General features: G+C 73.6%; 106 protein-coding genes and 1 pseudogene (2 of these 107 only partly in view). 36 read left to right on the top strand and 71 right to left on the bottom strand.

Annotation, left to right across the window (positions count from 1 at the left end; genetic code table 11):
• Positions 1 to 263, bottom strand: the 5' end (the start) of a protein-coding gene (locus H0S66_RS06545) for an endonuclease/exonuclease/phosphatase family protein (protein WP_179614669.1). It extends 1021 nt beyond the left edge of the window; 263 of the gene's 1284 nt are visible here — the first part of the coding sequence; its start codon is at positions 261 to 263; its stop codon lies off the left edge, out of view.
• 119 nt (positions 264 to 382) lie between these two features.
• On the opposite strand from H0S66_RS06545, the gene H0S66_RS06550 reads away from it, so the two are divergent.
• Positions 383 to 1189 (top strand): SDR family oxidoreductase, encoded by an 807-nt coding sequence (locus H0S66_RS06550; protein ID WP_180923839.1) that lies wholly within the window; start codon positions 383 to 385, stop codon positions 1187 to 1189.
• Here H0S66_RS06550 and H0S66_RS06555 read toward each other — a convergent pair.
• The 7 genes from H0S66_RS06555 to pdhA form a co-directional block, all read right to left on the bottom strand.
• Positions 1184 to 1543 (bottom strand): hypothetical protein, encoded by a 360-nt coding sequence (locus tag H0S66_RS06555; RefSeq protein ID WP_180923841.1) that lies wholly within the window; start codon positions 1541 to 1543, stop codon positions 1184 to 1186. The genes H0S66_RS06550 and H0S66_RS06555 overlap by 6 nt on opposite strands.
• A gap of 86 nt (positions 1544 to 1629) precedes the next feature.
• Positions 1630 to 2226 (bottom strand): TasA family protein, encoded by a 597-nt coding sequence (locus H0S66_RS06560; RefSeq protein ID WP_179614672.1) that lies wholly within the window; start codon positions 2224 to 2226, stop codon positions 1630 to 1632.
• The gene (locus H0S66_RS06565) at positions 2223 to 2774 is read right to left on the bottom strand and encodes a signal peptidase I (protein WP_179614673.1); all 552 of its coding nucleotides are present in this window, start codon (positions 2772 to 2774) and stop codon (positions 2223 to 2225) included. Before H0S66_RS06565 ends, H0S66_RS06560 begins: the two co-directional genes overlap by 4 nt.
• Positions 2775 to 2787: 13 nt before the next feature.
• Positions 2788 to 3390 carry an alternate-type signal peptide domain-containing protein gene (locus H0S66_RS06570; RefSeq protein WP_179614674.1) on the bottom strand — a complete coding sequence of 201 codons (603 nt, stop codon included), beginning with the start codon at positions 3388 to 3390 and terminating at the stop codon, positions 2788 to 2790.
• A 226-nt stretch (positions 3391 to 3616) separates the two neighbouring features.
• Positions 3617 to 5062 carry a dihydrolipoamide acetyltransferase family protein gene (locus H0S66_RS06575; RefSeq protein ID WP_179614675.1) on the bottom strand — a complete coding sequence of 482 codons (1446 nt, stop codon included), beginning with the start codon at positions 5060 to 5062 and terminating at the stop codon, positions 3617 to 3619.
• Positions 5063 to 5084: 22 nt separating this feature from the next.
• Positions 5085 to 6068, bottom strand: coding sequence for an alpha-ketoacid dehydrogenase subunit beta (locus H0S66_RS06580; RefSeq protein ID WP_179614676.1), 984 nt, complete (start codon positions 6066 to 6068; stop codon positions 5085 to 5087).
• Entirely contained in the window at positions 6068 to 7261 is a 1194-nt protein-coding gene (pdhA, locus tag H0S66_RS06585; RefSeq protein ID WP_179614677.1) for a pyruvate dehydrogenase (acetyl-transferring) E1 component subunit alpha, read from the bottom strand. The genes H0S66_RS06580 and pdhA overlap by 1 nt, the downstream gene beginning before the upstream one ends.
• Positions 7262 to 7464: 203 nt before the next feature.
• On the opposite strand from pdhA, the gene H0S66_RS06590 reads away from it, so the two are divergent.
• Together H0S66_RS06590 and H0S66_RS06595 are read left to right on the top strand one after the other, a co-directional pair.
• Positions 7465 to 7917: an SRPBCC family protein gene (locus H0S66_RS06590; protein WP_179614678.1), complete on the top strand. Its 453-nt coding sequence runs from the start codon at positions 7465 to 7467 to the stop codon at positions 7915 to 7917.
• The gene (locus H0S66_RS06595; RefSeq protein WP_179614679.1) at positions 7917 to 8132 is read left to right on the top strand and encodes a hypervirulence associated TUDOR domain-containing protein; all 216 of its coding nucleotides are present in this window, start codon (positions 7917 to 7919) and stop codon (positions 8130 to 8132) included. The genes H0S66_RS06590 and H0S66_RS06595 overlap by 1 nt, the downstream gene beginning before the upstream one ends.
• Here the strand turns inward: H0S66_RS06595 and H0S66_RS06600 are convergent.
• From H0S66_RS06600 to H0S66_RS06615, 4 genes are all read right to left on the bottom strand, one after another.
• Positions 8129 to 8431, bottom strand: coding sequence for a hypothetical protein (locus H0S66_RS06600; RefSeq protein ID WP_179614680.1), 303 nt, complete (start codon positions 8429 to 8431; stop codon positions 8129 to 8131). The genes H0S66_RS06595 and H0S66_RS06600 overlap by 4 nt on opposite strands.
• Positions 8432 to 8526: 95 nt before the next feature.
• A complete protein-coding gene (locus H0S66_RS06605) occupies positions 8527 to 9492 on the bottom strand; it encodes a glutathione S-transferase family protein (RefSeq protein ID WP_179614681.1) in 966 nt (321 codons plus the stop codon).
• Between the two features lie 34 nt (positions 9493 to 9526).
• The gene (hisC, locus tag H0S66_RS06610; RefSeq protein ID WP_179614682.1) at positions 9527 to 10609 is read right to left on the bottom strand and encodes a histidinol-phosphate transaminase; all 1083 of its coding nucleotides are present in this window, start codon (positions 10607 to 10609) and stop codon (positions 9527 to 9529) included.
• A 14-nt stretch (positions 10610 to 10623) separates the two neighbouring features.
• Positions 10624 to 11190, bottom strand: a complete 567-nt coding sequence (locus tag H0S66_RS06615; protein WP_179614683.1) for a VanZ family protein — start codon at positions 11188 to 11190, stop codon at positions 10624 to 10626.
• A 68-nt stretch (positions 11191 to 11258) separates the two neighbouring features.
• On the opposite strand from H0S66_RS06615, the gene H0S66_RS06620 reads away from it, so the two are divergent.
• From H0S66_RS06620 to H0S66_RS06630, 3 genes are read left to right on the top strand one after another with little or no spacing between them, the layout of a single operon-like run.
• Complete coding sequence (locus tag H0S66_RS06620) at positions 11259 to 11639, top strand: phage holin family protein (RefSeq protein ID WP_179614684.1); 381 nt, start codon at positions 11259 to 11261, stop codon at positions 11637 to 11639.
• Positions 11636 to 12181, top strand: coding sequence for a low molecular weight protein-tyrosine-phosphatase (locus tag H0S66_RS06625; protein WP_258017128.1), 546 nt, complete (start codon positions 11636 to 11638; stop codon positions 12179 to 12181). The genes H0S66_RS06620 and H0S66_RS06625 overlap by 4 nt, the downstream gene beginning before the upstream one ends.
• Complete coding sequence (locus H0S66_RS06630; RefSeq protein ID WP_179614685.1) at positions 12178 to 13068, top strand: fructosamine kinase family protein; 891 nt, start codon at positions 12178 to 12180, stop codon at positions 13066 to 13068. The genes H0S66_RS06625 and H0S66_RS06630 overlap by 4 nt, the downstream gene beginning before the upstream one ends.
• On the opposite strand, the gene H0S66_RS06635 is transcribed toward H0S66_RS06630, so the two are convergent.
• A complete protein-coding gene (locus H0S66_RS06635) occupies positions 13059 to 15440 on the bottom strand; it encodes a PQQ-dependent sugar dehydrogenase (protein WP_179614686.1) in 2382 nt (793 codons plus the stop codon). The two genes, H0S66_RS06630 and H0S66_RS06635, sit on opposite strands and share 10 nt — an antisense overlap.
• Positions 15441 to 15567: 127 nt before the next feature.
• Here H0S66_RS06635 and H0S66_RS06640 point away from each other — a divergent pair, with 127 nt between their 5' ends.
• From H0S66_RS06640 to H0S66_RS06650, 3 genes are read left to right on the top strand one after another with little or no spacing between them, the layout of a single operon-like run.
• Positions 15568 to 16281 (top strand): response regulator transcription factor, encoded by a 714-nt coding sequence (locus H0S66_RS06640; protein WP_276529361.1) that lies wholly within the window; start codon positions 15568 to 15570, stop codon positions 16279 to 16281.
• Positions 16278 to 17708, top strand: a complete 1431-nt coding sequence (locus H0S66_RS06645; RefSeq protein WP_179614688.1) for a HAMP domain-containing sensor histidine kinase — start codon at positions 16278 to 16280, stop codon at positions 17706 to 17708. The genes H0S66_RS06640 and H0S66_RS06645 overlap by 4 nt, the downstream gene beginning before the upstream one ends.
• Positions 17709 to 17717: 9 nt before the next feature.
• The gene (locus tag H0S66_RS06650; protein ID WP_258017129.1) at positions 17718 to 18566 is read left to right on the top strand and encodes a thioesterase family protein; all 849 of its coding nucleotides are present in this window, start codon (positions 17718 to 17720) and stop codon (positions 18564 to 18566) included.
• A 33-nt stretch (positions 18567 to 18599) separates the two neighbouring features.
• Here H0S66_RS06650 and zwf read toward each other — a convergent pair whose 3' ends face one another.
• The 8 genes from zwf to H0S66_RS06690 form a co-directional block, all read right to left on the bottom strand.
• A complete protein-coding gene (gene zwf / locus H0S66_RS06655; RefSeq protein WP_179614689.1) occupies positions 18600 to 20045 on the bottom strand; it encodes a glucose-6-phosphate dehydrogenase in 1446 nt (481 codons plus the stop codon).
• A gap of 24 nt (positions 20046 to 20069) precedes the next feature.
• Positions 20070 to 21326: an anthranilate synthase component I family protein gene (locus H0S66_RS06660; protein WP_179614690.1), complete on the bottom strand. Its 1257-nt coding sequence runs from the start codon at positions 21324 to 21326 to the stop codon at positions 20070 to 20072.
• Positions 21323 to 21913: an anthranilate synthase component II gene (locus H0S66_RS06665; protein WP_179614691.1), complete on the bottom strand. Its 591-nt coding sequence runs from the start codon at positions 21911 to 21913 to the stop codon at positions 21323 to 21325. Before H0S66_RS06665 ends, H0S66_RS06660 begins: the two co-directional genes overlap by 4 nt.
• A 130-nt stretch (positions 21914 to 22043) precedes the next feature.
• On the bottom strand, positions 22044 to 23960 hold the full coding sequence (locus H0S66_RS06670) for an anthranilate synthase family protein (RefSeq protein ID WP_179614692.1): 1917 nt from the start codon (positions 23958 to 23960) through the stop codon (positions 22044 to 22046).
• Positions 23961 to 23970: 10 nt separating this feature from the next.
• A complete protein-coding gene (locus H0S66_RS06675; protein WP_179614693.1) occupies positions 23971 to 24672 on the bottom strand; it encodes an alpha/beta fold hydrolase in 702 nt (233 codons plus the stop codon).
• A gap of 74 nt (positions 24673 to 24746) precedes the next feature.
• Positions 24747 to 26966, bottom strand: coding sequence for a HelD family protein (locus tag H0S66_RS06680; RefSeq protein ID WP_179617229.1), 2220 nt, complete (start codon positions 26964 to 26966; stop codon positions 24747 to 24749).
• 85 nt (positions 26967 to 27051) lie between these two features.
• Positions 27052 to 28377, bottom strand: a complete 1326-nt coding sequence (locus tag H0S66_RS06685) for a hypothetical protein (RefSeq protein WP_179614694.1) — start codon at positions 28375 to 28377, stop codon at positions 27052 to 27054.
• On the bottom strand, positions 28374 to 28916 hold the full coding sequence (locus tag H0S66_RS06690) for a SigE family RNA polymerase sigma factor (protein WP_258017130.1): 543 nt from the start codon (positions 28914 to 28916) through the stop codon (positions 28374 to 28376). The genes H0S66_RS06685 and H0S66_RS06690 overlap by 4 nt, the downstream gene beginning before the upstream one ends.
• Positions 28917 to 29031: 115 nt before the next feature.
• Between H0S66_RS06690 and H0S66_RS06695 the strand changes: the two genes are divergently transcribed.
• The gene (locus H0S66_RS06695; protein WP_179614696.1) at positions 29032 to 30600 is read left to right on the top strand and encodes a sulfatase family protein; all 1569 of its coding nucleotides are present in this window, start codon (positions 29032 to 29034) and stop codon (positions 30598 to 30600) included.
• Between the two features lie 12 nt (positions 30601 to 30612).
• Positions 30613 to 32151, top strand: coding sequence for a sulfatase family protein (locus H0S66_RS06700; protein WP_179614697.1), 1539 nt, complete (start codon positions 30613 to 30615; stop codon positions 32149 to 32151).
• Between the two features lie 659 nt (positions 32152 to 32810).
• On the opposite strand, the gene H0S66_RS06705 is transcribed toward H0S66_RS06700, so the two are convergent.
• Complete coding sequence (locus tag H0S66_RS06705) at positions 32811 to 33581, bottom strand: enoyl-CoA hydratase family protein (RefSeq protein ID WP_179614698.1); 771 nt, start codon at positions 33579 to 33581, stop codon at positions 32811 to 32813.
• A 62-nt stretch (positions 33582 to 33643) separates the two neighbouring features.
• Here H0S66_RS06705 and H0S66_RS06710 point away from each other — a divergent pair, with 62 nt between their 5' ends.
• The 8 genes from H0S66_RS06710 (at position 33644) to H0S66_RS06745 (ending at position 42848) form a co-directional block, all read left to right on the top strand.
• Positions 33644 to 35233 (top strand): molybdopterin-dependent oxidoreductase, encoded by a 1590-nt coding sequence (locus H0S66_RS06710; RefSeq protein WP_179614699.1) that lies wholly within the window; start codon positions 33644 to 33646, stop codon positions 35231 to 35233.
• Positions 35234 to 35371: 138 nt separating this feature from the next.
• On the top strand, positions 35372 to 36022 hold the full coding sequence (locus H0S66_RS06715; RefSeq protein WP_179614700.1) for a fasciclin domain-containing protein: 651 nt from the start codon (positions 35372 to 35374) through the stop codon (positions 36020 to 36022).
• Positions 36023 to 36048: 26 nt separating this feature from the next.
• Positions 36049 to 36657: an ECF RNA polymerase sigma factor SigK gene (sigK, locus tag H0S66_RS06720; protein WP_258017131.1), complete on the top strand. Its 609-nt coding sequence runs from the start codon at positions 36049 to 36051 to the stop codon at positions 36655 to 36657.
• Positions 36654 to 37391, top strand: a complete 738-nt coding sequence (locus H0S66_RS06725; protein WP_179614701.1) for an anti-sigma factor — start codon at positions 36654 to 36656, stop codon at positions 37389 to 37391. The genes sigK and H0S66_RS06725 overlap by 4 nt, the downstream gene beginning before the upstream one ends.
• 1 nt (position 37392) lies before the next feature.
• Entirely contained in the window at positions 37393 to 39438 is a 2046-nt protein-coding gene (locus H0S66_RS06730) for an FAD-dependent oxidoreductase (RefSeq protein ID WP_179614702.1), read from the top strand.
• Positions 39435 to 40709 carry a class I SAM-dependent methyltransferase gene (locus tag H0S66_RS06735; protein ID WP_179614703.1) on the top strand — a complete coding sequence of 425 codons (1275 nt, stop codon included), beginning with the start codon at positions 39435 to 39437 and terminating at the stop codon, positions 40707 to 40709. The genes H0S66_RS06730 and H0S66_RS06735 overlap by 4 nt, the downstream gene beginning before the upstream one ends.
• On the top strand, positions 40706 to 42028 hold the full coding sequence (locus H0S66_RS06740) for an SAM-dependent methyltransferase (protein WP_179614704.1): 1323 nt from the start codon (positions 40706 to 40708) through the stop codon (positions 42026 to 42028). Before H0S66_RS06735 ends, H0S66_RS06740 begins: the two co-directional genes overlap by 4 nt.
• 1 nt (position 42029) lies before the next feature.
• Positions 42030 to 42848, top strand: a complete 819-nt coding sequence (locus tag H0S66_RS06745) for a DUF1295 domain-containing protein (protein ID WP_179614705.1) — start codon at positions 42030 to 42032, stop codon at positions 42846 to 42848.
• Between the two features lie 18 nt (positions 42849 to 42866).
• On the opposite strand, the gene H0S66_RS06750 is transcribed toward H0S66_RS06745, so the two are convergent.
• Complete coding sequence (locus H0S66_RS06750) at positions 42867 to 43262, bottom strand: hypothetical protein (protein WP_179614706.1); 396 nt, start codon at positions 43260 to 43262, stop codon at positions 42867 to 42869.
• 139 nt (positions 43263 to 43401) lie between these two features.
• Here H0S66_RS06750 and H0S66_RS06755 point away from each other — a divergent pair, with 139 nt between their 5' ends.
• Positions 43402 to 43974, top strand: a complete 573-nt coding sequence (locus H0S66_RS06755) for a protein-L-isoaspartate O-methyltransferase family protein (RefSeq protein WP_258017132.1) — start codon at positions 43402 to 43404, stop codon at positions 43972 to 43974.
• Between the two features lie 18 nt (positions 43975 to 43992).
• Here H0S66_RS06755 and H0S66_RS06760 read toward each other — a convergent pair whose 3' ends face one another.
• Entirely contained in the window at positions 43993 to 44835 is an 843-nt protein-coding gene (locus H0S66_RS06760; RefSeq protein ID WP_218876242.1) for an SDR family NAD(P)-dependent oxidoreductase, read from the bottom strand.
• Between the two features lie 849 nt (positions 44836 to 45684).
• Here H0S66_RS06760 and H0S66_RS06765 point away from each other — a divergent pair.
• Positions 45685 to 46455, top strand: a complete 771-nt coding sequence (locus H0S66_RS06765; RefSeq protein ID WP_246305372.1) for a tyrosine-protein phosphatase — start codon at positions 45685 to 45687, stop codon at positions 46453 to 46455.
• Here the strand turns inward: H0S66_RS06765 and H0S66_RS06770 are convergent.
• The 12 genes from H0S66_RS06770 to H0S66_RS06825 form a co-directional block, all read right to left on the bottom strand.
• Positions 46412 to 47515, bottom strand: coding sequence for a YihY/virulence factor BrkB family protein (locus H0S66_RS06770; protein WP_179614709.1), 1104 nt, complete (start codon positions 47513 to 47515; stop codon positions 46412 to 46414). The genes H0S66_RS06765 and H0S66_RS06770 overlap by 44 nt on opposite strands.
• Before the next feature lie 22 nt (positions 47516 to 47537).
• Positions 47538 to 48704 (bottom strand): acyl-CoA dehydrogenase family protein, encoded by a 1167-nt coding sequence (locus H0S66_RS06775; RefSeq protein ID WP_179614710.1) that lies wholly within the window; start codon positions 48702 to 48704, stop codon positions 47538 to 47540.
• A complete protein-coding gene (locus tag H0S66_RS06780) occupies positions 48701 to 50638 on the bottom strand; it encodes an acetyl/propionyl/methylcrotonyl-CoA carboxylase subunit alpha (RefSeq protein WP_179614711.1) in 1938 nt (645 codons plus the stop codon). Before H0S66_RS06780 ends, H0S66_RS06775 begins: the two co-directional genes overlap by 4 nt.
• A gap of 8 nt (positions 50639 to 50646) precedes the next feature.
• On the bottom strand, positions 50647 to 52194 hold the full coding sequence (locus tag H0S66_RS06785; protein WP_179617233.1) for an acyl-CoA carboxylase subunit beta: 1548 nt from the start codon (positions 52192 to 52194) through the stop codon (positions 50647 to 50649).
• A 14-nt stretch (positions 52195 to 52208) separates the two neighbouring features.
• Positions 52209 to 52691, bottom strand: a complete 483-nt coding sequence (locus tag H0S66_RS06790; RefSeq protein ID WP_218876243.1) for an SRPBCC family protein — start codon at positions 52689 to 52691, stop codon at positions 52209 to 52211.
• On the bottom strand, positions 52688 to 53833 hold the full coding sequence (locus H0S66_RS06795; RefSeq protein ID WP_179614712.1) for an acyl-CoA dehydrogenase family protein: 1146 nt from the start codon (positions 53831 to 53833) through the stop codon (positions 52688 to 52690). The genes H0S66_RS06790 and H0S66_RS06795 overlap by 4 nt, the downstream gene beginning before the upstream one ends.
• On the bottom strand, positions 53830 to 55599 hold the full coding sequence (locus H0S66_RS06800; RefSeq protein WP_179614713.1) for an acyclic terpene utilization AtuA family protein: 1770 nt from the start codon (positions 55597 to 55599) through the stop codon (positions 53830 to 53832). Before H0S66_RS06800 ends, H0S66_RS06795 begins: the two co-directional genes overlap by 4 nt.
• Positions 55596 to 56396: a TIGR03084 family metal-binding protein gene (locus H0S66_RS06805; protein ID WP_179614714.1), complete on the bottom strand. Its 801-nt coding sequence runs from the start codon at positions 56394 to 56396 to the stop codon at positions 55596 to 55598. Before H0S66_RS06805 ends, H0S66_RS06800 begins: the two co-directional genes overlap by 4 nt.
• Positions 56393 to 57007 carry a TetR family transcriptional regulator gene (locus H0S66_RS06810; protein WP_179614715.1) on the bottom strand — a complete coding sequence of 205 codons (615 nt, stop codon included), beginning with the start codon at positions 57005 to 57007 and terminating at the stop codon, positions 56393 to 56395. The genes H0S66_RS06805 and H0S66_RS06810 overlap by 4 nt, the downstream gene beginning before the upstream one ends.
• A gap of 158 nt (positions 57008 to 57165) precedes the next feature.
• Complete coding sequence (locus H0S66_RS06815) at positions 57166 to 57612, bottom strand: YdeI/OmpD-associated family protein (protein WP_179614716.1); 447 nt, start codon at positions 57610 to 57612, stop codon at positions 57166 to 57168.
• Positions 57613 to 57757: 145 nt separating this feature from the next.
• Positions 57758 to 58246: an SRPBCC family protein gene (locus H0S66_RS06820; protein WP_179614717.1), complete on the bottom strand. Its 489-nt coding sequence runs from the start codon at positions 58244 to 58246 to the stop codon at positions 57758 to 57760.
• 5 nt (positions 58247 to 58251) lie between these two features.
• Positions 58252 to 58629, bottom strand: coding sequence for an ArsR/SmtB family transcription factor (locus H0S66_RS06825; protein ID WP_179614718.1), 378 nt, complete (start codon positions 58627 to 58629; stop codon positions 58252 to 58254).
• Positions 58630 to 58741: 112 nt separating this feature from the next.
• On the opposite strand from H0S66_RS06825, the gene H0S66_RS06830 reads away from it, so the two are divergent.
• On the top strand, positions 58742 to 59170 hold the full coding sequence (locus H0S66_RS06830; RefSeq protein ID WP_179614719.1) for a hypothetical protein: 429 nt from the start codon (positions 58742 to 58744) through the stop codon (positions 59168 to 59170).
• Positions 59171 to 59251: 81 nt separating this feature from the next.
• On the opposite strand, the gene H0S66_RS06835 is transcribed toward H0S66_RS06830, so the two are convergent.
• From H0S66_RS06835 to H0S66_RS06855, 5 genes are all read right to left on the bottom strand, one after another.
• A complete protein-coding gene (locus H0S66_RS06835; RefSeq protein WP_179614720.1) occupies positions 59252 to 61864 on the bottom strand; it encodes an FtsX-like permease family protein in 2613 nt (870 codons plus the stop codon).
• The gene (locus H0S66_RS06840) at positions 61861 to 62583 is read right to left on the bottom strand and encodes an ABC transporter ATP-binding protein (protein WP_179614721.1); all 723 of its coding nucleotides are present in this window, start codon (positions 62581 to 62583) and stop codon (positions 61861 to 61863) included. Before H0S66_RS06840 ends, H0S66_RS06835 begins: the two co-directional genes overlap by 4 nt.
• Complete coding sequence (locus tag H0S66_RS06845; protein ID WP_179614722.1) at positions 62580 to 62723, bottom strand: hypothetical protein; 144 nt, start codon at positions 62721 to 62723, stop codon at positions 62580 to 62582. The genes H0S66_RS06840 and H0S66_RS06845 overlap by 4 nt, the downstream gene beginning before the upstream one ends.
• On the bottom strand, positions 62720 to 63307 hold the full coding sequence (locus H0S66_RS06850; RefSeq protein WP_179614723.1) for a PadR family transcriptional regulator: 588 nt from the start codon (positions 63305 to 63307) through the stop codon (positions 62720 to 62722). Before H0S66_RS06850 ends, H0S66_RS06845 begins: the two co-directional genes overlap by 4 nt.
• 166 nt (positions 63308 to 63473) lie before the next feature.
• A complete protein-coding gene (locus tag H0S66_RS06855) occupies positions 63474 to 66506 on the bottom strand; it encodes a S8 family serine peptidase (RefSeq protein WP_179614724.1) in 3033 nt (1010 codons plus the stop codon).
• A gap of 210 nt (positions 66507 to 66716) precedes the next feature.
• On the opposite strand from H0S66_RS06855, the gene H0S66_RS06860 reads away from it, so the two are divergent.
• Positions 66717 to 67475 (top strand): SDR family oxidoreductase, encoded by a 759-nt coding sequence (locus H0S66_RS06860; protein WP_179614725.1) that lies wholly within the window; start codon positions 66717 to 66719, stop codon positions 67473 to 67475.
• On the opposite strand, the gene H0S66_RS06865 is transcribed toward H0S66_RS06860, so the two are convergent.
• From H0S66_RS06865 to H0S66_RS06905, 10 genes and pseudogenes are all read right to left on the bottom strand, one after another.
• Positions 67459 to 68517, bottom strand: coding sequence for a VanZ family protein (locus H0S66_RS06865; RefSeq protein WP_179614726.1), 1059 nt, complete (start codon positions 68515 to 68517; stop codon positions 67459 to 67461). The two genes, H0S66_RS06860 and H0S66_RS06865, sit on opposite strands and share 17 nt — an antisense overlap.
• Positions 68518 to 68529: 12 nt before the next feature.
• Positions 68530 to 69207 (bottom strand): histidine phosphatase family protein, encoded by a 678-nt coding sequence (locus H0S66_RS06870; protein WP_179614727.1) that lies wholly within the window; start codon positions 69205 to 69207, stop codon positions 68530 to 68532.
• A gap of 10 nt (positions 69208 to 69217) precedes the next feature.
• Positions 69218 to 70312, bottom strand: a complete 1095-nt coding sequence (locus H0S66_RS06875) for a phosphotransferase family protein (protein ID WP_179614728.1) — start codon at positions 70310 to 70312, stop codon at positions 69218 to 69220.
• 13 nt (positions 70313 to 70325) lie between these two features.
• The gene (locus H0S66_RS06880) at positions 70326 to 70838 is read right to left on the bottom strand and encodes a thioesterase family protein (protein ID WP_179614729.1); all 513 of its coding nucleotides are present in this window, start codon (positions 70836 to 70838) and stop codon (positions 70326 to 70328) included.
• A 98-nt stretch (positions 70839 to 70936) separates the two neighbouring features.
• Positions 70937 to 71887 carry a hypothetical protein gene (locus H0S66_RS06885; RefSeq protein ID WP_180923844.1) on the bottom strand — a complete coding sequence of 317 codons (951 nt, stop codon included), beginning with the start codon at positions 71885 to 71887 and terminating at the stop codon, positions 70937 to 70939.
• A complete protein-coding gene (locus H0S66_RS06890) occupies positions 71860 to 72450 on the bottom strand; it encodes a hypothetical protein (protein WP_180923846.1) in 591 nt (196 codons plus the stop codon). Before H0S66_RS06890 ends, H0S66_RS06885 begins: the two co-directional genes overlap by 28 nt.
• The gene (locus H0S66_RS20810) at positions 72425 to 72889 is read right to left on the bottom strand and encodes an ATP-binding cassette domain-containing protein (RefSeq protein ID WP_338037248.1); all 465 of its coding nucleotides are present in this window, start codon (positions 72887 to 72889) and stop codon (positions 72425 to 72427) included. The genes H0S66_RS06890 and H0S66_RS20810 overlap by 26 nt, the downstream gene beginning before the upstream one ends.
• Positions 72883 to 73134: pseudogene (locus tag H0S66_RS20975) on the bottom strand (ATP-binding cassette domain-containing protein); the annotation flags it as partial. The gene H0S66_RS20810 and the pseudogene H0S66_RS20975, both read right to left, overlap by 7 nt.
• A 96-nt stretch (positions 73135 to 73230) precedes the next feature.
• The gene (locus H0S66_RS06900) at positions 73231 to 75438 is read right to left on the bottom strand and encodes a 3-hydroxyacyl-CoA dehydrogenase NAD-binding domain-containing protein (protein ID WP_179614732.1); all 2208 of its coding nucleotides are present in this window, start codon (positions 75436 to 75438) and stop codon (positions 73231 to 73233) included.
• 63 nt (positions 75439 to 75501) lie between these two features.
• Positions 75502 to 76713, bottom strand: coding sequence for an acetyl-CoA C-acetyltransferase (locus H0S66_RS06905; RefSeq protein ID WP_179614733.1), 1212 nt, complete (start codon positions 76711 to 76713; stop codon positions 75502 to 75504).
• Between the two features lie 131 nt (positions 76714 to 76844).
• Between H0S66_RS06905 and H0S66_RS06910 the strand changes: the two genes are divergently transcribed.
• Positions 76845 to 77600 carry a MerR family transcriptional regulator gene (locus H0S66_RS06910; RefSeq protein ID WP_179614734.1) on the top strand — a complete coding sequence of 252 codons (756 nt, stop codon included), beginning with the start codon at positions 76845 to 76847 and terminating at the stop codon, positions 77598 to 77600.
• A gap of 36 nt (positions 77601 to 77636) precedes the next feature.
• On the top strand, positions 77637 to 78527 hold the full coding sequence (locus tag H0S66_RS06915) for an NAD(P)H-binding protein (protein WP_179614735.1): 891 nt from the start codon (positions 77637 to 77639) through the stop codon (positions 78525 to 78527).
• A 37-nt stretch (positions 78528 to 78564) separates the two neighbouring features.
• Here H0S66_RS06915 and H0S66_RS06920 read toward each other — a convergent pair whose 3' ends face one another.
• The 12 genes from H0S66_RS06920 to H0S66_RS06975 all read right to left on the bottom strand — a co-directional run bounded on the left by H0S66_RS06920 (position 78565) and on the right by H0S66_RS06975 (position 90880).
• Positions 78565 to 79590, bottom strand: coding sequence for a cytochrome d ubiquinol oxidase subunit II (locus H0S66_RS06920; RefSeq protein ID WP_179614736.1), 1026 nt, complete (start codon positions 79588 to 79590; stop codon positions 78565 to 78567).
• A complete protein-coding gene (locus H0S66_RS06925; protein WP_258017135.1) occupies positions 79587 to 81005 on the bottom strand; it encodes a cytochrome ubiquinol oxidase subunit I in 1419 nt (472 codons plus the stop codon). Before H0S66_RS06925 ends, H0S66_RS06920 begins: the two co-directional genes overlap by 4 nt.
• 139 nt (positions 81006 to 81144) lie before the next feature.
• Complete coding sequence (locus H0S66_RS06930; RefSeq protein WP_179614737.1) at positions 81145 to 81852, bottom strand: CPBP family intramembrane glutamic endopeptidase; 708 nt, start codon at positions 81850 to 81852, stop codon at positions 81145 to 81147.
• A 16-nt stretch (positions 81853 to 81868) separates the two neighbouring features.
• Complete coding sequence (locus H0S66_RS06935) at positions 81869 to 83341, bottom strand: DEAD/DEAH box helicase (RefSeq protein WP_179614738.1); 1473 nt, start codon at positions 83339 to 83341, stop codon at positions 81869 to 81871.
• Positions 83342 to 83574: 233 nt separating this feature from the next.
• Positions 83575 to 83769 carry a CsbD family protein gene (locus H0S66_RS06940; protein ID WP_179614739.1) on the bottom strand — a complete coding sequence of 65 codons (195 nt, stop codon included), beginning with the start codon at positions 83767 to 83769 and terminating at the stop codon, positions 83575 to 83577.
• Between the two features lie 83 nt (positions 83770 to 83852).
• Positions 83853 to 85325 carry a flavin-containing monooxygenase gene (locus H0S66_RS06945; RefSeq protein ID WP_179614740.1) on the bottom strand — a complete coding sequence of 491 codons (1473 nt, stop codon included), beginning with the start codon at positions 85323 to 85325 and terminating at the stop codon, positions 83853 to 83855.
• A gap of 65 nt (positions 85326 to 85390) precedes the next feature.
• The gene (locus H0S66_RS06950) at positions 85391 to 86137 is read right to left on the bottom strand and encodes a glutamine amidotransferase (RefSeq protein ID WP_179614741.1); all 747 of its coding nucleotides are present in this window, start codon (positions 86135 to 86137) and stop codon (positions 85391 to 85393) included.
• Positions 86138 to 86147: 10 nt separating this feature from the next.
• Positions 86148 to 87308 (bottom strand): CaiB/BaiF CoA transferase family protein, encoded by a 1161-nt coding sequence (locus H0S66_RS06955; protein ID WP_179614742.1) that lies wholly within the window; start codon positions 87306 to 87308, stop codon positions 86148 to 86150.
• Positions 87309 to 87450: 142 nt separating this feature from the next.
• Entirely contained in the window at positions 87451 to 88266 is an 816-nt protein-coding gene (locus tag H0S66_RS06960) for a glycerophosphodiester phosphodiesterase (protein WP_179614743.1), read from the bottom strand.
• Between the two features lie 84 nt (positions 88267 to 88350).
• Complete coding sequence (locus H0S66_RS06965) at positions 88351 to 89121, bottom strand: amino acid ABC transporter ATP-binding protein (RefSeq protein ID WP_276529362.1); 771 nt, start codon at positions 89119 to 89121, stop codon at positions 88351 to 88353.
• Positions 89118 to 89978 carry an amino acid ABC transporter permease gene (locus tag H0S66_RS06970; RefSeq protein WP_179614744.1) on the bottom strand — a complete coding sequence of 287 codons (861 nt, stop codon included), beginning with the start codon at positions 89976 to 89978 and terminating at the stop codon, positions 89118 to 89120. Before H0S66_RS06970 ends, H0S66_RS06965 begins: the two co-directional genes overlap by 4 nt.
• Positions 89978 to 90880 (bottom strand): ABC transporter substrate-binding protein, encoded by a 903-nt coding sequence (locus H0S66_RS06975; RefSeq protein WP_179614745.1) that lies wholly within the window; start codon positions 90878 to 90880, stop codon positions 89978 to 89980. Before H0S66_RS06975 ends, H0S66_RS06970 begins: the two co-directional genes overlap by 1 nt.
• A 62-nt stretch (positions 90881 to 90942) precedes the next feature.
• Here H0S66_RS06975 and H0S66_RS06980 point away from each other — a divergent pair, with 62 nt between their 5' ends.
• From H0S66_RS06980 to H0S66_RS07000, 5 genes are read left to right on the top strand one after another with little or no spacing between them, the layout of a single operon-like run.
• Entirely contained in the window at positions 90943 to 91473 is a 531-nt protein-coding gene (locus tag H0S66_RS06980) for a PadR family transcriptional regulator (RefSeq protein WP_179614746.1), read from the top strand.
• Positions 91470 to 93530: an NADPH-dependent 2,4-dienoyl-CoA reductase gene (locus H0S66_RS06985; RefSeq protein ID WP_179614747.1), complete on the top strand. Its 2061-nt coding sequence runs from the start codon at positions 91470 to 91472 to the stop codon at positions 93528 to 93530. Before H0S66_RS06980 ends, H0S66_RS06985 begins: the two co-directional genes overlap by 4 nt.
• A gap of 25 nt (positions 93531 to 93555) precedes the next feature.
• Entirely contained in the window at positions 93556 to 94272 is a 717-nt protein-coding gene (locus H0S66_RS06990) for a hypothetical protein (RefSeq protein WP_179614748.1), read from the top strand.
• Between the two features lie 20 nt (positions 94273 to 94292).
• A complete protein-coding gene (locus H0S66_RS06995) occupies positions 94293 to 94742 on the top strand; it encodes an HIT family protein (RefSeq protein ID WP_179614749.1) in 450 nt (149 codons plus the stop codon).
• Complete coding sequence (locus H0S66_RS07000; RefSeq protein ID WP_179614750.1) at positions 94739 to 95893, top strand: MalY/PatB family protein; 1155 nt, start codon at positions 94739 to 94741, stop codon at positions 95891 to 95893. Before H0S66_RS06995 ends, H0S66_RS07000 begins: the two co-directional genes overlap by 4 nt.
• A gap of 168 nt (positions 95894 to 96061) precedes the next feature.
• On the opposite strand, the gene H0S66_RS07005 is transcribed toward H0S66_RS07000, so the two are convergent.
• From H0S66_RS07005 to H0S66_RS07015, 3 genes are read right to left on the bottom strand one after another with little or no spacing between them, the layout of a single operon-like run.
• A complete protein-coding gene (locus tag H0S66_RS07005; protein WP_179614751.1) occupies positions 96062 to 96988 on the bottom strand; it encodes a glycosyltransferase family protein in 927 nt (308 codons plus the stop codon).
• Positions 96985 to 98058: a sulfotransferase family protein gene (locus H0S66_RS07010; protein WP_179614752.1), complete on the bottom strand. Its 1074-nt coding sequence runs from the start codon at positions 98056 to 98058 to the stop codon at positions 96985 to 96987. Before H0S66_RS07010 ends, H0S66_RS07005 begins: the two co-directional genes overlap by 4 nt.
• 28 nt (positions 98059 to 98086) lie before the next feature.
• The gene (locus H0S66_RS07015; protein WP_179614753.1) at positions 98087 to 99433 is read right to left on the bottom strand and encodes a GH1 family beta-glucosidase; all 1347 of its coding nucleotides are present in this window, start codon (positions 99431 to 99433) and stop codon (positions 98087 to 98089) included.
• A 16-nt stretch (positions 99434 to 99449) separates the two neighbouring features.
• Here H0S66_RS07015 and H0S66_RS07020 point away from each other — a divergent pair, with 16 nt between their 5' ends.
• On the top strand, positions 99450 to 100127 hold the full coding sequence (locus tag H0S66_RS07020) for a pirin family protein (protein WP_179614754.1): 678 nt from the start codon (positions 99450 to 99452) through the stop codon (positions 100125 to 100127).
• 30 nt (positions 100128 to 100157) lie between these two features.
• Here H0S66_RS07020 and H0S66_RS07025 read toward each other — a convergent pair whose 3' ends face one another.
• From H0S66_RS07025 to H0S66_RS07035, 3 genes are all read right to left on the bottom strand, one after another.
• Positions 100158 to 101396, bottom strand: a complete 1239-nt coding sequence (locus H0S66_RS07025) for a PKD domain-containing protein (RefSeq protein WP_179614755.1) — start codon at positions 101394 to 101396, stop codon at positions 100158 to 100160.
• 192 nt (positions 101397 to 101588) lie between these two features.
• On the bottom strand, positions 101589 to 104414 hold the full coding sequence (locus H0S66_RS07030) for a S8 family serine peptidase (protein WP_179614756.1): 2826 nt from the start codon (positions 104412 to 104414) through the stop codon (positions 101589 to 101591).
• A 293-nt stretch (positions 104415 to 104707) separates the two neighbouring features.
• The gene (locus H0S66_RS07035; protein ID WP_179614757.1) at positions 104708 to 104983 is read right to left on the bottom strand and encodes a hypothetical protein; all 276 of its coding nucleotides are present in this window, start codon (positions 104981 to 104983) and stop codon (positions 104708 to 104710) included.
• A gap of 66 nt (positions 104984 to 105049) precedes the next feature.
• Between H0S66_RS07035 and H0S66_RS07040 the strand changes: the two genes are divergently transcribed.
• Complete coding sequence (locus tag H0S66_RS07040; RefSeq protein WP_179614758.1) at positions 105050 to 105694, top strand: hypothetical protein; 645 nt, start codon at positions 105050 to 105052, stop codon at positions 105692 to 105694.
• Positions 105695 to 105710: 16 nt separating this feature from the next.
• Here H0S66_RS07040 and H0S66_RS07045 read toward each other — a convergent pair whose 3' ends face one another.
• Together H0S66_RS07045 and H0S66_RS07050 are read right to left on the bottom strand one after the other, a co-directional pair.
• The gene (locus H0S66_RS07045) at positions 105711 to 106625 is read right to left on the bottom strand and encodes a diacylglycerol/lipid kinase family protein (RefSeq protein ID WP_179614759.1); all 915 of its coding nucleotides are present in this window, start codon (positions 106623 to 106625) and stop codon (positions 105711 to 105713) included.
• The gene (locus H0S66_RS07050; protein WP_258017136.1) at positions 106622 to 108235 is read right to left on the bottom strand and encodes an FAD-binding oxidoreductase; all 1614 of its coding nucleotides are present in this window, start codon (positions 108233 to 108235) and stop codon (positions 106622 to 106624) included. The genes H0S66_RS07045 and H0S66_RS07050 overlap by 4 nt, the downstream gene beginning before the upstream one ends.
• A gap of 17 nt (positions 108236 to 108252) precedes the next feature.
• Between H0S66_RS07050 and H0S66_RS07055 the strand changes: the two genes are divergently transcribed.
• From H0S66_RS07055 to H0S66_RS20045, 4 genes are all read left to right on the top strand, one after another.
• Positions 108253 to 108852 carry a TetR/AcrR family transcriptional regulator gene (locus H0S66_RS07055; RefSeq protein ID WP_179614760.1) on the top strand — a complete coding sequence of 200 codons (600 nt, stop codon included), beginning with the start codon at positions 108253 to 108255 and terminating at the stop codon, positions 108850 to 108852.
• Between the two features lie 429 nt (positions 108853 to 109281).
• Complete coding sequence (locus tag H0S66_RS07060) at positions 109282 to 110421, top strand: glycerol-3-phosphate dehydrogenase/oxidase (protein ID WP_258017137.1); 1140 nt, start codon at positions 109282 to 109284, stop codon at positions 110419 to 110421.
• Positions 110422 to 110492: 71 nt separating this feature from the next.
• The gene (locus H0S66_RS07065) at positions 110493 to 111503 is read left to right on the top strand and encodes a sigma-70 family RNA polymerase sigma factor (RefSeq protein ID WP_179614762.1); all 1011 of its coding nucleotides are present in this window, start codon (positions 110493 to 110495) and stop codon (positions 111501 to 111503) included.
• Between the two features lie 699 nt (positions 111504 to 112202).
• Positions 112203 to 112737, top strand: the 5' portion of a protein-coding gene (locus H0S66_RS20045; RefSeq protein ID WP_179614764.1) for a helix-turn-helix transcriptional regulator. 464 nt of this gene lie beyond the right edge of the window; only the first 535 of its 999 coding nucleotides appear in the window; it begins with the start codon at positions 112203 to 112205; its stop codon lies off the right edge, out of view.

Here is a 112737-nt window from a genome sequence, read left to right on the forward strand (position 1 = left end):
TGGTCGAACTCGTTGAGCAGCAGCACCTCGGGGCGCTGGCGCTGCACGATCTCGGCGACGTTGCGGACCTCGGCGTCCTGCGCCTCGTCGTCGGCATCGGCGAGGTCGGCGGCGAGCTCGCCCTCGGTGGTCCGGAACATGGAGACGTTGAAGGTGGCGATGCGCAGGCTCTCCGGCGGACCGCCCCGCTCAGGCGGGGGCTGCGCCACCGAGGCGTGCAGCGGCACCAGCAGCGCGGCGACCACCAGGCCGATGGCGCTCACGCGCGCATGACGGATCGAACGAGTTCTCACGAGGACCTCCCGAGTAGATGACCAAGCTCGACCACTGTAGGCCCGGCCACCCCCCTCGAAGCCAGGCTAGAACTTGTTACAGTTCTGCGATGCAGCGCACGTACGTCGTCTCCGGGTCCGCCTCCGGGATCGGGGCCGCCACGGCCGCCCTGCTGCGGGACAGCGGTGACCGGGTGATCGGGGTCGACCTGCGGGACGCCGAGGTGAGCGCCGACCTGTCGACCGCGGCCGGCCGGGCCGAGGCGGTCGCCGGGGTGCTGGCGCTGACCGACGTGGTGCACGGGGTGGTGGTGCGTGCGTGCGCGGGCGTGGCCGGGCTGACCGGCGTCGACCCGGCGCTGGTGGTGTCGGTGAACTACTTCGGGGCACTGGGCCTGGTGCGCGGGCTGCGACCGGCCATGGCCGCGGCGGGCTCGGCGGCGGTGGTGCTGCTGGCCTCGAACTCGATCACCTGCCAGCCCGGCTGGGCCGGCGACGTGGCCGACCTGTGCCTGGGCGACGACGAGGGGGCCGCGTGCGCGGCCGCCGCGGCGACCGAGGCGGTGCAGGTCTACCCCGCGACCAAGGCCGCGCTCGCGTGGTGGGCGCGGCGCGAAGGCGTCGCCGCCGACTGGGTCGGCGCCGGCATCCGCGTCAACGCCGTCGCCCCCGGCCTCATCGCCACGCCCATGACCGACCAGCTCCGGGCCGACCCCGAGCTCGGCGCCTTCGCCGACTCCTACCCGACCGCCATCGGCCGGCCCGGTCAGCCCGACGAGGTCGCCGCCGCCATCGCGTTCCTGCTCTCCGACGCGGCCTCGCTGGTCGTCGGGTCCGTGCTGTACGTCGACGGGGGCACCGACGCGATGCTGCACCCGGAGGTGCCCGTGGGGTGGGAGGTCACTTCCGCCTCATGACCCGCCGCACCTCACGGTCGTGCCCGCGAGCCCGTAGGTGACGAGGACGTCCGACGACGTCGTCCACGCCGTCATGCTTGTCGACCCCACGGCGACCGGCAGCGTTCCCGTGACCCTCACAGTCCTCGTCTTGCCGAAGACCGTGGTGAGCAGGGTCGGACCGATGGTCACCGAGTTGTTCGACGGGTCCGCCACTGCCGGTCCGTCGACGACCTCGACGGTGTACTTCAGCGGCGCGGGCGCGGACACCGCCGGCCAGGACACCACCGCTGTCGTCAATGCGAGGCCGACGGTCTGACAGGTGGCCGTGAACGACGGTAGAGAGCCGGCCGTCGTAGTGCTGGCCTCCACCACCGACTGTCCAGTCCACCGAGCAGTCGTCGTGGCGCCGGGCTGCGCCACGAGGAGACAAACCAATGCACCGCCCAGCAACGCGCGCTTCACGGCGCGACCTGCGTGGCGGTGAAGGTGAACGTCGGAGTTATCGACTTGCCCTGCAGCTCGTTGGCGGCTGTGGGGCGCAAGCTGAGTCGCACACAGACTTGAAGGCTGCCCCCGGGTGAGATGGCGCCCGACAGTGCCCACGACGGCCCATCCTTGAGCGCCAGATCGCTTGCGACACCACAGGTCTGCTTCCGGGGGTAGCTGGTGGAGCCCGTCGTCGGGGCCACCCCTGGCGCCAGTGCCACGTCGACGCCCGGCAGCAGATCCCCAGTCCCCGATCCGGCTACTCCGACCGTGAACGGCGTAGTACCCACGTTCCTCACGGTCAGTGAGGCAGCCACACTCTCTCCAGGAGCCAGGTTGGCGAGGGTCAGCTTCGACCAAGGGCCTACTTCGACACCGTCACTGTCCTTGACGCTCAGCTTCAAGCTGCCGGCGGTGACGACACCCCCCTCCACGGTCTCGACGTCGTTCCAGTAGGCGAAGGTGCCAAGTCCACCGGTCGCCCCCAGCAGGACCGCTGCCGCCACCAGCAGCCCCGACAGGGGTCGACCCCGCCGCGGCGCCTTCTCCGCCCGGTGCGCGCCGCTCATGAGGCTGCTCGGTGCGCCGAGGCGGGAGCCGGCTCCAGGCGACGACGCCAGCTTCGGACCATCAGGCCGGCTGCGTAGACGAAGCACCCGCCGGCGACCACCCGAGTGATCAGCTCGTGCTGGTCGCGGGTGAAGAGCAGGTTGAGGCGGCCGATCCACGGAACGGAGTACCAGACCTCGCCCCGCACCTGCACCGCTCGCACCTGCTCGCGGTCCGGCGCATCGTTGGCGTCACCCTGGGTGGTGAAGACGCGCTCACCCTCACCGTCGTAACCCACCCCAACCACGCGGTGGGTCACGACGGTCGGCTCGCCCGAGCGCAGCTGGTAGGTGATGGGCGTGCCGATGCCGATGTCCTCGGCGGGCACGGGTCGCACCACGACCAGGGCGCCGGGCGGGTAGGTGGGCGCCATCGACCCCGTGAGCACCGTCATGGGGGTGGAGCCGGTCAGCCGCGGTACGAGTACCGCGGCTCCGACCACCGCCACCGCGAGGCCCAGCAGGACCCAGGAGCACAGGCTGAGCATCGCGCACCATCGAGTGCGCACGTCGAGTCCGCTTCTAGGAGGTCTGCTTGACAGTGACTGTGAGGTCGTCCAGCCGTGTCGCGAGAGCGACCTTGTCGCCATCACCCACCAACGAGTTGGCAGCGTTGTTGACGACGCCGTCCTCGAAGGGCAACTTGACGGTGATCACAGCCTTCAGCGTCTTGCCGGTGTCCGCCTGATTGAAGGTCCACTTTCCTACCCCACCCGTGACCACCACCGCGTCACCGACGCTCGGGTCACCCACCGAGTCGAGGATGCTGAAGTCCGAGGTGACCTCGAGCTCGGGACCGAGTTCAAGTCCGTCATCGTCGGCGTCGTTGACTGACAGGCTCGCCTCGAGCACACCCTCCACCTTGACGCCGTAGGTGCAGGTCTTGCTGACCTCGGTACCCGGGACCACCAGGAAGTCGTTCAACAAATCGACAGTCGTCGCCGGCTCCGAGCCGGCCACGACCCAGCCGCTGCAGTCACGATCCAGCAGGTTCAGCGTGCCCGACTCGATCGTCCCACCGTTCTCGGTCTGGGTGTCGTTCCAGAACGCCAGCGAACCCGCGCCCCCCAGCAGCAGACCAGCACCCGCAACTCCCGCGAGCGCAGCCTTCAGCGATGTCCTCATCGGCCCTCCCAAGCCTCAGCGGGGACACACGTCCCCCCTCCGCGGCACAGCCTGGCCGAGTGCGACCTGGATCACACCGGCGCTCCGGCCATGGCTGTCCGCCGGGAGGGGCCGGGGCCGGGTAGTCACATCGGGTCATGCCGTCGTGGCACTTGGGCCAACGACGAAGGAGGATCTCCGGCACCTGGTGCCGGAGATCCTCCTTCGTCGAGTGCTGCGCGCAGGCTCAGAAGAGCAGTGCGGAGGCGGGATCCTGGAGCAGGCCGGCGACGTCGGCGAGGAAGCGCGAACCCTTCTCGCCGTCGATGTGGCGGTGGTCGAAGGACAGCGCCAGCGTGGTGACGTCGCGGGCGACGATCTCGCCGGTGACCTCGTCGACCCAGGGCCGCTTGTTGATCGCGCCGAAGCACAGGATCGCGGACTCGCCCGGATTGATGATCGGGGTGCCCGCATCGACGCCGAAGACGCCCACGTTGGTGATCGTGAAGGTGCCGCCCGACATGTCGGCGGGCTGCGTCTTGCCCTCGCGCGCGGTCGCGGTGAGCTCCCCCAGGGCGGTCGCCAGCTCGACGAGCGAGAGGCTGTCGGCGTCCTTGACGTTGGGCACCACGAGGCCGCGGGGGGTCGCGGCGGCGATCCCGAGGTTCACGTAGTGCTTGTAGACGACCTCCTGCGCGGCCTCGTCCCAGTAGGAGTTGATCTCCGGCGTACGTCGCATCGCCAGCACCACCGCACGCGCCAGGACCAGCAGCGGGCTGACCCGGACGTCGCGCAGCTCGCGCCGCGACTTGAGCCGCTCGACGAGCTGCATCGTGGCGGTGACGTCGACGGTGACCCACTCGGTGACGTGCGGGCTGGTGAAGGCCGACTGGCTCATCGCCTGCGCCATCATCTTGCGCACGCCCTTGACGGGCTCGCGGGTCTCGCGCTCGCCGGGGGTGCGGGGGCTGGGGGCGTGGCCTCGAGACGGTTGCTGCGCGCCCTGATCGGCCTGCGCGGTGGCGGCCCGGACGTCGTCGCGGGTGATGGAGCCCTGGGGGCCCGACCCGGTCAGGGTCGTCAGGTCGACGCCGAGGTCCTTGGCCATCTTGCGCACGGGGGGCTTGGCGAGGGCGCGGGGGTGTCGAGACGGTTGCTGCGCTGCCTCCTCGCCCCCCGGGCGCGCGACCACCGACGTGGCGGGGACGGGCTCGTCGGCGGTCTCCTCCTCCACCACCGGGGAGGCGCCCGGCTCGAAGGCGGCCTGCGCCTGCTGGTTAGCCGCGACAGCGCCGGCGGCGCGGCGTACCCGGCGGACCGGGCCGCGGTCGGCCTTGTTGCGACCGACCAGACTCTCGCCCTCCCCGCCACCGCTGGCGGCGGGGTTGGACAGGTCGATCTCCATCTCGGGCTCGGGCGTGCCCGGGCTGGCCCCGGGGGCACCGCCAGCCGCGGGCTCCTCGGCGCCGATGCGGATGATCGGGGTGCCGACCGGGATCATCTCGCCCTCGGGGACGAGCAGTGCGGTGACCTCGCCGGCGTACGGCGAGGGCAGCTCGACCAGCGACTTGGCGGTCTCGATCTCGACGACGATGTCGTTGATCTCGATGACGTCGCCGACCTTGACCTTCCAGGTCACGATCTCGGCCTCGGTGAGGCCCTCGCCGACGTCGGGCAGCTTGTACTCAGGCATGCAGCAGGCTCCTTCGAGGCTCTCAGTAGGCCAGGGTGCGGTCGACGGCGTCGAGGACCCGGTCGAGGTCGGGGAGGAAGTCCTCCTCGATGCGCGACGCGGGGTACGGCGTGTCGAAGCCGCCGACGCGCAGCACCGGCGACTCCAGGGAGTAGAAGCACTCCTCGGTGACCCGGGCGGCCACCTCGGCGCCGATGCCGAGGTTCACGTGCGCCTCGTGGGTGATGACGGCGCGACCGGTGCGGCGCACCGACTCGTAGACCGGGCCCATGTCCAGCGGGGAGAGGGTGCGCAGGTCGATGACCTCGAGCGAGCGGCCCTCGGTGGCGGCGGCCTCGGCGGCCGACATGGCCGTCTTCACGGTGGGCCCGTAGGCCAGCACGGTGACGTCCTCGCCGCGGCGCACGACGCGCGAGGTGAAGAGCGGCTCGGGGGTGGCGCTCTCGTCGAGCTCGGCCTTCTCGGCGTGGTACTGCCGCTTGGGCTCGAGGAAGATGACCGGGTCGTCGGAGGCGATGGCCTGCTGGATCATCCAGTAGCCGTCGACCGGGTTGGAGCAGGCCACGACCTTGAGGCCGGGCGTGTGCGCGAACTGCGCCTCGGGCGACTCGCTGTGGTGCTCGACGGCGCCGATCCCGCCGCCGAAGGGGATACGGATGACCATCGGCATCGGCGAGCGGCCCTTGGAGCGGTAGTGCATCTTCGCCACCTGGCACACGATCTGGTCGTAGGCCGGGTAGACGAACCCGTCGAACTGGATCTCCACGACGGGGCGGTAGCCGCGCAGCGCCATGCCGACCGCGGTGCCCACGATGCCCGACTCGGCCAGCGGCGAGTCGATGACACGGTCCTCGCCGAAGTCCTTCTGCAGACCGTCGGTGATGCGGAAGACGCCGCCGAGCTTGCCGACGTCCTCGCCCATGACCAGGACCTTGGGGTCGTCCTCCATGGCCTTGCGCAGGCCCATGTTGAGGCCCTTGGCCAGGGTGATCTTCTGCCCGGACATCAGCGTCCTCCTCCGTGCGTGGCGTCCTCGAACGTCTCGAGGTAGGCGGCGAACCCGTCGCGCTGGGTGACCAGCTCCTCGGGCATGTCGGCGTAGACGTGGTCGAACATCTGCATCGCCGTCGGGTCGGGCATCGACTTGCAGCCCTCGCGCAGGTGGGCGCCGAGCTCGTCGGCCTCCTTCTTGAGGTCGTCGATGAAGTCGGTGTCGATGAGGCCGTTGCGGCGCAGGTAGGCCTCGACGCGCGCGATCGGGTCCTTGAGCTTCCAGCTCTCGACGTCGTCGCTGAGGCGGTAGCGGGTCGGGTCGTCGGTGGTCGTGTGCGCGCCCATCCGGTAGGTGTAGGCCTCGACGAAGGTGGGGCCCTGGCCGTCGCGGGCGCGCTGCAGCGCCGCCTGCGTCACGGCGTACGTCGCCATCACGTCGTTGCCGTCGACGCGCACGCCCGGGAAGCCGAAGCCCAGCGCACGCTGGTAGAGCGGGATGCGGGTCTGGCGCTCGATCGGCTCGGAGATCGCCCACTGGTTGTTCTGGCAGAAGAACACGACCGGGGCGTTGTAGGAGGCGGCGAAGATGAAGGCCTCGTTGACGTCGCCCTGGCTGGAGGCGCCGTCACCGAAGTGCGCGACGACGGCCGCGTCGCGCTCGGGGTCGCCGGTGCCGACGACGCCGTCGCGCTGCATGCCCATGGCGTAGCCGGTGGCGTGCAGGGTCTGGGCGCCGATGACGATCGTGTAGAGGCCGAAGTTGAACTCGGCCGGGTCCCAGTTGCCGTGGTCGACGCCGCGGAAGAGGCCCAGCAGCTTGAGCGGGTCGATGCCCTTGCAGTAGGCGACGCCGTGCTCGCGGTAGGTCGGGAAGACGTAGTCCTGGGGCCGCAGCGCGCGGCCGGCGCCGATCTGCGCGGCCTCCTGGCCCAGCAGCTGGGCCCAGATGCCGAGCTCGCCGTGGCGCTGCAGGGCGGTCGCCTCGGTGTCGATGCGCCGGGTGAGCACCATGTCGCGGTAAAAGCCGCGCAGCTGGTCGGCGCTGAAGTCCATGTCGAACTCGGGGTGGTGCACCCGCTCGCCCTCGGGCGTCAGCAGCTGCACGAGCTCGGGGCCGCCGTCGTTCTGCGAGGGGCCGAACACCTCGGCGAGGTCGGGGCCGAATCCGTCGCGGTTCTGGCCGCGTTCGGTGGCGGGATCGGGCACGGGGCACACTCCTTCGAGTCACGGGCCGGACGGGGTCTCCGCTGGCCGCACGTGGTCCGGGCCTGGCTCGGCGCGGGGTGGTGCGCCATCGTGCCAGGGGTCTGTGACCCGGACCACACGAGTGCGCTCAACCTACCCGGCGTGTCGTGGGGCTCGCCAATCACCCACCCTCGCGGGGCCCGCCCAGCCGCTACCGTCGGGGCATGTCCTCCACACCGGTGCACAGCTCCCTGACCGTGCAGGCCCCTCCTGCCGCCGTCTTCGCGATCCTGGCCGACCCGCGCCAGCACCCGCGGATCGACGGCTCCGGCACCGTGCAGGGCACCGTCTCGGGGCCCGAGCGGCTCACGCTCGGCTCGGAGTTCGGCATGTCGATGAAGCAGGGTGCGCCCTACAAGATCAAGAACACCGTCGTCGAGTACGACGAGGACCGGCTGATCGCCTGGCGCCACAAGGGTCTGCACCGGTGGCGCTACGAGCTCGAGCCGGCCGGCGAGGGCGCCACCCGGGTCACCGAGACCTGGGACATCACCCGCTACCCGGCGCCGGTGCGTGCGGTCTTCCGCGCCCTGTTCGCCAAGCGCACCCAGGCCGCGATCGAGGCGACGCTGCCCAAGCTGGCCGCCGCGGCCGAGGCCGATGCGGGGGTGCGCTGATGTCGATCCGCCAGGGCACCGAGGTCCGCTGGTCGTGGGGCAACGGCTCGGCGACCGGCAAGGTCACCGAGGTCCACCACGACGACGTCTCGCGCACCACCAAGGGCGAGGAGATCACCCGCCACGGCAGCAACGACGACCCGGCGTACGTCATCGAGCAGGAGGACGGCACCGTCGTGCTCAAGCTGCGCAGCGAGGTCGAGCGGGCCGACTAGGCCCAGCCCCTCTCGAGCACGCGTGCGGCGTGCTCGAGCGGCCACGGGTCCTGAGTGTCGATCATCCGGGTGATCGCGCCGGTCACGAGCGCGAGCGCCGCGTCAGTCAGGTCGTCGTCGGCCAGCGAGTCGTCGAGCCCGGCGCCCCTCCACTCACGGACCTGCTCGACCACCCGGCGCTCGCCCTCCAGGGCCAGACCGAGCCCGGGCCGCAGCGCCAGGTCCCCCCGCGCCAGCTCGCGCCAGGCCGCCCACTGCCGTTCGTGGGAGAGGTCCCGGGCGTCGGCGGGGAGCAGCACACCCTCCCCGTTCGTCGATCGGTCGACCAACCTCGCGCCGCGTTCTTCAACCGATCGACGAATCGAGAAGGTGGGGGTGGTGCGGACCGCCCCCGTCAGAGGCGGTCGCGGTCGTGCGGGGTGTTCCAGAGCGACTCGTCGGGCCCCTTGGGCACCACGCCGGTGGGGTTGATGTCGCTGTGCACGACGTAGTAGTGCGCCTTGATCTGGTCGAAGTCGATCGTGTCGCCGAACTCCGGGATCGAGTAGAGGTCGCGGGCGTAGCCCCACAGGTTCGGCATCTCGGTCAGCTTGTTGCGGTTGCACTTGAAGTGCCCGTGGTAGACCGCGTCGAAGCGCACCAGGGTGGTGAAGAGCCGCACGTCGGCCTCGGTGACCGTCTCCCCCATCAGGTAGCGGCGGGTCGCGAGCCGCTCCTCGAGCCAGTCGAGAGCCTCGAACAGCCGGTCGTAGGCCGCCTCGTAGGACTCCTGGTCACCGGCGAAGCCGCAGCGGTAGACGCCGTTGTTGACCTCGGTGAAGACCCGCTGCATGACCTCCTCCATCTCCTCGCGGCGATCGGCCGGCCAGAGGTCGGGGGCGTCGGGGCGGTGGTGCTCGCGCCACTCGAAGAACAGGTCGTGGGTGATCCACGGGAAGTCGTTGGTGACCAGCTTGCCGGACTCGACCTCGACCATCGCCGGGACCGTGATCCCACGCGGGTAGTCGGGGAAGCGCGCGAAGTACGCCTCCTGCAGCCGCTCGATGCCCAGCACCGGGTCCTTGCCCCCGGGGTCGAGGTCGAAGGTCCACGACCGCTTGTCGTGGGTCGGGCCGGGCGTGCCCAGCGAGATCACGTCCTCGAGCCCGAGGAGACCCCGCACGATGATCGAGCGGTTGGCCCACGGGCACGCCTTCGCCGCCACCAGGCGGTAGCGGCCCGGTTCGACCGGCCACAACTCGCCCTCGTCGGGACCGTGCTCGGGACGCCGGGCGCCTCGGGTGATCCGGTCGGGCACGTAGTTCATGTCCCGGTCGAAGCCGCCGGCCTCGACGTACGTCGGCTTCAGGTCCTCAGTCATCCCACCAGGTTAGGTGAAGGATCAACCATTGGGCTCACCCGCGGTCGAACGCCCGCGCGACCTCGAGGAGGCGGTCGTTGGCCTCGACCTCACCGATGGAGACCCGGCAGCCCTCGCCGGCGAAGGGCCGCACCACGATGCCGGCCTCGTCGCAGGCGGCCGCGAACGCGGCGGTGCGCTCCCCGAGGGCGAACCAGACGAAGTTGCCCTGCGCGTCGGGCACGTCCCACCCCGCGGCCCGCAGGCCCGACTCGACCCGGTCGCGCTCCGTGACCAGCGCGTCCACCCGCTCCATCAGCGCCTCGCTCGCCTCCAGCGAGGCCAGCGCGGCGGCCTGGGCGACCGAGGAGACGCCGAAGGGCAGCGAGACCGCGCGCAGCGCGCCGGCGACCTCGGCGTGCGCGACGGCGTACCCGACGCGGAAGCCGGCGAGCCCGTAGGCCTTGGAGAAGGTGCGGAAGAGCACCACGTTGGGGTGCGCGCGGTAGGTGGCGAGGCCGTCGACGGCGTCGTCCATCCGCACGAACTCCAGGTAGGCCTCGTCGACGACGGCCACCACGTGCGCGGGCACCCGGGCCAGGAACGCGTCGAGCTCGGCCTGGGTGACCGCCGGCCCGGTGGGGTTGTTGGGGGTGCAGACCATCACCACGCGGGTGCGCTCGGTGATCGAGTCGGCCATCGCGTCGAGGTCGTGGTGGCCGTCGGCGCGCAGCGGCACCTGCACCGACCGGGCGCCCGCGGCCGTGACCGCGATCGGGTAGGCCTCGAAGGAGCGCCAGGCGTAGACGACCTCGTCGCCCGGCTCGCAGAAGGCCTGCAGCAGCTGGTAGATCAGCGCCACCGAGCCGGTCGCCGCCGCCAGGTCCTCGACGGGCACCCCGAGCCGCTGCGCCAGGGCCTCGTAGAGCGCCCGGCTGCCCATGTCGGGGTAGCGGTTCATCGACTCCACCGCCCGGGTGGCGGCCTCCACCACGCCGGGCAGCGGCGGGTAGGGGTTCTCGTTGCTGGAGAGCTTGTACGTCGCCAGGCCGGGCCGCGGGGTGGGCGGCTTGCCGGGGACGTAGGCCGGGATGTCGCCGATGTGCGAGCGCGGCCGGGGCGTCGAGGGGGTGCTCATGGGCGCCACCCTAGTCAGCGCCCACCCCGCGGGTGGCGGGCCCGCCACGGGCGCAGCACCACCACCAGCACCAGCCCGACGGCCACCCCCAGCGCCGCCCCGGTCACGTTGTCGACGACGTCCGTGACGTCGCAGGCCCGGTCGATGCGGGCCAGCTCGAGCTGGGTCCACTCGATGCCCACCGAGTACGCCGCGAGCGCGGCCAGCCCCAGCGGCACCGTGACCCACCCCGAGCGCCAGCGCGCAGCCACCACGACCAGCAGGGCGCCCGACGGCACGAAGACGAGCACGTTGAGCAGCCGCTGGCCACCGGAGAGGATCCAGAACCCGTCGGGGGCCGGGCCACCGAGGTCGAAGGAGCACACCCCGAGCCGCTCGTCGGCGTACACGACACCGGGGTCGGCCTGGGCCGGGAGCAGCGTGAGCAGCCCGATCACCACCAGCGACCAGAGCAGGCCGGCGAAGGCCCAGGCCCACACGACACCGGTGCGCCGCTGCAGCAGCAGCGCGAGACCGGCGAGCAGCAGGCCCGAGGCAGCGGTGCCCGCCAGCATGACCTCCACCCCACCGACCGGCACCACGCCCGAAGCCTACGGAAACGGCCGCTCCCGCCCGACCCGGCACCCGGGTTCCTGACACACTCGGACACGTGCGCTTCGTGACCTGGCTCCTGACCAACGCCATCGCCCTCGCGGCGGCCGCCTGGCTGCTCGACGGCATCCGCTTCACCCCCCGCGACGCCGAGCTGGCCGACAAGGCCCTGGCGCTGCTGGTGGTCGCGGCGATCCTCGGCACCGTCACCGCGGTGCTCAAGCCGGTCCTCAAGCTGCTCGCGCTGCCGCTGATCATCCTGACCCTGGGGCTGTTCCTGCTGGTCATCAATGCCGCGATGCTGCTGCTCACCGACGAGATCGCCGCGCTGCTCGACATCGGCTTCAAGGTCACCGGCTTCTGGCCCGCCGTGGGCGGGGCGATCGTGATCACCGTCGTGACCTGGGCCGTCGACAACGTGATCGGCTCCGAGCGGTGAGCCCCGCGCCGGCCGCGCTGCCCCCGCCGCGCCAGCCCGGGCGCTACGCCGTCGCCCTGGTCTGCCTGGGCAACATCTGCCGCTCGCCGATGGCCGACGTGGTGCTGACCCGCCGCGTCGACGAGGCCGGGCTCACCCCGGTGGTCTCGGTCGCCAGCGCCGGCACCGCCGGGTGGCACACCGGCAAGCCGATGGACAGCAGGGCCGCCGCCACGCTGCTGGCCGCCGGCCACGACCCCAGCGCCCACCGGGCGCGCCAGGTCGACCCGGGCTGGCTGGAGCAGCACGACCTGGTGCTGGCGATGGACGAGCAGAACCTCGCCGACCTCGGCGGCCCCGCCGAGCGCCGTCGGCTCTACCGCGAACTCGACCCCGTCGGCACCGGTGGCGAGGTGCCCGACCCCTACTACGGTGGGGACCAGGGATTCGAGGAGGTGCTGGCGATGGTCGAGCGCACGAGCGCCGCGATCGTCTCCGCTCTGCAGCAGGAGCCGGCCCTGCAGCACCACCCGGACACGCAGCGGTCGACGGGGCCCGCGTGACCCGCCAGCCCGCGCTCGCCCGCCGCGCCGAGGAGCTGCTCGGCTCCGCGGTGGTGGCCACCGCCCCGGTCGCCGGCGGCGACGTGGCCCGCGCGACCAAGCTGCGCCTCTCCGACGGCACCACGGCGCTGATGAAGACGCTGTCGCAGGCGCCGGCCGGCTTCTTCGAGGCGGAGGCCCGGGGGCTGGGGTGGCTGGCCGAGGCCGAGGGCGGCGTGCAGGTGCCGGCGCTGCTGGCCAGCGCACCGGACTGCGTGATCCTGCGCTGGATCGAGCCCGGCCGGGTCACTGCCGACGCCGCCGCCGACCTCGGGCGCGCCCTGGCCCGCACCCACGCGGCCGGCGCACCGTCGTACGGCGCGCAGCGCGACGGCTTCATCGCCCGCCTGCCGCTGCCCCAGCGCCCCACCGACACCTGGGCGGAGTTCTACGCGGTGCGCCGGGTCCTGCCCTACCTCAAGCTGGCCCGCGACCGGGGCGCCGTCACCGACAGCCACGTCGCCACCGTCGAGCGCCTCGTGGGCCGCCTGACCGCGCTGCTGCCCGAGGAGCCGCCCGCCCGGCTGCACGGCGACCTGTGGAACGGCAACGTGCTCTGGGGCACCGACACCACCAGCGGCGCCGCGCCCGGGGCCCCCGCCTCGCCCTGGGTCGTCGACCCGGCGGCGTACGGCGGGCACCGCGAGGTTGACCTGGCGATGCTGGCGCTCTTCGGGCTCCCGCACCTGCCGGTGGTGCTCGCGGCCTACCAGGAGACCCACCCGCTCGCCGAGGGCTGGGAGGACCGGGTCGCGCTGCACCAGGTCTTCCCGCTGCTGGTGCACGCCTGCCTGATGGGTGGCGGGTACGGCGCCCGCGCCGCCGACGTGGCCTCGCGCTACCTCTGAGCCCGGCGGCGGTAGACCGCCCGCACCGTGGTCGTGCCCGCGTCCGCGACGACCACGTGGCTGCGCTCGCCGCCGTCGGACCAGCGCTGGAAGCGCCACACCCGGCCCCGGTGGCGCTGCTTGCGCGGCGCGCTCACGCTGACCCGGGACCCCTCGATGAAGGTGCCGGTCCACCCCGCTCCGCGCGTACGGTGCGTCTCGCCGGCCACCGTCACCCGCAGCCCGCGCGGGCGGCTGCGCACCCGCAGCCGGGCGGTGCTCGGGTCCAGGCGCACCGACTCGGTGCTGGTCAGCCCCCGCGCGTCGGTGGCGCGGTACTGCACCAGCAGGTGGGAGGGGTGCTCGTGGTCGGGGGCGACGAGGTCGGGGTCGGTGCCGGAGCCCACGACCTCGTGGGAGTGGCAGACGTCGTGGGGGCAGTGCCGCACGGCCACCGACCAGGAGACGTCGACCTCGGAGCCGTCCGGGTCGGTGGCGGTGGCGCCGAGGGCGATGGTGTCGCCGACCGCCCAGCCCCGGCCGGCGCCGGGGTCGTCGACCTGGATCTCGGGCGGCCCCAGGTCGCCGGGGTGCAGCCGCAGCGTGGCCACGTCGGACGTCGCCGCGTCGCTGACCCGCACGTGCACCAGCGCGTCGCGGTCCTCCTCGAAGACCGCCTCGGCGCGCGGGCCGCCGGCGTCGTCGAACTCCCCGTCGTCGTCGAGGTCCCACGCGAAGGTGAGCTCGTCGCCGTCGGGGTCGCTCGAGCCGCGGGCGTCGAGGGCGACCGTGAGCGGCAGGGCGCCCCAGGTGCGGTCGGCCTCGACCTCGGCCCGCGGCATCCGGTTGCCGCGGGCGAAGTGGAGGCGGCGCAGCGAGCCGCCGCGCTCCTCGAAGTTGCCGACCTCGTCGACGCCGAGGCTGAGGTAGTAGAGGTCGCCCTCGGGGCCGGTGAGCAGGTCGACCGGGCTCGCGGCGCCCTCGAGGAACGGCTGCACCCGGCCGGGGTCGGGCAGGCCGTCCGCGCCGGCCTTCATCACCCAGATGCACTGGCGGGAGAAGTCGGAGAAGAACAGGGCGCCGTCGTAGCGGTCGGGGTAGCCCTCGCCGGTGGGGATCTGGACCCCCGAGATCGACGAGGAGCCGGTCGGGCAGCTCTCCCCGGCGACGGTCTCGGTGCGCGGGTAGGCGAAGTAGGGGGCGTCGGCCGAGCGCTCCTGGTAGAGCGACTCGCACAGCGGCAGGTCGACGGAGTCGAAGCCGGGGTTGCGCCCGGGGCCCTCGTAGCAGGGCCAGCCGAAGTTCTCGGCCCGCCCGCCGGTGCGGAACCGGTCGATCTCCTCGAAGCCGCCCTGTCCGACGTCGCCGACCCAGACCTCGGGCTCCCCGGCGCCCGCAGCGGGACGGAAGCCGAAGCGGAAGGGGTTGCGCATCCCGTAGGCCACGATCCGCTCCGCGTTGGCGTCGCCGTCCCCGGCGAACGGGTTGCCCGGGGCGCCCAGGCCGGTGTCGGGATCGATCCGGATCACGCTGCCCGACAGCCCGACCGCGTCCCCGCGGGTGCGGATGTCCTGCGAGCGCAGCGAGCCGCCCTCGCGGTCGGGGTCGCCGCACGGGTTGCCCTCCTCGCCCCAGAAGGGCGCCTCGACCTGGCCGTGGTCGACCTGCGAGTAGTGCGCGCCCTCGCCGGCGCTGGCGTAGAGGTAGCCGTCGGGTCCGAAGCGCAGCGACCCGGTCGCGTGGCTGGGGTACTGCATGCACCAGTCCTCGACCAGCACCTCCTCCTCGCCGCTCATCCGCCAGGAGCCGCCGACGTCCTGCGCGGTGAGCCGGCTCAGCCGCCCGCTGGCCACACAGCCGCTCTGCTCCGCGCCCGGTCCGCCGTCGGCGGGGTCGGGGCACTCGTCGTAGTAGGAGCCCGGCGTCCCCCAGCGCGGCGCCGGCTCGGGGTCGCCGAGCACGTGGTCGTAGGCGTAGAGCACGTAGACGTAGGGCCGGCGCGGGAAGCCGGGGTCGACGGCGATGCCGAGCATGCCGCGGTCGAAGAGGTTGTGGACCTCGGCGTTGAGGTCCGCGAAGAGCTGCGGCGCCTCGCCGGGACCGGCCACGACCTTGACCACCCCGCTCTTCTCGGCCACGAAGATCTCGCCGTCGGGCGCGAACGCGGCGCCCGTGGGGATGTAGAGGTCGTCGACGACGACGCGCTCCTCGAAACGTCCCGGCATCCGGGGCGCACCGGTGGTGGGCTGCGCCCGCTCCTGGCCGGCCACCGCCACCGGGGTCGTCATCAGGGTCGTCACCGGGGTCGTCACCGAAGCCGGCTGGTCGTTCGGTCCCGTGCCCAGCAGCAGCGGCAGCACCAGTGCGCCCGCCGCGAGTCCCTGCAGCCTCATGCCAACCCCCCATGGTCGTCCCGGCCACGGTAGGTCCCCACGGGCCCCGTTGTCCGCTGTTCACGCTCGCGACTCTCAGGGCCCGACTCTCAGGACGCCTTCAGGGGTTCCTGGCAGAGTTGGGGCCGTGACCGCCCCCGACGCCTCCTCGACCAGCCGCTCCACGGTGCTCGTCGTCGACGACGACAAGGCGGTGCGCGAGTCGCTGCGCCGCTCGCTGGAGTTCAACGGGTACGCCGTCGCGCTGGCCACCGACGGCGCGGAGGCGCTGGCGGGGATCGCCGCGGCGCGCCCCGACGTCGTGGTGATGGACGTGATGATGCCGCGCCTCGACGGGCTCGAGACCACGCGCGCGCTGCGCGCGGCCGGCAACGACGTGCCGATCCTGGTGCTCACCGCCCGCGACGCCGTGGGCGACCGCGTCGACGGGCTCGACGCCGGCGCCGACGACTACCTGACCAAGCCCTTCGCGCTGCAGGAGCTGCTCGCGCGGCTGCGCGCCCTGCTGCGCCGCACCGTGCCGGTCTCGGCGGAGGCCGAGGAGACGCTCGTCTTCGCCGACCTCAGCATGAACACCGCGACCCGCGAGGTGCGCCGCGGCGACCGGCAGATGGAGCTGACCCGCACCGAGTTCGCGCTGCTCGAGATGTTCCTGCGGCGCCCGCGCCGGGTGCTGGAGCGCTCGTTCATCCTCGAGGAGGTGTGGGGCTACGACTTCCCCACCACCGCCAACTCCCTCGAGGTCTACGTCGGCTACCTGCGCCGCAAGACCGAGGCGGCGGGCGAGAGCCGGCTGCTGCACACCGTGCGCGGCGTGGGCTACGTGCTGAAGGAGTCATGACGCCGGCGCCCGGGCGGTCCCGGCGCCTCGGCTTCCGGCGCTCGCTGGCCGGCCGGGTCACCCTGCTGACCACCATGGCCGTGGGGCTGACCGTCGCCCTCGTGGCCGCCGGCACCTACCTGACCATGCGGATGCAGCTGCAGGACAGCCTCGACGAGTCGCTGCTCGACCGGGCCCGCGCCGCCGCCAGCGCCGACGCCCTGCAGCAGCTGACGGTCGCCAACGACATCCCGTCGTGGGCGCTGGGAGCCGGCGACATCCGCATCGCCTTCCTGACCGCGGAGCCGGAGCCCGAGGTCGTCTCGGCCGACCGCAGCCCCGACGCCGCGCGGATCGCGCTCGGCGACCCCGAGACGCTGGTGGCGCTGCGGGGGCGCGGCTCGAGCCTGCGCACCGTCGAGGCGGGCGGCGAGCGGTTCCGGGTCGTGGCGGTGCCGGCGCAGAGCACCGGCCAGGCGCTGGTGATCGCCCAGTCGCTCGAGGCGCAGGAGAAGGTGCTGGCCAAGGTGGGCGTCGTGACGCTCCTGCTCGGCCTCGCCGGGGTGGTGCTCGCGGGGTTCGCCGGGTGGGGCGTGGCGCGCAACGGGCTCAAGCCCGTGCGCCGCCTGACCGGGGCCGTCGAGACCATCGCGCGCACCGAGCAGCTCACCCCGATCCCCGTCGAGGGCGACGACGAGATCGCCCGGCTCTCGACCTCCTTCAACCAGATGCTCGCCGCGCTCGAGGCCTCCCGCGACCGCCAGCGCCGGCTGGTCGCCGACGCCGGCCACGAGCTGCGCACCCCCCTCACCTCCCTGCGCACCAACATCGACCTGCTCAGCCAGGCCACCGCCGCCGACGACGACCCGCACGCGCTGCACCTGCCGCCCGAGGCCCGCCAGGAGCTGATGGACGACGTGCGCGCGCAGACCGAGGAGCTGACCACCCTCATCGGCGACCTCGTCGAGCTGGCGCGCGACGAGCCGCTCGCCCACGTCGTGGAGACCATCGACCTCGCCGAGCTGGTCGAGCACGCGGTCTCGCGGGTGCGCCGCCGCGCCCCCGGGGTCCGCTTCGAGGTGCACACCGACGCCTGGGAGGTCGTCGGCGAGTCCGGCACCCTCGAGCGCGCGGTCACCAACCTGCTCGACAACGCCGCCAAGTGGAGCCCCGCCGGCGGCACGGTGCGGGTGCACCTGGCCGACGGCGAGCTCAGCGTCGACGACGAGGGCCCCGGCATCGCCGAGCACGACCGGCCCCACGTGTTCGAGCGGTTCTACCGCGCCGAGGAGTCCCGCTCGATGCCCGGCTCCGGGCTCGGCCTAGCGATCGTGGCCCAGGCCGCCGAGCGGCACTCGGGCTCGGTGCGCGCCGAGGCGTCGGCGTACGGCGGGGCGCGGCTGGTGCTGCGGCTGCCCGGACGGCCGCCGGCACCGCGCGACCTCTAGGGTCGGCGCGTGGACCTCTCCTTCTTCACCCGCGACGGCGACGTGCTCGTGCCGACCGAGATGGCGCTGAGCAGCTGGTCGGGCGACCAGCTGCACGGGGTGGCCGTCAGCGGCGCGCTGGGCCGGGCCGCCGAGCAGGCCGTCGAGGCCATCGGGCGCGCCGAGCTGGTGCCGGTGCGGCTGACCGTCGACCTGTTCCGCGCCACCCGGATGCGGCCCTGCCGCCTCGAGACCACCGTCGTGCGCGAGGGACCGCGGCTGTGCCTCGTCGACGTGCACCTGCTCCAGGACGGCGACGACACCGAGGACGGGCCGGTCGCGACCGCGCGCGCCTCGGTGCTGTTCCTGCGCACCGGCGAGGCGCCGACCGGCGAGGTGTGGATGCCGCAGGACGCCCCGCAGCCGCCCCCGGTCGAGGTGGCCCCGGTCTCCGACCAGCCGCACGTGCCCTACCTGCGCAGCGACGCCGACTGGTCACAGAACTTCCGCGAGCACCAGAACGCCGGCCGCAAGACGACCTGGAACACCCCGCCCGCGATCGTCTCGGGCGAGCCGCTGACCGGCTTCCAGGCCGCTGCCGCGATGGCCGACGGCACCAGCCTGACCAGCAACTGGGGCAGCCGGGGCGTCGAGCACATCAACGCCGACATCACCCTGACCCTGGCCCGGCGGCCGGTCGGGGTCACCGTGGGCCTGCACGCCACCGACCGCGTCGAGCACGACGGCATCGCGGTGGGCACCGCGACCCTCTTCGACCGCGAGGGCCGCCTGGGCACGACCGTGGTCACCGCGATGAGCAACACCAAGCGCTCGGTCGACCTCGGCTCCGACGACCGGGCCCGCGGCGACGACGTCTGAGGCGGTGCCTGAGGTGGGTCCGAGGGGGCCCGCTCAGGCCTCGTTGGTGTTCGGGTCGCGCCACTCCCGCTCGAAGGGCAGGCGCCAGGCCCGCGGGGCGATGAGCTGGTGGATGGCGTTGGGGCCCCACGAGCCGGGCGGGTAGCTGCGCACCGGCGGCGGGTCCTCGAGCAGCGGCGCCGACTTGGCCCACAGCTCCTCGATGCCGTCGGCGGTGGTGAAGAGCGTGTGGTCGCCGCGCATCGCGTCGTGGATCAGCCGCTCGTAGGCCTCGAGCACCAGGCCCGAGGACGGGGTGTCGTGGGTGGCGAACTGCATCGAGAGCTTGTCGAGCTTCATGCCCGGGCCCGGGCGCTTGCCGTAGAACGACAGCGACATCCGCGACTGGTCGGCCAGGTCGAAGGTCAGGTGGTCGGGTCCGTGCCTGCCCACCCCCGAGCCGGCCGGGAACATCGTCAGCGGCGGCTCCTTGAAGGCGATGGAGATGATCCGCGCGCTCTCGGCGAGCTTCTTGCCGGTGCGCAGGTAGAACGGGACGCCGGCCCAGCGCCAGTTGTCGATCTCGACGCGCAGCGCCGTGAAGGTCTCGGTGTCGGAGTCGTCGGCCACCTCGTCCTTGCCGCGGTAGCCGGCGTACTGCCCGCGCACCACGTGGTGCGGCTCGATCGGCTTCATCGAGCGGAAGACCTTGAGCTTCTCGTCGCCGATCGGGTCCTGGGTCAGCGACGTCGGCGGCTCCATCGCCATGAACGTCAGCACCTGCATCAGGTGGGTGACGACCATGTCGCGGTAGGCGCCGGTGGCCTCGTAGAACGACGTTCGGCCCTCGAGGCCCAGCGTCTCGGGCACGTCGATCTGCACGTGGTCGATGAAGTTGCGGTTCCAGATCGGCTCGAAGAGGCCGTTGGCGAAGCGGAAGGCCAGGATGTTCTGAGCGGCCTCCTTGCCCAGGAAGTGGTCGATGCGGAAGACCTGCGACTCGTCGAAGACCTCGTGCACACGGGCGTTGAGCGCCTTGGCCGACTCCAGGTCGGTGCCGAACGGCTTCTCCATCACCACCCGCGAGCGCTCGACCAGGCCGCACTCGTCGAGCTGCTTGAGCACGTCGAGGGCGGCGCTCGGCGGCACCGAGAGGTAGTGCAGGCGGCGCTTGTCGTGGATGTCGCCCGGCAGCAGCGTCTCGGCCCGGTAGACCTCGTCGCGCAGCGCCTCCGTACCCGCACCCTGCGAGACGTAGCTCAGCATCGCCGCGAAATCGTGCCAGGTGTCGGCGTCGAAGTCGTCCTTGGCGAACTCCTGGCAGGCCTTGCGCGCCAGGTCGACGAAGTCGTCGTCGGTCATGTCCTCCAGCGAGGTGCCCACGATCTTGGCGTCCCTGAGCAGGTCGGCCTGGAAGAGGTGCAGCAGCCCCGGCAGGAGCTTGCGCCTGGCCAGGTCCCCGGTGGCGCCGAACAGGACGACGACGTGCGGCTTCTCCATGGCCCCGAGGCTAACGGTCCCTTGTTACGCGTCGAAGACGGCCAGCAACCGGTCGGCCTTCAACCGGGCCTCGGCCCACTCGTCCTCGACCTCGGAGAGCACCGTGACGCCCCCGCCGGTGCCCAGGCGCCAGGTGCCGTCGCCGCGGGTGCTCAGCGCCCGGATGACCACCCCGAGGTCGGCGCGCCCGTCGGCGCTGAGCCACCCGAAGGCGCCGGCGTACGCGCCGCGGGGGCTCTCCTCGACCGCGTCGATGACCTCCATCGTGCGCAGCTTGGGCGCCCCGGTCATCGACCCCGCGGGGAAGAGGGCGCGCAGCGCACCGACCGTGGTCACCTCATCGCGCAGCCGCCCGCGCACCACGCTGACGAGCTGGTGGAGGCTGGCGTAGGTCTCGACCTCCATCAGCGTCGGCACCTGCACCGAGCCGGGCTCGCAGACCCCCGCCACGTCGTTGCGCAGCAGGTCGACGACCATCAGGTTCTCGGCGCGCTGCTTGGGGTCGCCGGCCAGCCGCTCGCGCAGCGCGGTGTCGCTCGCGGCGTCGGCCCCGCGCGGGGCGGTGCCCTTGATCGGCTTGGTCTCCAGCACCCGGTCGGCCCCCACCAGCGCGTAGCGCTCGGGGCTGCTGCTCAGCAGCCACCCGCGCGCGCCCGCCACGTCGTGCTGCAGGAAGCCGGCGTACGGCGCCGGGTTCAGCGCCCGCAGCCGCAGGTAGGCCGCGACCGGGTCGAGGCCCGAGACGACCTCCTCGCGCAGTGTCAGGTTGACCTCGTAGGTGTCGCCGGCGTGCAACCGCTCCTGGACCTCCGCGAACGCCGCCCGGTAGGCCGCGGACGCTGGTCGAGGAGGTGGCGCAGCCACCGTCTCGAGACCCCCCGGGCCCGCCGCCATGTCCGGGTGCTCGAAGAACCGCACGTGGCTCGGGCGCATCCACACCGCGTCGGGCACGTCGAGCGACGGGCGGGCCGGCAGGTCGGGACGGCAGGCGTAGCCCAGGTGGCCGAACCACTGGTCGGCCGGGCCGCCGGCGGCCAGCTCGGCCTCGAGCACCGCGAAGACGTCGTCACCGACCACCTCGGCGCGCCCGCCGCTGTGGCGGGTGACCTCGCGGCGCCCGGCGTCGTAGGTCAGCGACACGTCGTCGGGCTCGCACCAGCCCAGGATGGAGCGGCGCCCCGACCACTCCCGCGCCCCGCCGCCGTCGAGCCAGAAGCAGCGCTCGTGGGTCGCCGCCACCTGCTCGAAGACCGCCACCGGGTCGCTCGGGGGGCCGCTCACCGGGTGCCCCGCAGGAAGGAGGCGACCAGGGCGGCGCCGTGGCGCGACAGGACCGACTCGGGGTGGAACTGCACGCCCTCGAGCGGCAGGTCGCGGTGGCGCACCCCCATCACCACCGGCGGGTCCTCGGGGGTGGCGCCGGCGCAGGTGGAGCTCACCTCGAGGCACGCGGGCACCTCGAGCGCGGCCAGGGAGTGGTAGCGCACCACCTCGAAGCCCTGGGGCAGGCCGGTCAGGACGCCGCGCCCGTCGTGGGTCAGCGCCGAGACGGTGCCGTGGGCGGGGGGCACCCGGCCCACGCGGCCGCCGTACGTCGTGACCAGCCCCTGCATGCCCAGGCACACGCCGAGCACCGGCCGGGTGGCGCGGCGCAGCACCTCGACGCCGACGGCGAAGTCGCGCGGGTCGTCGGGGCGCCCAGGACCCGGCGAGAGCACGACGTGGCTGTGGCGCAGCACGTCGTCGGGGTCGCTCTCGTCATGTTGGACCACCCGCGGCAGCCGGCCGGTGACCTCGGCGACCAGGTGCACCAGGTTCTGGGTGTAGGAGTCGTGGTGGTCGACCACGACCACGTCGGGGGCGCTCACCAGCCCGCACCGACCATGAAATGCGACAAGCCCGGTGGATCTGGGGGGCAGTCTCCACCGGGCTCCGACCCGCGTCGCGTGTCGAGGCGAAACACTACCCGGGCCAGACCGGGAAGCATCCTCCGATCGGTCATTCTTGACCGACGAGCAGGTCACGCACGAGCGTGTGGAGCAGGTCGAAGCCGTTCTGGGTCAGGATCGACTCGGCGTGGAACTGGATGCCGCGGTAGTGCGGCCCGCGCAGCGCGTGCACGTCGCCGGTCGCGGGGTCGGTGTCGACCTCGACGCCCTCGGGCAGCACCGTGTCGTCGCCGACCCGGCCGACGAAGGTGTTGTAGAAGCCGACCCGCTCGGTGCGCCCGGCCAGCCGCACCGGCGACTGGGTGCCCTGGAAGACGATGTCCTTGTAGGCCAGCGGCAGCCCGAGCTGGTGGCACAGCGCCTGGTGGCCCAGGCAGACCGCGAGGAACGGCTGCTCGGCGGCCAGCAGCGAGGCGACCGCCGCGCGCAGGTTCTGCATCTTGGGGTCGGTGTCGTCGCGGGGGTCGCCGGGCCCGGGGCCCACGACGACCAGGTCGTGCCCGTCGAGGCAGCCCGGCTCGTAGTCCTCGTGACGCACCACGGTGCTGCTCAGGCCGATCACGCCCATCACGTGGCGCAGCATGTTCACGAAGTCGTCCTCGCCGTCGAGGATGACCACGCTGCGCCCGGCCAGGCGGGGGTCGGGGTCCTCGTCGGCCTGGTCGGTCAGCCAGAACGACGAGAGCCGGCGGTTGCGGGCGTTGAGGGCGATCAGCACGTCCTCGTCGGCGGCCAGCTCGGCCACCGGCACGTCGGGCGCCGGCGCCGCGGGCACCAGCCCGAAGGCACTGAGGATGCCGCCGGCCTTGGCGTGCGTCTCGGCGACCTCGTACGCCGCGTCGGAGTCGCGCACCAGGGTGGCCCCGGCGGTCACCTTGAGGTTGCCCTCGAGGTCGACGTCGGCGCTGCGGATCACGATCGGGCTGTCGACGACCGGGCCGCCGCGCTCGTCGCGGCCCAGGATCGCCAGGGCCGCGCCGTAGTAGCCGCGCCCCTCCGACTCGTAGGCCTTGATCAGCCGGCAGGCGTTCTCGACGGGGCTGCCGGTGACGGTGGCGGCGTACATCGTGTCGCGCAGCACCTCGCGCGGGTCGCGGTCAGTGCGCCCGGCCAACAGGTACTCGGTGTGCACGAGGTGGGTCATCGGCTTGAGGAACGGCCCGAGCACCTGGCCACCCTCGTGGCAGATGTCGCACATCATCTTCAGCTCCTCGTCGACGACCATGAAGAGCTCGTAGATCTCCTTCTCGTCGCGCAGGAAGTCCATCAGCGGGCCCTTGACGTCGCCCTCGCGAGGGATGCGGAAGGTGCCCGAGATCGGGTTCATCCGCACGTCGCCGTCGTGGATCGAGACGTGCCGCTCGGGGCTGGCGCCGATGAGGAACCGGTCGCCGGTGAAGAAGACGTAGGTCCAGTAGGCGCCGCGCTCGCGCTCGAGCAGGCGCTTGAAGACGGTCAGCGCCGTCGCCACGCCCCAGTCGGCGACCTTCGCGCGGTAGTGGCGACCGACGACGAGGTTGGCGCCCTCGCCCTGGCCGATCTCGTCGCGGATGATCGTGTCGACGACCTTCGCGTACGCCGCGTCGTCGGTCTCGAAGCCGCCGCGGTCGGTGAACTCGACCCCGGTGTCGTCGATCGCCTCGACCACCTCGGCGACGGAGAACTCCAGCTCGGTCTCGACGTCGACGACCACCAGCGGGGTGCCGTCGTCGTGGGCCTCGAAGCCGCGCTCGGCGACCTGGCGGAACGGGATGGCCAGCAGCCGGTCGGCGATGTGGCCGTCAGCCGGGGCGCCCTCCTCGAGCGGGACGTCGAGCAGCGACTCCACGACGCTGCGCCGGCCCCCGACGAGCCCGACGGTGTCCTTGTCGCCGATCCGCGTGGAGCGCCGGATGATGGCCCACGCCTCGTGCCCCTGGATCGCCTCGATCGCGGCGCGGGCATCCCGGGTGGTGGGCTCAGTCATGCCCCGCAGCCTAGTTGCGCGGCTCGCCCCGGTCGGCAGCGCAGTCAGCCAGCAGACGGGCGAGCTCGTCGGGGCGGGTGTACATCGGCCAGTGACCCGAGTCGATGTCGACGTAGTCGACCTGCCGCGCCCTGGCCAGCTCGGGCACGTCGCCGGCCTCGACCCACTCCCTGGCCTGCTCGGGCGTGTACTCGGGGCACACCATGGTCACCGGCACGTCGTAGCGGCGCTCGTCACGCAGCCGCACGACGCCCTGGGTGACCGCGGCCGGCACCGCGAGGGCCCCGGCCGCCACCTCCGCCTTGAGCTCCGCCGACATGTCGTCGGAGTCGGGACCCTCGAAGGGCTCCCAGCCGGGGAACGCCACCACGCCGTCGACGGGCTCGAAGAACCCGAAGTAGGTCTCGCCGTCCTCGGAGGGCATGCCCCCGACCAGCACCACCCGCGCCACCGCCTCCGGGCGGGCGTCGGCCGCGACCCAGGCCAGGGCGCAGGCCGCGGAGTGGCCGACCACCAGCACCGGCCCGTCGGCGGCGTCCACGGCCGCGACGACGGCCGCCACCTGGTCGTCGTACGTCGCGCCGGCGTCGCCGTCGCCCTGGCCGGGCAGGGTCAGGGCGACCGGGCGGTGCCCGAGCCGCTCCAGCCCGGGCACGACCTCGCGCCAGGCCGTCGCGTCGAGCCACATGCCGGCGATGAGCAGGATGTCCATGTCAGTCCTCGTCCCGGGTCAGGAAGGCCGTGAGGCCTCCTCACCCAAGGTAAAGCAGGGCGCCGACGTCGCGCTCAGGACACCGTCGTGAGCAGCTGCGTGGCGCGGGTCAGCACCACGTAGAGCGTGGCCCGGCCGGTCTGCGACTCGTCCTCGATCTCCTGGGGGCGCACGACCACGATCCCGTCGAACTCCAGGCCCTTGGTGTCGAGACCGGTGAGCACCACGACCCGGTCCTCCCCCGACGGCGTGACCGAGGAGTCGACCGCGGCGCGGGCACCCTTCGCGTCGTCGGCGAGCTCGGGCCACGAGGCCAGCCACCCGTTGACCTGCGAGCGGCGCGCGGCCGCGACCACGACGCCGACGGTGCCGGCCACGCGGCCGGCGAGGTCGACGACGGCCTCGCGGACGGCGGCCTCGAGGTCGGGGGCGTCCTCGACGACCCGCGGCTCGACGCCGGTCGAGCGCACCGCGGTGGGCAGGTCGGCGTCGAGGCCGACCCGCTCGGCGTACGCCGCCGCGTGGGCGTAGATCTCGGAGGAGTTGCGGTAGTTGGTCGAGAGGTGGAACTCGTGCAGCGCCTTGCCCTCGATCGCCTCGGCGCGGGCCGCGGCCGACTCCTCGGGCACCGGCCAGGACGACTGGGCGGGGTCGCCCACGATGGTCCACGACGCGGTGCGCCCGCGGCGCCCGACCATCCGCCACTGCATCGGGGTGAGGTCCTGGGCCTCGTCGACGAGCACGTGGGCGAAGGGGTCGTCGTCGATCTTGTGGGTCGGCGGGGCCCAGGCCCGGCCGGAGGGCGCGTACTCGCGGTCGGCGGCGGTCATCAGCTCGGCCATGTCGTGCCCGCCGTCGAGCAGCGCGGTGTCGGAGAGCGACGCCTCGTCGTCGGTGCGCTCGGGCACGTCGCCGAGCGCGTAGCGCAGCTCGTCGAGCAGCGGCACGTCCTGGACCGTGAGGTCCTTGCCGACCGGGTGGTCGGGCAGGTCGGCCCACGACTTGGTGAGCACCCGCTGCTCCTCGGCCGAGAGGACGCCCTCGGCGACCCGGGCCAGCACCTCGGGCTCGCGCAGCCAGGCCAGCACCGTGGGGGCGTCGAGCGGCGGCCACCAGGCGGTGACGAAGTCGAGGAACCGCTGGTCGCCCAGCAGGTCCTCGTTGAAGGAGTCGCGGCCGCGCTCGCGCCCGCGCTCGCCGCGCACCTGGCGCCACAGCGCGTCGAGCAGCGCGCCCGGCACCCGGGGCAGCTGGCGGTTGCGGCGCCCCTGCGACATCAGCTGGCGCCGGATGCGGCCGAGCAGGCCGCGGTCGAGCACCAGCACGTCGTCGCGGTAGAAGGTGCGGAACTCGGTGGGGCTGCCGGGCGCCTGCTGGCGCGCGACGCGGCGCACGACCTCGGCCATCCGGGCCGCGCCCTTGACGTCGGCCACCGACGGGTCGTCGTGGCGGGTCGCGCGCACGCCGTCGACGACCTCGCCGAGCGAGCGCAGCGCGACCGCGGTCTCGCCGAGGCTGGGCAGCACCCGCTCGATGTAGCGCATGAAGACACCGCTGGGCCCGACGATGAGCACGCCGCCGGTCTCGTAGCGGCGCCGGTCGGTGTAGAGCAGGTACGCCGCGCGGTGCAGCGCGACGACGGTCTTGCCGACGCCCGGTCCGCCGGAGATCGCGACGACGCCCTTGCCGGGCGCGCGGATCGCCTGGTCCTGCTCGGCCTGGATGGTGGCCACGATCGAGTGCATGGTGCGGTCGCGGGCCCGCGAGAGCTGCGCCATCAGCGCGCCCTCGCCCACGATCGGCAGGTCCGCGCCGGTCTCCTCGAGCGCCTCGGCGTCGAGCAGCTCGTCCTCGACGCCGACCACCTTCGGCCCCTCCGAGCGCAGCACCCGGCGGCGGATCACCTGCTGGGGCGTGGCCGCGGTGGCTTGGTAGAAGACCGCGGCGGCCGGGGCGCGCCAGTCGATGAGCAGCGAGTCGCGCTCGGCGTCACGCAGCCCGATGCGCCCGATGTAGCGCGGCTCGGGGTCGAGCCCGGGGTGCAGGTCGAGGCGCCCGAAGACCAGCCCCTCGTGGGCGGCGTCGAGCTGGGCGATGCGCCGCGCGGCCTGGTAGACCATCGCGTCGCGCTCGACCAGCCCGCCCTCGTGGCCCAGCCGGCCCCGGTCGTGGCCCTCCTTGGCCAGCGCCTGGGCCGCGGCCGACGACAGCGCGAGCTGCGCGTAGACCTTGTCGACGTACGCCTGTTCGCGCGCGGTCTCCTGCGCTGCGAGATCCTCGGTCAACGCCCGCATCCCCTTCACCGTGCTGCTCCTCGTGCAAGGAGAGGACTTTACCGGTCCCTGTCGGACGACGGCACGCCGACGCCCCCTACCGGGCTCAGGCCACCGGGCGGTAGAGCAGGATCGACCCCTCGAAGGGGCGCCCCCGGTCCTCGTAGAGGCGCACGTCGTAGGTGTCGCCCGCCAGCAGCTGACCGGCGATGCTGCTGCCGCCGCGCGCCGAGGAGCTCAGGCTCGAGGCGACGTCGTCGCTGCGCCGCCTCCCCGACTGCGCCTCGAGGCCAACAGTGCCGCCGTCCCAGGTGTAGCCGACCAGCACGGGCCCCTCTTCGGTCTCGACACGACGGGCGACCGGCTCGCCGTCCTCGGTGGCCGTCATCGCGCTGGCGAGCCGCCACCGGCGGCCGTCGTGCTCCACGACCTCGTCGACCGAGGCGCCGTCGACGGTGGTGGTCGCCGGCTCGGGATACGCCCCGACGCCCAGCACGGCCAGGGGGTCGTCGACCTCGGGGCCGTCCGAGCCACGGGTCAGGTAGACGCGCAGGGTGTGCTCACCCCGGGCGATGCCGTCGCTCATCGACACCCATCCGCTCGGCAGGTCGAGCACCCCGTCGTCGTCACAGGGGCCCCGCAGGAAGGCAGACCTGCCGTCGAGGTCGACGTTGACCCACCCGCCCGAGACCGACGAGGTGCAGTACGTGGAGATCCGCACGACCTGGCGCCGTGGCAGGTCCAGGGGCAGCGACACCTCAGCGGCCCCGTCGCGGCTGAAGGCGGCGCCGAGGAGGTCCTCCCCGGCCACCTCCCCGCGGAACGCCGTCATCATGTCCGGGCCCACGACACCACCGGGCACGGTGCCGGTCGGCTCGTAGATCGCCAGCCCGACCTGCGCCTCGGGGCCCAGGTCCTCGAGCCTCACGGTCAGCTCGGTCGTCACCGGGCCCAGCGGCGTCGGGGGCTGCACCGACCCGTCGCCCAGGACCCTCGCCACCCCGTCCTGAGCGTAGACGAGCGTCGCCACCCCGCCGTCGAGATCGGAGGCGGCCAGCGACACCACCCGCCACCCCTCGCTCGGCGGCAGCGGCACCCGGACCCGCCCGTCGGCGGAGGACACCGCGACCGTCTCGGCGAGCTCGTACTCGCGCCCCAGGACCATCACGGCGCCGGGCACCTCCTGCCCACCGACGGTGCGCGGCCCCCCGGCGGGTTCGGGGCCGTCCCCACCACCGACCGGGCCGAGGGCGGCCAGGCCGACACCGGCGGCGAGCACCACCGCGGCCAGCGCCCCGGCCGCCGTACGCCGCCGGCGGCGCAGGCCCCGCACCCGCTCGTGCACCGCCACCACCCGCGGCGAGGCGCCCGGGTCGTCGACCCGGTGGGCGTGGGCCTCGAGGGTGCTGCGCAGGTCGTCGACGGAGCTCATGAGCGGTCCTCGGTCTCGGTCTCGGGGAGGCTGGTGCGGGGCGAGGGGGCCAGGGACGGGTCGATCCGCAGCTTGGCGAACGCCTTGGACGTCTGGCTCTTGACGGTGCCGACCGAGCAGCCGAGCACCTGGGCGGTCTGGGCCTCGGTGAGGTCCTCGAAGTAGCGCAGCACCACGACGGCCCGCTGCCGGCGCGGCAGCCGCTCCATCGCCGTCCACAGGTCGTGGCGCTGCCCCACCGCCTCGGCCTGGTCGGGGGTGCCGCCCTGCTCGGGCAGCTCGTCGGTGGCGTGCTCGCCGTTCCAGCGCCGCCGCCACCAGGTGGCGTACGTGGTGACCAGGATCCGGCGCACGTAGGCCTCGTGCTGGTCGATGCGCTCCCACGCGAACCACGCCTTGGCCAGCGCGGTCTGCAGGAGGTCCTCGGCCAGCGCGTGGTCGTGGGTCAGCAGGTACGCCGTGCGCAGCAGGCCGGCGGAGCGCGCGAGCACGAAGTCGTCGAAGGCGACGCTCCGGCTGCTCGCCGGGGAGTGCGGCACGGCTCCTCCTGGTCGGGACGGGCCCGAGCGCGTCCCGGTGGGGGTGGTGGTCATGTCCGGGAGGACCACCCGAGGATCATGGAAGGTTGCCTCCCGGCGGCTACAGTCTCGCGCCGTGACCGATCCTCTCGTGCCGAGCGCTGCGAGCCGCCGCCGCAGCCCCTGGCCCGCGGTGGTGCTGGCGCTGCTGCTGGTCGGCATGGTCAGCGCCGCGACCGGCGGGGACCGCTCGGGGCCGCCGGAGGCGCTCACCCCGGTCTCCTCGTCCACCGACCACCGGCCCAACATCGTGCTGTTCTCCAGCGACGACCAGCGCCTCGACGAGATGGTCTTCCTGCCGCAGGTCCGCGCGCTCCTCGGCGAGCACGGGCTGACGATGAGCGAGGCGATCACCCCGCACCCGCTGTGCTGCCCGGCCCGGGCCGAGATCCTCACCGGCCAGATGGCCCAGAACAACGGCGTGCGCACCAACTTCCCGCCCCAGGGCGGCTACGCGGCCTTCGACCCGTCGTCGACGATCGGCACCGACCTGACCCGGGCCGGCTACAACACCGCCTTCCTGGGCAAGCCCCTCAACGGCTACGACGAGGGCGACGGGCGCGACCCGGGCTGGACGATCTTCAACGCCACCAGCCACGGCTACTCCGACTACTACGACTTCACCCAGTTCGACGAGGACCGCAAGGTCAAGGTCGAGGGCTACTACACCGACTACCTCGCCGAGAAGGCCGTCGAGTACGCCGGCGAGCTCAGCGACATGGACGACCCCTTCTTCCTGTGGGTCAGCCACTTCGCCCCGCACCCCAGCAAGGGCCGCTCGGGCTGCCACGACGCCAGCTGCAAGAACGCCCCGCCGGCGCTGTCGCCGTCGTACGAGGCCAGCTCGCGGCTGCTGGGCCGGCTGCCGATGCAGGACGAGGCCGACCGGCTCGCCGACACGATCCTCGACTCCCCCGCCTACCGCGAGCGCGACCGCTCCGACAAGCCGCACCTGGTGCGCCGCCAGGCGGGCACCTCCGACGCCAAGGTGCGCCGCCTCGTGCGGGCCCGCGCCGGGGCGCTGGCCTCGCTCGACGACGCCTTCGCCCGGCTGGCCGCCCAGCTGCGCGCCGACGGCGAGCTCGACAACACCTTCGTCGTCTTCGTCACCGACAACGGCTACACGCTCGGTGAGCACGGCTGGTTCGGCAAGACGCTGCCCTACGAGCAGAACCTGCGGATGCCGATGCTGGTCGCCGGCCCGGACGTCGAGGCCGGCGCCACCAGCGACGTGGCCGTCAGCATCGTCGACCTGGCCGCGACCTTCCTCGACATCGCCGGCGCCGACAGCGACCGCCGCCTCGACGGGGTCTCGCTGCTGCCGACCTGGACCGGACGCTCCACCCGGGCGCTGCACCCGGGCGGGATGCTCATCCAGGGCGGTCCGTTCAAGCCCGAGACCGGCCCCCGGGGCTGGCTCTACCGGGGCGTGCGCACCGAGCGCTACACCTACGCCCGCCACGTCGACGGGACCGTCGAGCTCTACGACCGCGAGCGCGACCCGCACGAGGTCGCCTCGGTGGCCGGGCGGGCGTCGTACGCCGCCGTGGAGCGCGAGCTGGCCCGCCGCACGGCCGTGCTGGGCCGCTGCTCGGGGCCGCGCTCGTGCACCCGTGACTTCGGACCGCTGCCGCAGCCGAGCTGAGCCGAGGTCCCCGTGAACGGCACGCCCACCCTCTCCGCGCCGCGGCTCCCACGGCCGCTGGTGGCGGCCCTCGTCGCCCTGGTGGTGCTGATCGGCCTCGCCGCCGTCGTCGAGCTGCGCTCCCAGCAGCGCGCCGAGCGGCCCAACATCGTGCTGATCACCACCGACGACCAGCGCCTCGACGAGATGCAGTTCCTGCCCGAGACCCAGCGGCTGCTCGGCGGGGCCGGGCTGACCTTCGACAACGCGCTGACCCCGCACCCGCTGTGCTGCCCGGCACGTGCGGAGCTGATGACCGGCCAGCTGGCGCAGAACAACGGGGTGCGCGGCAACTTCCCGCCCCAGGGCGGCTTCGCGGCGTTCGACTCCAGCCAGCACGTCGGCACCTGGCTCAGCGACGCCGGCTACCGCACGGCGTTCGTCGGCAAGATGCTCAACGGCTACGGCAAGAACGACGGGCGCCTGCCCGGCTGGTCGATCTTCAACGCCACCAGCCACGGCTTCGCCGACTACTACGACTTCGTGCAGTACGACGAGGACGAGGCGGTGCAGGTCGACGGCTACTACACCGACTACATCGGCGAGAAGGCCGTCGAGTACGCCGCCGACCTCGCCGACGGTGACGACCCGTTCTTCATGTGGGTCAGCCACTTCGCCCCGCACCCCGCGCGCCAGCGCTCGACCTGCAAGTCCGAGACCTGCGGCACCGAGCCGCCGCTGCCCTCGCCGCAGCAGCGCAAGCAGCAGGAGCGCACCGGCAAGCTGCCGCACCAGGACCGCGCCGACGCGCTGGCCCGCTCGATCATCGAGTCGCCCGCCTTCAACGAGGCCGACGTCTCCGACAAGCAGCGCCTGGTGCGCCGCCAGGAGCGGCTGGCCGAGGGCAAGGTGGTGCGCAGCGCCCGCGGCCGCGCCGCGGCCCTCGACGCGCTCGACCAGACCATCGCGCCCCTCATCGACCAGCTGCGCGAGTCGGGCGAGCTCGACAACACCTACATCGTGCTGGTGACCGACAACGGCTTCCAGCTGGGCGAGCACCGCTGGTTCGGCAAGATCCTGCCCTACGAGGAGAACGTCCGGACCCCGATGCTGGTGCGCGGCCCGGGCATCGAGGCCGGCACCACCACCGACGCGACGGCCACGATCGTCGACCTGGTGCCCACCTTCCTCGACATTGCCGACGCCACGTCGACCCTCGAGCAGGACGGCCGCTCGATGCTCGACCTGTGGCGCGGCGAGGAGGACGACGACCTGCACCCCGGCGGCGTCCTGCTGCAGGGCGGTCCCTACAAGCCCGAGACCGGCGAGACGGGCTGGCTCTACCGGGGTGTGCGCACCGATCGCTACACCTGGGTGCGCTACCACGACGGCTTCGTCGAGATGTACGACCGCCAGCGCGACCCCGAGCAGCTCACCTCGGTCAGCGGCCGCCCCCGCTACGCCGCCGTCGAGACCGAGCTCGAGCGCCGCGCCGAGCTGCTCTCCGACTGCGCCGGCCCCGAGGAGTGCAACCAGGACTTCGGCCCGCTCCCCGAGCCGGGCGTGGGCTGAGCCGGCCGTGGGTTGAGCCGGCCGTGGGTTGAGCCGGCCGAGCGGTCACTTCTGAACCACCGAGCAGTCAGGTTTGCACCCTCGACCGGTCACTTTCGCACCGTCCATCGGGGGATAGGGCACGGCGGCGTACGCCGCGCAGCGAGCCGGCCGGTTCGAACGAGCCGGCCGGCGCGCTGTGGGGTGAGCAGCGAGGGCCGGCGGCCCGACGGCGTACGACGAGGTCTGCGCGGTCCTCACCGGGTCTCGGCGACGCGCGTCGCTGGCGCTCCTTGCTGCTCGACCAACGGAGCGGCGTACGGCCCCCGTGTTGAGCAGCGAGGGCCGGCGGCCCGACGGCGTACGACAAGGTCCGTGCGGTCCTCACGAGGTCTCGGCGACGCGCGTCGCTGGCGCTCCTTGCTGCTCGACCAACGGGGCGGCGCACGGCACCCGTGGTCGAGCAGCGAGGGCCGGCGGCCCCACGGCGTACGGCGAGGTCCGCGCGGTCCTCACCGGGTCTCGGCGACGCGCGTCGCTGGCGCTCCTTGCTGCTCGACCAACGGATCGTCGTACGGCGAGGTCCGCGCGGTCCTTGCGGGGTCTCGACGACGCGCGTCGCTGGCGCTCCTTGCTGCTCGACCAACGGGCGGCGTACGGCGTGAGCTGGCGACCGCGGGTCAGCCCTTGGGGCGGGAGAGGAAGGCGGTCATCGCGGACTTGGCCTCCTCGGAGCCGAAGAGGCGGGCGGAGAGGCGGGCCAGGTCTGGGCCACGCTCGTCGATGCTGGCCAGGAGGTCGCGGTTGAGGAGGGCCTTGGTCTCTCGCAGGCCCTGGGGGGAGCCGGTGGCGAGGCTGGCGCACGCCTCGGCGACGGCGTCGTCGAGGCCGTCGGCGGGGACCACGCGGGTGACCAGGCCCCAATCGAGCGCCTCGGCGGCGCCGAAGACCTCGCCGCCGAGCGCGGCGAGCGAGGCGGCGCGGCTGGTCATCCGGGGCAGCACGGTCAGCGAGATGGCGGCGGGGGCGAGGCCGAGCTTGACCTCGGTCAGCGCGAAGGTGGCGCCCTCGGCGCACACGACGACGTCGGAGGCGGCCACCAGGCCGGTGCCGCCGGCGCGGACCGGCCCCTGGAGCCGGGTCACGACGGGCTTGGGGTGGGCCACGACGGCGCGCTGGAGCGCCACGATGGTGCGCGCCCCCTCCTCCATCGACCCGGCGGCCGCCTCGGAGAGGTCGGCGCCGGAGCAGAAGACCTTCCCGGTGGCGGCCAGCACCACGACCCGGGCCTCGTCGTCGGCGCCCGCGCGGTCGAGGGCCTCCTGCAGCCCGGTGACCAGGCGCCGCGACAGCGCGTTGCGGTTGTGGGGGGAGTCGAGGGTGATCGTGGCGACGCCGTCGGCCACCTCGTAGCGGACCAGGGGCTCGGCGGACTCGTTCTCGTGCGACATGCGCCACATACTGCCGCGCCGCCCCAGGCATCCGTCGAGGGGCTCCGCTACGAACAACCGCCATGTCCACACCCACGCCCGACCCATCGTCCGACAGCACCGCCGACCGCGGCTCCCGGTCCCACCGACTCGGTGTCACCGCGCTGTGGGCAGGCCTGGGCGTGGTCTCCACGCTCCTCGGCATGGCCGCGGCCCACCTGGTCGCCTCCCTGCTGACCCCGTCGTCGTCGCCCGTGCTGGCGGTCGGCTCGCAGGTCATCGACCTGACCCCCACCCCGATGAAGGAGTGGGCGATCCGCCAGTTCGGCACCGCCGACAAGGTGATCCTGGTCGGCTCGGTCATCGTCGTCGTGCTGATCCTGGCCGGCGTCGCGGGCGTGCTCGCCCGCCGCCGCCTGGCGTACGGCGCCGGCCTGCTGGTCCTGCTCGTCGCGATCGCCGCGGCCGCTGCGCTGAACCAGGGCAGCGTCTCGGAGCTGCTGCCCAGCCTGGTCGCCGCCGTCGTCGGCGTCGCGTCGCTGTGGTGGCTGCACCGCAAGGCCTCGGCCACCAAGGCCGCCGACCCCGGGCAGCCCCGCGAGGCGGGCACCGGCGCGAGCCGCCGCGGCGTGCTCATCGCCGCCGGCGCCCTCGCCGCCGCGGCCGCCGTCCTGGGTGGCGCCGGTCGCTACATCACCAGCCTGCGCAGCGGCAACGTCGACATCGCGCTGCCCGAGCCGGCCTCGCCGGCCGGCGCCTTCCCCGAGGGCCTCGACGGCCAGGTCAAGGGCATCACCCCGCTGCGCGTGGCCAACGAGGACTTCTACCGCGTCGACACCCGCCTCGACACCCCCGTGATCGACCAGGACACCTGGACGCTGACCATCGACGGCGACGTCGAGCGCGAGATCACCCTAACCTTCGACGACCTGCTCGAGATGGACCTGATCGAGCGCGACATCACCCTGACCTGCGTCTCCAACAGCGTCGGCGGCGAGTTCGTCGGCGGCGCCCGCTGGCTCGGGGTGCGCCTGACCGACCTGCTCGACATGGCCGGCGTCGGCGACACGGCCGACCAGATCTACACCACCGACTTCGACGGGATGACGATCAGCACCCCGCTCGACCTGGCCACCGACGGCCGCGACTCCATGATCGCGATCGGCATGAACGGCGAGGCGCTGCCCCGCGCCCACGGCTTCCCGGCCCGGATGATCGTGCCCGGCCTCTACGGCTTCATCAGCGCGACCAAGTGGATCACCCGCATCACGCTGACGACGTACGCCGAGAAGTCGGCGTACTGGACCGACCGCGACTGGGCCACCGACGCCCCGATCAAGGTCTCGACGCGCATCGACACGCCCAACGCCCTCGAGCAGCTGCCCGTCGGCGAGAACATCATCGGCGGTGTCGCCTGGGCCCAGCAGAAGGGCGGCGTCGACAAGGTGCAGGTGCGCATCGACGGTGGCCCGTGGCAGGACGCCGAGATGGGCCCGAGCGTCAACAACGACTACTGGCGCCAGTGGTTCTACCGCTGGGACGCCACCGAGGGCGGCCACGCGGTCGCCGCCCGAGCCATCAGCGGCGACGGCACCACCCAGACGCCCGCGCGCGCCCTGCCCTTCCCGGAGGGCGCCAGCGGCATCCAGGAGCTGCGTGTCACTGCGGGATGACCCCGCCGTGAGCCCGCAGTGACCCAGGCCACACGAAAAACCCGCAGTTCGTTCCATCCGGCCCAATCCGGGCCCCCCGCAGTACCGAACAACCAGTGTTCAGCCACCAAGTTCAGCCAACGAAAGGCACGATTCCCCATGAAGAACACCACCTTCAAGCGCACCGGCGCCCTGGCCGCCACGGCCCTCACCCTCTCGCTCGGCCTCGCGGCCTGCGGCGACGACGCGGACGAGACCAGCACCGCTTCCGAGGACACCAGCTCGGAGACCACGGACGCCCCCGAGGAGGAGACCGCCGAGGCCTCCGCCAGCGACCAGGTCTTCGGCCCGGCGTGCTCGGCCGTGCCGCAGGACGGCAAGGGCTCCTTCGACGGCATGGTCCAGGACCCGGTCGCCACCGCCGCCAGCAACAACCCGCTGCTCGGCACCCTGGTCACCGCCGTGGGCGAGGCCGGCCTCGTCGACACCCTGAACGACGCCGAGGCCCTGACGGTCTTCGCGCCCACCGACGACGCGTTCGGCGCCATCCCGGAGGAGGACCTCAACGCGGTCCTCGCCGACAAGGAGACCCTCACCGCGATCCTGACCCACCACGTCATCGGCGAGCAGCTCGACCCCGACGCCGTCGTGGGCGAGCAGGACACCCTCAACGGTGACACCCTCACCATCAACGGTGACACCGACGGCATGACCGTCGAGAACGGTGACACCCCGGCCAACGTGCTGTGCGGCAACATCCCCACGGCCAACGCCACGGTGTACGTCGTCGACGCCGTGCTGATGCCCTGATCCTCTCCACCTGAGAAGATCAGCACGTGACTGAGCCAAGGCTGACCGTCGCCGGGGACCCCGAGGGGTCCCCGGCCGGCGGGGCCGCGCCCCCGGACCTGGCAGAACTCCTTCGCTCCTCCGCCAAGGGGGACCAGCAGGCGTTCGCCCAGCTCTACGACGCGGTCGCCTCCCGGGCCTACGGCCTGGTGCTCCGGGTCGTCCGCGACCCGGCCCAGAGCGAGGAGGTCCTCCAGGAGGCCATGCTCGACGTCTGGCGCCAGTCGGCGCGGTTCGACGCCGACCGGGGCAGCCCGCTGTCCTGGATGCTCACGATCGTGCACCGCAAGGCCGTCGACCGGGTCCGCTCGGCCGAGGCGTCCACGCGGCGCGACACCACGTACCACCAGCACAACCAGCCGGTCGAGCACGACTCGACCGCCGAGGCGGCCCACGCCTCGATGGAGGCCCGCAGGGTCCGCGACGCGCTCACCACGCTCACGCCGGTGCAGCGCGAGGCCCTCGAGCTGGCCTACTTCGGCGGCTACACGCACACCGAGGTGGCCACCATGCTCGACCTACCGGTCGGCACAGCCAAGACACGAATACGCGACGGACTCATCCGCTTGCGAGACACGATGGGAGTAGGCCAATGAACGACGTGCACGCGCTGTCAGGCGTCTACGCCGTCGACGCCCTCGACGAGTTCGAGCGGGTCCAGTTCGAGCGGCACCTCGCCGAGTGCGCCGAGTGCCGCTTCGAGGTCGACTCGCTGCGCGAGGCCTCCGGTGTGCTCACCGAGGTCGCCCCGATCGCTCCCCCGCCGGCCCTGCGCGAGCGGCTGCTCGCCGAGGTCGCCACGGTGCGTCCCCTGCCCCCTTTGGTGCAGGAGGTCTCCCGCCCCCGTGCCCGCCGATTTCCGGTTCTGGTCGCCGCCGCGGCTGCAGTGGTAGCCATGGTCGGCGTCGGTGGCGGCATCGCCGTCATCCAGCCCTGGGAGGACGACTCCTCGGTGCAGGAGGCCAGCCCCGTGGTGGTGACCCCCAAGGCGGTCACCGAGGTGCTGCAGGCCGAGGACGCCGAGACCGTCACCCGCACCTTCGAGGACGGCGCCAAGGCGACCGTCACCCGCTCGAAGTCGCTGGGCCAGGCCGTCATCATCACCGAGGGCATGGCCGACCCGGGCGAGGGCCTGGTCTACGAGCTCTGGCTGCAGCGCGACGGTCGGATGAAGGCCGCGGGCTTCATGCCCAAGGGCCCCGACAACGTCGTGCTGCTCTCCGGCGACGCCGCCACCGCCGAGGCGGTCGGCATCACCGTGGAGCCCGAGGGCGGGTCCAACACCCCGAACTTCGAGTCGGCCATCGTCATCGGCTTCGAGCAGGCCTGACGTGGTCGCACGCACCTCCGCTGCGCCCCGTCGGGTCGCGGTGGTCGGCTCCGGCGTCGCCGGACTGACCGCCGCGTACGTCGCCTCGCGCACCGCCCACGTCACCCTCTACGAGGCCGACGACCGGCTCGGCGGGCACGCCGACACCCACACGGTGGGCGAGAAGCGGCCCGACGGCAGCGAGCACGAGCTGCGCATCGACACCGGCTTCATCGTCCACAACCGCCGCACCTACCCGACCCTGCTGCGCCTGTTCGCCGAGCTCGGCGTGCCCACGCAGCAGTCGGAGATGTCGATGTCGATCCGCGACGACGACTCCGACCTCGAGTGGGCCGGCGCGCTCGGTCGCCGCGGCGTGGTCCCCTCGCGGGGCCACCTGGCTCGGCCGGCGTACCTGCGGATGCTCACCGAGATCCCGCGCTTCCACCGCCAGGCCCGCGCCCTGCTGGCCACCGACAGCCCCCGCGGCACCGACGAGCGCACGTTGCGCGAGTTCCTCGCCGACGGCGGCTTCAGCGACTACTTCGTGCGCCACTTCATGGAGCCGATGGTGGCCGCGGTCTGGTCGTGCGACCCGGAGGTCTCGCTCGAGTACCCCGCGCGCTACCTCTTCAGCTTCCTGCAGCACCACGGCATGCTCAGCATCTTCGGCTCGCCGACCTGGCGCACCGTGAGCGGCGGCTCGCACACCTACGTGCAGCGCGTCGGTGCGGCCCTGCCCGACGTGCGCCTGGGCACCAAGGTCACCTCGGTCCTCGAGACGCCCGGTGGCGTCGAGGTCACCGACGGCAACGGCGAGACCGCGTCGTACGACGCCGTCGTGCTGGCCACGCACCCCTCGCAGACGCTGGCGATGCTGGCCGAGCCGACGCCGCTGCACCACGAGCTGCTCGGCGCGATGCCCTACTCGCACAACACCGCGCTGCTGCACACCGACACCTCGCTGCTGCCGCGGCTGCGCAACACCTGGGCGTCGTGGAACTTCCTGCGCCCCTCCGCGGCCCAGGAGCGCCCCGACGGCGCCGAGGGCGTCGTGGTCACCTACGACCTGACCCGCCTGCAGCGCCTCGACACCGACACCCACTACCTGGTCACCCTCGGCGGCGAGCACCTCGTCGACCCGGCGAGCGTGATCGACCGGATGGAGTACGAGCACCCGCTCTACACCCCCGAGTCCGTCGCCGCCCAGGCCCGCCTCGGCGAGCTCGACACCGACCGGGTGGCGCTGGCCGGCGCCTACCACGGGTGGGGCTTCCACGAGGACGGCGCGCGCTCCGGCCTGCGCGCGGTCGAGCGGCTGGGGCTGACCTGGCCCGAGCGCCCGACCGCGGCCGACGTCGAGGCCGGCGTCGTCTACGACACCACCATCCGCCACCAGCGCCGTACGCCGTGGAAGCGCGCCTTCACGCACCGCTCGCACACCTGGCTCGTCGACCTCGACGACCTGCCCGACCACAAGTCGACGTCGTGGCTGCGCGGCTCCTTCGAGGCCCGCGACCACCTGGGCTCCCCCGAGCGCACCATCCGCGAGAACGTCGAGCACTTCCTCGGCCTCCAGGGCGTGCGGCTCGACCCCGACACCCGGGTGCTGATGGCCGCGCAGCCGCGCGCCTTCGGCTACTGCTTCAACCCGATCACCGTCTTCTGGGCGCTGGCGCCCGACGGCGGCGTCGAGGCGTGCGTCGTCGAGGTGCACAACACCTACGGCGACCGGCACGCCTACCTCGTCCGGCCCGACGAGCAGGGCCGCGCCCGCACCGACAAGGCCATGTACGTCTCCCCGTTCCACGGCACCGACGGGCACTACGAGCTGGCCGTCCCGGTGCCCGGGGAGCGGCTCGACATCGCCGTCACCCTGCACTCCGACGGCGACGCACGGTTCAGTGCGTCGCTGACGGGGAACAGGAGCGGGACCAGTTCCCTGCGCGCCGCCCCGGCCGCCCTGCGAGGATCCGTGCTGATCCGTCTGCACGGCGTGTGGCTGTGGCTGCGCAGGCTCCCGATCCGACAGCGACCCGCGCACCACCAGGAAGGCGTCTCGCGATGACCATGACCCCGTCCCGACCCACCAGCCCGCCGCAGGCGGACCGCTGGCCCGGCCTCGACGTCGTCCCCGGCGGACCCCGCGCCCGGGTCTCCGCGGCCGTGGCCCGCAGGCTCTTCGTCGCCGCGGTCAGCCGCCTCGACGTGACGGTGCACCTCGACCTGCCCGAGGGCCGGCGCACCATCGGTCGCGGGGGCCCCGAGATGACTGTGCACCGCCCCGACGAGCTCTGGGCCCGGGTGGGCCGCCACCAGCTCATCGGCTTCGGCGAGGCCTACCTGACCGGCGCCTGGGACGCCCCCGACCTGGGCGGCTTCCTGACGGTGCTGGCGGCTGAGATCCAGGACCTGGTGCCGCAGAACCTCCAGAAGGCCCGGGCCCTGATCGTCAAGCGCCCGCCGAGCTGGATGCATTCGAGCAAGAAGAACAGCCAGGCCAACATCGCGCACCACTACGACCTGTCCAACGACCTGTTCGAGCTGTTCCTGGACCCGACCATGAGCTACTCCTCGGCGCTCTTCGAGGGCAGCCCGGCCGCCGCGCGGGCCGAGGACCTCGAGGCGGCCCAGGCCAACAAGATCGAGCGCCTGCTCGACCGGGCCAAGGTCGGCGAGGGCTCACGGGTCCTCGAGATCGGCTCCGGCTGGGGCGAGCTGGCCATCCGCGCCGCGCGCCGCGGCGCCACGGTGCGCACCATCACGCTCTCGGTCGAGCAGCAGCACCTGGCGCAGGCCCGGGTCGAGGCGGCCGGCTTCAGCGACCGCGTCGACGTGGAGATCTGCGACTACCGCGACGTCACCGGCGAGTTCGACGCCGTGGTCTCGGTCGAGATGATCGAGGCGGTCGGCCACGACTACTGGGGCGAGTACTTCCGCACCATCGACTCGGTGCTGGCCCCCGGCGGCGTGGTGGCGATCCAGGCGATCACGATGCCCCACGACCGGATGCTGGCCACCCGCAACACCTACACGTGGATCCACAAGTACATCTTCCCCGGCGGGCTGCTGCCCTCGGTGTCGGTCATCGAGCAGATCACCCACGAGCAGACCTCGCTGCGCCTGGTCGAGCGCCAGGCCTTCGGGCAGCACTACGCCGCGACCCTGCGGCTGTGGGACGACGCCTTCCTCGGCGCGCCCGAGCAGGTCGCCGACCTGGGCTTCGACGAGACGTTCGTGCGGATGTGGCACTTCTACCTCGAGTACTCCCGCGCCGGCTTCGCCTCGGGCTACATCGACGTCAACCAGCTGGTGCTCACGCGCCCGGAGGACTCATGACCAGCGCCACCGTCCACTCCATCGGCCCCGCGGTCGACCAGCAGGGGGTCGCGCAGCGGCTGGCCCTCGCGCTGGAGCCGTTCCTGCGCGGGCCCCTGCCGGTGCGGCTGGTCGCGTGGGACGGCTCGGCCACCGGCCCGGCCGACGGGTCGGTCCCGACCGTCGAGCTGCGCACCCCCGACGCCGTACGACGCCTGCTGTGGCACCCGGGCGAGCTCGGGGCCGCGCAGGCCTACGTCACCGGTGAGCTCGACGTGCCCGAGGTCGACGGCTGGGACCTCGACTCGGCGCTGACCCACGCCTTCGCGGTGGCCCGCGAGCGGGGGCTCTCGGGCGTGCGCCCGACGCCGCGCGCGCTGGTCGAGGCGGTGCGCACCGCCGCCGGGCTGGGCCTGCTGGGCCGGCCGCCGGCCAACCCGGCCTCCCAGGCCAAGGTGCGCGGTCGCCTGCACTCCAAGGGCCGCGACCGCTCCGCGATCTCGTTCCACTACGACCTGTCCAACGAGTTCTACTCGATGGTCCTCGAGCCGCAGATGGCCTACTCGTGCGGCTACCACTCCTCCCCGGAGCAGTCCCTCGAGGACGCCCAGCGCGCCAAGCTCGACCTCGTGTGCACCAAGCTCGGCCTCGAGCCGGGCATGCGGATGCTCGACGTCGGCTGCGGCTGGGGCTCGCTGTCGCTGCACGCCGCCGAGCACTTCGGCGCCCAGGTGACCGGCGTGACGATCGCTGCGGAGCAGAAGAGGTTCATCGACGCCCGCATCGCCGAGCGCGGGCTGGGCGACCGGGTCGAGATCCGGTTGCAGGACTACCGCGACGCGGTGCCGGCCCCCGGCCGGGAGTACGACGCGGTCGGCTCGCTCGAGATGGGCGAGCACGTCGGCCAGGGCAACTACCCGACGTACGCCAGGGTGCTGCACGACTCGGTCCGCCCCGGTGGGCGGGTCCTGGTGCAGCAGATGTCGCGCGCGGGCAAGTGGCCCGGCGGCGGGCCCTTCATCGAGAGCTTCATCGCGCCCGACATGCACATGCGCCCGGTCGGCGAGACCGTCGGGCTGCTCGAGGCCGGTGGCCTCGAGGTGCGTGACGTGCACGCGCTGCGCGAGCACTACGTGCTGACCGTCGCGGGCTGGCTGGAGCGCTTCGAGGCGAACGTCGAGCGGCTCACCGAGCTCGTCGGCGAGGAGGTCGTGCGCGTGTGGCGGCTCTACCTCGTCGGGGGCGCGATGGCCTTCCGCGACGGCCGGATGGGCGTCGACCAGATCCTGATGATCCGGCCGAACGGCCCCCACACCCTGCCGGCTGTACGAGACTGGTGACATGGATGCCGCGCCTGCCCTGACCACCTCCCTGCTCGCGGCGCTGGCCTGCGTCGTCGTCGTGATGACCGCGACCGCGCTGCGGGCCCGCCAGCTCGGCGTCGTCGCGGTCGTCGACGTCGCCTGGGGCCTCGGCTTCGTCATCGTCGCCGCGGTGACGGCGCTGGTGGGCCTGGCCGCCGACGGGGCCGACTGGCACCGCTGGCTGGTGCTGGCGATGGTCGCCGCGTGGGGCGGGCGCCTGGCCTGGCACGTGCGCAGCCGCGCGGTGGGCCAGCACGGCGGCAAGGAGGACCCGCGCTACGAGGAGATGCTCGGCGGGTCCCTGCAGGAGGTCGGCCTGGGCACCGCGGTGCGCCGGGTCTTCGCGGTGCAGGGGACCGCGCAGTGGTTCGTCTCGGTGCCGGTCGCGGTGGGTGCGGTGCTGGCCCTCGAGCACACCTGGGTGCTGGTGCTGGGTGTGGTGGTGTGGGCGACCGGGCTCGTCTTCGAGGCCGTCGGCGACCGCCAGCTGGCCGCGTACATGTCACGCCCCCGCGACGAGCGCCCCCCGGTCATGGACCAGGGCCTGTGGGGCTGGACCCGTCACCCCAACTACTTCGGCGACGCCTGCGTGTGGTGGGGCCTGTGGCTGGCCGCAGCCGCCTCGACCGGCTGGGTCGCCGGCCTCGCCACGGTGCTGTGCCCGGTCGCGATGACGCTCTTCCTGCGCAACGTCACCGGCGCCAAGCTGCTGGAGAAGAGGATGAGCCAGCGCGACGGGTGGGACGAGTACGCCGCTCGCGTGCCCATGTTCTTCCCCCGCCCGCCGCGCTCCTGAGGCTGCGGCCCTTTCCGCTCAGCGCATCGTGATGGTGCGCGACCTCTCCCCGCCGCCGATCTTCTTGACCCGCAGCTTGAAGGCGTCGGCACCCTTCGTGTCGGGTCGGTCCTTGTCGATGTCGGCGACGTCGCCGTCGCCGTCGGCCCGGTGGACGCGGGAGTGGACCTTGCGGCCGTCGTGCTTGAGCACGACGCGCCACCTGCTGCCGGGCTCGGCGTCCTCGACCTCGACCTCGACCTCGAAGCGGCCGTCCTCCTTCTCGACGGAGAAGTCGACCTCGGCGCCCCCGACGCGGAAGTCACGGTCCTGCTCGGGCCCGTCGGCGTGGGCCGGCCCGCCCAGCAGGGCCAACGGGGTGGCCAGGAGTGCGGCGGCGCCGAGGGTGGCGGTGGCGGTGCGGATCTTCGACATGGTGTCGTTCCTTCCATCGGTGGTCTCCGGGTGCGAGCACCACGATGGCCGCGCAGGATGAGCCAGCCGTGAGGTCACGATGAGACCCCTCTCATCTCGCCGGGTCGACGCGGCGCGGGGCCGGGTGGACACTCGAGTGGTGGCACACGACGGGGCCGCGAGGGTGCGGTCGGCGATGCGGGCGGTGGCCCGCGCCGACTACCTGCCGCCCGAGGTCCGGGACCGCGCCGGGGACGACGCCCCGGTGCAGATCGGGCACGGCCAGACCAACAGCCAGCCCCGCACCGTCGCCGACATGCTGCGGCTGCTCGACCCCCGTCCCGGGCAGCGGGTGCTCGACGTGGGCTGCGGCTCCGGGTGGACCACCGCCCTGCTGTCGTGGCTGGTGGGCCCGGACGGCACGGTCCTCGGCGTCGAGCTCGAGCCGGCGCTGGTGCGGATGGCGCGCGCGCACCTCGCGGCGCAGCAGGTGGCGCGGGTGCGTGTCGAGCAGGCCGACCCCGAGCGGCTCGGCTGGCCCGCGGAGGCGCCGTACGACGCCGTCCTGGTCTCCGCGGAGGCGCGCGAGCTGCCGCAGGCGCTGCTCGACCAGCTGGGCGACCCCGGCCGGATGGTGGCGCCGGTCAACGGGGTGATGCTGCTGGTCGAGCGCCGCGACGGCGTGGACGAGGTGACCCGGCACGGGCACTACCGGTTCGTGCCGCTGCGGTGAGCCGCGCCGGGGAGGGCCTCAGGCGAGCCCGACCAGCTCCGCCGAGCGCTCCCACAGCCCGTCGATGAGCGCCTGGTCGTGGGCCTGGCGGTGCTCGCGGCCGTCGATCTTGAACCGGCTGAAGTAGCGCCCGTCGATCTCGGGGTCGGCTCCGCGGTGGGCCAGGGCGACCAGCGGCGCGGCGCCGTCGGGGACGCTGATGGTGCCGAAGCGCTTCAGCGGCGTGCGGTAGAGGAGCCCGATGAAGAACGAGTCGCGGCCGAAGGAGCTGCCGACCGGGCCGGGGTGCACGGCGACCGACCGGATGCCATCGGCCGCCCAGCGCTGGGTGATGCCGCGCGTGAAGAGGATGTTCATCAGCTTGCCGGTGCCGTACGCCGGGAACTCCCGCGCTCGGCGGTGCTCGTAGTCGAGGTCGTCGACCACCACGCGGCCCAGCAGGTTGGCGATGCTGGAGGTGTTCATGACCAGCGACCCGTCGGCCGCGGCCAGCTGCGGGTGCAGCAGCCGGGTCAGCAGGTAGGGCGCCAGGTGGTTGACCTGGAGGTTCGGCTCGTGCCCGTCGTGGGTGCGCTGCGATGGCGAGAAGGTGCCGCCGGCGTTATTCACCAGCAGGTCGAGGTGCTCGACCCGCTCGGCCACCTGCTTGGCCAGGTGCCGCACGTCGTCGAAGCGGGAGAAGTCGGCCACCAGCGGCTCGGTCCCGACCGCCTCGGCGATCGGGCGCAGCTTGTCGGCGCTGCGCCCGGTGACGTGCACCGTCGCCCCCTCGGCGGCCAGCACCTTCGCGGTCTCCGCCCCGATCCCGTCGCTCGCACCGGTCACCAGGACGGTGCGGCCCGCCATCGTCTGCTCAGTCATGCCGCGAGCCTAGGCGGCCGCTCCCCACCCGCATGCCTCCAGCGGCATCCGCGACCCGGCGCCAGTTCCCCGCCCACCCGGCGCCAGTTCCTCGCCGAGCCGGCGCCACTTCCCGCGGGCCGGCCCGTTCGAACCAGCCGGCTCGGCGCCCACCACGCCGTACGGCGACGGCGTGAGGAAGAAGCGCCGACTCGCGCAGGAACTCACGCCGACTCGCGCACCGACCCACCCCGACCCGGCGCCAGTTCCCCGTCCACCCGGCGCCACTTCGCGCGAGCCGGCGCGTTCGAACCAGCCGGCTCGACGCCCACCACGCCGTACGGCGACCGCGCGAGGAACAAGCGCCGACTCGCACAGGAACTCACGCCGACTCGCGCACCGACCCACCCCGACCCGGCGCCAGTTCCCCGCCCACCCGGCGCCAGTTCCCGCGAGCCGGCCCGTTCGAACCAGCCGCCTCGACGCCCACCCCGCCGTACGGCGACCGCGCGAGGAACAAGCGCCGACTCGCACAGGAACTCACGCCGACTCGCGCACCGAGCCACCCCGACCCGGCGCCAGTTCCCCGCCCACCCGGCGCCACTTCCTCGCCGACCCGGCGCCAGTTCCCCGCCCACCCGGCGCCACTTCCTCGCCGACCCGGCGCCACTTCCTCGCCGACCCGGCGCCACTTCCCGCGAGCCGGCCCGTTCGAACCAGCCGGCTCGACGCCCACCACGCCGTACGGCGACGGCGTGAGGAAGAAGCGCCGACTCGCACAGGAACTCACGCCGACTCGCGCCGCCCAACTTCCTGCGCCATCGGCATCGGGGTGAGCAGGCACCTGGCAGGATTCCGGTCGTGAGCGAGATGTCCCCCGGCGAGACCGGCGACCTGGGCCACGAGCTGGTGCGGCTGGCCTCCGCCGACAACTTCCGCGACCTGGCCGGCCCGGGCCACACGACGGCCGACGGCCACCCGCTGCGGCCGGGGGTGCTCTACCGCTCCAACGAGCTGCAGCTCAGCGACGCCGATGCGCACCGGTTGGCCGGGCTGGGCCTCGGCGAGATCTTCGACCTGCGCGAGCAGCACGAGGTCGACGCCCACCCCGACATCGAGGTCGCGGGCGCGACCTGGCACCACCTGCCGGTGCCGGGCATCCCGATGGACCAGGTCGTCGCGCTGGCCACCCGCGAGGAGGCCGACGAGGCGATGCGCGCGGTCTACCGCGGTTTCGTCGACGACGAGCTGGCGCGCGCGAGCCTGGCCGACCTGCTCACCCGGCTGGCCGCCGGCACCGGGCCCCAGATCTTCCACTGCACCGCGGGCAAGGACCGCACGGGCTGGGTCTCGGCGCTGCTGCTGCGCCTGGCCGGGGTCGACGAGGAGACGGTGCTGGCCGACTACCTGCGCACCAACGAGGTCAACGGCACCCGCGAGAAGTACCTCGCCATGGTCGCCGAGCACCTGGGCCCCGAGAAGGTCGCGGTCTACGAGAGCATCATGGTCGCCGAGGCCGGCTACCTCGCGGCCGCCGACGAGCGGGTGCGCGCCGAGCACGGCGACCACGCGACGTACGCCGTCGAGGGGCTGGGGGTCAGTCGCGAGACGGTGGCGGCGCTGGTGGCACGGCTGCGCTAGCGCCCCGGCCGTCGAGCGCCTCCAGCGTGGTGGTCGGCGGCAGCCGCCGCAGCTCGTCGGGGTCGGGCGGCGGCTCGACGATGTCGTCGTCCTCGTCGAAGCGCACGTCGATGATCTCGTTGACCTTGTGGCGCTGCGAGCGCACGTAGTAGGTGTAGGCGCGCTTGTCGGCCGGGGTCAGGTCGACCTTGTCGATGAAGAGCGTCAGCAGCGAGCGCGGGTAGAGGTGGCGGGCCAGCACGACGTTGACCTCCATGCCGATCACCCCCATCACCGCGGCGATGTAGATGACGCCGATCAGGCCGAGGACCAGGGCGAAGGTGCCGTTCATCCCGTCGGTCTCGTTGATCACCGCGGTGACGTAGAGGGTGCCGAGCCACTGCAGGAGCTGCCACAGCGCCGCCACCACGAAGGCCCCCGGGGCGGCCTGCGACCAGCGCAGCCGCCGCGCGGCCGCGAACCGGAACAGCCCGGTCAGGACCATTCCCACCAGCAGCACCGTGACCAGGCGGATCAGCCAGCGCCACGAGCCGTCGGCGGTGGGCGCGAACATGTCGGTCTCCGAGCCGAGCGCCGAGACGACCGAGACGCCCAGCACCGCCACGCCCGAGGTCACCAGCAGCACCAGGCTCTTGAGCCGCAGCACCACCGGGTTGGGCCGGCTGTTGCGCGGCACCGACCAGGCGATGTTCTGCGCGTTCTGCAGCGCCTGCCCCAGCCCCAGCGCGCCGTACAGCGCGGTCAGCGAGCCGACCACCACCGCGGTCGTCGACCCGGTCATCCCCTCGGGGCGCCCGAGCTCCTCGCCGATGATCGGGAACTGGCGCAGCGCCGAGCTGAGCACGGCCTCCTGCAGCCCGGGGTTGCCCTGCAGGAGGAAGCCGAGGATCGAGGTGGCCAGCAGCAGCAGCGGGAAGATCGCGATAAAGCCGTAGTAGGTGATGATCGCGGCCAGGTAGGGGCCCTGGTCGTCGACGTACTTGTAGAAGACGGCGATCGGCACCGAGAGGGGTGGGAAGCGCCGCTGCGCGCGGTCGGCACCGTCCAGGACTCTTCCCACCCACCCCACGCTAGTAGGTCGGTCAGTAGGACTTGGGCAGCCCCAGCGAATGCATCGACACGAAGTTGAGGATCATCTCCCGGCTGACCGGCGCGATCCGGCCCACCCGGGTGGCCACCAGCAGCCCCGCCATGCCGTACTCCTGGCTCGCGCCGTTGCCACCGTGGGTCTGCACGGCGCGGTCCACGACGTCGCAGGCGGCCTCCGCGGCGGCGTACTTGGCCATGTTGGCGGCCTCGCCCGCAGCCATCTCCTCGCCGGCGTCGAGCAGGGCGGCGGCCTTCTGGTTCATCAGCCGCGCCATCTCGATCTCGATGTGGCTCTGGGCCAGCGGGTGCGCGATCGCCTGGTGCGCGCCGATCGGCTGGCCGAAGACCTCGCGCTCCTTCGCGTACGCCGTCGCCTGGCGCAGCGCGTAGCGCGCCAGGCCCAGCGAGAAGGCGGCCGCCATGATCCGCTCGGGGTTGAGCCCGGCGAAGAGCTGCACCAGCCCGCCGTCCTCGTCACCCACCAGCGCGTCGGCCGGCAGCCGCACGTCGTCCATGAACACCTGGAACTGGTTCTCGGGACTGACGATCTCCATCGGGATCGCGTTGGCCTCGAAGCCCTCGGCGTCCGTGGGCACCACGAACAGGCACGGCTTGAGCTTGCCGGTGCGCGCGTCCTCGGTGCGGGCCACGACCAGCACGTTGTCGGCCTCGTCGATGCCCGAGATCCAGATCTTGCGGCCGTTGAGCACCCAGCCGTCGCCGTCGCGGCGGGCGGTGGTGGTGATGTTGTGGGTGTTGGTGCCGGCGTCGGGCTCAGTGATGGCGAAGGCCATCGTGCCGGTGCCGTCGCACAGCCCGGGCAGCCACTTCTGCTTCTGCTCCTCGGTGCCGTAGCGGGTGATGATGGTGCCGCAGATCGCCGGGCTGACGACCATCAGCAGCAGCGGGCAGCCCTGCGCCGAGAGCTCCTCGCAGACCGCGGCGATGTCGCCGATGCCGCCGCCCCCGCCGCCGTACTCCTCGGGAATGTTGATGCCGAGGTAGCCGTTCTTGGCGATCGCCATCCACAGGTCCGTCGTCTTGCCGCCGGAGCGGGCCTTCTCGACGAAGTAGTCGCGCCCGTAGGTCGCGGCCAGCTTGGCGACCTGCTTGCGCAGCTCCTGGCGCTCCTCGGACTCGGTGAACGCGTGCGTGCTCATTGCTTCTCCTCCACTACTGCCAGGACCTCTCCGGCCGCGACCTGCGAGCCGGGTCGTACGTCGAGCGTGGCCACCACACCGTCGGTGGGGGCGCTGACCGTGTGCTGCATCTTCATCGCCTCGAGCACCAGCACCGGGTCACCGGCGGCGACCTCGTCGCCCTGGGCGACCAGGACCTTCACGACGCTGCCGGGCATCGGCGCCAGCAGGCTGCCGCTGGCCACCGCGTCGGCGGGGTCGGTGAAGCGCGGCACCCGCGCCAGGCGCACGTGGCGCCCGGGCGAGTCGACGTCGACGACCGGGCGGTGGGTCGACCCGCTCACCGCCACGTCGTACGTCGTGCGCACGCCGTCGCGCTCGAGGCTCACGGCCGTGGCGCTCACCGAGACCACGCGGAAGCCCTCGACCGTGTAGCCGTCGCGCCCGCCCCGCCACTCGACCACGAGCGGCTCGTCGGCGCCGGACACCTCGAGCTCGGTGCGCTGCGGCGCGGAGACGACGTTGCGCCAGGCGACCGGTGCGCCGTGCTGGACGGTGCGCTCGGCCCGGGTGCGCTCGGCCAGCGCCAGGGCGGCCGCGACCGGCGCCCCGGGGTCGTCGTCGGCGCCCGCGAACAGGTCGGGGTGCTCGGCGAGGAAACCGGTGCTGACCCGACCCGCGACGAAGTCGGGCTCGCGCAGCGCCGCGACGAGCAGGTCGCGGTTGGTGACCAGCCCGTGGATCCGGGCCCGCGAGAGCACCCCGGCGAGGCGCCGGGCGGCGGCCTCGCGGGTGGGGGCGTGCACGACCACCTTGGCCAGCATCGCGTCGTAGTGCGTGGAGACGACCGACCCGCTGGCGAAGCCCGCGTCGACGCGCACCCCCGGCTCCTCGCCGTCGGCGCCCGGGATCTCGAAGCGGGTCAGCGGCCCGCTCTGCGGCTGGTAGTCGGCCGCCGGGTCCTCGGCGTAGAGCCGCACCTCGATGGCGTGGCCCCGCGCCGGGGGCACCTCGGGCAGGCCGTGACCCTCGGCGACCGCGAGCTGCTGCTCGACGAGGTCGAGGCCGTGCACCAGCTCGGTGACCGGGTGCTCGACCTGCAGGCGGGTGTTCATCTCGAGGAAGAAGAACCGCTCGGTGGCGGGGTCGTAGAGGAACTCCACGGTGCCCGCGCCCCGGTAGTCGATCGCGGTCGCGGCGGCCACCGCGGCCTCGTGCATGGCGGCGGCGACCTCGGGGCGCAGCCCCGGGGCCGGCGACTCCTCGACGACCTTCTGGTGGCGCCGCTGCAGCGAGCAGTCGCGCTCGCCGACGGCCACCGCGCCGCCGCGGCCGTCGCCGAGCACCTGCACCTCGACGTGGCGGCCGCGCTCGACGTACGTCTCGACGAAGACGGTGCCGTCGCCGAACGCGGAGGCGGCCTCGGCCTGCGCGGCCGCGACCTCGCCGGGCAGGTCGGCCAGGGTGCGCACGATCCGCATGCCCCGCCCGCCGCCGCCGGCCGACGCCTTGACGATCAGCGGCAGGTCGGCCTCGGTGGCGGTCTCGACGGTGTGGTCGGTCAGCACCGGGACGCCGGCGGCCTCCATCAGCTTCTTCGACTCGATCTTCGAGCCCATCTGCTCGATCGAGGCGGCCGCCGGGCCCACCCAGGTCAGCCCGGCGGCCTCGACGGCGCGGGCGAAGTCGGCGTTCTCCGACAGGAAGCCGTAGCCGGGGTGGATCGCGTCGGCGCCCGCGGCCCGGGCGGCCTCGAGCACCAGGTCGGCGCGCAGGTAGGTCTCGCCCGGGGCGTTGCCGGGCAGGCGCACGGCGGCGTCGGCCTCGGCGACGTACGGGAGGTCGGCGTCGGCGTCGGAGTGCACGGCGACGGTCTCGATGCCCAACGCCCGGCAGGTCCGGAAGACCCGCGAGGCGATCTCGGCGCGGTTGGCGACCAGCAGTCGGGTGATCATGGGGGCGCTCACATCCTGAAGACGCCGTAGCCGGCGGCGCCGGTCCAGGGCTGGTTCTCGATGACGGACAGGCAGATGCCCAGGACGGTGCGGGTGTCGCGGGGGTCGATGACCCCGTCGTCGTAGAGCATCCCGGAGAGGAAGTGCGGCAGCGACTGCTCCTCGACCGAGGCCTCCACCATCTGCTTCACGGCCGCGAAGCCCTCGGCGTCGAACACCTCGCCCTTCGACTCCGCCGACTGCTGGGCCACGATCTCGAGCACCCCGGCGAGCTGGGCCGGGCCCATCACCGCCGACTTCGACGAGGGCCAGGTGAAGAGGAAGCGCGGGTCGTAGGCGCGCCCGTTCATGCCGTAGTTGCCGGCGCCGTACGACGCGCCGAGCACCACGGTCAGGTGCGGCACCGAGGAGTTGCTGATCGCGTTGATCATCATCGCGCCGTGCTTGATGATGCCGCCCTGCTCGTACTCCTTGCCGACCATGTAGCCGGTGGTGTTGTGCAGGAACAGCAGCGGCGTGTCGGACTGGTTGGCCAGCTGCACGAACTGCGCGGCCTTCTGGGCCTCCTGGCTGAACAGCACGCCCTGGGCGTTGGCCAGGATGCCGATCGGGCGCCCGTGCAGGCGCGCCCAGCCGGTGACCAGCGAGGTGCCGTAGAGCGGCTTGAACTCGTCGAAGACCACCGCGTTGCCCGGGCCGACGCCGTCGCAGAGCCGCGCGATCACCTCGCGCGGGTCGAAGGGCTCCTTCAGGTCGGCCGGCACCAGGTCGAGCAGCTCCTCGGGGTCGGCGTCCGGCTCGGCGTACGCCGCCGGCGCGGGCCGGGGCCGGCGCCCCAGCCGGGCCACGATCCGCCGCCCGATCCGGATGGCGTCGCGCTCGTCCTCGGCGAGGTAGTCGGCCAGCCCGGAGGTGCGCGCGTGCATCTCGGCGCCGCCCAGCGACTCGTCGTCGGACTCCTCGCCGGTGGCCATCTTCACCAGCGGCGGGCCGCCGAGGAAGACCTTGGCCTGCTCCTTGACCATCACGGTGTAGTCGCTCATGCCGGGCACGTAGGCGCCGCCGGCCGTGGAGTTGCCGAAGACCAGCGCGACGGTGGGCTGCTTGCGCGCACTGGCGCGGGTGAGGTCGCGGAAGAGCTTGCCGCCGGGGATGAAGATCTCCTTCTGGGTGGGCAGGTCCGCACCCCCCGACTCGACCAGCGAGACCGTCGGCAGGCCGTTCTCCTCGGCGATCTGCGCGGCCCGGAAGATCTTCTTGACCGTCCACGGGTTGCTCGCGCCGCCCTTGACGGTGGGGTCGTTGGCGGTGATCACGCACTCGACGCCCTCGACGACGCCGATGCCGGTGACCACGGAGGCGCCGACGGTGAAGTCGGAGCCCCAGCCGGCCAGCGGCGAGAGCTCGAGGAAGGCCGAGCCCTCGTCGACGAGCAGCTCGATGCGCTCGCGCGGCAGCAGCTTGCCGCGGCCGTGGTGGCGGGCCACCGAGCGCTCGCCGCCGCCGGCGACGGCCTTGGCCTGGTCCTCGTGCAGCGCCGACAGCTTCTCGAGCATCGCCTCGCGGTTGCTCACGACTCCACCACCTGCTTCATCCGCTCCAACGTGGTCCGCATCCCCTTCTCGTTCGTCCTCCCGCGCAGCCGGCCCAGCAGCAGCCAGTACAGGCGGAACGGCAGTGCCGCCTCGAGCCGGAAGTACTCGGTGACCCGGGAGCCCCCGGCCCCGTCGGGCTCGATCCGGTAGCCCCAGTTGTTGACCGTCACGTCGTCGGTGCCGACGCTGAACTCGAAGAGCCGCGGCTCCTCGCAGGCCGTCACCTGGCAGGGCGACCAGTACGTCGGCCCGACGCCGTTGCGCTTGACGTGGCCCTTGAAGCTGGCGCCGACCTCGGGGCCGGTGGAGCCGCGCGTCCAGCGCGCCTCGAAGGTCTCGGGCGAGAACTCCCCGATCCGCGTCACGTCGCTGACCAGCGCCCACACCTCCTCGGGTGGGGCGTCCATGGCCACCGTGACCTCACCGGTCATCGGGGGCACGAGTCGGTCCAGGATCATCGGCTCTCGCCTCTCGTGGGTGCGTAGCCCAGCAGCTTGGCCGCGAGGTCGGTGAGGACCTCGGTGGCGCCGCCGCCGATGGGCAGGATGCGGGCGTCGCGGTAGTGCCGCTCCACCTCGGTGCCGTGCATGTAGCCGGTGCCGCCGTGCAGCTGCACCGCCTGGTCGCAGACGTACGTCGCCGCGTCGCAGGCGGTCTGCTTGGCCAGGCAGGCCTCGGCGACGGTCGCGCCGCGCTCGACGACCGCGCGGGTGTAGGTGCGCGCCACCTCGACCTGGCGGTGCATCTCGACCAGCTTGTGGCGCACCACCTGGTTGGCCACCAGCGGCCTGCCGAAGGTGTCGCGCTCGTGGCAGTACGCGGCGGTCAGCTCGAGGCTGCGCGCGGCGATGCCGTAGGCGTGCACCGCGAGGGCGATCCGCTCGGAGACGAACTGCTCGGCGATCTGGTAGAAGCCCGACCCCTCGGCGCCGACGAGGTTGCCCACCGGCACCCGCACGTCGACGTACGACAGCTCGGCGGTGTCGGAGCAGTGCCAGCCCATCTTGCGCAGCGAGCGGTCGACGGTGAAGCCGGGCGTGCCGCGCTCGACGACGAGCAGGCTGACGCCGGCGTGGCCGGCCTCGCCGGTGCGCACCGCGGTGGTCACGAAGTCGGCGCGCACACCGGAGGTGATGAAGGTCTTGGCGCCGTTGACGACGTAGTGGTCGCCGTCGCGGACGGCGGTGGTGCGCAGGCCGGCGACGTCGGAGCCGCCGCCGGGCTCGGTGATCGCCAACGAGCCGATCGTCTCGCCGGCCAGGGTGGGCCGCACGAACCGGTCGACCAGCGCGTCGGCGCCGGCCTCGCCGCGACCGGCGGCCGCGACCATGTGCGGCAGCGCGATGCCGCTGGTGAGGAGACCGGCGAGCAGCCCGCTGGAGGCACCGGCCGAGAGCATGCCCTCCTGCAGGTCGACGGAGTCGAGCATCGAGCCGCCCTCGCCGCCGACGTCGGTGGGGAACGCGAGACCGAGCAGGCCCTGCTTCGCGGCCGCCGCGTGCAGCTCGCGCGGGATGCTGCCGGCGTCCTCCCACTCCTGCAGGTGGTCGACGACCTCGCGGCGGGCGAACTCGGCGCCGAGCTCGCGGATCTCGCTCATGTCAGCAGTCCTTCCTGGATGTGCACCGACCGCGAGCGTGCCCACTCGCCCAGGCCCTTGGCCTGCGGGTCGAAGCGGGTCGAGGCGGCCACGCCCTGGCCGAGCAGCCCCTTGATGACGACGTTGACGGCGCCGAGGTTGGGCAGCACGTGCACCTCGATCGCCTCGTCGGGCAGCGCGGCGGCCTCGGGCAGCAGCTCGCGCACCTTGCGCGGGCTGATGATCTTGGCCAGCCAGGTCACCCGGGCGGCGTACTTGTCGGGCGGGCCGTCGTGGGAGACCCACAGCCCGAGGTTGGCGTCGCCGCCCTTGTCGCCGGAGCGGGCGTGCACGAAGGTGCCCAGCGGCAGCCGGCGGTTCAGCGTGTCGGCCGGGGCGGGGTACGGCGAGGGGCGCAGGCCCAGGGTGTGGTCGGCCTCGGCGTACGTCGTCGGGTCGGGCGCGGTCTCGCGGGTGCCGTCGGGCAGCACCACGACGTGCTCGACGGCCGAGCGGTCGACGTACGCCGCGCGGTAGACGCCGTACGGCGTGGGGGCGCCGGGCGGGCCGGTCATCGTGAAGCCGGGGTAGGACCCGAGGGCGAGCTCGACCGCGGGGCCGGTGAACGCCTTGGCGACCGGGCCCTGCTCGGGGTCGGTGACGGTGCAGCGCAGCAGCACCGACGCGCCCTCCTCGGTGTCGGCGTCGGCGGCGGGCGGGGTCGGCCGGGTCCAGGTCACCTCCTGGGCGGTCAGGCGCGGCGCGAGCTGCTCGCGCACCCAGTCGGCCTTGGCCTCGATGTCGAGGCCGGTGAGCACCAGCTCGATGCTGTTGCGCCAGCCGCCGAGCTCGTTGACGCAGACCTTGAGCCGCTCGGGCGGCGCCTCGCCGACCACGTCGCTGACGCGCACGCGGTCGGGGCCGACCTGCTCGAGGCGGACGGTGTCGAGGTGGGTGGTGACGTCGGGGCCGAGGTACCGGGTGGACTGGATCTCGTAGACCAGCTGGGCGGTGACGGTGTCGACGGTGACCGCGCCGCCGGTGCCGGCCTGCTTGGTGATGGTGGAGGAGCCGTCGGCCTCGATCTCGGCGACCGGGAAGCCCAGCGGCACCGAGAGGTCGACGCCGGCGGCGGCCAGCGAGCGGAAGCCGCTGAAGTTGCCACCGGTGGCCTGGGTGCCGCACTCGAGCACGTGCCCGGCGACCACGGCGCCGGCGAGCTCGTCGTGCTGGTCGGCTTCCCAGCCGAAGTGGGCGACGGCGGGGCCGACGACCAGGGAGGCGTCGGTCACGCGGCCGGTGACGACGACGTCGGCGCCGGCGGTGAGGGCGCGGGCGATGCCGAAGCCGCCGAGGTAGGCGTTGGCGGTCAGGGCACCGTCGAGGCCGACGTCGGCGGCGCGGGCGCGCAGGTCGTCGCCCTCGACGTGGGCCACGGCGACGTCGAGGCCGAGGCCCTGCGCGACCTCGCGGACGCGCTCGGCGAGCCCGGCGGGGTTGAGCCCGCCGGCGTTGGAGACGATCCGGGTGCCGCGCTCGAGCGCGAGGCCCAGGCAGTCCTCGAGCTGGCGCAGGTGGGTGCGCGCGTAGCCCAGCGAGGCGTCGCGCATCGTGTCCTTGCCGAGGATCAGCATGGTGAGCTCGGCGAGGTAGTCGCCGGTGAGCACGTCGAGGGTGCGGCCGTCGTCGAGGGCCCCCTCGAGCATCTCGCGCATCGCCGACATGCGGTCGCCGTAGAAGCCCGAGCAGTTGCCGACCAGCAGCGTCGGCGCGTGGGTGCCGGTCATCGCTGCTCCCGACCGGGGCCGGCGGGCCCGGCGAAGGCCTGGGCGATGGTGAGCCAGGTCGCGGCGTCCTCGCCGGTCGCGACCAGGTCGGTGTCGTCGCGGTGCACGCGCTGGGTGACCAGCAGGCAGAAGTCGTACGCCGACCCGGTCACCGTCTGGGCGGCGTCCTCCGGCCCCCAGGCCCAGGTCTCGCCCGAGGGGGAGACCAGCTGCACGCGGAACTGCTCGGCGGGCGGCTGCTGCTCGTGCACCGAGTAGGCGAAGTCGCGGGTGCGCACGCCCAGGTGGGCGACGTGGCGGACGCGGTCGGTGGGCTCGTGCCGCACGCCGAGGGCGTCGTACACGTCGAGCGCGTGCGCCCAGGTCTCCATGAAGCGGGCGGTGCCCATCGAGGTCGGCGACATCGGCGGGCCGAACCAGGGCATCTTCTGCCCGGCCGGCACCTCGCGCAGCGCGGTGGTCAGCTCGTCGCGGGCCTTGCCCCAGCGCGCGAGCAGCGCCTCGGGGGCCAGCCGGGCCACCTCGAGGGCCGCGGAGTCGACGAAGCCGGTGGGGTCGGCCATCGCGGCGAGGACGATCTCGTCCCAGGCCGCCTTGCCCTCGGGGGTGTGGCTGCGGGCGGCGAGCGCCGCGACCTCGTCGGTCCAGGCGAGGTGGGCGACCTGGGTGGCCACGCTCCAGCCGGGGGCGGGCGTGGGCGTGGCCCAGCCGTCGGCGTCGAGCCCGGTGACGGTCGACCAGAGCTGGTCGCCCTCCGCGCGCAGGTCGCCCAGCAGGGCCTCGAGCAGGTCACTCATCGCGTTCTCCTCGTGAGGGTGGTGTCGAGCGTGTCGGCCCAGCGGTCGAGAATCCGGTCGCGGCGGGCGGCGTCGTCGGTGACGGTGTTGGCCAGGCCGAGGCCGCGGGCCAGGTCGAGGGTGGCCTGCACCAGCTCGCGCACGCCCTCGACGGACTCGTCGGCGTCGAGCAGCTCGACGGTCAGGCGGTGGGTCTCGCGGCCGACCTTCTGTTCGAGCGGACCGACCGAGGCGTGGAGCCCGGGGTCGGTGCGGGCGGCCACCCACAGCTCGAGGGCGGCGACGAAGACCGGGGAGGTGAAGTGGTCGGCGAGCACCTGCAGCACCCCGCGGGTGCGCGGCACGTCGGGCGGCAGCGCCGCGGCGGCGGCGTCCAGCTCGGCGACGCGCGTCGCGGTGAGGTGCTCCACGGCGGCGACGACCAGGTCGTTCTTGGTCGGGAAGTGGTGCAGCTGGGCCCCGCGGCTGACCCCGGCCCGCTCGCTGACCAACGTCGTGGTGGTGCCCGCGAAGCCGCGCTCGACCAGCAGCTCGACGGTGGCGTCGAGGAGCCGCGCCCGCATCAGCCGGGTGCGCTCGCCCTGGGGCACACGGGTGGGGGCGCTGGTCACGGGCACAGCCTGTCCGCTCATCAACAAACAGTCAAGCCTGACTTTTGTTGGCGCGTCGTCATCCTGGCGCACCGCACGCGGGCGTCGGCGTGTCGCGTGCGGTTCGTCAGGACCATCGGATGGTCGATCCGTCGCCGTGCGGCGACGCCGCCGACTCCCTATCGACGCTTCCCGTCCAGGAAGAGGGACACGGCCTTGTCGATCCGCCTCTGGCGCGTGTCCGGGGATTTGGCAGCATTGATGTTGTCCACGTGGTAGCGCTGGAGGCTGTTGGACAGGTCGTCGAAGAACCCTCGTGCCGCGCCGTCCGCGTCCAGCGCGGCAGCGAAGTCGACAGGCACGTCGACGGTGCGCGGCGAGTCCGCCACCGTCAGAGCCACGCGGATCTGATCACCGCCAGCCAGTCCAGTGGCTGCGCGCACCGCGGCACTGAGGCTGATGAGGTACTGACCGCGCATCACGGCCACCGTGCTCCGGTACTCGTACCCGTTGACGTCCACCTCGACCGGCGGACGCCTCCCCGCGCCCAGCTGCGCGATGACTTCCTCAGGGACCACGATCCCCGTGTTGTTCCCGAACGCCGTCAGCGTGGTCTCGAAGCACACACGGCTGGGCTCGTCAGATCTCAACTCTCGTACCTCCGCCTCGGGGACATGGACCACACGCTAGGGCCTGGCACCACGTCGAGCGCCTCATCCGCGACACCCGTGGGGGCCGCGATTCGGCGCGGCTGCCCCGCGCGGCCGCGCCTCACTCGGCGACCAGCTCGTCGATCTGGTTGATGGCCGCGGAGGCTCCCTCGACGACACCCATGTCGAGGACGGCCTGCAGCGCCTCGGCGCTGGCGTAGGTGCTGACGTACGTCGCCCGGGTGCCGCCGTCGTGCTCGGCGAAGGAGAAGACGTTGGTGCTGACCGGCAGGTCGGGGTTCTTGGTGAACTGCTCGTCGAGCGCGAACCCGTCGTCGAAGCTGAAGCCGCTGGGCTCGTCGACGCTGCGGACCTCCCAGAAGCCGTAGTAGCGCTCCCCCTCGGGGCTGGTCATGTAGTAGTTCATCCGCCCGCCGGGGGCGAGGTCGTGGTCGACGAAGGTGGCCGGGTGGGTCGGCGGCCCCCAGACCCGCTCCAGCTGGCGCGGGTCGGCGTACACCTCCCAGATCCGCTTCGGCGGCGCCGGGAAGTCGGCGACGATGGTCAGGGTGCGGGCGTCGAGGTCGTGGGTGACGTCGGTGACGGGCATGGTGCTCAGTCCTTCTGCTCGGGTGGTGGGGGCGCCTGGTCGGCGCTGAGGTCGGGCTCGGGGTCGGGCTCGGCGATGAGCTCGTCGATCCGGGAGATGCGGCCACGCCAGAGGGACTCCAGCTCGGTGAGCATCGCGCCCACCGACCGCACCGCTGCGACGTCACCGCTGGCGAGGGCTTCGCGGCCCTGCCGACGCTTGGTCAGCAGGCCGGCCCTCTCCAGCACGGCGACGTGCTTCTGCACCGCGGCGAAGCTCATGTCGTACGACGCCGCGAGCGTCGAGACGGAGTGCTCACCGGCCAGCACCCGGCGCAGGATGTCGCGCCGCGTGCGGTCGGACAGCGCGTGGAACCAGGCGTCCACCCTGTCCTCTCCGTCCATGGGCCCAACATACAACCAACTGGTTGTACGTTGTCAAGGGTCCCGGCCGCCTTTCCTCCGCACGCCGCCCACACCGGCCACGGCCGGAGCCCGTGTGCGGCAGACTGCTGACGTGCCCGTCCTCCGCGACCGATCCGACCTCCGAGGTCGGCCTGCGCTGGCCGCCCTGCTGGCGGCGGCGTCGCTGCTCACCGCGGCCTGCGGTGGCGAGGCCGAGACCGTCACCGCCGCGGGGGTGCGGGTGCTGGTGGGAGAGCGCACCAGCGAGGGCATGGCCGCCCTCCTGACGGGACGGCTGGCCGACGTGGGCGGCTGCCTCGGGATCGAGCCGGACGAGGTGGGCGACGCGATGGCCGTCGTCTGGCCGCACGGGACCGAGGTCGTGGACGACGCCCCCCTCACGATCGAGGTGCCCGACGAGGGCCGCTACGCCATCGGCGACACGGTCAGCCTCGCTGGGGGCACCGTCGCCGGCGACGAGGTGGGTGGCCTCCCGCTGCCCCCGGAGTGCTCCGGCGAGCAGACCTGGCTGAGCCACTAGCCGGTTCGCGCCGGGTCAGCGCGAGATTCGCGCCGGGTCAGCGCGAGATCTGCGCCGGGTCAGCGCGAGATCTGCGCCGGGTCAGTCGAGGCGGGCGACCAGGGGCAGCCGCGAGCGGGCGGTGAGGCCGACGACGGCCGAGGTCAGCAGCGGCAGCCCGACCACGACGCCGACGACCATCAGCCACGGCACGTCGAGGTAGTGGCTGGGCACGTCCACGGCGTCCCCGAACCCGTACGGCGCGGTGAGCGGGTAGGTGATGGCCACACCGGGCACCGCCCCCACGAGGGCGCCGAGGACCGCGCCGACCAGCCCCACGACCAGCGCGTACGCCGCCGCCACGCCGCGGCGGGTGCGGGGCGCGGCCCCGACGGCCGAGAGGGTGGCCAGGTCAGGCCGGGCGTCGGAGAGCGCCAGGAACGTCGCGGTCAGGGTGCCGCCCAGCATCAGCACCGCGCCGAGGCCGGCCAGCACCAGCTGGACGATCACCGTCTCGTCGGGCGCCTGGTAGCCGCGCTCGGCGTAGACCGTGGCCTCGACGGCCGCGCCCTGCACGGTCTCGGAGATGTCGCGCTCCTGGGCTGCCCCGACCGGTCCGGGCAGGTAGAGCCCGACGTCGGTCACCGGCGCCCCCAGCCGCTCGGCGGCGGCCGGCGACAGCACCCCCTGCACCGGCGCGTACCCCTGGTCGACCGTGACGTAGGTGGCGGGCAGGACGGCCTGCTCGCGGCGGCCGTCGCGGCCGTGCACCTTGAGCACCACCGTGGCCCGCTCGTCGGTGAGCGGCGCGTCGGAGTAGACCAGCGCCCCGCCCGCGTCGAGCGCCTCCTGGCCGGCCGCGCGGTCGTCGTCCGACAGCCCGGTCAGCGCGCCGGGCACCTCCTCGGCGACCAGCACGCTGCCCGCGAAGGCGCCGCCGTAGCTCGACAGCACCGTCTCGCCGCCCTCCCGCCGGAAGCGCACCTCGGTGTAGCGCCCGGTGGCCTGGTCGACGCCACGCAGCCGCTGCACCTCCAGGCCGGGAGCGACACCGCGCACCGCGGTGGCGTGCTCGTCGTAGTCGGCGTCACGTCGGTAGTCGACGACGCTCATGGCGTCCATCGGCAGCGAGGCGCGGTACCCCTCGCGGTTCTGCGCCTCGTCGCTGGTGATCGCGATCCCCAGGGCGACGACGCCGGCGACGGTGGCCGCGACGGCGGCCACGGCCGGCACGGTGCGGCTGCGGTGCCGGGCGGCGTCGCGGGCGGCGAAGCGCAGCGGCAGGGGCAGCCGCGCGGAGACCCGCGCGACGGCGACGACGACGACCGGCACCAGCAGCACCATGCCCAGCACGCTGAGCAGCGCGGAGGCGGCGATCAGGACCTCGCCGTCCCCCGACCCGGCCGTCGCGCCGTACACCGCCGCGGCGACGCCGGCACCGAGGAGGACCAGCCCGACCAGCGGGGAGCGGCGCGAGGCCCGGGCATCGCCGCGGCGCCCGCCGAGCACCGCCACGACGTCCTGGCGCGAGGCCAGCCAGGCCGGCACCATCGCGGCCAGCAGCGCGCTGACCAGGCCGAAGGCGGCGACGGCGAGCAGGTGGCTCCACACCACGTCGAAGGGCCCGAAGCGGGTGTCGGAGAAGCGCTGCACCAACGGCAGCAGGGCCCGGGCTCCCAGGACCCCCAGCACCAGGCCGAGGACGGCGGCGACCCCGCCCAGCACCACCCCGGAGGCGAGGACCACGCGCCGCGACTGCGCCGGCGTGCCGCCGGCGGCCGCCATCAGCGCGAGGGTGCGGGCCGAGCGCCGCGCCCCGACCGCGAAGGCCGGGCCGGCCAGCAGCACGACCTCGAGCAGCACCATCACCACGACCAGGACGATCGTGGTGATCACCGAGGCCTCCGTCAGCGCCGAGCCCCACTGCACCTCCATCGGCAGCTCGTCGTCGGCGGGCGGGTCGGTCATGACGGCGCGCGACAGCACGACCGCGCCCTGCTCGTTGAGCTCGAGGACCTGCTCCCAGCCCACCGGGGCGCCGCCGACCAGGTAGGAGGTCGAGCCGCGCTCGTCGAGCCCGAAGGCGCCCGGCAGCCCGAAGGCGCGCGGGTGGCCGGTGTAGCGGGTGCTCTCGGCGGTGCCGACGATGCTCAGCGCGGTGCCGTCGGCCAGCGTCAGCGCCGTGCCGGGGCCGCGCTCGAGCAGCTCGGGGCTGACCACCACCTCCGTCGCCGCGGTGGGCCAGCGACCGTCGAGGAGGTCGACCAGGCCCTCGGTGAGGGGGTCGTCGAGCCGGGTCTCCACGACGTCGGCGTCGCCGAGCCCGAGCTCGGTCTCGAACTGGACCCAACCCTGCCGGAGCGTGCTGGTGGTCCGCTCGCCGCCCAGCACCTCCAGCACACCGGCACGGGTCAGCGGCTCGCCGTCGCCCCCGCCGTCGTAGGCCTGGCCCTGGTCGGGGTCGGGCTTCTGGAAGACGCGGCCGGCGCCGTCCTGGACCTCGACCAGCGCCGCTGCGGTGCCGAGCCGACGCTCGAGCACCTCCCCGCCCGACACCTCGGCGGTGCTGTAGACGGTGTCGGCGATCGCGACGGCCGCGACCGGCAGCGCGATCATCACCAGCACCAGCAGGCTGCGCGCACGGGCCCGGCGCGCGTCGCGCCAGGCGACCCGCAGCGGCAGCCGCCAGCCGCGCAGCCAGGTCAACGGGTTCACCGGGCGTCGCTCGTCTCGAGCAGCGACTCCACCGGCTCGCAGCCCGACTCGTCGACGACCACGCCGTCACGCAGGAAGACGACCCGGTCGGCCCAGGCCGCGTGCCGCGCCTCGTGGGTGACCAGCACCCCCGCGGCGCCGGCGTCGCAGCGCGCGCGCAGCAGGCGCAGCACCTCCTCGCCGGTCTCGCTGTCGAGGGCACCGGTGGGCTCGTCGGCCAGGATCAGCCGGCGCTCGCCGACGACGGCGCGCGCGATCGCCACCCGCTGCTGCTGGCCGCCGGACATGTCGTCGGGGAAGCGGTCGGCCAGCTCGGCGATGCCCACCTCCTCGAGCGCCCGCAGCGCGGCCCGGCGCGCGACCCGCGAGCGGGTGCCGTCGAGCTCGAGGGGCAGGGAGACGTTCTCGGCGGCGGTGAGCGCCGGGATCAGGTTGAAGCCCTGGAAGACGTAGCCGATCGACGTGCGCCGCATCCGCGAGCGCTCGGCCTGGGGCAGGGCCACCAGGTCGGTGCCCTCGACCTCGACCCGGCCCTCAGTGGGCTGGTCGAGCCCCCCGGCGATGGTCAGCAGGGTCGACTTGCCGGAGCCGCTGGGGCCCATCACCGCGACCAGCTCGCCCGCGTGGGCGGCGAAGGAGACCCCGCGCAGCGCCTCGACCCGGGTGGCGCCCTCGCCGTGGACGCGGGTCACGCCGTGCAGGCGCAGCAGCGCGCTCACCGGTTCGTCCCGGTGGACGTCTCGCGGCGGGCGCGAGAGCGGGCCACGGCCTCGCGCAGCCGGTCGGCCGACTGGGCCAGCCAGCGCTGCTCCTCGGCCCGCAGGCGCGCGGCCTGGGCGGCCTGCAGCTCGCCGCTCATCGCCCGGCCGCCTGCTCCGCCCGGGCGGGCGCAGGGGCCGGCGCTGACGGCGCGGTCTGCGTGGCCGCGCGGCGTACGCGGGCCTCGCAGTGGTCGAGCCAGCGGATCTCGGCCTCGGCGGCGAAGACCAGCGAGTCGAGCACCAGGCTCCAGGCCAGGTCGGCGCGGCCGCCGGCACCGTCGGCCTGCCGCTTGAGGCGGGTGTAGTCCTGCAGGGCGCCCATCGTCGCGCCACGCTGGCGCTGGATCAGGGTGCCGACGTCGACGCCGGGCACCGTGACCGCCAGGGCGAGCTTGATGGCCAGCTCGTCGCGCGGCGGCTGGGTGCGCGCGACCGGGGTGGTGAACCAGGCGGCGACCTCGTCGTGACCGGCGGCGGTGAGCCGCCAGATCTCGTGGCCCTCGTCGTCGCTGCCGGCCGGCTCGACCAGGCCGTCACGCTCGAGGCGGGTCAGGGTCGTGTAGACCTGCCCGACGTTGAGGGGCCACGCCGACCCGGTGCGGGCCTCGAACTCCGTGCGGAGCTGGTAGCCGTACATCGGCTCCTGCTCCAGCAGCGCCAGCAGCGCCTGCTTGACCGACATCTGGTGCCCCGTCTCTCCCGAACGACCGTTGCGTACCGGGTATGTATACCACGTATGCATACCCGGTATCCATGCTTGAGGTCCGTAGAAGACAGGACGGCCGCCCCGGTCTCCCGGGGCGGCCGCCTGGTGGGTGTGGTGCTGGATGCTGCTGGCTAGCTGCGTGTCACTCGGTCGAGACCGAGAGCACCGTCGGGGCGAGCGCCCCGTCGTAGGTCAGCAGGCCGAGGTACTCCGCGCCCTCCTCCAGGCCGCTCCAGCTCACGTCGAACGTCGTGGGCTGCTGCGACTGGGTCGGGACCGGGTTGGGGTCCGCGGTGAGGTCACCGAGGTCCGCACCGGCGCCGACGAGGAAGGTGTCGAAGTCGTAGGCGATCGGGCTGCCCTCGGAGCCGGCGGCGTAGCCGGCGACCTCGAAGTAGTACGCCCCGGCCTCGGGAGCGGTGATGTCGACCCGCTCGTCGGCCGAGCCGGTCGCGGACTGGCCGGCGTAGGCGTAGATCGTCGACGGGTCGCACGAGGCAGCGGCGTACACGAAGAGGTCGAGGTCGCTGCTGTCGTCGGTCGCGTCGAGGTCGAAGCGGGCGAAGTCGACGCCCTCGGGGATCTCGATGCACTCGGACAGCACGGCACCGCCCTCGTCGACGGAGCCGTCGGCCGAGATGCCCTTCGCGAGGCCGGCGGTGCCGATGGCCAGCTCACCGGTGGTCGACGGGGTGATCTCGACCGTGGTCGAGCCGTCGGTGCCGGTGCCCTCGACCGCGAGCGGTGCCTTGACCGAGACCGGTCGCAGCGCGACGGGCAGGCGCATCTTCGTGGGGCCCTTGAGGGTGACGACACCCTGCGCGAACTCGCCCAGGGGCGCGTCGGTGCGGGTGAACTCGATGGTCAGGTCCTCGATGTCGCCCTTGCGCTTGGCGGTGACCGTCGCGGGGACGGAGGCCTCGAAGCCGGGGACGCGGACCTTCACCTTCCAGGTGCCGGCCATGGTCGAGACCATGGTGCGGGTGAAGGAGGTGGTGCCGGCGACCTGGCCCTGCGCCATGGAGGGCAGGTTGACCTCGGTGGCCGGGATCGCCGGGACACCGGTGGGCAGGCCCTGGCCGGTCAGGAAGCCGCGCCACTCGCGGGCGTTCGAGCCGATGTGCCACCCGGGGTTGAAGAACTTCTTCGGGTTCACGATGCCGGCGCCCTGGGCGTGGGCGTCGTCGGAGCCCTTGCCCTCGGCGGTGCGGGTGCGGTTGGCGGTGGTCATCATCGCCGACTGCACGTCCTGGGGCGACCAGGTCGGGTAGGTGCCCATCAGGAAGGCGCCCAGGCCCGCGACGTGCGGGGCGGCCATGGAGGTGCCGGAGTACAGGTCGTAGTCACGACCGGCGTTGGTCGGCGGCGAGACCGCGGCGAGCACGCTCGAGCCCGGCGCGGCGATGTCGGGCTTGAGGATGTCGGACTCGTTGGCGACGGCGGGGCCGCGCGAGGAGAAGCCCGAGACCTGCGGCAGCGGGGTGACCTTGTCGGTCTTGTTGCCGAGCAGGAACGCCGCGGTGGCGTCCTCGCCGGCCTCGTCGAGGTAGTCGTAGACCTTGGGGCCGTCGACCTCGTCGAGGTGGATGGTCGGCACCGAGTGGAAGTCGGCGTCGAGGCTGTTCTCGGACGGGTTGACCATGATCATGCCGACGCCGCCGGCACGGGCGACCTCGGCGGACTTGTCGACGCGGGCGTAGGCGCCGCGGTCGCAGACCACGATCTTGCCCTCGACCAGCGCCGGGTCGAGGGTCTCGGGGCCGCACAGGGCGGCGTCGGCCAGGTCGTCGGTGCCGGCGGCGGAGACCGAGTCGATCATCGGGGTCTGCGGCAGGCGGGTGCCCGAGATCGAGGCGCCCACGAGCTTGGTGCCGTCACCGAGCTTGACGGTGTTCTCGAAGTTGACGTGGGTGGTCGAGGCCACGGTCGTCAGCCACGGGCTGTTGTGGGCCACGGTCGAGGCGTCGGGGCCGCTGTTGCCGGCGGAGGCCGCGACGAAGACGCCGGCCTCGGCCGCGCCCTCGAAGGCCACCTCGACGGAGTCGACCACGGTGTCGGTGGCGCCCGAGATCGAGAAGTTCAGCACGTCGACGCCGTCGGCGACGGCGTCGTCGATCGCGCCCAGGATGGCGTCGGTGTAGCAGCCGCCCGTGTTGGGGTCGGTGTCCTCCCAGCAGACCTTGTAGACCGCGATCTTGGCGGCCGGGGCCATGCCGGAGAGCTTGCCGAACTCGCGGCCCTCCACCTCGACGCCGCGCACGATGTTGCCGGCGGTCGTGGAGGCGGTGTGCGAGCCGTGGCCGCCACCGTCACGCGCGGAGAGGAACTCGTCCTCGGCCATCTCGACGGCGCCCGAGGCGATCTGGGCCTCGAAGGAGTCGGAGTAGTAGCGCGCGCCGATCACCTTGTCGTTGCACAGGGTGACCTCGAACTCCTCGCCGGCCTCGCAGGCGCCGGTGAAGACGCCGCCGTCGAGCTTCTCCATGCGGGTGTTGCCCTCGGCGTCCATCGAGATGTCCCACTTGGTGCGGGGCTCCTCGCCGATGGCGTTGCCCGAGAACGACGCCGACTCGGGCCAGTAGCCCGAGTCGATGACGCCGGCCACGACGCCGTCGCCGGCCTTGCCGCGGGGGCCCTCCTGCTTCCAGGCGCCCTTCTTGCCCGTCATGCCCAGGGCGTCACCGGTGTTCCAGGTGTCGAGCTCGCGCGCGACGTTCTTCTCCACCAGCAGCACGCGGCGGTCGCCGGCCAGCTCGAGCGCCTGCTCGGCGCTGAGGTCGGCCACGAAGGAGTTGCTCGCGATCGTGTTGCTCAGGACCGGCTCGACGCCGGCCTCCTCGGCGAGCGCCTCCTGCTCCCTCTCGAGGTGCGCGGTGTAGGCGCGGACCTTGGCGGAGTCGGCGCGGAACTGGCCGCCCTCCGCGGCGCGGGTCGCGGCGAAGCGGCGGTCGCCGCCGGCGTACGCCGCGGCCGCGGGCTCGCGCAGCACGACGACGTAGCGCCCGGCGTCGTACGACGTCAGGGCGTCGGCGCCGCTGGGCGCCTGGGGGGTGGCGGTCTCGTCGGCGGCGGAGGCCGCCGGCACCGAGGCCGCGACTCCGGCCGCGAGGAGTCCCGCGGAGATGAGGCCGATGCTGCGCTGGCGCGCGGAACGGCTCGCTGCAGTGGTGTGCACGAGTGTGATGTCTCCCTGTAGCTGCCCGAGAACCCCACGTGCGCCGACACCGAGACGGTCGGTCGCGAACACGAGGGTGGTACAGACCACAATTCATCACCCCCCTCTAGGTCAAGGGTTTGCCCCCCGGGGCATGGCAACGGTTTCGTAACGGTGGCCGTTCCGTGACCTCAGGGGTGACCCGCGCGGGCCGGTCGGGAGACTGTCCCCATGACCACCACCCTGATCACCGGCGCCTCCTCCGGGCTCGGCGCCGAGATGGCCCGCCAGCTCGCCGCCCGCGGCGAGGACCTCGCCCTGTGCGCGCGGCGCACCGACCGGCTCGAGGAGCTGCGCTCCGAGATCCTCGCGGCCCACCCCGGGCGCCGGGTCGCGCTGCGCACCCTCGACGTGACCGACCCCGAGCAGGTGCCGGTGGTCTTCGAGGAGCTGCGCGCCGAGCTCGGCGGCCTCGACCGCGTCGTCGTCAACGCCGGCCTGGGCAAGGGCGCCCCGCTCGGCACCGGCCAGGCCGCGGCCAACCGCGAGACCGCCACCACCAACTTCCTCGGCGCGCTGGCCCAGACCGAGGCCGCGATGGAGGTCTTCCGGGCGCAGCGCTCGGGCCACCTGGTGATGGTCTCGTCGATGTCGGCGATGCGCGGCATGCCGAAGTCGATGACGACGTACGCCGCCACCAAGATCGGCGCGGCGTTCCTCGCCGAGGGGCTGCGCACCGAGCTGCACGGCACCGAGCTGGGCCGCAGCGTCGACGTGACGGTGCTCTACCCCGGCTACATCGCCTCGGAGATGAACGAGCAGGTCGCGCAGCAGACCCCGCTGATGGTCTCGACCGAGAAGGGCGTGCGGGCGATGGTCGCGGCCATCGAGAAGCGGGCCGACTCCGCCTGCGTGCCGGCGCTGCCGTGGGCGCCGCTGTCGGTGGTGATGAAGCACGCCCCGCTGGGCGTGCTCAAGCGTCTGCTCTGACGCCGACCCTGAGCCCGACTTTAAGCTCCAGGCCCGCGAGCACGTGGCTCAGCCCGCGGTGCTCGCGGGTCGACCAGGTCGCGGCCAGCGTCAGCGCCAGGTACGCCGCCAGCGCCGCCCCGCCCCAGGGCAGGTCGGCCAGCCCCAGCACGAAGACCGGGCCGAGCCCGGTCGCGAGCTTGACCACCCGCTGCGGCCCCACCAGCCAGCGGTGCCGCGAGGAGGTGCGCAGCGAGACCGCCCACTCGCCCACCGTGCGCCCGGCACCGAGCACCAGCACCGCCTCCAGCGCGAACGGCACGCTCCACTGCAGCAGCACCTGCAGGTCGCGCCACGGACCCACGTCGAGCACGTAGACGTTGACGAACCGCACGCCGATGGCGACCGCGGCGCCCACCGCCACCACGAAGACCGCGTCGCAGACCATCCCGACGACGCGCCGGCCCCAGGTGACGTGCTCGGGCAGCGCCCGCGCCTGCGGGCCGCTGCGCCGCACCACCGCCCACGAGGCCAGCGAACCCAGCACCGCGCCGGTGGCGTTGAGCAGCAGGTCGTCGACGTCGAGGAGCCGGTAGGCGCAGTCGTAGAGCCCCCAGATGCCGGTGCCCTGGGTGGTCTCGATGAGCGCGGAGGCCGCCAGCCCGAGCAGGCCGGCGACCACGACGCCGCGCCGCAGCACGCGGCGTACGAAGAACCCGAACGGCACGAAGAGCAGCACGTTGAGGGCGACCTGCAGGAACGCCGGCTGGCGCAGCAGCGCGCGCACTCCCCCGTCGCCGGGCAGCGAGACCCGCCCGACCGACGTCAGCGGGTCGAGCTGGGTGGGCCGGCAGGTGAAGGCGCCCGGGTCGGGCAGCGGCAGCAGCGTGTAGGTCCACAGCGCGATCCCGTAGACGGCCGCGGCGAGCAGCACCAGCAGCTCGCCGGGCGGCAGCCGGCCCGCGCGGCGGTAGCGGACCGCCGCGGTGGGCACCAGCAGCAGCACCGCGACCAGGGAGCCGAGCCCGACGGCGATGAGCGCGTTCGTCGCCTGGGTCGACATCGCCGGCCCCGGCTAGCGGTAGGTCAGCTGGTCGGGCGCGAGGTGCTCGTGCTCGTTGAAGGTCAGCAGCCGCGGCCCGCCGCGCCCGACCACCACCCGGGTGACCGAGGTGTTGGCGCACACGGTGTTGAGGCGCTGCCAGGTGGCGGCGTACGTCGCCGGGTCGACGTCGTCGCCGAGCAGCAGCGCCGCGCCCAGCGCGGCCACGACCCCGCCGGAGGTGACCACCACGACGCTGCGGCCGCTGCCGGCCTGCTCGACCACGGCACCCAGGGCGGCGCGGGTGCGCCCGCGGAACCCGGTGTAGGTCTCGGCGTAGTCGCCGTCGTGCTCGCCGGTGCTCCAGCGGTGCGTGGCCAGCTCGAAGACCCGCTGGAAGGCCGGCCGGTCGAGCTCGCCCTCGGGCAGGTCGGGGTAGGCGCCGACCACCGCGAGGTGGTCGAACTCGTCCCAGCGGCCGTCCTCGTCGTGCGCTGCGGGCTCGCTCCAGCCGGCGCCCTCGACGAGCGCCTCCAGGGTCTCGCGGTGGCGGCGCATCGAGCCGCGCACCACCCCGGTCGGGGCGACGCCGCGCTCGCGCAGCCAGCGGCCCAGCGTGCGGCCCTGCTCCCACCCGGTGGGCGAGAGCACGTCGTAGTCGTCCGCGCCGAAGGAGGCCTGGCCGTGCCGGACCAGCAGCACCACACCCATCGCCTGCTCCTCAGCGCCCGGCCAGCAGGCGCCGGCAGCGCTGCTCGAGGTAGGCCACGACCTGGCCCAGCGGGGCGTAGGCCTCGTTGGTGGTCTGGCCGTGCACGTAGCGGTACCAGATCTGCTGGGCGATCACCGCGAGCCGGAACAGCCCGAAGACCTCGTAGAAGGCGAGGTCGTCGGCCGAGGGGGTGCGCCCGGTGCGCTCGCAGTAGCGCTGCACGAGCTCCTCGCGGGTCCACATCCCCTGCGCGTTGGTGGGCTGGCGGCGGAAGAGCTGGAACATCTCGTCGTCGTCGGCCTGCACCCAGTAGGCCAGCGTCGAGCCGAGGTCCATCAACGGGTCGCCGACGGTGGCCAGCTCCCAGTCGAGGACCGCGACGACCCGCGGGTCGTCGGGCCCGCCGTCGAGGACCAGGTTGTCGAAGCGGTAGTCGTTGTGGATCAGCACCTGCGCCACGTCGGCCGGCTGGTGCTCGGCGACCCAGCCCAGCACGTCGGACCAGTCGCCGGTGTCGTCGGTGCGTGAGCCCTCCAGGCGCGAGGTCCAGCCGCGCACCTGCCGCTCGACGTACCCCTCGCCGCGCCCCAAGGCGGCCAGCGCGGGCACCTGCGCCACGTCGACGGAGTGCAGCTCGACCAGCACGTCGAGGGCGCGCTCGCAGAGCAGCCCGACCGAGGCGGGGTCGACCTTGCCCCACGACGCGGGCAGGTCCTGGCGCAGGATCGTGCCTGGCACCTGCTCCATCACGTAGAACTCCGAGCCCAGGACCGACTCGTCGCCCTCGTGGCCCACCATCCGCGCGACGTGGTCGAAGACCGGCGCCAGCGCCGCTTGGATGTCGTGCTCACGACCCATGTCGTGGGCACCGGCGGCCTTGCGACCGCTCGGCGGGCGCCGCAGCACCAGGTCGTACGTCGACCCGTCGGGGCGCGGCTGGCGCACCAGGTAGGTCAGGTTGGAGGCGCCGCCGCGGAACTGGCGGACCTCGGAGACCTCGGCGATCCCGGTGCGCGGCGCGAGCCACGCCGCGAGCGCGTCGACGTCGAAGGCGTCCTCGTCGCGGACCCGGCCGGCGGGGTTCTCCTGCTGGTCCTGGCTCATCGCTGGCTCAGGCTCAGCGCAGGGCCATGGAGCCGGAGACGTCGGCGGCGAAGGGCAGCTCGGCGTGCTCGGCGATGCGGCGGTCGAGGTTGGCGGCGACGTCCTCGGGCCACGGCGCGGTCCTGCGGGTCTCCATGTCGATGTGGAGGAAGATCTCCTCCATCACGTAGCTGACCCGCTCGTGGGTGTCGTCGAGCAGGTAGACCAGCGCGTGGGCGGCGCGCTCGGAGCGACCGAGCAGGCGCACGCGCGCCGACATCTGGTCGCCGGTGCGCAGCTCGGCCAGGTAGGTCAGGTGGTGCTCGGCGGAGAAGATGGCGTGCCCCTCGGCGGGCCACATCTGCGGGATGCCGAGCTCGACCAGCGAGTAGTCGAGGCCCTCGCTGGCGATGCCGGTGTAGTGGCGCACGTTGAGGTGGCCGTTGGCGTCCTCGAAGGCGACCGGGACCGGCTGCTCGGCCCAGGCGGGCAGGGCGACGAGCTCGGCGTAGGTCGGGTGCGCGTTCTTGGTGTCTGGAGTGCTCACAGGCCCAGACCTTACTGATCCCCTCCCCCGTCCCCGCCGACCCGGCCCATATCTCACGCCCACCCGGCGCAGATCTCTCGCCCACCCGGCGCAGAACGTCACGCGCTGACGGCCACCGTGACCCGCGCCCGCCCGACCGGGTCAACCCAGCGCCGCGAGGCCCGCACCAGCCGCAGGCCCGACCAGCAGGCCGGCGGCACGGCCAGCAGCAGGACCAGCGCGGGGTCGTCGAGGCGCACCAGCGCCGAGAAGACCAGGCCGGTCAGGGTGGTGGTGAGGGCCAGCCGGGCCGAGTAGCCCACCATCCGCACCGGCGGGGCCGGCGTCGCGCGCGCCGAGCGCAGGTCGACGGCGTACGGGTGCTGCAGCGACCAGCGCATCGCCGCCCCCACCACCTGCAGGGTCACCACCACCAGCGCGCCCAGGAGCGCGGCCGCCTCGGCGGGCGAGGGCACCCCGGAGCGCAGCCCGCCCAGCACCACGGTCGCGACCGAGGCGGCGAGCAGGAACTCGGCCAGCACCAGCACCCGGGCCCAGAACACCCGGGCCGGGTCGACCGGCAGGCTCTCGCGCCACAGCGAGCCGCGGCCGTCGAGGCACCAGGCGTTGACCCCGAAGAGCAGCGCGCCGCCCGAGGCCACCAGCCCGGGCAGCACCAGCAGCTGGGCCCAGTCGAGCGCGCCGAGCAGCGCGACCAGTCCCGGCCCGACCGCCAGCACCCCCAGCCCGCGGCGCATCGGCACCGCGCGCCACACCGAGGCCCGGTCGGTGCGCACCAGCACCCCCAGGACGCTGCGCGGCCGGCGCCGGGCGGGGTGCACCTGCGACTCCAGGCGCAGCTCGTCGCGGGGCGGGCGGCGCGCGGCGAGGTGGGCCGGGACCGCGCCCAGGGCGACCGTGGCCACCACCAGCAGCGCGAGCACGGCCACGGCCAGCGCCCAGCCCGGGTCGGCGCCGCCGACCAGCACCACGACCAGGCGCACCGTGGGCACCCGGTCGAGCACGTCGACGAGCCGCCCGGTCACCTGCAGGCCCAGCGCGACGGCCACCACGAGCGCGTCGCCGCGCGGACCGCGGCCACCCCGCGGGGCAGCCGGCGCACCCCCTCGACGCACCACGCCACCACCTGGGCCGCCGCGGTGGCCAGGGCCACCCACAGCACCATGCCGACCTGGGCGGGCAGCAGCCGCTCCGGCCCGACGGCGTACGCCGTCACGGCGAGCAGGCCCCAGGCCTGCAGGAGCCACGCGATGTTGAGCGGTGCCAGCACCAGCGCGCCGAGGTGGTCGGTGGTGGGGCTGATCGGGTGGACCGCCGCGGCCTCGCGGGCCACCAGCTCGCGCCCGCCGCCCGAGGCGACCGCCGAGACGACGGCGACCAGCAGCAGCGCGACCAGGGTCGTGGGCAGCAGCAGGAGCACGTCGAAGGCACGCTCGGAGTCGCCGGCGCCCGGCGCCGTCGCCGGCAGCACCGCCGCCGCGAGGCTCACCAGCACGAAGCCGCCCAGCGCCCAGCGCAGCCGCCGCGTCGAGGAGGCGGCCCGGAAGGCCAGCAGCGCGCGGGTGTCGGCGACCGCGCGGCGTGCCTCAGTCCAGCAGCGCGCGGTAGGCACGCGCCCCCTCCTCGCCGCTCATCTGCGCCGCGCTGAGCTCGGCGACCCGGGCGCCGCCGCGCAGCACCAGCACCGTCGAGCAGGCCTCGATCGCCAGCTCGCGCAGGTGGGTGGAGACCAGCACCGCCGCGCCGCGGGCGCGGGCGTCGGCGACCACCTCGAGGGTGGCCTCGACGCCGACCGGGTCGACCCCGTCGAAGGGCTCGTCGAGCAGCAGCACCGGCGGCTCGTGCAGCGCCGCCAGCACCACCGAGAGCCGCCGGCCCATGCCGTGGGAGAAGCCGGCGGTGACCCGGTGGGCGACGTCGCCGAGCTCGAAGCGCTCGAGCAGGTCGCGGGCCCGGGGCTCCCAGCCGCGCGGCAGGTCCCGCAGCGCGCCGCCAGCTGCAGGTGCTCCCAGGGGGTCGCCCGCGGCACCAGCCCGCCCACGTCGGGGCAGTAGCCCACCGCCCGCTTGGCGGCCAGGGGCTGGCGTCGTACGTCGTGGCCGGCGACCAGCACGCGGCCGGCGCTGGGTGGCACCACCCCGGCCAGCACCCGCATCGTGGTCGACTTGCCGGCGCCGTTGCGGCCCAGCAGCCCGGTCGCCCGGCCGGCCGCGGCGACCAGGTCGACGCCCGCGACCGCCTCGTCCTCGCCGAAGCGCACGTGCAGGTCGCGCACCTCGACCAGGGGCTGCTCCACGCGTGACTCCTCCCGACGACACCGACCCGGCCCATCCTGCCGCGTGCGCGGTCAGGACGGGCCGGGTCGGCGCGACATCTGGGCCGGGTCGGCGGGTCAGGCGGGGAAGGACTCGCCCTTCTCGGCCATCTCGCGCAGGCGGTCCGTGGGCCGGAACCGGTCGCCGTACACCTCGGCGAGCTCGTCGGCGCGGCGCACGAAGGCCGCGAGGCCCACCTCGCCGTCGACGTGGGTGTAGCCCTGCATGAACTGCGCGGCGCCACCGGTCATCGGCGGGAAGCCGATGCCCATGATCGAGCCGATGTTGGCGGCCGCGGCGGAGGTGATGACGCCCTCCTCGAAGCACTTGGCGGTCTCGAGCGCCTCGGCGAAGAGCATCCGGTCGCGGCAGTCGGCGATCGGGGGCTGCTCCTCGGCCACCGGGAACAGGTCGGAGAGACCGGCCCAGATGGACTGGCGCTTGCCCTGCTCGTCGTAGTCGTAGAAGCCCGCGCCGCGCAGGCGGCCCGCGCGGCCGGCCTCGAGCATCCGGTCGACCACGGCGGTGCCGGGGTGCTCCGCGACCTGCTTGCCGTCGCGCTCGTTCGCCTCGCGGGTGGCCTTGGCGATCTTGCCCATCAGCTCGAGGTTGAGCTCGTCGGAGAGCTGCAGCACCGGGGCGGGGTAGCCGGCCTGGGTGGTGGCCCGCTCGATGGTCCAGGGCGCCACGCCCTCGGCCAGCATCGCCATGCCCTCGTTGACCATGAAGCCGATGACGCGCGAGGTGTAGAAGCCGCGCGAGTCGTTGACCACGATCGGGGTCTTGCGGATCTGCTGCACGACGTCGTACGCCTTGGCCAGCGCCTCGTCGGAGGTCTGCTCGCCCTTGATGATCTCGACCAGCGGCATCTTGTCGACAGGGCTGAAGAAATGCAGGCCGATGAAGTCGGCGGGGCGGTCGACGCCCTCGGCGAGCTCGGAGATCGGCAGCGTCGAGGTGTTGGAGCACAGCAGCGCGTCGGGGTTGACGTGCGGGGCCACCTCGGCGAAGACCTTGGCCTTCAGCGCGGGGTCCTCGAAGACGGCCTCGATCACCAGGTCGCAGCCGGCCAGGTCGGCCGGGTCGGCGGTGGCGTGGATGCGCCCGAGGAGCTCGTCGGACTTCTCCTGGGTGAGCTTGCCGCGCTCGACGGCCTTGGCGTTGAGCTTCTCGGAGTAGGCCTTGCCCTTGGCGGCGTTCTCGGCCGAGACGTCCTTGAGCACGACCTGCATGCCGGCGCGGGCGCAGGAGTAGGCGATGCCGGCGCCCATCATGCCGGCGCCCAGGACGCCGACCTTGGTGGCCTGGAAGCGCTCGACGCCCTGCGGGCGCAGCTTGCCGGCGCCGATCGCCTGCAGGTCGAAGAAGAACGCCTGGATCATGTTCTTCGAGCCCTGGTTGACGATCAAGTTGGTCAGGTAGCGCGACTCGATGCGCGAGGCGGTGTCGAAGTCGCGGCTGGCGCCCTCGACCGCGGCCGAGAGGATCGCGCGGGTGGCCGGGTAGACGGCACCCTTGGTCTGCTTGCGCAGCAGCGCCGGGAAGGCGGGCAGGAACGCCGCGAGGCCGGGCGAGCGGGGCGTGCCGCCGGGCATCTTGTAGCCCGGGGCGTCCCAGGGGTTGGCGTGCGCGTCAGGGTTGGCCTTGATCCAGGCCTTCGCCGCCGGCACCAGCTCCTCGCGGGTGGCGACCAGCTCGTCGACCAGGCCGGCCTCCTTGGCCTGGGCCGGCTTGAACTGCTTGCCCTCGAGCAGCACGCCCATCAGCGCGTCCTGCAGGCCCAGCATCCGCACGGTGCGGGTCACGCCGCCGCCGCCGGGCAGCAGGCCGAGGGTGACCTCGGGCAGGCCCAGCGCGACCTTGGGGTCGTCGACGACGATGCGGTGGTTGCAGGCCAGGGTGATCTCGAGGCCGCCGCCGAGCGCGGCGCCGTTGATGGCCGCCACGACCGGGCGGGGCAGCTTCTCGAGGCGGCGCAGGGCGGCCTTCATGCCCTCGGCCATCTCGAAGACGGCTGCGGCGTCCTCGGGGCCGGTCTTGACCATGCCCTTGAGGTCGCCGCCGGCGAAGAAGGTCTTCTTGGCGCTGGCCACCACGACGCCGGTGACCGACGACCCGTCGGCGGCCAGCTCGTCGTACAGGCGGTCGATCGCTGCGTCCATGGACGAGCGGTAGAGGTCGTTCATGGTGTTCGCGGACTGGTTCGGGTCGTCGAGGGTCAGGGTGACGATGCCGTCGGCGTCCTTGTCGTAGCGGACTGCCGTCTGGGTCTCGGTGCTGCTCATGTCTGTGTTCGTGTCCTGTTCGGTCTCAGGGAAGTCTTCTGGGTACGGCGCTGCGGGTCGCCGTCAGACCAGCTCGACGATCGTCGCGATGCCCATCCCGCCGCCGACGCAGAGCGTGGCCAGGCCGCGCTTCTGGTCGCGGCGGGCCAGCTCGTCGATGAGGGTGCCGAGGATCATCGCGCCGGTGGCGCCGAGGGGGTGGCCCATCGCGATCGCGCCGCCGTTGACGTTGGTGATCTCGTGGCTGATGCCCATGTCGCGCATGAAGCGCATCGCCACCGCGGCGAAGGCCTCGTTGATCTCGAACAGGTCGATGTCGTCGACCTCGAGGCCGGCCTTGGCCAGGGCCTTGCGGGCGGCCGGGGCGGGGCCGGTCAGCATGATCGTGGGGTCGGCGCCCGAGACGGCCATCGACACGATGCGCGCCCGCGGGGTCAGGCCGAGGTCGGTGCCGACCTGCTCGCTGCCGATCGCCACCAGGGCGGCGCCGTCGACGATGCCCGAGGAGTTGCCGGCGTGGTGGACGTGGTCGATCTTCTCGATCCAGTGGTACTTCTCCAGCGCCACGTCGTCGAAGCCGGCGTCGCGCCCGGTCTGGGCGAAGGAGGGCTTGAGGCCGGCCAGGCCCTCGGGGCTGGTGTCGGGGCGGATCGTCTCGTCGTGGTCGAGGATCGTCAGCCCGTTGATGTCGCGCACGGGGATCACGGCGTCGGCGAAGTAGCCGTTGGCCCAGGCCTTCGCGGCGCGGTGGTGGGACTCGGCGGCGTAGGCGTCGACGTCGTCGCGGTTCCAGCCCTCGATGGTGGCGATCAGGTCGGCGCCGATGCCCTGGGGCACGAAGCCGGTGGTGAGCGCGGTGGCCGGGTCCATCGCCCAGGCGCCGCCGTCGGAGCCCATCGGCACGTTGGACATCGACTCGACGCCGCCGGCGACGATGAGGTCCTCCATGCCGCCGCGGATGCGGGCGGCGGCCTGGTTGACGGCCTCGAGGCCGGAGGCGCAGAAGCGGTTGAGCTGCACGCCGGCGACGGTCTCGGGGTAGCCGGCGGCCAGCGCCGCGGTCTTGGCGATGTCGCCGCCCTGCTCGCCCATCGGGGTCACGACACCCAGCACGACGTCGTCGACGCGGTGCGGGTCGAGCCCGGGGTTGCGGGTCCGCAGCTCGTCGAGCAGCCCGACGGCGAGGTCGATCGCCTTCACCTCGTGCAGCGAGCCCGCCGCCTTGCCCTTGCCGCGCGGCGTGCGGATGTGGTCGTACACGAATGCTTCTGCCATGACCGTCCTCGGTTCTCGAAGGTGCGCCGCACCCGCCGGGAGGCGTGGGCGCGTGTGCTGACTCGATTGTGACACTATTACTGTCAGTGTCGTCAAGGAACGTTGTCGACCATTCGGTCGGAGGGAGTGTGATGGGCACCACGTCGGAGTCCGGGACCGGTGACCTGCTCACGCTCGAGAACCTCACCGCCCGGGTCGGGATGAGCGTGCGCAACGTGCGCTTCTACACCACCAAGGGGCTGCTGCCGCCCCCGATCCGCCACGGCCGCTCGGGCTACTACAGCGACGACCACGTGGCGCGGCTCGAGCTCGTGCGCGAGCTGCAGGGCCACGGGTTCACGCTCTCGGCGATCGAGCGCTACCTCGCCGCGGTGCCCGCCGACGCGACGCCCGAGCAGATCGCCCTGCACCGCACCATGCTCGCGCCCTGGCAGGCCGAGGCCGCCGAGGTGATGAGCCACGACGACCTCGAGACCCGCGCCGGGCGCAGCCTGGCCGACGACGACGTGGCGCTGCTGGCCGCGCTGGGCATCGTGCGCCGCCGCGACGACGAACGGCTCGAGGTGACGCCCACCCAGCTGACCGTGGGCCTCGGGCTCCTCGACCTCGGCTTCCCCACCGCCGCCGCGACCGCCGCGGCCGAGGTGTACGCCCGGCACGGGCGCCAGGTCGCCGAGGAGCTCAACGAGCTGTTCCGCACCGTGGTGTGGCCGGCCTACAAGGAGGCGGGCGCCTCGGCCGAGACCGTGCGCGAGGTGGTCGAGCGGATCAAGCCGCTGTCCATCTCGAGCCTGGTGGCGGCGTACGAGGCCGCGATGGACCAGACCCGCCGCGAGCAGATCCGGGCCCGGGCCGAGCGGGCGGGGCCCGGACCCACCGCTGGGTGACCCCGGGGGCGGGGCGCAATCCCTAGGGTGGGGGCCATGAGCCTCACCGTCCTGGTCACCGGCGCCACCGGCTTCGTCGGTCGTCGCCTCGTCCCCGCCCTCCTCGAGGCCGGCCACGAGGTCAAGGCGATGACGCGGCACCCCGACACCTACCAGGGCGAGGGCGAGGCCGTCTTCGGCGACGTCGACGACCCGGGCTCGCTGGCAGAGCCCCTCGCCGGCGTCGACGTGGCGATCTACCTGGTGCACTCCCTCGACGACAACGACTTCGAGCGCAAGGACGCCGAGGCCGCGAAGGCCTTCGCCCTGGCCGCCGCCGCGAACGGGGTGCGCCAGATCGTCTACCTCGGCGGGCTGGGCAAGGAGGGCACGCAGCTCTCCCCGCACCTGCGCTCGCGCCGCGAGGTCGAGTCCCTGCTGGCCGGCTCCGACGTGCCGGTCACGGTGCTGCGCGCCGCCATCGTGGTGGGCGCCGGCGGCATCTCGTGGGAGATGACCCGCAAGCTCGTCAAGAACCTGCCGGCCATGGTGGTGCCCAAGTGGGCGGCCACCCGCACCCAGCCGATCGCGCTGCACGACGTGATCCGCTACATCGTCGGCGTCACCGGCCTCGAGGAGGCCTACGGCCGGGTGCTCGAGATCGGCGGGGCCGACCAGCTCTCCTACGTCGGGATGATGCAGGAGGCGGGCGAGGTGATGCTCGGGCGCCGGGTGCCGGTGCTCCAGCTGCCCGTCGGCACCCCGCTGCTCTCCTCGTGGTGGATCAAGCTGATCACCGGCGTCAACGCCACCACCGCCGGCAACCTCATCGACTCGATGGGCACCGAGGTGCTGCAGACCGACTACGCGATCCGCGACCTGGTGCCCGGCGAGCCGCTCACCTACGCCGAGGCCGTGCGCCGCGCCCTGGAGGAGGGCGAGCGCTGACGGCACGCCGAGCGGTCACTTGTGAACCCTCGAGAGGTCACTTCTGCACCTCGCGCGCTCCCGGCGCTCCGCTCCAGGCCTCGGTCTGGGTCAGCCACAGCAGGTAGCCCAGCGCGGGCAGCACCAGCACCGCCGCGAGACCGACCACGACCAGCAGCCCCTGCAGGGTCGCGGGTGCTCCTGCGGCCTGCACGAGGGTGACCTCGTCGACCAGCAACCAGGGGTACTGCGCCACACCCCAGCCGCTGACCACCGACGCCACGGCCAGCACGGCGCTCCACCGGGCGGGGCCGAAGCGGCGTACGGCGACGAGGACCACGGTGGTGAGGCCGGCGACGAACGAGAGCAGCACCAGGGGCAGCGCACGCCCCGTGAGCCCGGCCCACAGCATGGGGGCGTCGTCGTGGAGCGGCACCAGGGCCGCCAGCACCACCGCTCCGGTGAGCAGGCCCACGACAAGCACCCGCCGGCGCAGCGCAGCCGTGAGCCCGGCCTTCCCGGCCCGGGCCGCGTCGGTGACCAGGAAGACCCCGGCGAGGAAGGCGCAGGTGCCGACCGCCACGACCCCGCCGACCAGTGACGTCGTGCCCGTCCAGGACGCCCACGGGTCGCCCTCGCCGGCCGTCGGCACCCGACCCGAGGCGATCGCCCCGGCGACGGTGCCGAGGAAGAACGGCGTGACCACGGACGAGACGGCGAAGACCACGCCGAAGAACCGGGCCTGGGCCACCGTGGCGGCGTACTTGCGGAAGGCGAACGCCGAGCCGCGCAGCACGATGCCGACCAGGGCCAGGACCAACGGGACCGCCAACGTGGTCGCCACCGCGGCGAAGGTCGAGGGGAAGCCGGTCCACCACACGACGAGCACGAAGATCAGCCAGACGTGGTTGGCCTCCCAGACCGGGCCGATGCTGTGGTCGACCTGGCGGCGCAGCTCGGCGCCTCGCCGGGTCCCGCCCGCCGTGAGGTCGTAGAAGCCGGAGCCGAAGTCGGCCCCGCCCAGCACGGAGTAGGCGACCACCCCGGTGAACAGGGCCGCGGCGACCGCGATCTCGAGGCTCATCGGCGCAGCTCCTCCGCAGGCTCCAGCTCGGGACCGTAGGGGCTCGGCAGGCTCTCGTCGCCCTCGCGCCAGCGGCGGGCCATCGAGCGCAGCACCAGCACCGCGCCGATCGTCATCGCGGCGTACAGGACCGCGGAGGCGCCCAGCACCCACCACAGCGCGGTGGAGGCGTTGCCCGCGGCCTCGGTCGTGCGCATCACCCCGTAGACCACCCACGGCTGGCGGCCCACCTCGGTGGCGATCCACCCGGCCTCGAGCGCCACCACGGCCAACGGCCCGGCCGCCACCGCGGCCCGCAGGAGCCAGGTGCCGCCACGCGTCTCCGAGCGCAGGAGGTCGTGCCCGCGCCAACGCGCGACCCAGTACACCAGCGCGAGCAGCGCCAGCGCGGTGCCGATGCCGACCATCGACTGGAAGGCCAGGTGCGTGATGTTGACCGGGGGCTGCTCGTCGAGCGGGATGGTGTCGAGACCCTGGACCGGGGCCGTCAGCGAGTTCCGCGCGATCAGGGAGCCCAGGTAGGGGATGTCGATCGACCAGCGTGCCTCCCCGTCGACCAGCAACCCGCCGAGCCGCAACGGCGAGGGGCTCTCGGTCTCCGTGGCGAGCTCGAAGGCGGCCAGCTTGGCGGGCTGCGTGTCGGCCAGGCGCGAGCCGAGCAGGTGCCCGATGGCCGGCTGCAGGAGCGCCGCCACCGAGGCGAAGGCGAAGGGCACCGTGAAACCGAGCCGGTGGTGCCGGTCGCGCCGGCCCCGCAGCATGCCAGCGGCGTACACCGCGGCGACCGAGAAGCCGGCGACCATGAACGCAGCCACCCACATGTGCAGGAACTGCCACAGCACGCCGCTGTTGAACATCGCGGCCCACGGGTCGACGTCGGTGACCTCGCCGTCGACGATGCGGAAGCCGGTCGGGTTGTTCATCCACCCGTTCACCGCCAGCACGCTGAAGGTGCCGGCGATGCCGGTCAGGGCCATCGGCACCAGCATCAGCAGGTGCCGGCGCGGGGGGATCCGTCCCCAGCCGTAAAGGTAGATGCCCAGGAAGATCGCCTCGAGGAAGAAGGCGACCCCCTCGAAGGCGAACGGCAGCCCCAGCACGTCTCCGAAGCGGCCCATCAGCCCGGGCCACAGCAGGCCCATCTCGAAGCTCAGGACGGTGCCGGAGACCGCACCGATCGCGAAGAGCACCGCTGAGACCTTGGCCCAGCGCCGGGCGAGCACGAGCGCGAGCGGGTCGTCGCGGTAGACCCCGCGCCAGTGCATCACCAGGATCATGGTGGGGAACGCGACGCCGAAGCAGGCCAGCACGATGTGCCAGCCCAACGAGAGGGCCATCTGCTGGCGCGCGGGCAGGAGACCAGCCGGGTCGGGGACGTCGGCCGCGAGGGTGGTCAGTCCGGTGAGGAGGTCCACGTCACCGACCGTACGACGAAGCGACCGCCGCACCCAGACTTTGTGAAGCGATTCACGAAGTCCTGGGGGTCGGCGCCCACCGGTGCAGAGGTGACTGCTCGGTGGTTCACAAGTGACCGCTCGGCAGGGTCGGCCGGGGTCAGGACAGGAAGATCAGCGGCAGCAGGAAGAGCATCGACAGCGACCAGGTCAGGTGCGTCAGGATCGGCGCCAGGATGCCGCCCGAGGCGCGGCGCTGCAGGCCGACCACGACCCCCAGCAGCACCGCGGCGAAGCCGAGCATCACGTTGCCGGTGGCCAGGGTCGCCACCGTGTAGGCCACCGAGGTCACGCTGACCGGGTGGCGCGTGACGGCGGCGTACGCCGCGCCGCGGAAGAACAGCTCCTCGGCGATGCCGTTGAGCGCGGTGACGACCACCAGGAGCGCGATCGGCGTCTCCTGGGTGTAGCGCAGCACCGAGCGGATCTGGCTCACCAGCGGGTCGGCGAACGGGATCTCGCGGATCACCAGCGCCCCCACGACGAAGACGCCGACGAGGATGGCACCGAGCAGGATCGGCGAGAGCACCGGTCGCCGCAGCCCCTCGCCGCGCGCGATCCGGCCCAGGTGCAGCGGGCCGGAGGCGAAGGCGCCGACGGTCCACACCGCCGCGAGCACCAGGGTCAGCAGGTAGAAGGCCTGGCTGCCCGGGTCGGTGCGCAGCGTGAAGCCGAGGACGACCGCCCCGACGAGGACGAACCCGATGGTCACGAGCTGGCGGCGGCGCAGCGCTGCAGGGGTCTGGCGCTGGTCGCGCGGCACCATCTCCCACAGGCTGCGGCGTACGAACTCGCGCACCGGGCTCATCCTCTCGTCAGGTGGTTCAGCGCACCCCTGCGCTGAAGCTGGCTGCGTTGTGCGAGCCGGCCCCGGAGGGTCGGCCCTGGCCGCCGCGACGGGCGCCGGGCTTGGCACCCTGCTTGGCGGCGGGCTTGGAGCCGGGCTTGCCGCCCTGGCGCTGGCCGCCGCCCTGCGGGCCACGGCCGCCACCCTGGCCACCGCCCTGGCCGCCGCCCGAGCGACGACGGTTGCGGTTGCGGCCGCCACCCCCGCCGGTCGAGCCGCCGCCACCGGTGGAGCCGGTGGCCGGGCGCGGGGCCTCGACGACGATGCCGCCCGGCACCAGCACCCGCTCGCCGGGGGCGAGCTGGGAGAGGACCGGGTGGCCGAGGGCGTCGACGCGGGTGATGGTCGGCTTGATGCCGGCGGCCCGGGTCAGGTCGCGCACGTCGCGCTCCTGCTCGGGGGTCATCAGGGTGATGACGGTGCCGGCGGCACCGGCGCGGGCGGTGCGACCCGAGCGGTGCAGGTAGGCCTTGTGCTCGGCCGGCGGGTCGGCGTGCACGACGAGCGAGACGTCGTCGACGTGGATGCCGCGCGCGGCGATGTCGGTGGCGACCAGGGTGGTGGCCTTGCCCGAGTGGAAGGCGTCCATGTTGCGGGTACGCGCATTCTGGCTCAGGTTGCCGTGCAGCTCGACCGACGGCACACCGCTCTTGTTGAGCTGGCGAGCCAGCGCCTTGGCGCCGTGCTTGGTGCGGGTGAAGACGACCGTGCGGCCGGGGGCGCTGGTCAGGTCGACCAGCACCGGCACCCGGTGCTCGCGCGGCAGGCGCAGCACGTGGTGGTCCATCTTGACGACCGGCGACTGCGCCGAGTCGGCCTGGTGGGTCACCGGCTGGCTCAGGTAGCGCTTGACCAGCACGTCGATCGCGTTGTCGAGGGTGGCCGAGAAGAGCAGGCGCTGGCCCTCGCGCGGCGTGGCGTCGAGCAGGCGGCGCACGGCGGGCAGGAAGCCGAGGTCGGCCATGTGGTCGGCCTCGTCCAGGATCGTGACCTCGATGTCGTCGAGGCGGCAGTGGCCCTGCTTGATGAGGTCCTCGAGGCGACCGGGGCAGGCCAGCACGATGTCGGCGCCCCGCTTGAGACCGGCGACCTGCGGGCCCTGGCCCACACCGCCGAAGACGGTCTGCATGGTGAAGCCGTGCACCTTGGCCAGCGGGGCCAGGGACTCCTGGATCTGCGCGACCAGCTCACGGGTCGGGGCCAGCACGAGCGAGCGCGGGCGGCCGGCGCGGGCGGTGCGGCCGGAGGCGGCCAGGCGGGCCACGAGCGGCAGCAGGAAGGCGTAGGTCTTGCCCGAGCCGGTACGGCCCCGGCCCAGGACGTCGCGTCCGGCCAGGGAGTCGGGCAGCGTGGCTGCCTGGATCGGGGTGGGGCTGGTGATCCCCGCGGCGTCGAGCACGCGGGTCAGGTCGGTGGGGACGCCGAGATCGGCGAAGGAGGGTGAAGACACGTTGGCACTACTCACTGTTGGCGTGTCTCGCCAGAACGTGCTGCGCTCGATGAGACTCACAGCAGCCTCTCTCAGGAGAGGGACGCGGCGCCGAGGCGCGCGGGGGGCCCGAGGCAAGACTGGACGGGCTGCTCCCCAGCATAGGGGAGCAGCCCGGGACGACCTACTCGTCGCGCCGTGTTCCGCGCCACTACCGCTGCGCGGCGGCGCGGACGCGGCGACCGGGCCGCCGGCTACTTGGTGAAGCCGTCCTTGATGTCCTTGCCGGCGTCCTTGAGCTTCTCGACGCCGTCCTTGACCGAGGCCGAGGCCTGGTCGCCCTTGCCCTCGCCCTCGAGCTCGTGGTCGTTGGTCGCCTTGCCGACGCCCTCCTTGCCCTGGCCCTTGAGGTCCTCGGCCTTGTTCGACGCCTTGTCAGCGATACCCATGGTGTTACCTCCTGGTAGCAGTGGACGTGCCACCAATGAACCAGGCGCCGGGGGCCGCCTGCTCACCCCCGCGGATGCGGCGGTCACCGGAACTGCAGCACTCCGTCGTCGATCTTGTCGTGGCGGATGGTGCGCAGGTCGGTGAGGTAGTTCTGCTTGAGCATCCACGGCGCGCGGTCGCCCTGGCGGGGCAGCTGGTCGAGGGCGCGCACGACGTACCCCGACTGGAAGTCCATGAAGGGCCGCTCGGCGACGGTGGGGTCGCGGTCGACGACGAACATGGAGTGCCCGTGCTCGCGCATCTCCTCGAGCACCCGCACCGCGAAGTCGGCGACCAGGTCGGCCTTGAGGGTCCAGGAGGCGTTGGTGTACCCGATCGTGTAGACGAAGTTCGGGATGCCCGAGAGCATCAGCGACTTGTAGGCCATGGTCTCGTGCATCTTGACCTCGGCGCCGTCGACGGTGAAGCGGATGCCGCCGAAGGCCTTGAGCTTGAGCCCCGTCGCGGTGACCACCACGTCGGCCTCGAGCTCGGCGCCCGAGGAGAGGCGGATGCCGGTCTCGGTGAAGGTCTCGATGGTGTCGGTGACCACCGACGCCTGGCCCTTGCGGATCGACCGGAACAGGTCGCCGTCGGGCACGAAGCACAGCCGCTGGTCCCACGGGTTGTACGCCGGGCGGAAGTGCGTGTCGACGTCGAAGCCGTCGGGCAGCTGCTTGACCGTCTGGTCGCGGATCAGCTTCTTGCCCCACTCGGGCTTGCGCTGGAAGAGCTGGTAGGACACGACGGCCTCGAGGATGTTCTTCCACCGCACGACGGGCTGCTTGACCGCGGCCGGCAGCCGCGACAGCTTCTGGGCCACCGGGTCGGTGCCCGGGCGGGTCAGCACGTACGACGGCGAGCGCTGCAGCATCGTGACGTGCTCGGCGGTGCCGGCCATCGCGGGCACCAGGGTGATGGCGGTGGCGCCGGAGCCGATGACCACGACCTTCTTGCCCGAGTAGTCCATGTCCTCGGGCCAGAACTGCGGGTGCACGACCTCGCCGCCGAAGGCCTCGACGCCGGGGAACTCGGGCGCGTGGCCCTCGTCGTAGTCGTAGTAGCCCGAGGCGCCCCACAGCAGCGAGCAGGTGATCTGCTGCTCGCGCCCGTCGTGCTCGTAGGTGACCGTCCAGCGGCGCTCGTCGCTGCTCCACGAGGCCGCGCTGACCCAGTGGTCGTAGCGGATGCGCGGCTCGACGTCGTACTCCTGCGCCACGGTGCGCAGGTAGTCGAGGATCAGCCCGCCGTCGGCCAGCGCGGTGTCGCTGGGCCAGGGGCGCCAGTGGTAGCCGAAGGTGAACATGTCGGAGTCGGAGCGGATGCCGGGGTAGCGGAACAGGTCCCAGGTGCCGCCGCTGGCGCTGCGGCCCTCGAGCACCGCGACGCTGGTGCCGGGGACGCGGGAGAGGACCTGCGCGGCCGCACCGATGCCGGACAGGCCGGCCCCGACGACGAGGACGTCGACGTGCTCGACCTGGGTCTCGGGGGCAGGGGTGGGCTCGGGAGTGCTCATGGAGGAGCACGGTAGTCGAGATCGAGCCTTATTGACAGATGTTCAGCAAGAGGACGTGCGCACGGTCAGCGGGCGTACAGCTCGACGAAGCGGGCCAGCAGGCGCGGCGGCTCGCTGACCTTCGCCGCCCGGGCCGCGGCCAGCGCGTCGTCGAGCCCGCCGGGCGCGGTGTAGCCGTGGTCGCGGTAGATCGTCAGGCGGTGCACCAGGCCCTCGACGTCGAGCTCGGGGTGGAACTGGGTGGCGTAGACGTGCCGCCCGATCCGGAACGCCTGCACCGGGCAGGTCGCCGACCCGGCCAGCCGCACCGCCCCCTCGGGCAGCCGGGTGACGGCCTCCTTGTGCCCCACGAACGCGTCGAAGCGCTGCGGCAGCACCCCGAGCAGCGGGTCGGCCACCCCCGCCTCGCTCAGGCGTACGTCGACCGCGCCCACCCCCTCGCCGTACGTGCGGTCGACCAGCCCGCCGCGCAGCGAGCCGAGCGTGCCGATGCCGTAGCAGGCCCCCAGGAACGGCGAGTCCGCGCCGATCACGCGCAGCGCGAGCGAGCGCAGCTCGGCCTCGACCCGGTGCTGGGTCGCGGTCTTGGCCTCGGCCGGGTCGGAGAGGTTGAACGGGCTGCCGCCCAGGACGATGCCCGACCAGTCGGCCGGGTCGACGGGGCCGCCCAGCGCCTCGTCGAGCGGGGCCCGCTCGAGCCGCACCCGGCGCAGGTCGCGCTCGTCGAGACCGGCGCAGCGCAGCAGGGCGTCGTACTCGCCGTCGGCGGCGTCGTCCTCCGCGCGCGTGCCGAGGAAGAGGAAAGGCCGCACGTCCCGCAGACTAGTCGGCCTGCACCGCCACCCCGCGCTCGAGCAGCCCCTCGACGTCGGCGACGCCCCAGGCGGCCAGCGCCTCGCGGGTGTGCGCGCCGGCCCGCGGCGCCGGGGGCAGGTCGAGGGTCGCGGGGGTGCGCGAGAAGCGGGGCGCCGGCTGCGGCTGGACGATGCCGTCCTTGGTCACGAACGTCTCGCGGGCGCTGAGGTGGGGGTGGTCGACGGCGCGGCTGAGCGGCACGATGCCGGCCACGCAGGCGTCGGTGCCCTCGAAGAGCTCGACCCACTCGGCCTGGGTGCGCTGGGCGAAGGTCTCGGCGAGCAGGGCCCGCATCTCGGGGTAGCGCTCCATCTCGAGCTGGCCCGGGCACCGGTCCTCCAGGCCCAGCAGGCGCACCAGCTCGGCGAAGAACTGCGGCTCCAGCGCCCCGACGCTCATGTGCTCGCCGTCGGAGGTCTCGTAGACGTCGTAGAACGGGGCGCCGCCGTCGAGCAGGTTGGCGGCGCGCTCCTCCGTGAACGTGCCGGAGGCCAGGAAGGCCGCGCCCATCGCGTTGAGGTGGGCGGTGCCGTCGACGATGGCGGCGTCCACGACCTGGCCGCGGCCCGAGACCCTGGCCTCGAGCAGCGCGGCGAGGATGCCGATGACCAGGTACGTCGACCCGCCGCCGAAGTCGCCGACGAGGTTGCCGGGGAAGTGCGGGCGGGCCTTGTCCTGGCCCAGCCCGTGGAGCGCACCGGTGATGGCGATGTAGTTCATGTCGTGGCCGGCCGCGGTGGCCAGCGGTCCGCTCTGGCCCCAGCCGGTCATCCGGCCGTACACCAGCGCGGGGTTGCGCTCGTGGCACTGCTCCGGGCCCAGGCCGAGCCGCTCGAGCACGCCGGGTCGCATCCCCTCGACGAGCACGTCGGCGCCCTCGACGAGGTCGAGCACCGTGGCCACGGCCTCGGGCTGCTTGAGGTCGAGCGCGACGCTGGGCCGCCCGCGGTTGAGCAGGTCGTGGCTGCCGCCGGTGAGCATCTGCCCGCCGGGGCGCTCGACCCGGATCACGTCGGCGCCGAGGTCGGCCAGGATCATGCAGGCGTGCGGACCCGGCCCGATCCCCGCGATCTCGACGACCTTGATGCCCGCCAGCGGACCTGTTCCCTTGCCCAGCTCGATGCTCATGGCAGGCATCCTGACAGCATCGCTGTCACGGTGCCAGGGGGAGTTTCATCGGGTACCCGATGAACCTGGTGCCGGGACCATGAACCTTCATGGTCCCGGCGAGAGCTCCATCGGGTGCCCGATGAAACTCCCGCGGGCCGGCTCAGCGCCGGCGGGCCCAGGCCAGGTAGCCGGGGACGTCGTCGGTCATCACGCCGTCGACGCCGTAGCGCCGCAGCCGCGCCCAGTCGCGGGGCGACACGGTGTGGCGACCGAGCACCAGCAGGCCGGCCTCGCGCAGCGCCTGCACCCGGTGGCGGGTCAGCTGCCGGGTCCACACGTTGACGCCGTCGACCCACTCGGTCGGGTCGCGGCGCGCCTGGAGCACCTGCGCCTTCCAGGACGTGACCACCCACTGGGTCTCGACGTCCGGCACCGTCTGCTCGGCGAGCTCCAGGGTCGGGGCGTGGAAGCACAGCAGCAGGGTGCGCTCGAGCATCCCGGCCCGGGCGACCGCGTCGCGGACCCGGGTCAGGGACTCGGCGCTCCACTCCGCGTCGGGGTACCGCTTGATCTCCAGGACCAGCTTGATGTCGGTGCCCGCGAGGTAGCGCAGGGCCGCGGCCAGCGACGGCAGCCGCTCCGCGCCCCGCGCCCCCCGGCAGTGCGAGCGCAGCCACGCCAGCGGTCGGGCCACGACCGGGCCGCGGCAGGTGGTGGTGCGGTCGAGGGTGGCGTCGTGCATGAGGAAGAAGCGCTCGTCGGCGGTCAGCGAGACGTCGAGCTCCACCGCGTCGGCGCCGGTGCGCACCGCCCGACGCAGCGCCGGGACGGTGTTCTCGGTGACCGAGCTGGTCGGCGCGCCCCGGTGCGCGACCGCCGCGTAGTCGCCCGGCTCGGCCGCGACCGCCCCACCCGGGACGCCCGGGACGCCCGCCAGGACCGCTCCCGCACCCAGCGCCACGAGGGCGCGCACCATCCGTCGCCCCATGTCCCCCGCACGCCCTTCGTCACGGCGCCCGAGCGGGCGCCGTCCGATCCCACCAGCCCCGAGGGCGCGGCGTCAGCCGATCGCCGTACCCGGCCCCTTTGTCCCGGGATCGAGGACTCGGCGCAGGAAAGCGCGGGTGCGTTCCTCGCGGGGCGCCGCGAAGACCTGCTGCGGGGGGCCCAGCTCGAGGATGCGACCGCCGTCGAGGAAGGCGACCTGGGTGGCGACGTCGCGGGCGAAGGCCATCTCGTGGGTGGCCAGCACCATGGTGGTGCCGGCGGCCGCGAGGTCGCGCACGATGCCCAGCACGTCGCCGACCAGCTCGGGGTCGAGCGCGGCGGTGACCTCGTCGAGCAGCAGCAGCGTCGGCTGCGTGCACAGCGCGCGTACGACGGCGGCGCGCTGCTGCTGCCCGCCCGAGAGCCGGTCGGGGTGCTTGTCGGCGTGCTCGGCCAGCCCGAAGCGGTCGAGCAGCTCGCGGGCCCGCTCGCGGGCGGCTCGACGGCCCAGGCCGTGGGCGTGGCGCGGGGCGAGCGTGCAGTTCTCGAGGACCGTCAGGTGCGGGAAGAGGTTGTAGGCCTGGAAGACCATCCCCATCCGGCGCCGCACCTGCAGCGGGTCGACCCGCGGGTCGGAGATCTCGCGGCCCTCGAAGGTGATGACCCCGTCGTGGATCTCCTCGAGCAGGTTGAGGCAGCGCAGCAGCGTCGACTTGCCCGACCCGGACGAGCCGATCAGGCACACCACGTCGCCGGGCTCGACGCGCAGGTCGACGTCGTCGAGGACGACCCGGTCGCCGTACGTCTTGCGCAGGCCGGTGACCTCGATCAGCGGCGCGCTCACAGGACCCCCGCCCGCTCGCGCTCGGCGACCCGGCGCTGCAGCCAGTCGGTGAAGCGGGCCAGCGGCACGGTCAGCACGATGAAGAAGAGCGCGACGACGACCAGCGAGGTGTAGTTGAAGTTGTAGGAGGCGTAGTCGCGGGCGGCGAAGACGCCGTCGTAGACGCCGACGAGCGAGACCAGGGCGGTGTCCTTCTGCAGCGAGATGAAGTCGTTGAGCAGCGGCGGCACGACGCGACGCACCGCCTGCGGCACCACCACGTGGCGCAGGGTGCGCACCGGGCCCAGCCCCAGCGCCCGGGCGCTGGCCAGCTGGGAGGGGTGGATCGACTCGATGCCGGCGCGGAAGACCTCGGCGACGTAGGCGGAGTACGACAGGATCAGCGCGACCGTCGCCCACACCAGCCGGTCGTTGGTGACGCCCTGCAGCTCCAGGGCTGGCACGCCGAAGCCGAGCAGCACCACCAGCAGCAGGGTGGGGATGCCGCGCATCACGTCGGTGAACGCGACCGCCACGATGCGTGCCGGCGCGAGCCACGCCGAGCGGGTGCCGCGCATGATCGCGACCAGCAGCGCCAGCACGAGGATGGCCGGCTCGGCGACCAGGAAGATCCGCACGTTGAGCCAGAAGGCCTCGAGCACCAGCGGGAACGAGTCCCGGGCGGCGGACCAGGAGAAGAACGTCCCCTGCACCCGCTCCCAGCCCGGCGAGAGCACCAGGGCGAGGCCGAGGAGGGCGAAGACCAGGACGGTGGAGAGGCCGGCGGTGCCCGTGCGGCGCACCCGCAGGCGACGGCGCTCGGCGCGCCGGGCGAGCTCGCGCTCGCTGGGGTGCCAGGCCCCGGAACCGGTCGGCACTACTGCAGCTCGGGCACGCCGACGACGTCGGAGAGCCACTCCTGCTCGATGTCGGCGAGCTCGCCGTCGGCCTCCATGGCCGCGAGCGCGGCGTCGACGCAGGTCACCAGCGGGTTGCCCTTCTCGAAGAGCATCCCGAACTCCTCCTGCTCCCCGCTCTCGGGCTGGAACTGGCCCACGATGGTGCTGCCGGGGATCTCGACGGCGGAGATGTAGAAGGCGGTCGGCAGGTCGGCCAGCACCGCGTCGACCTGGTCGTTGGCGAGCGCCTGCTTGGCGGAGTTGGTGTCCTCGAAGACCGCCGGGTCGACCTCGGGCTGGATGACGTCGCGGATCGCGGTGAGCGAGGTGGTGCCGGTCTGGGCGCCCAGGCGCAGGTCGGCGAGGTCCTCGAGGCTGGTGGCCTCGGCGCCGGCGGTGCCCTCGAGCGCCACCACGGCCTGCGCGGCCTGGTAGTAGCCCTGCGAGAAGTCGACGACCTCGGCGCGCTTCGGGGTGATCGAGATCTGGTTGATGTCGAAGTCGAAGTCCTTGGCGCCCGGCGCGTAGGAGGTGTTGAAGGGCACCCGCACCCAGGTGACCTCGTCCTCGGAGAAGCCCAGGCGCTCCGCGACGGCGTACGCCACGGCCGACTCGTAGCCCTCGCCGTTGGTCGGGTCGTTGTCGGCGAACCACGGCTCGTACGCCGGGCTGTCGGTGCCGACGGTGAGGGTGCCGTCCTCGAGCAGCATGTCGTCGGTGACGCAGCCGGCCGGGTCGACGTCGGCGGCGTCCTCGTCGGGCGAGGCCGAGGCGCCCGGGTCGGTCGCGGTGGGCTCCTCGTCGGCGGGCGCGCAGGCGACCGCACCGAGCAGCAGGGGCAGGGAGGCGAGGGCGGGGACGACCGCAGACCGGCGCAGCATGGGGGAATCGTAGGACGAACCGGGGCTTGCAACTCGTTGCATAGGTCGGGCACGATACGTCCATGGCCCTCGAGCACGCCCTGCTGGTCGCCCTGCGCGAGCAGCCGGCCTCCGGTCTCGAGCTCACCCGGCGCTTCGGCCGCTCGATCGGCTACTTCTGGCCGGCCACCCACCAGCAGATCTACCGGGTGCTGGGCCGCATGGAGGGCGACGGCTGGGTGCACGCCACGACCGTCGAGCAGACCGGCCGGCCCGACAAGAAGGTCTACGAGGTCTCCGCCACCGGTGAGCAGGCCCTCGCCGAGTGGCTGGCCACCCCCACCACGCCCCACCCGCTGCGCTCGGAGCTGGCGGTGAAGATGCGTGGGGCCTCCTTCGGCGACCGCGCCGCCGTGCTCGACGTCGTGCGCGCCGACCTCGCCGAGCACCGCGCCCGCCTGGCGCACTACGAGCAGCTGACCGCCCGCGACTACCCCGACCCCACCACCCTGAGCGACCTCGAGCTCGACCAGTACCTCGTCCTGCGCGGCGGGGTCCTGACCGAGCAGACCTGGGTCACCTGGCTCACCGAGTACCTGGAGGCACACGCATGAGCACCCACTCGACCGGCCCCTACCCCCACCTGATGGAGCCGCTGCGGCTCGGGTCGCTGACGCTGCGCAACCGCGTGGTGATGGGCTCGATGCACACCGGGCTCGAGGACACCCCCTGGGACGTGCCCAAGCTGGCGGCGTACGCCGCGGAGCGCGCGCGGGGCGGCGTCGGCCTCATCGTCACCGGCGGCTACGCGCCGACCAAGCGCGGCTGGCTCAAGCCGTTCGCCTCCGAGCTGACCACCCGCCTGCAGGCGATGCGGCACCGCCAGGTCACCGACGCGGTGCACGCCGAGGGCGGCGCGATCGCGCTGCAGGTGCTGCACGCGGGCCGCTACGGCTACCACCCGTTCATCCACTCGGCCTCCGACACCAAGAGCCCGATCACGCCGTTCAAGCCCTCGGCGATGTCGGCGCGCCAGGTCGACCGCACCGCGACCGCGTTCGCGAGGACGGTCGCGCTGGCCGTCAAGGGCGGCTACGACGCGGTCGAGATCATGGGCTCCGAGGGCTACCTGATCAACCAGTTCCTCGCCGAGCGCACCAACCAGCGCGACGACGCGTGGGGCGGCAGCGCCGAGAAGCGGATGCGCTTCCCGCTCGAGGTGGTGCGCCGCACCCGCGACCTGGTCGGCGACGACCTGCCGATCATGTACCGGATCTCGCTGCTCGACCTCGTCGAGGGCGGCCAGAGCTGGGACGAGGTCGTGACCCTGGCGCACCGGCTCACCGAGGCCGGCGTCAGCGTCCTCAACACCGGCATCGGCTGGCACGAGGCCCGCATCCCCACGATCATCACCCAGGTCCCGCCGGCGGCGTGGCGCTCGGTGACCGCGCGGCTCAAGGCCGAGGTGTCGGTGCCGGTGTGCGCCTCCAACCGGATCAACACCCCCGAGCTGGCCGAGTCGATCCTCGCCGAGGGCGGCGCCGACCTGGTCTCGATGGCGCGCCCGCTGCTGGCCGACCCCGACTTCGTCAACAAGGCCGCCGCCGGTCGCGGCGACGAGATCAACACCTGCATCGCCTGCAACCAGGCCTGCCTCGACCACACCTTCTCCAACAAGACCGCCTCCTGCCTGGTCAACCCGCGCGCCTGCCGCGAGACCACGCTGGTGCTGGCCCCCACGCGCGCACGCCGCTCGGTCGCCGTCGTCGGCGCCGGCCCGGCGGGCCTGGCCACCGCGGTCTCCGCGGCCGAGCGCGGCCTGGCGGTGACCCTCTTCGAGGCCCAGCCCGACCTCGGCGGCCAGTTCCGCCTGGCGATGGCGGTGCCCGGCAAGGAGGACTTCGCCGAGACGCTGCGCTACTACACCCGACGCCTGGTGGTCCTCGGGGTCGACGTCCGGCTCTCCACCCGCGCCACCGCCGCCGACCTGGCCGGCTTCGACGAGGTCGTGGTCAGCACCGGCGTCGAGCCCCGGCTGCCGGTGATCCCCGGCGGCGACGACCCGCGGGTCGTCTCGTACGCCGACGTGCTCTCGGGCCGGGTGGTGCCCGGCAAGCGGGTCGCGGTGATCGGCGCCGGCGGCATCGGCGTCGACGTCAGCCACTGGCTGGTCCACGACCCCTCCTCCCCCGGCCCCGACGAGCAGGCCGGCGTCGAGGAGTGGATGGCGCACTGGGGCGTCGGCGACCCGAGCCTGCACCGCGGCGGCCTGACCGAGCGCAAGCCGCGCGAGCCGTTCCGCGAGGTGACGCTGCTGCAGCGCAAGACCTCGATGATCGGCAAGGACCTCGGCAAGACCTCGGGCTGGGCGCACCGCGCCGTGCTCAAGCAGTCGGGCGTCATGCAGGTCGCGGGGGCGACGTACGAGCGGATCGAGGGTCGCGACGACGCCGTCGTCCTGCACGTCACCGTCGAGGGCGAGCCGCGCGAGCTGGTCGTCGACCACGTCGTGCTGTGCGCCGGGCAGGAGTCGGTGCGCTCACTCTTCGACGACCTGACCGCCGCCGAGACCCACCCCGGCCTGCACCTGGTCGGCGGGGCCGACGTGGCCGCCGAGCTCGACGCCAAGCGCGCCATCGAGCAGGGCACCCGCGTAGCCGCCGCCCTCTGAGCGGCCGAAGACCTACGGTGGGCCCGTGAGCTCGGGCACCACCGTCGGTCCTGCGACCCCGGCCACGGCCCGGCCGGCCGTGCGCGTGGTGGCGTGGGCGCTGGTGGTGCTGTGGCTGGCGGTCAGCGCCGCCGCCGTCCTCACCGGCGCGCGCAGCAGCACCTACGACGACCTGGAGCGCGCCCTGCGCGACGGGACGGTCACCGAGGTCGCCGTCGTGGGTGGGCTGACGGTGGGCGTCCGCGGCCGGGCCACGGTCCGGCTCGAGTGGCGCGAGGGGTGGCTCCTGCGCCGCGCCAGCGTCGAGGAGCGGGCGCCGGCTCGCGATGGGGCCGACGTACGCCGGGCCAGGGGCACCACCGTGGTCGCGGCTCCGGTCGCCGACCGGCTGCGCGAGCTGCAGCCGGGGGTCGAGGTCGAGCACCGGGACTTCGCCCCCTCGGGGCTCAGCGTGTGGGGGATCCCGGTGCCGGTCTGGCTCTCCTGGACGTTCCTGGTCGCCACGGCCGGCACGCTGGCGGTGCTCGCCGCGACACCCGGCCCCTGGCGGGCGACCCGATGGGCGTGGTTCTGGCTGCTCTGGACGCTGCCCCCGCTGGGCCTGCTGGCCTTCCTGCTCCTCGGCGGACCGAGCGGCCTGGCCGCCCCCGCGCCCGGGGCGCGCCGCCTGGGCGGCGGCTGGGCGTTCGTGCTGCTGCTCGTCCTGGGCGGCGGCACGGTGCTCGGCGGCACCTTCGTCTGAGGCCTGGCTAGGGTCGGGGCATGCCTGGTGAGGTCAACCGAGACGACAGCTGCCTGTTCTGCGCGATCGTGGCGGGCACCATCCCCTCGACGAGGGTCGACGAGGACGAGCGGACGGTGTCCTTCATGGACATCAACCCCGCCACCGACGGGCACCTGCTCGTCGTGCCGCGCGCCCACGCGGTCGACCTGACCGACATCACGCCCGAGGACCTCGCGGCCTGCGCGCTGACCGCGCAGCGGCTGGCCCGGCGCCAGCTCGACGTGCTCGGCGCCGACGGGGTCAACCTGCTCAACTGCACCGGCGAGGCCGCCTGGCAGAGCGTCTTCCACTTCCACCTGCACGTCGTGCCCCGCTACGCCGGCGACCCCGAGCGCGACGGGCTGTCGCTGCCCTGGCTGCCCTCCCCCGGCGACCCCGACCGGATCGCCGCCACCGGCCGGCGGCTGCAGGGCGGGGCCGACGGGTGATCCGCGACCTCACCGACTCCGAGGCCCGCGCCGCGCTGCCGCTGAAGTGGGGCGCGGTGCCCGAGGGCACCATCCCGGCCTGGGTGGCCGAGATGGACTTCGCGCCGGCGCCGGCGATCACCGCGGCGCTGACCGCCGCCGTCGGCCGCGGGATGCTCGGCTACTCCGCCTTCCCCGGCACCGCCCAGCCCGCCGACCTCGACGCCGCCTTCCGCGGCTTCGCCGAGCGGCACTGGGGCTGGGACGTGGCCCCCGACTCCTCCACCCCCGTCGGCGACGTGGTCGCCGGGCTGCGCCTGGCCCTCGACGAGCTCTGCCCGCCGGGCCCGGTCGTCGTGCCGCTGCCCTGCTACCCGCCGTTCCGCGACGTGGTCGCGCTGGCCGGGCGCGAGGCGGCGTACGTCGAGCACGACCCCGACCTCGACCACGACGACCCCGACGCGGGGGCCCTCGACCTGGCCGCCGTGGAGCGGCACCTCGAGGCCGGCGCCCGCACCGTGCTGCTCTGCCACCCGCACAACCCCCTGGGCCGGGTCGCGCGCCGGGCCGAGCTCGAGGCGCTGCGCGACCTGGTGGCCGCCCACGGAGCCCGGGTGCTGGTCGACGAGGTGCACGCGCCGCTGGTGCTGCCCGGCCAGGACCGGTTCGTGCCCTACCTGTCGGTCGACCCCGGGGCGGTGCTGGTCACCAGCGCCTCCAAGACGTTCGGCACCCCCGGGCTGCACGCCGCGCAGGTCGTGCTGACCGACCCCGAGGAGACCGCTCGGCTGCGCGCAGTGCCGATCGCGGCCAACCACGGCCACTCCGGCCTCGGCATGGTCGCCGGCGCCGCCGCCTGGCGCGACAGCGACCTGTGGCTGCACGCGCTGCGCTCCCGACTGCGGGTCAACGCCGAGGACCTGCGCGACCTGGTCGCCCAGCACCTGCCGAAGGCGCGGCTGCGACCGCTCGAGGCGACGTACCTGGCCTGGCTCGACCTGCGCGCCTACGGCGTCGCCGACCCGGCCGGCGCCGCCCTCGAGCACGGGGTGCGCCTGGCCCCCGGCCACGACTACCACCCCGGCCTCGACGGCCACGCCCGCCTCAACATCGCCACCTCCGAGAAGCGGCTGGTGCAGATCGTGGAGCGGCTCGCCGCCGCCCTGACCTGAGCGCGAGCCGGCCGGTTCGGACGAGCCGGCTCGGCGTACGCCGCACCGCGCCGGCCTCGGAGTACGCCGTCGCGCTCAGCGCTCCGATGGACTATGCGGAAGCGACCGGTCGAGGGTGCAAACCTGACTGCTCGGTGGTTCAGAAGTGACCGCTCGGCCGGCGGGGGGTCAGACCTCGAGGCGGCCCTTGCGGCGCACGAGGGGGCGCTCGGCGCGGGGGAGCCAGGTGCGGGTGACGTGGTCGACGACGTGCACGCCGGGGGGCGACTCGATGCGGTGCAGGCCGGGGACCTCGTGGCCGCGGCCGTCGCGCAGCGCGGAGTAGACCTGCCACTCGCGGCGCTTGCGGGGGGCGCGGGAGGTGTCGAAGTCCATGTCGCTCCAGTGCGCGAACTCGTCGCGGTCGAGCCACTTCAGCTCCACGCACAGGCCCTCGGGGGCCACGAGCCGGGTGGTCGACTCGGGGAACTCGCGCACCTCCCACTCGAAGGCCTTCACGAACGTGAACTCCGGGCCCATCGGGTAGATCCACGGCTCGAGGAACCGGAAGCCCAGGTCGAGCCAGGCGACCTGCTCGCTCTCCACCGACAGCGGGTGGCGCGGCACCGCGACGATGGCGTTGGAGTCCTCGAGCTGCCAGGACAGGTCGCGCAGGATGCTCACGCCCTCGCGGGTCAGCACCATGTCGCCGTCCCACTTCATCGAGTAGGCGGTGCGCACGTGGGAGAAGGACCAGTTGTAGAAGTGCGTGAGCGAGTGCACCGAGTCGGGCCGGGTGGCCAGGTGCTCGCTGCCGGCCCGGGAGACGCGGTGGGGATAAGACGTCACGGTGATCCGGTCACCGGCCCCGCACTCGTTGGCCACCTCCTGGGCCACCTCGGGGGTGCCGTCGTCGGAGAGGTTGTCGACGATGACGACGTGCTGGACCGCCTCCAGCATCGGCGGCAGCACCCAGGGCAGGTTGTGCGCCTCGTTCTTGAGCCGGAAGACGCAGGTCAGCCCGGGAGACAGCGCCCCGTCCTTCCAGGGCCAGCGCACGTCGTAGGCCGGGTCGCCCTCGAGGCAGGCGATGTCGGCGCCGCGCACCGGGCTCATCCGCGCTCCCGCCCCGCGACCTTGCGCAGCCCCCGGCGCACCGAGGGCGGCACCATCGCGCGCACCGAGTGCGGCACCTTGTCCACCGCGCTGGGCGCCCCGGGCTGGGCCCGCGCCCCCTCGCGGCGCGCCGCGTCGGCGGTGGAGCGGGTCAGGGCCTCCGCCTCGTCGTACATGTCGGCGTACGCCGCCCGCAGCTCGTCGAGGGTCGCCTGGACCTCGGGGGTGTCGCCGCCCTCGTCGGGCAGCTGGTCGAGCGCCTCCCAGGTCGCCTGGGCGATGTCGCGCAGCCGCCGGGGCACCTCGATGTCGTCCCAGGTCAGCGAGACGCGGCGCAGCGAAGGATCGATGAACTGGTGGACCTTGCGGATGTCGTTGGCCGAGGCCGACTTCACCGCGTCGAGGTCGAAGCGCTGCCCGAGGCCGAAGACCGGGACGGTCCAGTCGTCGAGCAGGTCGTGGTAGCGCACGAAGGCGCGGGCCGAGCCGCGGGTGCTGCGCTCGACGTGCAGCATCATGTTGACCCAGGCGGCGGTGCGGTGGACCTCGCTGGTGCGGGCGTCGTAGACGCGCTGCTTGGAGCCGACGACCTCGGTGACCGGACGCAGCATCGTGACGTAGCCGGCCTCGGCCTCGGCGCGCATCGCCGCCGAGCGCCACACGCCCAGGAACCAGGCCAGGCGCGGGTCCTTGACCACCAGCTCGGGGCCGCCCGCGACGAGCTGCTCCTCGAGCCAGGTGTGCAGGCGGGTGCGCAGCGGCTCGAAGTTGTTGAGCCGCCCGGTGTCGAACCACGCCGAGGGCCGCGCGTCGGCCATCGAGACGTTGGTGCGCTCGAGGAGCTCGTCGTGGAAGTCCACCACCCACTGCGACTCCGCGAACCCCTTGGGGTTGGTGTCGTCGGCCGCGACCTCCGGCGCCGGCACCGTCATCCCGAGCGTCTGCAGGGCGCCGGCCATGCTGCTGGTGCCGCTGCGACCCGACCCGACGACGAAGACGACTCGACGCTCCGGCGGGGCGGGGTCGACGAGCTGGGCGGGGGGTTCCGAGGGGGTGGGCGCGTCGACCATGGGCCTCAGACTAACGAGGTCGGCGGGTTCAGCCGACCGACCGGGTCTGCGCGGCGATGACCGCGGCGTACCAGTCGAAGGAGGCCTTGGGGGTGCGCGCCCCGGTCCCGTGGTCGACGTGGACCAGCCCGTAGCGCTGCGTGAGGCCGTGCACCCACTCGAAGCTGTCGAGCAGCGACCACACGTAGTAGCCGCGCACGTCGACGCCGCGCTGGCAGGCCTGCGCGACCGCGCGCAGGTGCGCGTCGAGGTAGGCGATGCGCTCCTGGTCGTCGACGGCGCCGCCCTCGTCGGGCGGCGTCGAGTACGCCGCCCCCGACTCGGTGACCACCAGCGGCGGCAGCGCCGCCCGGTAGCGGGCACGCAGGGTGATCAGCCACTCGCGCAGCGCGTCGGGCACCACCGGCCAGCCGATATCGGTGACCGGGTAGCCGACCAGCTCGCAGACCTCGAAGGGGATCGGCGACTCCTCGGGCGCCGCGCCGATCTTGATGGGGCTGTAGTAGTTGACGCCGTAGAAGTCGAGGGGCTGGCGGATCGTGGCGAGGTCGCCGGGGCGCACCGCCTCCTCGACGAGCATCTCGAGGTCGACGGGGTAGCGCCCCAGCAGCATCGGCTCGAGGAAGAGCCCGTTCCACAGCGCGTCGAAGAGCTTGGTGGCGCCCACGTCGGCCGGGTCGTCGCTGACCGGCCACATCGGGGCGTGGTTGTTGGCGCACCCGACCGAGGAGGCGCCGGCGGCGCGCAGCTCGACGACCGCGCGACCGTGGGCCAGCAGCAGGTGGTGGGCCACCGGCAGCGAGTCGAAGCCCATCTCGCGCCCGGGGGCGTGCATGCCGGTGGCGTGGCCCATCACGGTGGCCACGTTGGGCTCGACCACGGGGATCCAGTGCTCGACCCGGTCGGCGAGTCGCTCGCCGACCACGCCGGCGTACTCGGCGAACGCCTCGACGGTGTCCCGGTTGAGCCAGCCGCCGTCGTCCTCGAGGGCCTGGGGCAGGTCCCAGTGGTAGAGCGCGGCCATCGGCGCGACGCCCCGGGCGAGCATCTCGTCGACCAGCCGGTCGTAGAAGTCGAGCCCGGCGGCGTTGACCGCCCCCCGCCCGCTCGGCAGCACCCGCGACCAGGAGATGGAGAAGCGGTGCCCACCGACCCCGAGCCGGGCCATCAGGTCGACGTCGTCGCGGTAGCGCCGGTAGGAGTCGCAGGCCGGCTCGCCGCTGCTGGCGTCGAGCACCGTGCCCGGGAGGCTGGTGAAGGTGTCCCAGACCGAGGGCCCCCGGCCGTCCACGTCGGTGCTTCCCTCGGTCTGGTACGCCGACGAGGCGGTGCCCAGGCGGAAGCCCGGGGGCAGCACGGGGAAGGAACCTGTCACCGGCACAATGATGCCTGTGACCGTGGAGATCCGTCGGGGAACCGCCCGCTTCGTGACCCGGGTGCCGGGGCGACTGACCCGGCACTCCTTCTCGTTCGGGGAGCACTACGACCCCGACCGGCTCTCCTTCGGGCCGATCGTGTGCCACGACGACCACCTGGTCAGCGGCGGCGAGGGCTTCGAGGAGCACGCGCACAGCGACCTGGAGATCGTAACCTGGGTCGTCTCCGGCGCGGTGCGCCACGTCGACGCCGACGGTCGCGAGGAGGTCGTGCCGGCCGGGTCGCTGGCCGTGCTGTCCGCCGGCAGCGGGGTGCGCCACGCCGAGACCGCCGTGCCCGGCGCCGGGCCGACCCGGTTCGTGCAGACCTGGCTGCGCCCCGACGAGACCGGCACCGCGCCGTCGTACGCCGTCGCGCCCGTGGACCCCGCCATGACCGGCCTGGTGCCCGCGCCGCTGGCGGTGGGGGTCGCCGGGGCGACCCTGCAGGTGGCCCAGCTCGAGGCCGGCGACGCGCTGTCCCTGCCGGCCGCCCCCCGGCTGCACGCCTACCTGACCCGGGGGGCGCTGCTGCGCTCCTCGCTCGCCGAGCCGCTCGCGGCCGGTGACGCCTTCTGCTTCACCGACGAGCCGGCCCACCCGGTCGTCGCGGCGGTCGACACCCAGATGCTGGTGTGGACCTTCGCGAGCTGACGCGGGCCGGCCGGCTCGGCGGGTGGGTGGTCAGCGCTTCTTGGGCTTGCCGATCTTGATCACGAAGCGCGTCCTGACGTTCTCGACGCCGTCGCTGACGACCAGGACCACCTTGTACTGGCCACGGAAGTCGTAGCGGTTGATGGCCTTCTTGCCGCGCGCCTTGTTGCCGTCGCCGAAGGTCCACCGGTAGGAGAGCGGGTCGCCGTCGGCGTCGGTGGCCTTGACCCGGAACCGGATGGGCGACTTCGCCCGGGCCTTGCCCTGACCCTCGAGCGGCTTGGCGGCGATCCTGCGGACCTCCGGGGCCCGGTTGCCCGGCGGCGCCGTGACGGTCTGGGTGGCGGTGGCCGTCGCGGTGGTCGTGGCGGTCTCGGTCGGCTCGCTGGTCACCGTGGTCGTCGCGGTGGCGGTGGGCTGGCTGGTGACCGTCGTGGTCGCGGTGGCGGTGGGCTGGCTGGTCACCGTCGTGGTCGCGGTGGCGGTGGGCTGGCTGGTCACCGTCGCGGTCGTAGTGGCTGTCGCGGTGGTCGTGGCGGTGGCCGTCGTGGTCGCGGTCGCGGTGGTCGTCGCCGTCGCCGTGGTCGTGGCGGTCGCGGTCGTCGTCGCGGTCACGGTGGTGGCGGTCTCGGTCGGCTTCACGGCGCCGACCGTGTAGGTGCAGGGGCTGGTGGCCCGGTCGGAGACGTCCTCGGTGACGAGCAGGCCGCGCCACGAGGAGAGCTGGAAGTCGCTGAGCACGTCGCCCGGCTTGAAGGCCGGCTCGGTGCCGGTCGTCGGGATGTCGGCGGCCTTGAGCGTGATGGTCACCAGGTCGACGGCCGGGTCGAAGCTGCCGGTGAGCCCGGTCTTCAGGGTCGCGCCGTTGCCGTCGGTCAGCGTGTAGGTGCCCGGCGCCTCGAGCGGCAGCGTGGGCTGCAGCAGGGGTCGGTCGGCCTCGACGATGTACTGCACGCCCTTGAGCACGAACCCCCAGCGGAAGAGCTCGCTGGTGCCACGCAGGCCGCCCGTCAGCACCGAGAGGTCGGTGACCTTGATGTGGAAGGTGACCGCGTCACCGGCCGCGCTGCTGGAGAGCCACGCCTCGCGCAGGTCGAGCCCGTCGGGGTCGAGGGCGGGGTCGACCGGGACGATCAGCAGGTCGTTGACGTCGCCCTCGGGGTCGGTGAAGCGGGCGTCGTAGGTGCACTCGTCAGGAGACGGTGCAGAGGTGGCCGGACCGGTCAGGGCCGAGGTCACGGCCAGGATCGGCAGACCCACGAGGGCCACGCCGGTGGCGGTGACAGTGGCAGCGGACCGTTTCCAGGACCGTTGAGCAGGAGAAGGCGTCATCGGGGGGCTCGCTTCCGTTGGGGGAGGACGGCGTCGTACCCATGACCAACGGGACTTCACCTGGCGAGTGACCCTGACGGGCCGAGTGGTCTAGTCACCCGGCCCGTCAGGGTCGTCCCGGCCTCTGCCTCAGCGGCGCTCGCCGACCTTGACGAAGAAGCGCATGCGCGTGGTCTCGGTGCCGTCGGTGACGGTGAGCACCACGCGGTAGTGGCCCTTGCGGTCGTAGCGGTGCCCGGCCTTGCGACCACGCATCGAGTCGCCGTCGCCGAAGCTCCAGCGGGTCCGCAGCCGGTCGCCGTCGGCGTCGGTGGCGACCACGCGGAAGCGCAGGCGCTGCCCGGCCCGGTAGCGGCCCTTGCCGTTGCGCACGTCGACGTCCTCGATCACCGGGGCCCGGTTGCCGGTCTCGGGGGAGGTCGTCACCGTCTCGGTGGCGGTGCTCGTCGCGGTCGCCGTGGCCGTCGCGGTCGCCGTGGCGGTCTCGGTCACCGTCGCGGTCGACGTCGGCCCCGGTGCGGTCGCCGTCTCGGTCGCGGTCGCGGTGACCGTCGGGCCGGGCACGGTGGCCGTCTGCGTCGCGGTGGCGGTGGCCGTCGCGGTCTCGGTGGTGGTCTCCGTGGCCGTGGCGGTCGCCGTGGCCGTCGCGGTCTCGGTCGTGGTCTCCGTGGCCGTGGCGGTCGCGGTGGCCGTCGCCGTCTCGGTGGCCGTCTCGGTGGCGGTCGCGGTCGCCGTGGCCGTCGTGGTCTGGGTGACCGTCGCTGTGGCCGTCGGGCTCGCGGTGGCCGTGGGCTCCGGCTCGACGGCCGCACCCACCGTGTAGGCGCAGGTGCCCTTGGCGGTGTCGGCGTCCGGGACCAGCAGGACCAGGCTGCGGCGCGCGACGAACTCCAGGCCGCTGATCCGGTCGCCCTCGGTCAACGGGTCGAGACCGGCGGTGACCAGGTCCGAGGAGCGCAGGGTCACGGTCAGGACGTCCTCGTCGACGTCGAAGGAGCCGACCAGGTCGCGGGCCAGGGTCCGACGACCGCCGGTGTCGGCACCGAAGTCGCCGAGCACGAACGACTCGGTCGCGGTGGGGTCGCCGGCGAGCAGCCCGTCCTCGAGGATGCGGTAGGCGCCGAGGTAGTAGCTCGCGTCGCCCAGCGTGAAGTTGAGGTCGAAATACTCACCGGTGCCCTGGAGGCCGACCGGCAGCTCGGGGATGTCGGCGAGCCGGACGTGGAAGGTCACGGCGTCGCCGGCGTCGTCGGTGGTCAGCCATCCCTCCAGGATGTCGAGCGCGTCGACCGACAGCTCGGGCGTCGTCGGCACCCCGAGGACGCCCGAGGCGTCACCGGCGGGGTCGGTGAAGCGGGCGTCGGCCGGGCAGGAGACGGGGTCGACCACGCTCGCCGGCGCACCGGTCAGCAGGGCCACCGCCGCGGTGACGTCGACGAGGCCGTGGCCGGCGTCGAAGGAGGTGGGGGTCGTCGAGTCGGGGTTGCGGGTGTCGGCCACCCAGTCGCGCTGCCCGAAGCGGTGGGCGGTGTCGAGGAGCAGGTCCTCCATCTCCGACGGCTCCAGCCAGCGGCCGAGCTCGGCCTGGGCCGCCTGCTGCAGCACCGCGATGTAGCCGGCCACGTGGGGCGCGGCCATCGAGGTGCCGCTGATGGTGTTGTAGTCGGGGTCGGCCACGTCGAGGCCGGTCGCGCAGACGGGCAGGTAGACCCGGCAGGCCGAGGTGATGTCGGCACCCGGCGCGGCCAGGTCGGGGTACGTCGCGACCTGGCCCCACAGGCCCCGGCTCGAGCTCGGGTCGAGGGCGTTGTCCCGGCTCGCCGTGCCGGCGTCGTCGTAGTTGGCCACCGAGATCACGCCGGGAGTGGGGTCCTGGCTCGCGGGGTTGACCACGTTCTCGCTGCCGTCGCCCCCGTCGTTGCCGGCGGCCCAGACGACCGCCACGCCGGCGTCGACGAGCGCCCGCTGGACCACGACGTCGGGCGAGCCCTCGTCGAAGTCGCCGCCGCCGGGGCCCCAGGAGTTGTTGACCGCGGCGACCGGCGCGCAGGTCGACGGGCCGGTCAGCGCCCCCTCGCAGGGGTTGGCGTGGTGCTCGAGCACCCAGTACATGCCCAGCGTGCCCGACAGGATCGTGATCGTGGCGCCGGTGCTCACGGCCACCACGTCGGAGCCGGGGGCCGCGCCGCGCAGCTCACGGCCTGCGGAGTCGGTCACCACGCTGCCGGCTGCGATGCCGGCCACGTGGGTGCCGTGGCCGCCGACGGACGGCGTGTCGGTGTCGTTGACGAGGGTCGCGTCGAGCGCGCACGCGTCGACCGGGACGAACCCCTCGAGGACGTCGTGGCAGGTCATCTTGATGTTGCGCTTGACGCGCGAGTCGCCCTCGCCGTCCTCGAACATCGGGTGCGTGCCGTCGGTGCCGGAGTCGACGATCGCCACCGAGGCGCCGGTGCCGACGAGCGGGTCGCCGATCTCGTCGTCGTCGATGTCGAGCGCGCCCTCGTGCACCGGGGTGGCCCGGGTGGCCTCGTGGGAGGTGTTGCTCCCGAGCGAGACCACCTCGTCGGCCCAGTCGACGCGCGAGGCGCCGGTCTCGACGAGAGCCCGGACCTGGCGCGGCGTGCCGACGCCGACGGCGATGCCGACCTCGGGCAGCGCGGTGGTGCGCGCCATGCCGGCCAGGCGCAGCGCCCGCTTGGCGGCCGCGACGTCGCCGCCGGCCTGCACCATGACCCGCACGGGCTTGGCCGCCCCGACGGAGCGCAGGTGCTTTGTCAGGGCGGGTTGCAGCACGGGGCCGGTGGGTGCTGCCACGGCCGCGGCCGGGGCCGCGGCGGGCTCGGAGGCGGCGGAGAGGACGAAGGAGGCGGGAAGGACGACGAGGGCGGTGCAGGCCGCGGTGGCGGCTGCTGCGGTGCCCATCGCCCTGCGCCCGGAGGCACGACGGAGCATGGGTCTCGTTCCTGGAGGGAGCCGGGGGAGCTGCGCGGGCGGGTCACCCGCACCTCTGCAACGACGCCTGGACCGGTCGGTCACGCGGTTCACACCGACGTAACAGGGCCATGACGGGGCCCGGACGTGCCGCGACCCCGTCGGTCCTCGGTCGACGGGGTCGCAGCGTGTCTGCTCCGGGAAGGTCAGCGGCTACCCCCCGGGGTACGACTGCTCAACGACCCCGCCGACCAGGGGTCACCCGGGGTGCGGCGTGGTCTGGACCACACCGTCCGTCTCGCCCGTCCCGGCCGTCAGCCGCGCTCGCCGGGACGCCGCTCCTGGCGGAGGTCCTCCTCGCCGAGGCCGCCCAGGTGGGTCGCCAGCGCCACGAGCAGCAGGAAGCCGCCCCAGACCAGCCCGGCCACCAGCACCATGCCGGGGGCCTGGAGGTCGCCGGTCACCCCCGCGAGCACCAGCGAGACGGCCGTCGCGATCGCGATCGTCCAGACCCCGCGACGGGCGAGCCGCGCCGGGCGGGTGCCCGAGCGGGTTCCCGAGCGGTCGGACGGCTGCTCGGTGTCGCTCACGTCCACCACCCTAGTGAGGCGCCGCCCGGCTGGGCGCCGCGCAGGCGGTTGCGGCAGGCTGGGCGCATGGAACCCGACGGCGCCCGCGAGCGGCTCGCTGCCTGGCTCGAGGAGCTCGGCCTGGTCGAGCACCTGGCCGAGGCCGGGCTGCCCACGATGGTGCGCGACGACCAGGGTCGGGCCGTGTGGACCGACCCCGGCACCGGTGCCGAGCTGAGCGACGACCAGGTGGCCGAGCTCGACGCGGTGCTGCACCAGGAGGGCAGCGACCCGGCCCACGCCGTGCCGGTGCCGCTGCTGCAGATCGCCCGCCAGGCGCGGGTGCACGACGAGCTGCTCACCAGCGCGTGGCACAGCTACGAGAGCCTCGCCCGGCTGCGCGGCGCCTCGGTGGAGCGCACCCGCTTCGCGGTGCACAAGGCGGCCGGGCAGCACCGGCTGCTCGCGGTGACCGGCCCGGCCGGGCTGATGGTGCCCGACTTCCAGCTCGACGCCACCGGGGAGGTGCGCCCCGAGCTGGTCGACCTCCTCGAGCCGCTGCTCGCCGCCGGCATGGACGGCTGGAAGGCGTGGGCCTGGCTGACCCGCCCGGCCGCCCTGGCCGCCGGGCTGGTGCCCGAGCAGGCCGCCGCGAGCCCCGACCCCGCCGACGTCGACGTCGTACGCCGCGCGGCGCAGCGGCTGGCCCGCACCGTCGCCGGCACCGGCTGACCGTCGGCCGGCCGGGTCAGCCGATGACCCGCAGCGCGCCGGGTCGCACCTCCACGACGGCCGGCTCGGCGGCCAGGCCGGGCAGCACGCCCAGCGGCTCGCCGTCCCCGCCGACGGGCAGCGGCGTGCGGCCGTCGGCGTTGAGCTCGACGCGGGCGCCGCGCAGCACCGTGACCTGGGGCAGGTCGACGTGAGAGCCGTCGTAGATCTTCGGGAACGAGCGCACCAGGGCGGTGCGCGAGGCGGCCTCCACCACGACGACGTCGAGCAGGCCGTCGTCGACCACGGCACCGGGGGCCACCTTCATGCCCTTGCCGTAGTAGGCCGAGCCGGCCACCACGACCAGCGCCGCGGCGTACTCGCCGACCCGGCCGTCGACGGCGACCCGGAAGCGACCGGGCTGGTAGGTGGCGATGGCGCGCACCGCGGCGAGCGGGTATTGCAGCTTCTGCGGCGTCCAGCGCATCCGGTCGACCATCGCGGCGGCCCGGGCGTCGATGCCCGAGTAGACCGACCCCGCCACCAGCCGGCTCGACGCGCCGGGCGGGGTCCAGGCCAGGAGGTCGACCTCCCGCACGGGCGCCCGCAGCAGGTGCTCGGCGATCGCCTCGGGCTCGGAGGGCAGCCCCAGCATCCGCGCGAAGTCGTTGCCGCGGCCCGCGGGGAGCACGCCCAGGGTGCCGCCGCCCCGGGAGACCGCGCCGGCCAGGTGGGAGAGCATCCCGTCGCCGCCGACCGAGACCACGACGTCGCCGCGCTCGACCGCGGCCTGCACCAGGGTGTCGGTGGCGCGCGGCCCGGGCGAGTAGGTGACGTCGACCGACGCCCCGGCCTCGCGCAGCACCCGCGCGACCGGCACCACCGCCTCCGGGGCCGCACCGCCGCCGGAGGCGGGGTTGACCAGGAACGTGAAGGAGCGGACGTCGCTCACGGGACCAGCACCCCCGGGTTGAGGATGCCGGTGGGGTCGAGGTCGGCCTTGACCGCCCGCAGGACCGAGGCGCCCAGGTCGCCGATCTCGGCGCTCAGCCACGGCCGGTGGTCGGTGCCGACGGCGTGGTGGTGGCTGATGGTGGCGCCGTTGGCGGTGATCGCGTCGTTGGCCGCGGCCTTGGCGCGCCCCCAGCGCTCCAGCGGCTGCTCGCCCGCGGCGGTGGCGACGGTGAAGTAGAGCGAGCAACCGGTCTCGTAGACGTGGGAGAGGTGGCACAGCACGATCGCCGAGCCGCCGTCGGCGCCCAGCTCGCGCTCGAGCGCGGCGCGCACGTCGGCGTACAGCGCGTCGACCTTCGACCAGAAGGTCGCGGTCTCGAGGGTCTCGACGAGCACGCCGACGTCGAGCATCGAGTCGCGCAGGTACGGCGCGTTGAAGCGGCCGTGGGCCCACGAGGCGCCCGGCTCCTCGCCCAGCGGGGTGCCGCCGAGGCCGGCGAGCACCTCGGTGACCGCGGCGCGGCGCGCCTCGACCTGGCCGGGGGTGCCCTCGTGGCCCACGATCATCAGGCAGCCGGTGGCCTGCTCGCCGATCGCGTCGGGGCGGGCCAGGTTGAGCCCGGTCTCGGCCTCGTCGGAGAGCCGCAGCACGGTCGGGAGCAGACCCGACTGGACGAGCGTGCGCATCGCGGTGGCGCCCTCGACGAAGGAATCCCAGCGCCAGCCCTCGTAGACCTTGACCTCGGGCAGCCGGCGGACCCGGACGGTGACCGCGGTGATGACGCCGAAGGCGCCCTCGGAGCCCAGCACCAGCTGGCGCAGGTCGGGGCCGGCGGCGTTGGCCGGCGACGAGCCGAGGCGCCACTCGCCGCGCGGCGTGGCCACCCGCAGCCCGACGACCATCTGGTCGAAGCGGCCGTAGCCGGCGCTGGACTGGCCCGAGGAGCGGGTGGCGGCGAAACCGCCGATCGAGGCGTGCTGGAAGGACTGTGGGTAGTGGCCCAGGCACAGGCCGTGCTCGGCCAGCAGCGCCTCGGCCTCGGGCCCGCGCAGGCCGGGCTCGAGGGTGGCGGTCATCGAGACCTCGTCGACCTCGAGGAGCGCGTCGAGGCGGACCAGGTCGAGCGAGACCAGCCCGGCGTACCCGTCGCGGCGCGCGGCGAGGCCGCCGGTCACGCAGGTGCCGCCACCGAAGGGCACGACGGCCAGGTGGTGCTCGACGGCCAGGGCCAGCACCGCGGCCACCTCGTCGTGGTCGGCGGGGCGCACCACCACGTCGGGGGCGTCGCCGAGGTCGCCGGCGCGGGCGCGCAGCAGGTCGGGGGTCGACTTGCCGCGGGTGCGCAGCCGGCGGGACTCGTCGTCGGTGTGCACGTGGTCGGGGCCGGCGATCGCGCGCAGTCCGGCGAGCACCTCGTCGGTGACGCCCACCGGGGCCAGCGTGACGTTCGCGGTCGCGGGGGTGTCGGCCAGGCCGAAGGCGAGCTCGACGAGGCCGCGCGCCGCCTCGGGCAGCGGGGTCGCGGCGGCCGGGTCGCCCCAGCGCTGCGGGTGCATCTCACGGGGGTGCGCGTCGAGGGTCGTGGGAGAGCTGGTGTCGTGGGTCACGTGTTACAGTGTGACACATGACGTCACTGTGTCACAACGATGCGCCGGGAGACCCCCGCGACGCCTACCTCGACGCGGCCCGCGAGTGCATCCTCGACGTCGGCTGGCGGCGTACGACGCTCACCGAGGTCGCGCGCCGGGCCGGCGTGTCGCGGATGACGATCTACCGCTCCTGGGCCGACATGCCGACGCTGCTCGGCGACCTGATGACCCGCGAGTGGTCGGGCCTGGTCGCCTCGACGACCGCGGAGGACACCGGCGACCGCGACCCCGTCGAGCGGATCGTCGACGAGGTGGTGCGCACCATCGGCGCGCTGCGCCGCAACGAGCTGTTCGTGCGCATCGTCGAGCTCGACCCCGACCTGGTGCTGCCCTACCTGCTGCACCGCCGCGGTCGCTCCCAGGAGCTGATCGTGACCCTGCTCGCCGACGCGGTCGCCCGCGCTCAGGCCGAGGGGGTGGTGCGGCCCGGGCCGCCGCTGGCCATCGCCCGCAGCCTGGTGCTGGCCGCCCACGGCTTCGTGCTCTCGGCGCACACGATGGTCGACGACCAGGTCGGCGCCGACGACCTCGACGCCGAGCTGCGCCACCTGCTGACCCGGGCGCTGCGCCCGTGAGCGCGCCCACCGGCAGCCCGACGCGCATCCGGGCGGGCCTGGCCGACGCCCCCGAGCAGGTCGACCTCGTCGTGGTCGGGCTCGGCGTCACCGGCGCCGGCGTCGCCCTCGACGCCGTGACCCGCGGCCTGAGCGTGCTCGCCGTCGACGCCCACGACCTCGCCTTCGGCACCTCGCGGTGGAGCTCGAAGATGGTGCACGGCGGGCTGCGCTACCTCGCTCAGGGCCAGGTCGGCGTGGCCCACGAGAGCGCGGTCGAGCGCGGCACCCTGATGGAGACCACCGCACCCCACCTGGTCCGCGCGATGCCGATGCTGATCCCGCTCACCACCAGCACGCCCGCGCTGCAGCGGGTGCTCTCGCGCAGCGGACTGGCCGCCGGCGACCTGCTGCGCCGCGGGGCCCGCACCAGCGCCGAGACCCTCCCCCATGCCCACCCCGCGACGCCTCTCCCGCACCGAGGCCCTCGCGATGGCGCCCGGCCTGCGCCCCGCCGGCCTGCGCGGCGGGCTGCTGGGCTGGGACGGCCAGCTCGAGGACGACGCCCGCCTGGTCACCACCATCGCGCGCACCGCGGCGTCGTACGGCGCCCACGTGCGCACGCGCGCCAGGGTGCTGCACGCCAGCGGCACGTCGGTGGCGCTGCGCGACGAGCTCACCGGCGCCACCCGCACCGTGCGCGCCCGCTCGGTCGTCAACGCCACGGGCGTGTGGGCCGGCGACCTGGCCGAGGAGGTGACGCTGCGCCCCAGCCGCGGCACCCACCTGGTGCTGCGCGGCGACCGGCTGCCGGGGCTGCGCACCAGCGTCTTCGCGCCCGTGCCGGGCTCGACCAACCGGTTCGTGATGGTGCTCCCCCAGCCCGACGGCACCATCTACGTCGGCCTCACCGACGAGCCGGCCCCCGGCCCCGTGCCCGACGTGCCGCAGCCGACCGAGCCCGAGATCGGCTTCCTGCTCGACGTGGTCGCCGCGACCTTCGCCGAGCCGCTGCACCGCGCCGACGTCGTGGGTGCGTACGCCGGGCTGCGTCCGCTGCTCGACGTCGCGGGCCCCGACGCGGCCGGCCAGACCGCCGACCTGTCCCGGCGCCACGCGGTGCTGACCGGCCGCACCGGCATGGTCACCGTCGTCGGCGGGAAGCTCACCACCTACCGCCGGATGGCCCAGGACGCCGTCGACACCGCCGTCGCCGGCGCCGGGCTCGACGCCGGCCCCTGCGGCACGGCCGCGCTGCCGCTGCTCGGCGCCGCACCGCGGCCCGTCCTCGACGCGCTCGAGGAGCCCGCGCGGCTGGTGCGCCGCTTCGGCACCGACGCCGCGCTGGTGCTCGGCACGGCCCGCGAGGTCACGGGCCTGGGCGACGACGAGCTGCTGGCCCCGGCGGCCCCGACGGTCCCGGTGACCCTGGCCGAGCTCGTCTTCGCGGTGACCCACGAGGGCGCCCACGACGTCGACGACCTCCTCGAGCGGCGTACCCGGGTGGGGCTGGTGGGCGCCGACCGGGCGCTGGCCGAACCGGCCGCCGAGCGTGCCCTCGCGCTGGCGGCGATGAGTCCGGGACGCTAGCCGGGTCGGAGCGGTGACGGCACACTGTGAGGAGCACACCGATGACCGCACCCGCGACGGAGACCCCGCGCATGACCTCGACACCCCGCGTCGGCGCGAGCCCGGCCGAGCTCAGCGACTTCCCCGCCCTCACCGAGCGCTACTCGCGCGAGCTGCTGGCGCACTGCTACCGGATGAGCGGCTCGGTGCACGAGGCCGAGGACCTGGTGCAGGAGACGTTCCTTCGGGCCTGGAAGGCCTCGGCCGGCTTCGAGGGCCGCTCGTCGGTGCGGACCTGGCTCTACCGCATCGCCACCAACGTGTGCCTGACCAACCTCGAGGGCCGGCCCCGGCGACCCCTGCCCACCGGGCTGGGCACCGACGACCAGCCGGCCGGTGACGCGCTCGAGCAGGACCACGAGGTCGCCTGGCTCGAGCCGGTGCCCGACGCGGCGGTGCTCGTCGAGCAGCGCGACTCCATCCGGCTGGCCTTCGTCGCGGCCCTCCAGCACCTGCCGGCGCGGCAGCGGGCGGTGCTGATCATGCGCGACGTGCTGCGCTGGAGCGCGGCCGAGGTCGCCGAGGCGCTCGAGACCACCCCGGCCGCGGTCAACTCCGCCCTCCAGCGCGCGCACGCGCAGATGAGCGCGCGCGCCCTCACCCAGGACACCGTCGAGCCCGACCTCAGCCCCGCGCAGCAGCACCTCCTCGAGCGGTACGTCGACGCGTTCTGGCGCAAGGACGTCGACCAGATCGTCTCGATGCTCACCGCCGAGGCGGTGTGGGAGATGCCCCCGTTCACCAGCTGGTTCCGCGGTCGCGCCAACATCGCCTGGCTCATCGGCAACGAGTGCCCCGGCGGCAGCCGCGACATGCCGATGATCGAGACGTCGGCCAACGGCCAACCGGCGTTCGGCCTGTACATGCGCGGGCCCGGCGGCGAGTTCACCCCCTTCCAGCTGCAGGTGCTGGAGATGACCGGCCCGCCGGAGGCCCCCGGGATCCGGCAGGTCGCCGCGTTCTTCGACCCCCGCCTCTTCGAGGTCTTCGGCCTGCCCGCGAGCCTGCCCGCCGACCACGTGCCCACGGGCCCGACGCCGTGAGCGCGCAGCTCGACCGGGCGGTCGGGCTGCTGGAGGCGTCGCTGACGGGCACCCGCGAGGTGCTCGGCCGGGTCGGTGCGCGCGACCTGCGCCGGGCCACCCCCTGCGCGGGCTGGGACCTCGCCGCGCTGGTGCGGCACATGGACGAGTCCCTGGCGGCCTACCTCGAGGCCAGCCACGGCCACCTCCGGCTGGCACCGCTCCCCGCGCCCGCCGCGGCGCCCGGCGGTGCGCCCGTCGCGTCGGTGCGGGCCCGGGCCTGCACCCTGCTCGGCGCGTGGTCCCTGGCCGCCGAGCAGGACCTCGACGGGGTCGCCCTCGACGGGGCCACCCTCGACGGGGCCAATCTCGAGGGGGCCGGCCTGCCGGCCGACCTGCTCGTCTCCACCGCGGCCCTGGAGGTCGCGGTGCACGGCTGGGACGTCGCCCGCAGCCTCGACGACCCCGGATGCCCGACGGTGCTGACCGAGGCCCTCGCGGCCGCGCTGCTGCCGGTGGCCAGGTGCACGGTCGCCGCCGGTCGCGGCAGCGGCCACTTCGCACCGGCCGTCGCGACCCCGCTGCGCGCCGGCGCCCCGGCGGTCCTGCTGGGGCTGCTGGGTCGTACGCCGGCCCCGCCCCCGCTCGGCCTGACTGGACCGGCCGGCGACGATCACGCGAAATACCGCGGGCAAAACTTTACCTTCCTACGCTGCTGCCATGGCCCTGGCCCCGACGCCCCCGACCGCTGCCGGCGGCGCCCTCACGACCGCGGGCCGGCTCCAGCAGGTCGGGGTGCTGCTGCGGACCGGCCGGGTCCGCGACGCGGCGGGCGTGCTGGCCGTGCTGGCCGCCGCGCCGCCCACCGCCACCGGCGAGCGCGCCACGCTGCTCGCCGCCCGGGTCGAGGTGCTGCTGGGCCGCGGCGACCTGACCACCGCCGCCACGCTCGTGGGCCCGCTGCTCGACCTGGTCACGGTGCCCGGGCCCAGCGGCCAGGCGGCCGCGGCGGTGGCGCACCACGCCCTCGGCGACCTCGCGGCCGCCGCCGGCGACCTCGACTCCTCGGTCGAGCACCTCACCCGGGCCGGCGCGCTGGCGCCCGACGCCGACCCCGAGCAGCTGCCCTGGCGCGCCAGCCAGGCCCTCGCCCTGGCCCGGGCCCGCCGGCCCCAGGAGGCCGCCCGCCAGGCCCGCGCCCACCTGCGGGTCGGGCGGGCCGCCGGGTCGGCGTACGCCGTCGCCCAGGGGCTGC

Source organism: Nocardioides marinisabuli, assembly GCF_013466785.1.
Taxonomy (GTDB): Bacteria; Actinomycetota; Actinomycetes; order Propionibacteriales; family Nocardioidaceae; genus Nocardioides; species Nocardioides marinisabuli.

What these genes read in the sequence shown, in the direction of transcription:
- H0S66_RS06860 (WP_179614725.1), top strand. Translation starts at nt 66,717, where the DNA reads ATGACCACCACCCTGATCACCGGCGCCTCCTCCGGGCTCGGCGCCGAG.
- H0S66_RS06645 (WP_179614688.1), top strand. Translation starts at nt 16,278, where the DNA reads ATGACGCCGGCGCCCGGGCGGTCCCGGCGCCTCGGCTTCCGGCGCTCG.
- H0S66_RS06685 (WP_179614694.1), bottom strand. Translation starts at nt 28,377, where the DNA reads ATGAGCTCCGTCGACGACCTGCGCAGCACCCTCGAGGCCCACGCCCAC.
- H0S66_RS06785 (WP_179617233.1), bottom strand. Translation starts at nt 52,194, where the DNA reads ATGCTCGAGAAGCTGTCGGCGCTGCACGAGGACCAGGCCAAGGCCGTC.
- H0S66_RS06705 (WP_179614698.1), bottom strand. Translation starts at nt 33,581, where the DNA reads ATGTCGCACGAGAACGAGTCCGCCGAGCCCCTGGTCCGCTACGAGGTG.
- H0S66_RS06805 (WP_179614714.1), bottom strand. Translation starts at nt 56,396, where the DNA reads ATGAGTGACCTGCTCGAGGCCCTGCTGGGCGACCTGCGCGCGGAGGGC.
- H0S66_RS06955 (WP_179614742.1), bottom strand. Translation starts at nt 87,308, where the DNA reads ATGAGCATCGAGCTGGGCAAGGGAACAGGTCCGCTGGCGGGCATCAAG.
- H0S66_RS07065 (WP_179614762.1), top strand. Translation starts at nt 110,493, where the DNA reads ATGACCTCGACACCCCGCGTCGGCGCGAGCCCGGCCGAGCTCAGCGAC.
- H0S66_RS06710 (WP_179614699.1), top strand. Translation starts at nt 33,644, where the DNA reads ATGTCCACACCCACGCCCGACCCATCGTCCGACAGCACCGCCGACCGC.
- H0S66_RS06910 (WP_179614734.1), top strand. Translation starts at nt 76,845, where the DNA reads ATGGGCACCACGTCGGAGTCCGGGACCGGTGACCTGCTCACGCTCGAG.
- H0S66_RS06550 (WP_180923839.1), top strand. Translation starts at nt 383, where the DNA reads ATGCAGCGCACGTACGTCGTCTCCGGGTCCGCCTCCGGGATCGGGGCC.
- H0S66_RS06960 (WP_179614743.1), bottom strand. Translation starts at nt 88,266, where the DNA reads ATGGTGCGCGCCCTCGTGGCGCTGGGTGCGGGAGCGGTCCTGGCGGGC.
- H0S66_RS06945 (WP_179614740.1), bottom strand. Translation starts at nt 85,325, where the DNA reads ATGAGCACTCCCGAGCCCACCCCTGCCCCCGAGACCCAGGTCGAGCAC.
- H0S66_RS07060 (WP_258017137.1), top strand. Translation starts at nt 109,282, where the DNA reads ATGCCCACCCCGCGACGCCTCTCCCGCACCGAGGCCCTCGCGATGGCG.
- H0S66_RS06675 (WP_179614693.1), bottom strand. Translation starts at nt 24,672, where the DNA reads ATGGACATCCTGCTCATCGCCGGCATGTGGCTCGACGCGACGGCCTGG.
- H0S66_RS07055 (WP_179614760.1), top strand. Translation starts at nt 108,253, where the DNA reads ATGACGTCACTGTGTCACAACGATGCGCCGGGAGACCCCCGCGACGCC.
- H0S66_RS06735 (WP_179614703.1), top strand. Translation starts at nt 39,435, where the DNA reads ATGACCATGACCCCGTCCCGACCCACCAGCCCGCCGCAGGCGGACCGC.
- H0S66_RS06995 (WP_179614749.1), top strand. Translation starts at nt 94,293, where the DNA reads ATGCCTGGTGAGGTCAACCGAGACGACAGCTGCCTGTTCTGCGCGATC.
- H0S66_RS06635 (WP_179614686.1), bottom strand. Translation starts at nt 15,440, where the DNA reads ATGAGGCTGCAGGGACTCGCGGCGGGCGCACTGGTGCTGCCGCTGCTG.
- H0S66_RS06940 (WP_179614739.1), bottom strand. Translation starts at nt 83,769, where the DNA reads ATGGGTATCGCTGACAAGGCGTCGAACAAGGCCGAGGACCTCAAGGGC.
- H0S66_RS06865 (WP_179614726.1), bottom strand. Translation starts at nt 68,517, where the DNA reads ATGTCGACCCAGGCGACGAACGCGCTCATCGCCGTCGGGCTCGGCTCC.
- H0S66_RS06745 (WP_179614705.1), top strand. Translation starts at nt 42,030, where the DNA reads ATGGATGCCGCGCCTGCCCTGACCACCTCCCTGCTCGCGGCGCTGGCC.
- H0S66_RS06715 (WP_179614700.1), top strand. Translation starts at nt 35,372, where the DNA reads ATGAAGAACACCACCTTCAAGCGCACCGGCGCCCTGGCCGCCACGGCC.
- H0S66_RS06765 (WP_246305372.1), top strand. Translation starts at nt 45,685, where the DNA reads ATGTCCCCCGGCGAGACCGGCGACCTGGGCCACGAGCTGGTGCGGCTG.
- H0S66_RS07005 (WP_179614751.1), bottom strand. Translation starts at nt 96,988, where the DNA reads ATGAGCCCGGTGCGCGGCGCCGACATCGCCTGCCTCGAGGGCGACCCG.
- H0S66_RS06875 (WP_179614728.1), bottom strand. Translation starts at nt 70,312, where the DNA reads ATGAGCCAGGACCAGCAGGAGAACCCCGCCGGCCGGGTCCGCGACGAG.
- H0S66_RS07030 (WP_179614756.1), bottom strand. Translation starts at nt 104,414, where the DNA reads ATGCTCCGTCGTGCCTCCGGGCGCAGGGCGATGGGCACCGCAGCAGCC.
- H0S66_RS06670 (WP_179614692.1), bottom strand. Translation starts at nt 23,960, where the DNA reads ATGACTGAGCCCACCACCCGGGATGCCCGCGCCGCGATCGAGGCGATC.
- H0S66_RS06870 (WP_179614727.1), bottom strand. Translation starts at nt 69,207, where the DNA reads ATGGGTGTGGTGCTGCTGGTCCGGCACGGCCAGGCCTCCTTCGGCGCG.
- H0S66_RS06590 (WP_179614678.1), top strand. Translation starts at nt 7,465, where the DNA reads ATGTCCTCCACACCGGTGCACAGCTCCCTGACCGTGCAGGCCCCTCCT.
- H0S66_RS06605 (WP_179614681.1), bottom strand. Translation starts at nt 9,492, where the DNA reads ATGACTGAGGACCTGAAGCCGACGTACGTCGAGGCCGGCGGCTTCGAC.
- H0S66_RS06905 (WP_179614733.1), bottom strand. Translation starts at nt 76,713, where the DNA reads ATGGCAGAAGCATTCGTGTACGACCACATCCGCACGCCGCGCGGCAAG.
- hisC (WP_179614682.1), bottom strand. Translation starts at nt 10,609, where the DNA reads ATGAGCACCCCCTCGACGCCCCGGCCGCGCTCGCACATCGGCGACATC.
- H0S66_RS06980 (WP_179614746.1), top strand. Translation starts at nt 90,943, where the DNA reads ATGGCCCTCGAGCACGCCCTGCTGGTCGCCCTGCGCGAGCAGCCGGCC.
- H0S66_RS06740 (WP_179614704.1), top strand. Translation starts at nt 40,706, where the DNA reads ATGACCAGCGCCACCGTCCACTCCATCGGCCCCGCGGTCGACCAGCAG.
- H0S66_RS06775 (WP_179614710.1), bottom strand. Translation starts at nt 48,704, where the DNA reads ATGAGCACGCACGCGTTCACCGAGTCCGAGGAGCGCCAGGAGCTGCGC.
- H0S66_RS06680 (WP_179617229.1), bottom strand. Translation starts at nt 26,966, where the DNA reads ATGCGGGCGTTGACCGAGGATCTCGCAGCGCAGGAGACCGCGCGCGAA.
- H0S66_RS06725 (WP_179614701.1), top strand. Translation starts at nt 36,654, where the DNA reads ATGAACGACGTGCACGCGCTGTCAGGCGTCTACGCCGTCGACGCCCTC.
- H0S66_RS06900 (WP_179614732.1), bottom strand. Translation starts at nt 75,438, where the DNA reads ATGAGCAGCACCGAGACCCAGACGGCAGTCCGCTACGACAAGGACGCC.
- zwf (WP_179614689.1), bottom strand. Translation starts at nt 20,045, where the DNA reads ATGGAGAAGCCGCACGTCGTCGTCCTGTTCGGCGCCACCGGGGACCTG.
- H0S66_RS06985 (WP_179614747.1), top strand. Translation starts at nt 91,470, where the DNA reads ATGAGCACCCACTCGACCGGCCCCTACCCCCACCTGATGGAGCCGCTG.
- H0S66_RS06560 (WP_179614672.1), bottom strand. Translation starts at nt 2,226, where the DNA reads ATGAGCGGCGCGCACCGGGCGGAGAAGGCGCCGCGGCGGGGTCGACCC.
- H0S66_RS06750 (WP_179614706.1), bottom strand. Translation starts at nt 43,262, where the DNA reads ATGTCGAAGATCCGCACCGCCACCGCCACCCTCGGCGCCGCCGCACTC.
- H0S66_RS06570 (WP_179614674.1), bottom strand. Translation starts at nt 3,390, where the DNA reads ATGAGGACATCGCTGAAGGCTGCGCTCGCGGGAGTTGCGGGTGCTGGT.
- H0S66_RS06580 (WP_179614676.1), bottom strand. Translation starts at nt 6,068, where the DNA reads ATGTCCGGGCAGAAGATCACCCTGGCCAAGGGCCTCAACATGGGCCTG.
- H0S66_RS06845 (WP_179614722.1), bottom strand. Translation starts at nt 62,723, where the DNA reads ATGAGCGGCGAGCTGCAGGCCGCCCAGGCCGCGCGCCTGCGGGCCGAG.
- H0S66_RS06575 (WP_179614675.1), bottom strand. Translation starts at nt 5,062, where the DNA reads ATGCCTGAGTACAAGCTGCCCGACGTCGGCGAGGGCCTCACCGAGGCC.
- H0S66_RS07010 (WP_179614752.1), bottom strand. Translation starts at nt 98,058, where the DNA reads ATGGTCGACGCGCCCACCCCCTCGGAACCCCCCGCCCAGCTCGTCGAC.
- H0S66_RS06595 (WP_179614679.1), top strand. Translation starts at nt 7,917, where the DNA reads ATGTCGATCCGCCAGGGCACCGAGGTCCGCTGGTCGTGGGGCAACGGC.
- H0S66_RS06920 (WP_179614736.1), bottom strand. Translation starts at nt 79,590, where the DNA reads ATGAGCCTCGAGATCGCGGTCGCCGCGGCCCTGTTCACCGGGGTGGTC.
- H0S66_RS06795 (WP_179614712.1), bottom strand. Translation starts at nt 53,833, where the DNA reads ATGAGCGAGATCCGCGAGCTCGGCGCCGAGTTCGCCCGCCGCGAGGTC.
- H0S66_RS06780 (WP_179614711.1), bottom strand. Translation starts at nt 50,638, where the DNA reads ATGATCACCCGACTGCTGGTCGCCAACCGCGCCGAGATCGCCTCGCGG.
- H0S66_RS06825 (WP_179614718.1), bottom strand. Translation starts at nt 58,629, where the DNA reads ATGGACGGAGAGGACAGGGTGGACGCCTGGTTCCACGCGCTGTCCGAC.
- H0S66_RS06790 (WP_218876243.1), bottom strand. Translation starts at nt 52,691, where the DNA reads ATGATCCTGGACCGACTCGTGCCCCCGATGACCGGTGAGGTCACGGTG.
- H0S66_RS06930 (WP_179614737.1), bottom strand. Translation starts at nt 81,852, where the DNA reads ATGAGCCCGGTGCGCGAGTTCGTACGCCGCAGCCTGTGGGAGATGGTG.
- H0S66_RS06915 (WP_179614735.1), top strand. Translation starts at nt 77,637, where the DNA reads ATGAGCCTCACCGTCCTGGTCACCGGCGCCACCGGCTTCGTCGGTCGT.
- H0S66_RS06850 (WP_179614723.1), bottom strand. Translation starts at nt 63,307, where the DNA reads ATGTCGGTCAAGCAGGCGCTGCTGGCGCTGCTGGAGCAGGAGCCGATG.
- H0S66_RS06800 (WP_179614713.1), bottom strand. Translation starts at nt 55,599, where the DNA reads ATGACCGGCACCCACGCGCCGACGCTGCTGGTCGGCAACTGCTCGGGC.
- H0S66_RS06820 (WP_179614717.1), bottom strand. Translation starts at nt 58,246, where the DNA reads ATGCCCGTCACCGACGTCACCCACGACCTCGACGCCCGCACCCTGACC.
- H0S66_RS06760 (WP_218876242.1), bottom strand. Translation starts at nt 44,835, where the DNA reads ATGACTGAGCAGACGATGGCGGGCCGCACCGTCCTGGTGACCGGTGCG.
- H0S66_RS06975 (WP_179614745.1), bottom strand. Translation starts at nt 90,880, where the DNA reads ATGCTGCGCCGGTCTGCGGTCGTCCCCGCCCTCGCCTCCCTGCCCCTG.
- H0S66_RS07040 (WP_179614758.1), top strand. Translation starts at nt 105,050, where the DNA reads ATGGAACCCGACGGCGCCCGCGAGCGGCTCGCTGCCTGGCTCGAGGAG.